The following is a 115,343-nucleotide window of genomic DNA, read 5'->3' on the forward strand; positions in this document are numbered from 1 at the left end:
ATGACCATTTGCTCGACACCTTTATTTCAACGTTAGGACTCTCGCCGACTATAATTAAATCCCATCCTAACTACCAAAACCTACGGTCTTACGGCGTTATTACCGCCTAATTTTGTCCGGAGTATTGATATTTAAGTTATTTGATAATTATCTGGAATGTTACAGTGAACCATATCAGGACAATCAAGGTAAGCATAGTTATTTAAATAAAAGGATTATCTTACCCAATCAAGTGATACTCTTATCTGGTTTCCCTGATTTATCTCTAGATTTAAGTAGAGTATTTCCGTCTAAATTAAATTATTAATTTACTACAGTTATAATATGCAGTAATCATTTCTATGGCTTATGGTGATTTTAAACTCATTGAAATTATTGATTATTTTGGTTTAGTTATCCACGAGGCATCTGGACTATTTGCAAGTGTAAAGGAACAAGAATGTAGTTATTTATTATATACTATTCTTAAAGAAAATCTTGATTTAGCAGTCAATTGATTTGAATGAGTATTATATTAAGGATATTAAGAAAAATCTAGGTATTTTGTATAGTGCGATCGCACAGAATAAGCCGTAAATTATTTATTAGCTAAAATATTATTTAAATAACTGATAGAAAATGCAACCAGAGGTGATTGATATCAGGCGATCGCTTTTCCGAATCTTCATAAATCACTTTATTGACATCCAGCATCAGCTATGCAAATGTATATTTAAGACAGCAAAATAACCGCACTCTAAAGCGCAAGTTTTTGGTGTTGTCTCAGCAGCAGAATTCCTAGTTTCCTGCCGAGCTTCGTGTCATCCCTTCGGCTGAGTATTCAGCCTGGTGTCAAGTCAAGCAATTGACTAGACTTTCAGTGGAAGATGAGATGTTCAGCGGGAGGAATGACGAGGAGCTTGGTAGGAAGCCAGGAATTCTACGGCTGAGACTTGAACCAAACGACGGCGACGGTAGAAAGCTTCATAACAGAGAAATACTTTTTAAGTATTAATCTCTTATATCAAGCTTAGGCTAATGTTAAATGTGTGATTTGTTAATGCTGTCCAGTTCGCTGAAACAAACTCTGGACACACTATAATGACAGACATTCATATAGCTTCAAAAGGACAAACAAGCCAGCCACAGCTAAAGGTTGGCATCTATTGTGATTTTCAAAATGTTTATTTAAGTCAAGAACTAGCAAATTTATTACTGGCTTTTGCCAACGCAAGGGGGCGTTTGGTTAGTAAAAAAGTCTACTGTAATTCATTATTTGAAAACCAGGCTTCTGCCAAAGAGAATCTCCAACGCATTGGTTTTAAATGTGAGGATGTTACCTGTTCTTTAAAGAATAGTGCAGATAATCAACTTAAATCTGATTTAATTGACGATGTATACAACAATCAGTCTCCAGATACAGTTATTCTTGTGTCAGGAGATGGGGACTTTGCAAATCCAATTCAATTTCTACAAGACAAGGGTAAAAATGTCATAATTTTTGCACAACGAGGTAATGTAAAACAAAAGCTTAAAGAGCGTGCTGATGAATTTTACTTTATGGATGAATTACCTCAGTTAATTGGTAAAAAAACTCAGCCTCAAACCGCTTACATTGAGTTTCAGATTAATTACAATGAAGCTATAAAGTACCTTATTAAAGCTATTAACACTGCTTTAAGCCAAGGTAAGCGCACTAGATTTAACTATATTGACAACTTGATGCGTCAGCATTGTGCTAGTTATCAAGGTTTTTCCTCAATACATACACCTGATGGCAAGAAATTTAAAAGCTTTAGTCAGTTTGTTGATGCTGTTGTAAGGGATGGTAAAATCCAAAGGCAAAATCAGGATTTGTTTTTAATGAAGTTAGACAGACTAGCTGCTTAAAAGAGCCTTTAAAAACCAAGTTAAGCAAAAACTGGGTTTTACCAACACCGCTATTTGCGGTTTTTTCATGTTTGAATCAAATCACACTTATACAGTTTCCCAACAGTGAATTTCCGCAACAATACAAAATACAATAATGCACAAACTTTTGATATTCCATGATGAAAAACTTCTGCGCCGTGCGCTTACCCACCGTTCTTATGTGCATGAAAACCCTGGAGAAGGTGAACATAACGAACGCTTAGAATTTCTCGGTGATGCTTTGCTGAATTTTTTAAGTGGCGAGTATCTCTATCGTTGTCACCCAGAAATGGGAGAAGATGAATTAACACGGCGACGTTCTGCACTGGTAGATGAGAAGCAACTAGCAAAGTTCGCTGAAGAAGTAGGTTTAGATTTTAGAATACGATTGGGCAAAGGTGCTATTCGAGACGGAGGCTACCAAAATCCCAATTTGCTTAGCAGCACTTTTGAAGCAGTCATTGGTGCTTACTATCTGGATAAAAACTCAAATATTGAGGCAGTTCGTACCCTTATAGAACCGCTGTTTGATTCTGTAGATCCTAAGCATATAGTTGTGTCTCGCTCTAATGTAGACTCAAAAAATCGCTTTCAGGAATGGGTGCAACGCAATGTTACCCCAAATCCTCCCAAATATATTACAGTCCAAATAGGCGGTTTGTCTCATGCACCAGAGTTCTTAGCCAAAGTGCTTGTAGATGGACAAGATTATGGAGAAGGTAAGGGACGTAACAAAAAAGATGCAGAAAAAGCTGCGGCTGAGGATGCACTAGCTAGGTTGAAAAAACAAGGGTTGTTGTAAAAAGGATTTTTTTATCTCACGCAGAGGCGCAAAGAATAATTTTGCATCTTGGTGCGACATCAACTCTCTGATATCTCCAGTTGCAAGGGCAAAATAACTGTGAAAGTGGAACCAACTCCCACTTGAGAAACTAGGTGAATTTGACCTTGCAGTAGTTGCACTAAACGGGAGACTATTGCTAGTCCCAATCCAGTGCTGTCGGGAAGATAGGATTTATTATCAGCACTTACACGAAAGTAGGGTTCAAATATCTGGGTTTGGTTTTCTGGTGCAATGCCAATTCCAGTGTCAGAAACTACGATCGCAAAGTATGCTCTATTATCCAATAGTTTCTCTGGAACTGTTGCTATAGGAACAGGAAAGGAATTTTTTAAAGGCAGATCAGGCAATACAGGAGCTTTGGCGCAGCCTGCCGTAGGCATCGCCCATTTATCATTGTCTAGCACTTGGTACACTATGTTAATAGTTCCCGATTCTGTATAGCGAATCGCATTACTAATAAGATTTGTAACAATCTGTTGTAATTTCAAAGAATCTGTTGTGATTTCTTTGAGAGTGTGATCGCCTTTAGTATTGGCAAAGCTATCACAATCCACTACAATTTGTAAATTTTTATCAGCAGCTAAGGGCGCTAACATTTCACAAACATTATTGATCAATTCAGGCACATTGGTGAGTGCTAGTTGAAGTTTGATCTGTCCTGCTTCATAGCGAGACAGTTCTAGTACATCATTGATCAAGTGGAGTAATTGCCTACCATTACGTAGCACGCGCTCAATATGTTCTAGGTTGGCATAGTTGTCTTTCACATCAGTTTTTCGTCGTTGTTGACGTAAAAACAGATCTGAGTAACCAATAATTGAAGTCAGAGGATGTTTCAATTCGTGAGCTAGTTGGGAAAGATATTCTTGATTAGCGTTAATTAAGCGAGTCAGTTCTTCATTATGAAGTGCTAGTGATGAATGCAACTGCCGTAATTCTCGCAAACGTTCCTCAACATAACTCTTGAAACACCGAGCGATCGCTTCATCTACAATAGCGTCAATCAAACGTATAGAACGAATTATCTCTATTGGTGTTCCTCTCAATAAATCTGGTTGCACAGTGTCAAATATTACTGTTCGTAGCAGATGGTATTCCCTGGCAATTTCTACAGGATCGAAGCCTTGTTCGGCTCGAATAGCTCCATGCTGAAAACTAGCAATAACTATTGACTCAATATCATTATCTTGAGATTTTGAAAGCACTGTTACCATCGCTTGCAAAACATCAGGGATATGATCTTTTATCGCTGTGTAAGATAGGTCATCAGCACTTTCAATTCGTCTATCTTTGCGAACTGCTGCAACCCATATCTTTAGGATAATATCCTTTTTTTCAGCCAGTACTTGACTAAAATCCATTATGTTAAATTCAGCAACGAGATAGATGAGTAAACTTCCATATTCAATTAGTCTAACGATTCGAGTAGCTCTTTACCAAAGTTAGTGAAATCGTTCAACGACCAAAAGAAGTATATATTATTGATTTTCGATGTTTTCTAGATTGACTAACCGTAAATTGTAAATTAGTTTGTATAATATATATCTGGATAGATAAGTTTTAGACAAGCAAGTAACAGTCTTGATGCTTGACTTAAGTGCGCCATTTAGCTTGCTGTGTAAGGATTTAACTCACAGTACGACCGAAAGTATAATTTTTATTTATTACCAAAAAGCAAGGATAGCCGCTTGACTTCGGTATTTAAATAAACAACATTTATCATAAGACAGATGTTTTCACTGAGCAACGATGCTATATTAACCATGATTGAGTATCCATAAGAGTAAGTCAGCTTAATCTAGCGCACTACAATACATAGCGCTAGAGCGGAGGAACCATATTGTGGGGCGTATCTTGCAGAGAGTGATAGCTTAAGAGGAAACACAGAGGAGTTACTAATCTTTAACTCAGCACTCGGTGAGAAGTTGGATCGGAGGCTTCCTCTACTCCAGCTTCGCAAACTCAGCACTCAAAACTCTTAAAAGAGGGGCATCTCTCAGCCCTAGCCCGTCAGCTAACTTCGTAGGCATTGAGAGGAGACTGAAGAGACGGAATTATTGTAATATTCCGATCTCATCAGTGTCCATGGCTGGTACTGCTCAGATTTTTGTACCTGTGCTGAACTCTGTTGAGGTTGTAATGGTATTTCAACTAAATTTAGCTGCAATCATTGCGATTGCTGGACAAGCTGCATGGAAAAAAGCAAAACCTGCGATCGCCAAGGATGTTTTTTTACTACCTTTATTAGGGTTCATAGGGATTATCTTGCTGTGGTGGGTGGTTGCACTTGCCAATCATGAATTGATGCCCACCCCGCCAGAAGCGCTGGTAGCTAATCTAGACTACATTTTAAATCCCTTCTACCAGAGAGGCCCGGGTAACTTAGGCATTGGCTGGTTGTTGATCGCTAGTCTACGACGAGTATTATTGGGCTTTTTATTAGGTGCAGTAGTAGCGATTCCTCTGGGATTTTTAATTGGCATGTCTAGACCGGCAATGCTAGCATTCAATCCCATCATTCAGATTTTTAAACCAGTATCGCCCCTAGCTTGGCTACCTATTGCCTTAGCTATTTTCAATTTGTCAGACCCTTCAGCCATTTTTGTAATTTTCATTACCTCCTTATGGCCGACAATTATTAATACTGCCTTAGGAGTTTCCAGCGTTCCCAAAGATTATTTAGATGTGGCAAGAGTGTTAGAAATGCCTCGTTGGCGGCGGATTACAAAAATTATCTGGCCTGCAAGTTTGCCATATATCTTTACAGGTTTACGAATTAGTTTAGGAATTGCTTGGTTAGTAATTGTTGCTGTAGAAATGCTCACAGGTGGTGTAGGTATAGGCTTTTTTGTCTGGGATGAATGGAGCCGTTTAAATCTGAGTTCAGTCTTCCTAGCTGTGTTGATAATTGGTTTAACTGGATTAGTCCTTGATTACGCGGTGGGCAAAATCCAAGAATTAGTAACTCGCCGCCCTACAGTTTCTACCTAGAAAAATTTGATTCATCACAAAATAGCAAAACGCAAAGAGACTTTGCGTCCTTAGCGGTTTGTTTTTTCATGATTTTGCGTAAGTCCTGAATCAATCACCATTGGAGCTACAGAAATGGGTGATATTAATCAGAATAACTGGACTCGAAGAGATTTCGTCAAAGCAATAGGAGCAACGACAGCAGGAATGGCTTTGTCCTCGTGTGCCATATCTGGAAATACTGGTGCTAAAGGGCTAACTGAAGAAGCCTTAGCAGTTCAACCAGTAGTCACAGGGCAAGATCTGCCAGAAAAGCCGGATATCACAGTTGGTTATGTCCCTGTCAATGATTGTGCACCATTTGCGATCGCCTGGAAAAAAGGTTTCTTCCGCAAATACGGTTTGAACGTCCAACTCAACCGCGAAGCCAGTTGGGCAACCTCCCGTGACGGCTTAATTTTTGGTCGTCTCGATGCTTCACCCATAGTATCTGGTGCTGTTACCAACGCCAGAATTGGTGCTGAAGGTGCACGCCACGCCCCTTTATGTGCAGCCATGACCATTCATAGCCACGGTAACGCTATGACGATGAACAAAGCCATGTGGGATTTTGGGCTGCGTCCGTGGTATGAGTACCAACAAAAACATGGCGATGGCGCACTAGAAGCCTTTGGGAAAGATTTCCGAGGCTACTTTGACAAGCAACCACCAGAACGCAAAGTCTGGGCAGTAGTGTTAAGTTCTGCCATTTATGAATACTTTCTCCGCTACTTATCTGCTGCTGCTGGTGTTGATCCGCTCAAAGAGTTTCGCATTATCATTGTCCCGCCTCCCCAGATGGTGACAAACGTGCGGATTGGGGCAATGCAAGCTTACATGGTGGCAGAACCCTGGAATACACGAGCAATTACAGGTAACGAAGGCATCGGCTTTACCTTCGCACAAGGCAAAGAAATTTGGCTGGGACACCCAGATAGACTGCTGGGAGTGATGGAACCTTTTATCGTCCAATATCCCAAAACCTATCGTTCCTTAGTGAAGGCGATGATTGAAGCCTGCCAGTATTGCAGCAAACCCGAAAATCGCCAAGAAGTTGCCGAATTACTTACAGATCGTTCTTTTACTGGTGCAAAACCGAAAAAAAAGGGTGCCCCAATTACTAAATTGACAGGGCCAGGAATTCTTGGCAATTACAACTATGGTGGGTTTGATGGCAAAGACCGCACCATCCAAGGTGCTGATAACACGATTTTCTTTGATATTCCTGAAAACCTTCCCAAACAGCCAGCAGAACACTCGACATTTCTGTGGAGATCCAGAAGTATCTGGATGATGACACAAGCAGCCCGGTGGGGACAAATTAAGCAATTTCCCAAAAATGCCGATAAACTAGCTGCACAAGGCTGGAGAACAGACTTATATCGGGAGATAGCATCGGAAATGGGCATCGAGTGTCCCAAGGATGATTACAAAGTCGAACCTCCAGAAGTATTTATAGATAAAAAAGGTTTCGACCCCAGCGATCCTGTTGGCTATCTCAATAGTTTTGCAATTAGGGCTAATGCTCCTACTCGTTTCTTCATGTCTTAAATCTCAAGTTGAAATATTTACTAAGTGACTCAATTATTTTCGGAGCATTTGATAATGGAATACACCTCATTACCTATTAATACTCACAACCAAGTTATGCCCCGTAGAGGATTTTTAGAAGTTGAAAATTTAATCAAGTCTTACCCAACACCTGATAAAGATAATTTTGTGGTCTTGGATGGTGTAAATCTCACAATTGGTGAAGATGAATTTATTTCTGTAATTGGTCACTCTGGTTGTGGTAAATCAACATTACTCAAAATTATTGCTGGTTTAGAAAAAGCCACTTCTGGCTCAGTACGGTTAGATGGACAAGAAATTCGTAAACCTGGTGCTGAGAGAATGATGGTATTTCAAAACTATTCATTATTACCTTGGTTAACTGTACGGGAAAATATCCGCTTAGCTGTGGATGAAGTGCTAAAAAATGCCAATCGGGCTGAAAAAATTAGCATTGTAAATGAACACTTGGCAATGGTAAACTTAACGGCGGCGGCTGACAAATATCCCGATGAACTCTCTGGAGGTATGAAACAGCGGGTAGGTATTGCTAGAGCTTTGGCAATTAACCCAAAAATGTTGTTGATGGATGAACCTTTTGGAGCACTAGATGCATTAACTAGGGGTAAATTGCAGCGGCAAGTATTGGATATCTGGGAAAACCATCGCCAAGCAGTGATGATGATTACCCATGATGTAGATGAAGCCATTTATATGTCCGATCACATCGTATTGATGACTAATGGCCCAGCTGCTACCATAGGAGAGATACTAGAAGTTCCTTTTGAGCATCCCCGCGATCGTGCTGCCATGCGAAACTCAAAAGAATATTTTGAACTCCGCAACCATGCTCTAAATTTCCTTGACCGATATTTTGCTCAAGACTAACAAGTTAGATTATCATTTTTTAGTGGGTAGCCTAATTCAAATTTATGAAAGCTAGATTTGAAACGGAGGAACCAATGTTTGGGGCTAATCTTAAGAGAGACACCTTCCAGTCTTAGCCCGTCAGCTAACTCCGTAGGCAATGGAAGGAACCTCCAAAACTTGGCTGTAATACCAGTTTCTATTGGGGTTTCCTTGACTAATTTAAGATTTCAGCCATTAGTCATTTAGTCATTGGGTAAAAGCCAAGGACAAAAGACAAATGACAAAAGACGAAATCAAGAATTGGTTGCCCTGCTTCTCGTTTGTCATTCATTTCATTAGGAGAAGTAAAAGCGGTGGAAATTAAGCCAATGTTAGCGCGTTTGCAAAGCGCTATAGGTCGAAATGATTTAATTGAGCAAATGGTATTATTACCAGAGCCAAAAAAACCTTTTTCTCAAAAAGTTCAAAAGGTAGAATCTGTTAACTTAATCGTTGCCTATGACGCTTCCCCAAATAGTCATACAGCGCTGGATATTGCCTTCTGGATTGCTCACCAAACGCGTTTAGCTACCAACACACAAGTCACAGTTCAAGCCGTTTATGTGGTTGACAATAATCAAAGCACTCAGTATCTAAATACCTTAAATATTCCAATAAATCAGCCTCCATTAGAGTGTTCAATCAGCGAAATATCAAACTCTGTCACACTCGTATTAACTCAACCAAAACTCCAAGCCGCTGTAACTCCCATCCAACAAGCAGACAGAATTCTCTGGCAAGCACGAAGTTTAGCTGAAGAATGGCAGGGTTCCTTCAAATCTCATCTGCGGTTTGGTTGCATTGGTACAGAACTTCAGAAAGTTGTTGAATTAGAGGCTGCCGATATATTATTTTTGGGTTGTAAATCAGTCAATCATTCCATTATCGAAGCACTAGGTTCTAATTTCCCCTGCGTCGTCTTAGGTATTCCCAGTTGTATTGATGAATAATCACTGTTCTTAATTTCAGTGATTTTTAATTTCATTATGAGCTTACATAAGTCACCTACAAATAGGTGGCTTATTTCGCTACTGATACAACCAATTAGACTTCAAGAGGTAGGGTATGGACAACTGGCAAGCGTTCCTAAGTGTTATTACATTTTTAGGCGTAATTATATTAGTCATGACGGAATGGGTGCATCTCACAATTGCTGCCTTATTGGGAGCATTGTTACTAGTTTTTACCAACGTCATGACTTTAGAAGAAGCTGTCGGTTACATCGGTAATAGTCATGGAACACTGGGTTTATTCTTCGGAGTTATGGTACTGGTACGAGCATTTGAGCCTACCAAAATATTCGATTATTTAGCTACTCAAATAGTGCTATTGGCTAAAGGACAAGGTAAGCGTCTATTACTCGGTATTGTGGGTATGGTTACTCCCATTTGTGCAGTGTTACCAAATGCCACAACAGTAATGTTGTTAGCACCTTTAATTCCGCCAATGGCGGAGGAAATTGGGATAAATTTTGTACCATTACTGATTTTAATGGTATTTGTTGCTAACAGTGCTGGACTGCTGACATTAGTTGGTGATCCAGCTACCTATATTGTTGGCGATGCTATAAATATCAGCTTTACAGATTATTTATTGAAATTGAGTTTGGGAGGAGTAATTGCCGTTGTTGTTGTAATAGCAACACTACCATTTTTATTTCGCAAAATTTGGAATACACAACTAGATAATCTCGAAAATTTGCCCCACCCGCAAATCAATCACCCGCGAGTTTTAAGTCTGGGCGCAGTTATTGTAGCTTTTGTCTTAATATTTTTTGTCATAGGAGAATCTTTACCAATTCCTATCTCGCCTGCTGCCGTAGCTTTGTTAGGAGCAGCTTTGGCTTTACTTCTATCTCACCATAGCAAAATTGATTCAGTAAACAATATATTACGGGATGTAGACTGGAGCACATTAATTTTTTTCATGAGTATCTTTGTGCTAATCGGAGGACTGGAAAAGACTGGCATAATCAACGGTTTATCAGGAGTATTAGCAGCAATATTAGGAAAAAATATTGTATTGGGTTCGCTGGTATTGTTATTTGTTGTAGGGATATTATCTAGCTTGATTCCTAATATCCCTTTGGTAGTGGCGATGGTACCCTTACTCAAACAGTACATTGTCAACGTCGGGTTAGCACCCCCAGAGATTTTAGCACAAGACTTTCAAGGCCAGTTTCCCCCAGAAGTGTTACCACTGTTTTACGCCATGATGTTTGGTGCAACTTTGGGAGGTAATGGTACACTAGTAGGCGCATCATCTAACATTGTAGCCGCCGGGATTTCTGAGCAGCACGGACGCCGTATCTCGTTTAAAACTTTTCTACATTACGGCATCCCAGTAATGGTACTGCAACTTGTAGCTTCAGCATTGTATGTGTTAGTTCGTTTTTTGCTTTAGGTAGAAAGGGCATAAAACAAGTTTTACAAGCAATAACTTTGCCAATTTACAGCGATTTTCAATTAAGTTGACTACAAGTAAAAGACCTAACTCCCTACCCTAATAAAGAAAGGGAAAATTTAAAACCTTTCTCCTTGTGAGAACAAAAAGTTTGAGCGCTGATTTCTAGCGATGGTTTGTATCACTACCAAGAGGCGCTTTTGCGTTGCGCTTCTGTCTTCATGTTCTTTTTTTAGCAAAGTCTTGATTAGGAAAAATTATAATTATATAATCCTACTTAACTTATCTCAAGATGTATTCTTATCTTTGGAGAATAAAATCTGCTATTCTATGTCTAAAGAATCTGCCATAGAGACTAATATCTAAAAGCTGAATCTAGTACAACAAAGTAGGAACATAATTGGTTCCTATCTCCTGTTTATAAGCTAAAAAAGGGTTAAATCTATGAATCCACCGGAAGAATATATTAATAATTTTCAAGACCAGTATCAAGATATAAATAAATCTAATAATAATTCCAATGTGCCTGCAATTAATAGTTTAGATAAAGTTAGAGATATTTTAGTTGGCAACCAAATGCGGGAGGTTGAAAAGAAATTTACCCGTCTAGAAGAACGCCTGGTTAAAGAATCTGCCAATGTGCGTGATGAGGCAAAAAAGCGTTTAGATGCCTTGGAAACTTATATCAAAAAAGAGATAGAGTCTTTAACAGAGCAGCTAAGAATTGAGCAATTAGAACGTGATGCAATTGTGAAAATACTAGCTGAAGAACAGAAAAGTGTTGCCTCATCTTTAGAGAAAAAAGTTACCCAATTTAATGAGCAAACTACCAATAGCCAACGAGATCTTCGAGAGCAGATTCTCAACCAATCTAAAAACCTACAAGATGAAATTCGACAAAAATACGAAGAAATCTTAGTTTTATTGGAACGAGAAGCTAAAGAACTACGCAGAGATCAGACTGACCGTTCTCATCTTGCAGCTTTATTTTCAGAACTAGCCATCCGCTTGAACTATGATACCAAGTCCTAAGTTTTAAAGGATGTGTAAAAGTGACTAGGGAACACATGGCGCTCTCTAACACAGTATTTCCTCATGAGCGACTGGCCGGTAATGCTTATGTTAGAGGTTCTACCAACTCAAGCGATTTTCCTACCAAAAATGCCTTTGACAACACTTATGGTGGTAACAGTAACGTCTTTGTTACCAAAATTATCAAGACTCCCTATGATCAGGATTCCGGAGTAAGTCGCTCAGGTGCGATCGCATCTATAAAGTCACAACTTTAATGCTGTCTAGGCATGATTAAAATCTAGATCACATTATAGGAGCTGGTTTTCTCAAAAAAGCGATCGCCAAAATTGTGTAACTTGAGAATATTATGAACTAAGCCCTTGCTATACAAGGGCTTCGAGTTGAATCTACAATTCTACTGTTTTGTCACAGTGACCCAATTAAGGCAAGAGATTAGGAAAGCTAAAAATTGCTGTAATATCAATTGTGAATTGGGGAATTTTGGTAATGAATGACAGTTCCAAGAATGAAATAGATGACAAATCTCGCGAAGTTTTAAGGGAAAAAAGCCAGTCTTCAGACGTATCTCTTAATCAAAATGAACTGAGTGAACTTCGGAGTTTGCTCTTTGATATTGAGCCGAACAAACTCAACAAACTCTATGAACGATTAGATAACCCCCAGATTCAACCCGAAGATATCAGTCAATTGCTTCCAGAAGCCGTTATTCTGCGCTCAAAGCAAGATAAACTACTGGGCGAAGCAATAGTATCGACTGTAGAAGAAGCAATTCATAGTTCTATTAAACAAGACCACAATATACTTTCCGAGGCGTTTTTTCCCATCATTGGGCCAGCCGCTCGCAAGGCTATTTCTGCATCTCTAGACGAGATGATTCAATCCCTAAATCAAACCTTAGAATATAGCTTATCACTACAGAGCTTTAAATGGAGACTAGATGCACGCCGCACAGGAAAATCATTTGCAGAAATTGTGCTGCTTCGCACTTTAGTTTACCGAGTCGAACAAGTATTTTTGATTCATAAAAAAACCGGATTATTGCTACAACATCTCGTAGCAACAAAGGTAGGTATTCAAGATCCGGTTTTAGTTTCAGCCATGTTAACGGCTATCCAAGATTTTGTCCAAGACTCTTTCACAGTACCAAAAAATGATGTACTCCAAAGTTTGCAGTTTGGAGAGCTTACCATTTGGATTGAACAAGGGCCGCAAGCTCTACTTGCAAGTATTATCCGGGGAAAACCACCTCAAGAATTAAGGTTAGTTTTTCGAGATGCAATAGAAAAAATACACCTGAAGTTGAGTCAAGAAATAAATGATTTTGCAGGTGAAACACAGCCATTTGAGGCGAGCAAGACTTATTTAGAAGCCTGTTTAGCATTTAAGTATAAAAATCCGCATAAAAAGAATTATACTTACGCATGGGCTTTCTTAGGTACAACAGCGATCGCTTCTGGCATTTGGGGCTTTTTTGCCATTAGAGAACAATTTCGCTGGAACGCTTATATTGAAAAACTCAACTCTCAGCCAGGAATTGTCGTGATTAGCACTAAGCAGATAACTGGAAAATATTTTATTTTTGGAATGCGTGATCCTTTAGCAGTAGATCCCAATACACTGATACAGCAAACAAATCTCAACCCAAAAACAATTAGCAGTCAATGGAAACCTTACCTATCTTTGGAGCCACAATTTATCACTAAAAGAGTTGAGGAATTGCTCCAACCTCCAAAAAGTGTATCACTACAAGTTGACAACAACGGTATTCTTCAAGTCACTGGTTTTGCATCTCGCCAATGGATTCAGGAAGCACGAAAATTATGGCATTTTATTCCTGGTGTTACTCAATTTCAGGAAACAAGCTTTGTAGAACTCGAACTTAAACAACTAGAGTTATATAAAAATCAAATTGAACAAACACAACTCTTTTTTAGAGAAGGAAGTATAGAGTTGATACCAGGTGAAACTGATAAACTAAATAATTTTGTCTTAGGACTACAAAAACTCTTAAATATCGTCAATTATTTGGAGAAAAATGTCGAAATTCAAATAATAGGACACACCAATACAACTGGTACAGAGCAAAACAACATGCTACTCAGCCAAGCTCGTGCAAATAAAATTTTGTCTCATATTAACTTCCAAAAAATCAATACAAGCAAATTTAGAGCTATAGGTGTTAGTTCAAGTATGTCTTTACAGCCTTTGACAGCAGAAGCTCAAAAAGCGGATTGCAGAGTATCTTTTAAAGTACTTATTACTAATAAAATTAACTGAAGCAGTATCAATTTATGCTCCAGAAAAAAATATGTATGGTAGGTGCATTTGCCACAGGTAAAACAAGTTTAGTGGCACGGTTTGTTGATAGCATTTTCTCAGAAAGTTATCATACTACCTTGGGGGTTAAAATTGATAAGAAGATAGTAAAGATTAAAGAAAAAACATTAAATGTTATACTTTGGGATCTTTATGGAGAAGACGAATTTCAAAATGTACGGATGTCTTACTTGCGGGGTTCATCTGGTTATTTATTAGTAGTTGATGGAACTAGACATAATACTCTAGAAAAAGCTTTAAATCTGCAAATAAGAGTAGAAGAAACAATTGGACAAGTTCCGTTTATTTTAGTTCTAAATAAATGGGACATGAAAAATGAATGGGATATTGATACTGTTGAAATCGACGCAATTCAACAGAAAGGTTGGACAGTGATTAAAACTAGTGCTAAAAATGGTCTAGGTGTAGAAGAACTTTTTCAAACTCTTGCTCATAAAATCTTAGATAGATGCTAACTAGATGGTCACACTATCGTAACTGCTTATTTAAAGATTTTATTCTATTGTTATAAAAAATAATTAAAAGATTAAACAGCAAACAAGAGCTAATATCAATTTGTTACAGCATTTTAGAATGTATGAATGACCAGATCACAGCAGATATTTTTGCAGCATTGAATATTTTGGTATTAGAGCGACTTAATGTAAATTTATTTAAAATTCATGGGACTGTACCAAGTTGGTTAACTCATTGTTACAAACAAAAATTTACAACAGGAATGGAGATATTAATACTACAAGAAGGATTTCATTTTCTGGAAAACTTTTTGATTGATGCTGAAGAGTTTTGGCAGAGCGATCGCACAACTAAACTAAGCTCAGGTTTATGGATTGACATAGATTTAACGGGAAAAGAATGTCATTTTGAAGCTTCTGCAATTTGCGTCAATCATAAAAAGTTTCTCTTAATTGAATTGCTCAATGAAACATATAAAGAAAAACTATATATTATCCAAAAAGCTAGAGAAAATCAATTAAATTACCAACAATGGCTAAAAGATAATCAGAAGAAAGAAGTATTAATCCATTGTATTATTCATGATATGGCAGGGCAGCTAAGTAGTATAAATTGCTGTTTAGCTCTGTTAGAATTTGAGAATTTGACAGATCAAGGAAAAGAACGTTTAGAAATTGGCATGAAGCAATCCATTCAGCAACAAATGTTAATTAGAGATATTTTAAATGCATTCTCAGCAGATATTCAATCTCTAGAAGCTTTTACATGCAATATTACTCAAGCACCAGATATCTTAATTTCTGTACAAGAAGTTATTGAGCTTTTAAATCCTATTTGTCTAGTTAATAATATACAATTCAAACTTGTTGGCGATCTGAGCATGAAAGCAAATTGGAAAGTAATAGGTGATCAATCACGCTTAAATAGAGTAATTTCTAATCTTTTAGAAAATGCTTTGCGCTATAGTCCACCAGAATCTACCATAACAATTGGTTTGCAACAAGATGAAGAATATATTCTTGTGACTATAGACGATGAAGGTGCTGGTGTACAGTCAGAGATGGTAGAAACTTTATTTGAAAAGTTTTCTCAAGGGAAAACTAAACCAGGTAAATCTGGACTTGGACTTTACTTTTGCCGTATTACAGTAGAACGTTGGGGAGGAGTAATTGGTTATTTACCCCTTCCCAAAGGTGGTTCACGATTTTGGTTGAGCTTACCAAAACCATGATAAGAGTCGTAAGTTTTGAGTTTTTAATTAACAGTTCATTTTGAACTGATAACTTATAAAAAAGGGTCGGGAAAACCTATTTCTTCTCGATAGGTGATGAAAGACGCCTTTTTAGAACGTTAACAGTCAACTGTCAACGTGAAATTTCATCCCCTTTTAGGGGTGGGATGAGCTTAAAACTCATTCATTACTCAACGCTAGTATCTAACAATGTGCAATACATCACGCAGAACACTATAGCCAGCTAAATCCCAAAGTAGATAAGCAAGAAAGCCAATTGCTGCTAAGCGACCATTCCATAGTTCGGCTTGAGGAGTCCAACCAAATAGAAAAGCATTACGATCTACACCATTGTAAGCTTTAGCAACAGGTGGTAAATCAGTAGCAGGACGAGTTTCTCTAGTTTCCATTGTATTTTTCCTTTAAAATCCAGTAGTTTTTCAGATGCTTTATCTTTAGTAGCCAATCAGATGTAAAACGTCGCGTAGAACGCTATAACCGGCTAAATCCCAAAGTAAATATGCAAGAAAACCAATCATTGCAAATCGGCCATTCCATAGTTCGGCTTGAGGAGTCCAACCAAATAGAAAAGCATTGCGATCGCTGCCATTATATTCTGTTGCAATTGTTGGCAAATCAGTGGAAGATCGAGTTTCCATTTTTTTGTCCTAAACAATGTGTTTGTTAACTTTAATGTAGCTATTTATAACAGAGATGTTTTATGCCTGTGGGCACAATATACAAGCACTTCTTGTGGACGATAATCACAAACGTATTGGTATAGACAAATCCACCTTAAGAGAGTGACACAAAAACTAATTGTAAATAAATGTAAACCCTGATGAGTTGAACCGTAAATTTAAACAAAATAAATTGCTGTGACTAAGCAATTAAAAATTAAAAAGTAAGAGTTAAGGATTAATAGGGTTTTTACTCGATAATGCGGCAAATTTAAGGTAAATTTTTATCGGTAGCTTAGAAAAGTTCTATCTTCCGCTGGATACAGCTTTCAAACTTTGGAGAGATGCATTTACCACCTAAATTCCTGGATTCTGAGAGCTACAAGAGTTAGGTATTACCATAGGTACACACATAGAGACAAAATAGATACAGATTTGCTTCTCACATAGTTCTTAATCCCCGATATTTAAACATAGAGGAAGGAAATACATGTTTCAAAGTGCGGAAATCATGTTGGGCCTCTGCAAGCCACTATTTTGGGTGGCGCAGATCCCAGCAGATAGCTCAAGCTTCACGCCAGCACAGGCATCAGTTCTCACTTCGGGGCCACGCTTTTTTGTGGCTTTAATCTCCGGTGTGATTTTGGCCTTCGCTTTCCAGTTGGTTTTAACAAACCTCTCTGTTGCGGCTGGTATTTCCTATCTGGGTCGTCCATCTTCGGATTCAGGTAGTGAGGAAGTTGGAAGTTTGGGGGGCACGATTCGCAAAATTGGCACAGCGGTGGGGATTTGGACATTAGTCACTGTGACGATCGCCTCATTAATCGCTTCTTTCCTCGCAGTAAAACTCAGCCTCCTAGTTTTAGATCCAGGACTGGGAGCGATTCTAGGGTTAGTGATTTGGGCTGCATACTTTTTACTACTGATGTTGGCAAGCTCTACTGCTGTGGGTTCTGTAGTCGGCTCAGTGGTCAGTACGGCAACTTCTGGCTTTCAGGCGATTATGGGGACAGCGACCGCTGCACTAGGTGCAAAGGCTGTTAATAATCAAGTAGTGGCAACAGCTGAAGCCGCCGCCGCCGCCGTGCGTCGGGAACTAGGGAGCGCAATCGACCCCACAAGCATCCGAGATAACATTGAAGATTATTTAGATAGACTGCGCCCTCCAGAGCTAGATTTGTCCAAAATTCGGGGTGACTTTGAAAATTTACTCAACGATCCGCAACTAAAAGCGATCGCCGGGACTTCAGACATCCGCAATATTGACCGCCAAAAGTTTGCCGAGTTAGTCAGCAGTCGCACCGACCTTTCCAAACGAGACGTTAATCGCATAACCGACACATTATATAAAGTTTGGCAACAGGTAGTGAGTCAGCAACAACCCACCCCAGACCGGATGGGTGAATTGATGGACTATCTCAAATCACTCCCACCAGGACAAAATAAGACAGATGAACTCAACGCCAAACTAGAGCGGTTAATTGCCGAAACACGTAGTTCTAAAGAAGCTGATCAAAAAGCAACCGCAGGGCCGATTCAACAAACACTCCAGCAAGGATTGACAGCCTTAACAGGTATTGTCATGGGACGTACTGATTTGTCAGATTTGGATGTGGAAAAAATCTTGCGATCGCTCACTACAGCCAAAGACAAAGTAACTCAACAAGCAGATAAGCTAGGATTACCCACACCATCACAACCTTATAGCCCAATTCGAGCTGATGTAGAAAACTATCTGCACAACACTTATGCTTGGCAGTTGAGCCAGGAAAAAATTGCTCAAGAATTTCGTGATGTTATTTACGACCCAGCAGCCGATCCTGGCACAGTGCGAAGAGAATTAGAGCGACTTTCTCGCAACGATTTTGCTAATATCCTGCAACAGCGAGGACTGCTTACCCAAGCTCAAATTCAACGTATTGCAAATCAACTGGAAGCAGTCCGCCAAGAAGTGCTAGTGACAGTTACCGCAGTTGAAGAAAGAGAGATCGTACAAGACTTGCAACGCAAAGTCGAAAGTTATCTGCTTGTTACCCCAAAAGCAGATTTGACGACCCCTGAAATCATCGCGCGGGATTTTGCACCGCTATTAGCAGACTCAGACGCAGATTATGAAACCTTGGTGCTGCGATTGGCGCAAATAGAGCGTCAAGAAATGCGGGAAATATTGCTGCAACGTAATGATATTGATGTCTATGAAGTAGAAAGGATTGTTGACGAGTTAGAAAAACAGCGCGATCGCGTCTTGGTAGAATCCAAAGGACTAGCAGATCAGGCAAAATATCAAGCAGAAACCATGTGGCTAAATGTAGAGTCATATCTGCGTAACACAGGTAAAGGAGAATTAAACCCTGATGCTATCCGCGCCGACTTGAAAACGTTGTTAGAAGATCCTCAAGCGGGAATTGCTGCAATTCGGGCGCGGTTGTCTCGCTTTGACCGCGATACGTTGGTGCAGTTATTGAATCAACGGCAAGATTTGAGCGAAGACCAAATTAATCAAATCATCAATGATGTTGAACATTCGTGGCATGGTGTCCGCCATGCACCTCAAGCTGTATTAGATAAAGCTAAGGAGCAATACGATTCTGTTACCACTACACTTGCAGATTACCTGCGGAATACTGGCAAAACAGAACTGAACCCTGAAGGTATTCAACGGGACTTTAGTAGATTGTTTGAAAACCCCAAAGAGGGAGCTGTCGCACTGCGCCGGCGGTTATCGCAAGTAGATCGGGATACCTTGGTGAAGTTGCTCAGTCAGCGTCAAGACTTGAGTGAGCAACAAGTCAATGAAGTTATCGATTCTGTACAAATGTCGATTCGCAACTTTGTACGTGCGCCTCGTCGCCTAGCGACCCGCACACAGCAAAGAGTGCAAAACTTCCAAACATATCTGCAAGAGTATCTGCGGCAAACTGGTAAAGAAGAACTCAACCCAGAAGGCATCAAACGCGACTTGCAACTACTGTTACACGATCCACGAGTCGGGATGGAAAGTTTTAGCGATCGCCTTTCCCATTTTGACCGTGAGACAATTATCGCCCTGCTGAAAATTCGGGAAGATATATCTGATGAGGAAGCGGCGCGGATTGCCGATAATATTGTCTCAGTGCGGGAGCAATTTGTCGAACAAGTGCGGAGTATCCAACGAGGCATTCAAGATGCAATTGATGGAGTATTTGCCCGAATTCGTAACTATCTCAACTCCCTAGATCGTCCAGAACTCAACTATGACGGTATCAAGCGTGATGTTCGCACAGTTTTTGAAGATCCCCAGGCGGGATTTGATGCTCTGCGCGATCGCTTGTCTTCTTTCGACCGTGATACTCTAGTGGCGCTGATGAGTTCCCGTGAAGATATCTCTGAGGAAGATGCTAACCGCGTTATCGATCAAATTGAACGAGCACGCAACACAGTTTTACAACGTGCAGAACGCCTACAACACGAAGCTCAACGCCGCCTAGAAGAGGTGAAGCATCAAGCGCAGCGGCAAGCGGAAGAAACCCGCAAAGCCGCAGCTACAGCGGCTTGGTGGCTGTTTGCTACAGCGATTGTCTCAGCTATTTTCTCTGCATTAGGAGGAGCGATCGCTGTAGTTTGGGTGTAGGTTGACAAGTTGTCTCCGCTAACTTTTCTTAGCCTCCCAAACAGGGAGGCTTTTTTATTTCCAAAAGTTGAAAGTTTTTAAATTGGGTAAGTTTTAAATTAATATTTGGCTGCAAAGATAATTTACATTTTCCCTGTTAATTATGACTGAGTTTGCCAATTTATTAATTTTTATTTTTAATAAAAACTATTAATCCTCCTTTTTAATATAGCTCAAAGAGCTAGTTATAGAAATGAATGTGACGTAAGTCACTGACAAATAAACAATTTAAGATGATTCCACCCTTAAAAGGGGATGGGATTTCACGTTAAATGTTAACTGTTAACTGTTGACTGTTAACTGTCAACGGTGTCGGGGCGTCTTTCATCACCTACCGAGAAGGAATGGGTTTTCCTGACGCCTTTTTATAACTAACGGAAATCTTCATGCAGGAGTGACAAGGCTTTTAAATCGCCAATATTGACAGCTTATAGACTCAGTGAAATCCAAAAAAGAATACTCTTGTTAAATGCATACGCTCACGTTATTTCATCGCAATGTTTAATAACAAGTTCTGATGCACGTAGACTCGCTCTAAGCGTACCCTTACGGGGAAGCAAGCGTAGCGTTTTTGGAGAAAAGGCTTTACGCTTTGCTATTGACCTTTGGGCATTTCTATAGCTTTTACAACATCTACACCACCTTTAACCCTCTAGGGAATTGGGTATTTTCTGTTTAAAAAAATAGAGATTTTAAGTGATATATAACATGTTAAAAAGTAGCTTTATGACTGTTAGTAAACTGTTACTTGAAAACAGATTAAGATAGATTAAAACCTTATTGATCAAAGTTTTAGACTAACTGTTACCCTATTAATAAATATTATGACCACATTAAATAAAGTGTGGTTTGATATTAGTAGATGACAAAAATGTCTAATTAATGTTTCGAATGCAAATAAACCTGGATTAATAGCAAACTTAATTTATAAAATTTTACAATTAATTTTTCAGTCCAATGATAAGGAGGAAAAATGAATATAGCAGCATTTCAATTTCACAAAAATATCTCCGAAAAAGTCCGAAAAGTAGCAACCTCAGTTTGTAGTTCAATTTATATCTACAAAAGTGAAATGCACCCAATGATGACTTACAAAAAGTGGACTTTGCACAAACTTTTGAATTTCAGGGTTTTAACAAGTTGTATTTTAAGTACCACCCTAGGCACAACTCAGGTCGCACTAGCTGGATATCAGCCACCGTCAGATCAAAAACCCCCAAGTGGATATTCGGACTCATCAGGTGTAAGAGGACGGTGCAAAGCAACCAGTGGGCGATCGCTCACATTACTGGCCCCCACAACCCATGTTGGACGAACCACTTCGCTCCATCCAACTTTTGCTTGGTTTATACCTGACAACCAAGCTGTGCCGATACAATTTAGTCTCTACGAATTTGACACCAATCTCAAACCAAAAAAGCTAAATATTTATACATACCAATTCCAGAGTGCACAAGGAATGATGAAGCGCTCTTTACCACAGGAGTTGCCTGGTTTAAGTGTGGGTAAAAGATATCTTTGGCAGTTGCAAACTTTGTGTAACAGTAACCACCCCTCCCGTAATCCAGTTGCTAGGGCAGAAATAGAGGTTGTACACATTCCCCAGACACTTTCAAACGCCCTTTCTATTACCCACGAACCTTCCCTTAGAGCCAATCTCTATGCTGAAGCTGGTATATGGTACGATGCCATTAACGAAGTACTACCCATACCTGGTGGGCAAACAGGAAGGGCTGTTGCTAATTTGTTAACTAATCTTGCCAAGATAGAAAAAACACGATATGGGCATTTAAGCAGCATCGTCATCAGCAACGCCATCAACAATTGATGACAGCAGCTTTTGCACTAACTCTCATAAACTTGTTCCCTGACATCGGCTAGAAGAACAGTAATTTTGTAAATTATTTCTTGACTATTGGCTAAAAGAGCAGCAACTATATTAAATCAGCGAATTGCCTACAGCCAATTACCTATGAGAATAAAAGCAGCCCAGTAGGCGGGATGGGCAGAAATTTTACCATTAGAAATTAGCGCTTGCTGAGCTTGACGTAAAGCCTCCGCTTTACTCACTCCAGGATGACGCCAAGCTTCGTAAAATTTAGTCACTAATTCGACAGTGGAAGCATCGTTAATCGACCAAAGTGAAGCGAGAGCAGTTCTCACACCAGCCTGTACAGCAACTCCAGCCAGCCCAAGAGCAGCACGATCATTACCAATAGCAGTATCACAAGCAGTAAGCGTAAGTAAATCTATGGTTTTAGCACCGTGGGCTAGGCTGCGAATTATACTATGTAGCTCAGTGATGGTGAGCTTGTCATTATCACCTGTAACGAGAAAAGTATCTTCGGGAAAGTTGCCAAACTCACCATGAGTAGCAATGTGAATAATTTGATAGACAGTTTTGTGGAGTTCGGCTTGTAAGCGATCGCTTGTAAAATTCTCATCCAATAAATACTTGCTACCCGGAATTTGCTCCTTGACTTGACGAATTTCTGAGGCCACGTTGCTCAAAGCCTCATATCTTCGACCACTAACTATTGCATCTTTGGTTAAACCAACAGCTAACGCCCGCAGGTTTTTGCTATGCACTGTTTGAGGATTTGTTAGAGTCAGGCTGGGAGTGGTAGCAATAGCATATTTCTCAACCAAGAATTTCTCACCATCATGTAGCGCCGCCATTGGTACACTGCGAAGAACTCCATCTTGAATGAAAACTAGAGTTTTGATCTGTAATGACTTTAAATCTCTCGCAAAAGGACGAACTATCCAGCTGTACAACTTCTGTGCCCGCTTGGGATTGTAAGTTATATCACCATAATTCTCAAGTCCAATCCGAAATTTATTGACTTCTTCTCTAAGGGTTTTACTATCAATATTTATCCATTTAAACTTTTTATAACCGTTAGGAAAACTAACTATAATTGCAGTGTGTTTTTCTAGAATAATTGAATAAAAAATAGCAGTATTTTCCCTAAGTTTTATGACATCATCCTGCTGATTATTAACTATTGTAGATTTACAATCATTAACACAATAGTTTTGTGCTTTTACCAGTTGTAAGTTATCAACAGTAGCGATTACAGAGTTAAGATTATCAACACTACTAATTTTTTTTTCATTAGCAATTTTTTCATCTTCTAAACTGAGATTTATGTCAATAAACTGACGGTACAACGGTTCAAAAATATCTCTAAAGCTAACTTGTAAATATGGATGAATAGTCCAAATAAGACTGCGAATATATTTTAAACTTTCAAAAGTTTGTCTATAAGCTTTAATGGCATCAAATACCTTATTTTGTGCTTTCAAAATACGCCCAGCTTGCCAATTCCATAAAAATAGCCTATTTTTAGCTTCTAAAGTATTTAAACCTTGTTTAGCAGTCCTTTGAGCTTGTATAGTTAATTTTAGAGCTTGCTGATAATCTTGCCGACACTCATAGAAATGACCAAGATTTCCGATAGCAAACGATAAGACAGAAAAGCTTTTCAAACGTTGAGCGGTTGAAACTGCTTGCACAAGTAAATCTAAAACTTTCGCGTTTTTTTGAGACCGCGGACACGCGACTAAATACGAAATTGGATCAACAGGAGGAAATTGGACAAGATTAGCTAAGTCTATGGCTGCATAAACTTTATCTAGTGAATCTGGTAGTTGTTCTAGCAGCACTAAAGCTTGTTGTACTGCTACTGAAGCTAAATTTGATGCGTAACGATGATCAAGCAAAATCGAATTGAGAAGTAAGCGCATTTCACCTAGTTTGTCGCCGCGATCGCGAGCAATATTCAGACCCTTTTGCAGATATTCCCAAGCTTTGGCATCATCACTCCAAGCTTGTTTTCTAAACTGCTCATAAATATTCTTATCATCTGCTTGAATAGTAGAGTCAGGGCGGCGATAATTTACTTGAGTTAGGTTAATGTAAACATTTCCTAAACTCTTTAGGGCAGAATAATAATAATATGTATTATTAATTTGCTGGGCACATTTTAAGCTATTTTCTAAATCTATAATTGCCCGTTTGTAATTGCCTTGAAGTCGGTAAGCCTCTCCACGGCTCCCCAGAGCCGCCGCTTGCAAGGGAATATTTTTATAAGTATGGGTAATCTCTAAAGCACTTTCAGCCAGAGCGATCGCCTTGGCAGTTTGCCCTAAGCTATTGTATCCCTGAGCTTCTTGTGTAAGGCTTAGTCCCACTTGTGGCATATCTTTGATTTGACGATAGTAAGCGATTGCCTGCTCCCAATAAGCGATCGCCAACTCACTTTCACCAATATGCTGATACGCTCTTGCTAAATTATTGATAATCCCTATAGGGAAAGGGTTCTGAGTTTTTTGGTAGAAAGTCAGAGCTATTTGCCATTGTTTAATCGCATCTTGAAAATCTCCTGCTGCGTAGTTTTTAATACCTTGATGAATATATTGACTGGCATCAGTAAACTGAACTTCTATTTGGCTTAGATCCTGTAGTAGCTCCAAGGATAGTAGCTGATTATAGGCCCCCGTAGATAAGTAAGATCCCGATTTTTGGCGCTGGTTGGCTTCTGACCATCGGATTTCTGGAAAATTACTGCTCAGATTCCTTACTTGTGCAGTTATTACTTCCTCAGATTTTGCTTGCCAAGTTGTTAAAGAAACATGACTCAAGCATAGACAAAAGATCAGACTGCACAGAAATAGCCATTTTGATAAGCCACCAATACCTCGTTTGTGGCGTTTGCTGTGCATAAAAAAGTTTTAGTGTGGATTTTGGTGAAATTAAATTATGAAAAAAATAATTAGATACAGTATTTCCACTTAAGTAAAAATACTATGTTTTCTCTTGTAAAAGAATGAAACCTCTGTAAAGAGTTAACATTAAATTGCAAAGTTTTTATAAACTGAAATTCTGGATAAATTAAATACTAGTAAAGTGACATAAAAAATCTATCTAACTAGTAAAAATACTTTTATTTAAGTAAACTGAGGCAAAAAAAGTGGTCATGTAAAAATAAGTAAATATTTTGCCATGATCTGCCAGATTATATGTATAGAGAGCTTTTTTAAGAGTACTCCTAACCCATGAACAAGACTTTAACCTATTTAAATAATGAACAAGATTAAAATGGAATAGAAGCTAGAGTTCAAAAATAAAATTACACCAGAGACTAAGTTATTTAACGTCATTTTATATAATTAAATATTTTTGCACCCACCTACTTAATTCCAACTGGATTGTTTCAGGTGATCTATTCGCAGAATAATTTTGCCTATCAACCGTGTCACTATAGAGAATAGAGCGTCAACTTGAGCAATAGGAAGACTAAAGAACGCTGTGCAGATAACATTTTTAGGGACGAGTTCCGGTGTACCTACGCGATCGCGCAATGTTTCCAGCGTTGCCCTCAGATTACCCCAACGGGCAGAGTTGTGGTTATTTGATTGTGGAGAAGGTACTCAGCATCAGATTTTACGGAGTGAACTGAAAATCAGCCAGCTCTCCCGAATTTTTATCACCCATATGCACGGCGACCACATCTTTGGCTTAATGGGACTTCTTGCCACTTGCGGCTTAGCTGGGAATGTACAACGAGTTGATATATACGGCCCATCTGGATTAAATGAATATATCCAAGCCGCCTCACGTTACTCCCACACACATTTTTCTTACCCCATCAAAGTTCATTCCATCCGTCCAGGGGTAATTTATGAGGACGATGAGTTTATCATTAGCTGCGGTCTTCTAAATCACCGGATTACAGCTTTCGGCTACCGCGTAGCCGAAAAAGACCGAGCAGGACGCTTTGATGTAGAAAAAGCTAAAGCTTTGCAAATTCCTCCTGGTCGCATTTATGGTCAACTCAAACGCGGTGAAACGGTGATACTTAACGATGGACGAGTAATTGATGGTACTCAATTATGTGGCCCTACAGAAATTGGACGGAAAATTGCCTATTGCACAGACACAATTTATTGTGACGGCGCAGTTGAATTAGCAAAGGATGCAGATGTGTTAATTCATGAAGCGACCTTTGCCCATCAAGATGCAGATATGGCTTTTCAGCGGTTGCATTCCACAAGCACAATGGCAGCGCAAACAGCTTTAGCTGCTGGAGCACATCGGCTAATTATGAGTCATTTTAGTCCCCGCTATGCTCCTGGAAATACCTTAGAGTTAAAAGATTTACTTCAGGAAGCTCGTGCTATTTTTCCTAATACTGACATGGCTTATGATTTTCTAATTCATGAAGTACCCAGACGACGCGAAGTGGAGCTTATCAAGGTAAGTGTTTAAATTTGAGATTTTTGATTAAACTGCTCTCATCTAATCTAAAATCTAAAATTAACTGTACTTTAAGTAACAGAATTGATAGCATCCAGCAAATATGCAGCAACTTGATGCAGCCAAGTTGTTAACTGTAAACTATCAGTTAACTTGATGTATCAAAATTCAAATTGTCTGGGCTAAATATTTTTTTCAATGTGTTCTCTATATCTCAATATAATTCAGTATAAGGCTTGAAGTTCTTTAAACCTCCTCAAAAAAGAGGAACTACGTGTCTATTGAAAAAGCAAGTTGGGAGGATTTTCAAAGCCATAAATATCACTAACTACACTGTATTATTTATATCCCAAGTTACAGAAAGGGAAATCTGAAATGTTGGAACGTTGTGGATAATAACAGTTTTTATAAAAATAAATGCTAGAAATGATTAATTTTTAGTCAAGATTTTTTTGTTATATAAATATTCTTTGAAAATTTATGATTCACATACTGATTGGGAATCTATATGCATGAATTGATCAGCATAAAAGGATTAATTGGCTTAATATTATGCCAAGTAGTTCTGTCATTGTTGAAAGCATAATGGTTTAGTCTTTATCTAGGAATCATTGATGATGTTATTGCATTCATAGGTATAAAAAAGTTCATCTCAAAAATTTTTCTCATAATTTTCCAAAATATAGCATTTCAATATTAGAGGAGTTTAATAGTGGTTAACACTGATCTGAATCAAGGGCAACTGGTTACTAGCTCTGCACAAGGCACGGTTGACATCAGACAACTATCTACTATTCTGCTTCGGCGACGCTTATTAATCTTGGGTGTTTCTGGTGTAGTCATGTCAGTTGCAGCTCTGTTGACTGTAATTACCAAACCGACATACCAGAGCTACATGCAGATATTGGTGAATTCCAACTTATATGATGGCGTACGGTCAAATAATGTCCAAGAAGGTTCAGCCAGCAAGGTTACTGACCCTAATCTGCCAGTTGTGGATTACACAGCTCAGTGGAAAATAATGCTGAGTTCAAATCTGATACAGAAAGCTGTAAATTTACTTCGTTCTGATTATCCAGATATCACTTTAGAAGATATCAAAGGACAAAAAGAAAAGAGAAAAAAAGCACCTTTGGAAGTGACCCAAATAGAAGCAGGAACAGGAAATAATAAAATTCTTAGTCAAGTATTTGAGGTTTCCTTTCGGGACGAAGATCCAGTTAAAACCCAAAAAGTACTTCAAGCCTTACAGAAAGTTTATCAAGACTACAATATAGAGCAACAAAAGCAGCGTTTAAATAAAGGGCTAGCCTTTGTCAATACTCGCCTACCTGAGATTAAAAAAGAGGTCAGCCAAGCTGAGAAAAATTTAGAACAGTTTCGCAGAAAACATAATTTACTTGATCCAGAAGTCCAAAGTAAAATCCTTCTAGAATCTCTCGCCGACGTTCAAAAACAGCTACAAACTACTCGCGCACAGCTTCAAGACGTACAAGCTCGCCAGAATAATCTAGAGCAAAAAATGGCGTCTTCATCTCAGAATCCGATAATTTCTTCTAGTTTAAGTCAGTCAAGCCGCTACCAAACGTTGTTGAATGAAATTCAACAGACTGAACTGGCTTTAGCTAAAGAGAGGCTGCGTTATACAGACGATTATCCAACAGTAGAAAAACTCAAGCAGCAACGCCAAAGTCAACTGGCGTTATTACGGCAAGAGGTAGGGCGATCGCTAGGAGATAAAGCTAGTACTACTAGTAGTAAGAAAGAACCTCTTTTGACACAGGGTCAGATGTTAGGAGTTGACCCCCAACTCGTGGACGAGTTAATTCTAGTGCAAACAGCTGCTTTAGGATTAGTTGCTAATGAAAAGAGTCTAACGGATTCAGAACAGCGACTCCGCTCTGAACTCAACAAATACCCAAGCCTGATCGCAGAATACAACCGTCTGTTGCCGAAAGTTGAAACTAATCGCAAAACTCTTGAGCAACTACTCCAAGCGCAACAGTCCTTGGGACTGAAAATTGCTCAGGGAGGATTCGATTGGCAAGTGTTGGAAGCACCTGGTTTGGGAAGCTATGTCAGAAGGAACAGATTACTACTTTTACTTGGGGGAGTGATAATTGGGCCGCTCTTAGGTATTGCAGCAGCCCTAATTTGGGAAAAACTTAATGATGCCATCTATTCTGCACAAGATTTACAGAAGGTGACAAACCTCCGAGTGCTGGGTTCAGTACCAAAACTACCACAGGCTGGTGTGAAAAAAAGGTTCCCAATGGCTTTGATTGGGCAGCGATCAGATCCCTCTTTGGTAGAAACCAGCCCTAGGTTGCCTATCCACGAAACCTTGGATATGATCTATCAAAATATTCAGATATTAAAGTATCCTTTCCCCTTTAAGTCTTTGATGTTGACTTCTGCACTTCCAGGAGGAGGAAAGACAACCTTAGCTCTGGGGCTTGGCGCTAGCGCTGCCCACATGCATCAACGGGTACTGGTAATTGATGCAAACCTGCGATATCCCAGCCTACATAAAAAGCTGGAACTCTCTAATGACTGGGGATTATCTCTATTACTAGTTGATGAGACAATTACCGATATTCAAGATTATATCCAGCCGATTCACCCCTCGATTGATATCTTGACTGCTGGGCCTATACCAGAAGATACAGCGAAACTACTCAGTTCTCAGCGGATGAAAGAACTGCTTGAGTTATTTGAGCAAACCTATGACCTAATACTGATAGATGCTCCGCCGATTTTAAGCACGGTGGATGCCGGGATTGTGGCATCCTTTTGCAACGGAATTGTGATGGTAGAGCGCATGGGTAAAGTGACCAGAGCTGAACTGACTCAAGCTATAGAAGTTTTGAGGAGATTGAATTTAATTGGAATCATCGCTAATGATGTGAGCCATTTTCGCAAGGTCTAGGCGTCATTCTATATGTTGATTTGAGTTGAGACTAAGGCAACTGACATAGTTAGGGCTACGTGGCATGATCCGAATAAGCGCTAAAGAATTTATACTAAGTGTTTTTAGTAGAAAGCACGAATTGCATGAACGCGATTAGCTAATTTCCACCCTATAACTAAACCAAAATGCATAATTAATAAAAGGTGGCAACCTCCTGTGTTGGAGAACTGTCTCATCTTAAGTTGTAGACGTTATAGTCTACAGCACCAATCAGATACTAATGTGATTAGATGATCAGCATGAAATTCCAACTTTACTTAGGCTCTTTATTTTCCCAGATTAAAGGACGTCATTGGTGGATCAGTATTTTCTTGTGGATGGCTTTGGTAGCACCAGCTCAAGCATCTGTAATTCTGCGCGTAGCCATTGAGAGGGGAGTCAATCAGGTTAAAGTCGGCAGTTCCACGACCGGGATCATCAAAGATAGTACTGGTCGTACTCTTGGACAGTTGCCGGCAATGAGTGCGTATTATGCCCAAGCCGTTCCTGGCGGAGTTGCTTTGGATAAATGGCAGTCGGGTTTATTTTGGATTGAGCCAACAGGTAAAGGATTCGTTTACATTGGCGATCGCTGGTATCGTGGCAGAACTCTTGTTATCCCCACAGAAAAAGGCTTAACCGCTGTTAATTGGGTTGATGACCAAGAATATCTCTACAGCGTTATCGGTGGCGAAATGGATGCCAGATGGCCCTCAGAAGCTCTAAAAGCTCAAGCGATCGCTGCCCGTACCTATGCTCTCTACGAGCGAGAAAAACAGCGCAATAATCCTATTTATGACTTAGGTAATACCCCGGATCGCTGGCAGATTTACAAAGGCGTGATCAGTGAATCTCCGGCTACTTATGCCGCCGTGGATGCCACAGCAGGCCAAGTACTAACTTACAAAAACAAGATTATTCTTTCAGTCTTCCACGCTTGTTCTGGGGGACACACCGAAAACGTAGAAGATGTTTGGAAAAATCCCTTACCTTATCTGCGTGCTGTTCAGGACTACGATCAAAATATCAGCGAGTGCAATTGGGTAAAAACCTTCTCGCCTGCTGAGATAAGCGCGAAATTTCCTGAGGTGGGCAATATCAAAGAGATGATTCCAGAAACATACTCGCCTTTTCGCAGTGTTAAAGTCTTGAAAATTGTCGGCGATAAAGGTGCAAAGGTACTACAAGGCGAAGAGGTGCGTACAGCCCTTAGACTTAAAAGTACTCGCTTTAACGTCAACAAGGGAGCAGATGGTAGTTTTGTACTCCAAGGACTTGGCTTCGGTCATGCTTTAGGCATGAGTCAGTGGGGCGCGTACAATCTTGCTCGCAGAGGAGCCAACCACCTGCAAATTTTGGGGCATTATTACCAAGGTGTTGCCTTAACTCCAATTCAGGCGAAGTAATTAGGGACTAGGGACTGGGGACTAGGGACTGGGAAAAAATTCTTTTAATCCTCAACCTAATACTCAATCCACTAATCCCTACCTAATACAATCTCCAATGCCCCCAACCCCCAACGCCCTATTCCCCACTTCCACGTTCTAGACGCCGTTGCCATTCAGCGTCAATTTGTGCAGAACGCTCAACTTCTTGATCGAGTAAGTCAGTTTCGCTAGAGTACACCAAATTTTCATTTCCAATAACTTTTTCGGCGGCAAACTGATGAGTGTAGGCAATCTTCTGCCGCAAAGAATCATCCGCAGTTGCTAATAGCCTAGCGCGGGAAAGGCGATCGCGGTTACGATCAGCAATCTTGCTATTGCGCCACTTAATCCAGAAATAACGCAATAAAGGTATGGCTAAAAAACCGACTCCGTAAGCTAATAGCAACCAATAAATTCCTTGGACAAAAGCTACAAGTCCACCTAATTGGGCAGCTATTGTACCATCTCTTAACAAACTTCCCAGTACCAAGGCACCAACGAAATTTAGTATACCCAAGCCAGCACTCAGCATAATTTGTCCTGAACTTGCTGCACTAAAACGCCACAGCGATTCCTCTAAGTAGACTGGTAATGACTGACGACGTTTTTTAGTTGCTTGTACCTGCAACTCTGGAAAGTAATAGATAATCTGCCCCTCAGAACTTACCTTTGGTTGTCCATTAAATCGCGTGAGAACAGGCAGCATATAGTCTTCGTATTCTTTTGCATATCCTTTGCCAATGTCATCTAGATATGGGGCAATTTGTTCCGCTACTACTGCGCCACGGTTATTACGAATCACAGCAGCAATTTCTTGCCAGCGCCGTTCTTCTAAGTTGGCGTTAGGATTACCATCGCCAAACAAAAACGAAAAGACCGCTTCAAAGAAATTCAGATTGCTTTGTTGGTGTCTTTCGCCCTGCCGTTCTTGGTAGTAGGTGCCATAATTGGGGTTAAAATACCAAAATAAATTTGGAAAATAGAAAAAGCCACCACCACTAGAATGGCTACCCCCGCTGTCATTGTCGCGATCTGAGTTGACAGCAGTAATGATGATAATGATACTAACAGTAATCAGGGCAATAGAAACAGTTAAGAAAACTCCAAAAGAAATACGAATTAGGTAAAACAGAACACCCCAAAACTTTTTCCACCATTCCTGCAACCGCAACTGTAAGTATTTATTGCGTAAAATTGAGCGAAAATTTTGCGGAAACAGATAAACAATATCACCCGAATCTGCTACCTGCAAATGCCCGCCAGTATCAGACGCTAAGGCTAATAAACTTTGATTAGCCTCAGCAACATTCAATCCTGCCTGGGTTGCTACATCACCAACGGTGACGCGGTATCCCAGTTGTTCCACTGCTCGCATGACGGTGGGATTGAGAGTCATTGCTCTCCCCTCCTGTTGAATTTTTATCTGCCTTTATTCAAGTATAAAGTTTTATTTTGGGTGACTTCTCATGCTACTACTAAGTTGTTTCTCAATGTGCAACATAATTATCTAAAACACTACAGTTTATGTTAAAATTATTTCCCTAGGCTTGGTTAACCAGCAAATTTTCTGCCTAAATATGGTTCAGTATACTCTCGCTCAAAGCCCAGAAATTATCCTCACTGTTTCTGGCAAAGATTCAGCTAAAGCTCGTGAGAAAGCAATGGATCAGCTGATGGAACTAATGGATGCCGATAAGCTGCCAACGGAACTCGAAGAAGGATTTGGCCCTCAACAATTGATAGAGGTGAAGGAACCAACTACTGATTCTGCTAGTGGTGAAGATGCCATTACACAAGCTGTCCAGGTCTTGAGCAATTTGGCTACGCTCAAGCTGAAAGTTCAAGAGTCACGATCTGAAGCATTAGAAATTCGCAAGGCGGTTGATGTTCTGTTCTCCGATAAGTCGGTGACTGAAGAGGAAATTGCTCGCCTCAAAGAAGGTTTTAAAGTTCTCAAAAATTTTGCCCAAGGTAATCTGCGTTACCAAGAAGCGCGAGCTAAAGCCGAACAGGCTCGGCAAGTTTTGGATCAAGCTCTCAAATCGCCTGAAAAGTAACTTTTGATTAGTATCGGGTAATTGGTAATTGTAATTTTTTTCTACCAATTACCCATTATTAAGCTTAACGCCGTCTACTTCTTCTTAAAGAAGAGGAAATTGACAAGGAACTAGCAACCTCACTACCTGCCTCTTCACGAACTCGTTCCAAGCTTCTATTCTGCTGAGAATACTGCTGGTAATAGTTATAAGAAGCTGGCATAGCATCTTTAGACTTATTCGCTATTATTCCTAAAATAGGAGTACCAGATATCTGCACCTCATCCAATGCTTGATGTAGCTCAGTTCGTTTCAGCTTACCTAAGCCAGCAACTAGCACCATCCCATTGGTATTAGCAGCCAGTAGGTAGGCATCGGCAAACCCCAATAGAGGCGGTGTATCATAAATTACTAAATCAAAACTATTGTGCAGATTATCCATCAAATCTTGCATCTTTTGAGACGCCAGCAACCTAACCGAGTCAGGCGGAATCGGGCCAGCACTCATAACATACAGGTTTTCTTCTTGAGGCGATCGCTCAATTACATTATTCCAGTCTAAATCTTGTGAAATTACATCAGTTAATCCCTGAATGTTCATGATTCCTACTAGATTATGTAGGCTGGGAGCACGCAGATTCGCATCCACCAGTAATACTCGTTGTCCCATCGCGGCTGCTGCCTGTGCTAGTTGTACCGCAACTGTGGACTTACCGTCTCCTTGACCCACTGAACTGATGACTAGAGAGCGAATCGGGACATCCGAACCTAAAAGTAGAATATTGGTGTAAAGAGAGCGAAAAACTTCAAAGAAGGAGGCACGACTTGCTTGTTGCACTCCAACTGGACTTTCTTGGGTCACTCCTCCAAGTTCTTTTCTTAAGGGAACTATCCCTAATAGTGGCAGTCTAGTAGCATCCTTGAGTTCTTTAGAAGTGTAAAAGATATTGCTGAGCTTGTCTACAGCTAAAGCTACTCCTACACCCAACAGCAAACCTAAAATACCACCTAATGCTAAGTTTTTCTTAGCACCGCTTGAAACAGGATCAGGTTCATTCACCTTAGCTAATTTAGGATCTAGTAACTGCCAAGGTTGCTGCTTTTGCGCTTTTTCGATCTGCAACGCTTGTTGTTTGGCTGTAAATTGATTCAGAGCATTGGTGACAATTTGTAATTCCCGCTCAATGTTACTATAATCCCGGCTAACATTAGCCAAACTTCTTACTTCACTATTAAGTCCTCTTATTTTCTCATCCAGAGAACTATCACGGGCTGCCAACTCTCTTAAGCGGCTTTGCAACTCTTTCTGCACCCGACTCTCTTCTTGAGCAAGCAATGGAAGCAAATAAGCTTTTGTTTGCTTTAAAGTCACCATTCTGGGGTTATCATCCGTTAACACGGCTGACTGTTGTTGAATAGTAATATCTGCGCCCTGAATTTGATCCAGTATTTTTTGGTAGCGAGCATTTTCACTCAACACAGAATTACCAGCCCTCTCCCCTGGCTGTTGCGCTAACTCCCTTTGCAAATCCTCATACCTAGCCGCTAATTGTTCTAGCTGCACTCTTGTTTCTATTCGCTGTTGTTGCAAAGTAGCAACCTGACCAGTCAACTCTTGACCTTTTTGCAACGGATCAATCAAGTTATTGCCCAGTCGCAAGTCTCGCATTTTATTTTGCCAGAATTTAACCGTCTGCTCCAGCGGTTGTCTTTGTTTATTAACAAAGACAATTGCTTGATCTACATCTGCCTGACGCTCCGCTAGACTGTAGTTTAGATAGGCATCAGCAAGCAACTTTGAAAAATCGCTAACTTGCCTCTGATCTGGATGGGTATAAGCGACTTCTAAAATATTTGGCTGCTTAGATTCAATAGTTAAATCATTAAGAATTTCAGAGTATGTTAGGTCTGGATATTGAGGCTGAAGCTTTTCAATAATCGGGTCTAAAACTCGATGACTTTGTAAAACTTTGATTGTTGTTGCAACTTGTTTTTCTGACTCAGCCGATGCTACGAGGTCGCCCTGAGAATTTGAATTTATTGTTTGAGGAACATCGGCTATGGCCTTACTCTCACCGGTCACAGGATTGGTTAAAATCTCAAACGAGCCTTGATATACTGGAGGATCTGTTTCTGCCTTCAATACTGCCGCTGTTGCTACTACAGCTGTTATACCAGCGATCAACAATATCCGCCGACGCAGAACTGTTGCAATTTGACCCAGATTTAACTCATCTTCATCAACATTTAGTTGAGTAGCGTTAGCTTGTGACAATGGGTGAGGATATTTGTCTGACTTTAGCATGGCATCTGTGAATTTAAGTTATTTTTATTGCTTAGATAGGTGAATGCTTCGATTCCATCTTGGCATACGTAAGTTGGATTGCTTATGAAGTTACCTTGTCTTTTGCTGCACGCTAGTAAATTACTCGTCACGTAGTTCAAGCAATCTCAAGGAGAGTTGAGTGGTTTCAAAAATCTACTTAATACACTTATTAACTGACAGCGATATTTAAAATCCGGGCTAATCGGGAGTCACGCACTACAACTACAGTAACATTACGCAAGACAAATTTGTTGACCCTTTTATATCTTGAATCAAGCCTATAGAGATTCTTTATACAGCAGCAATACTATGAAAGTTATGATTAATCACCATAATACAAAACACAAAAAAAGCCTTTAGACCCAGAAGAATAAGTTGCAGGTAGATCTGGATGTTAAAAGCTTGGTCTATTAAATGTAATTCTAGATTGTACTGGGGCGCTAGGATTCGAACCTAGGGATGGCGGGACCAAAACCCGCTGCCTTACCACTTGGCTACGCCCCAAAGATTCCACTGTTGCTAATATAGCAGTTAGACCCAGGGTAATGTCAAGTATTTTGATAGCTGATTATGAAGCATAAGTTTTTACAATTGAATTACTACAGCTACAAACCTTGAAGTTAATAAGATTAGCCATTAAACCACTGCTGTTCTTATACTGTATAAGCATAAGCCGACCGCTTTATGGATTTTTGGACTAAATGCCTGCTTTACTGTTGTTGTCTTTAACCGTTTCACCTTATGGTGCTTACTAGTGGTCATGGTGTTGAATAAGTAAGCTTTGGATTTTAATTCTAGGCAAAAGAACGCAAATTTAATCTATAGCTGTGATGAAAATCTTATCTACACCCGATACTGAAAACAAAAAAATTAAAACTTATCCGGAAGTTGAGCTACTTCTTTGTTGTGCCCGTACTCAACTAGATCCCACAACTATTGAGCGAATCAAAGTCTTAGTTCAACAAGACCTTAATTGGACTCATATCATTCCAACAGCAGTCTTACACAAAGTCATGCCACTGTTGTATCAAAACCTAAATAATATCTGCCCCGAACTAGTTCCCAAAGCTGCTTTAGCTCAACTACTAAGTTATTTCCAAGCTAATGTTAGACGCAACCTTTCTTTAACTGGTGAGCTAATTAAACTCTTGAATCTGTTTGAATCACAGGGAATTTCCGTGATTCCCATTAAAGGAGCTATCCTAGCTATCTCAGCCTACGGCAATATTGCACTCCGTCAATTCAACGACATAGACATCCTAGTTCGTCAGCAGGAAGTCTTAATAGCTAGGGATCTTCTTGTTTCTAAAGGATATGAGAGTTCATATAAATTTACTCGAGAACAGGAAGTCGCCCGCCTAAAATCTCCATTTTGTAAGGATAATAACTATCATCATAAGCATACAGGAATTAATATAGATTTTCACTGGCAACTTTTGCAAAGATATCTATCCTTTCCACTAGAACATGAACGTCTTTGGGAACGTCATAAAAGCGTATCTTTGGCAGGCAAAACAATACTCAATCTCTCACCTGAAGATAATCTCTTATTTCTCTGCGTACATGGTTCTAGAGATCGTTGGAAACAACTGCAATTGATCAGCGATGTAGCTACCCTAATCTGCGTTTCACCAGATATAGATTGGGGATTAGTTATCGAGCAAGCCAATATATTAGGTTGTAGAAGAAGATTATTGTTAGGCACTCTCTTAGCCAAGGATTTATTAGGAATAAAGCTTCCAAAAGACATTTTGCGAAGAATACAGGCTGAACCAGAGATAAAATTACTGACCACGGAAATAACCGAAAGACTTTTCCGCCAAACTGAGGAGATACCTAAACTTTTTGATAAATCTTTTTTTGATATCAGAATTAGGGAACGTCTACAAGATAGAGTCCAGTATAGTATTTACCAATCAATTTTAGTGATTGCTAGAAGTAACAGGCTATTCCCAGCCTGGATTTAGAAGGATATTTGAACAGTGAACCAGATTTTACTATGACTTGACAAGATACAATATTTATAATTATTCAAGCTGTTTTTCAAAAATTGAATTAGACTCAGCAACTAACCCATTCAATTTTTGATTTTCTATAACATCGGAATATTTAGAATAAATTAATTGCCAATTTTTGATAGCTTGTTTCGGCACAGCTTCTTTATTAAATAACCTCATTCCACCTATACCTACATCCCGCACAAAGTCCGAATTATAAAATCCAACTTGATAACCTGACAGCCATGCTCTAATACAAATATCTGCATCATCACATTGGAATGGTGCAAACTCTTGACTAATACCTCCTAAATCTAGAGCTTCTTTCTTTCTTAAGAACATAGGAGCACGATTAACATACTCTGCGAACATGAAAGGCAGATTTTTTTCACTAATCAAGAATTCAGGTTTTTTGATAATTCTGTACTTATTAACTCCTGGAGTTCCAGCAATATTTCCTTCTTCTTTATAAGCTGAATCTTCACCTGGATTTATTCTATCAGGCATTAAGAGATCTAAACCTAACCTTCCTCCCAAAATTAAAAGTTTAGGAAAAGTTTCAAATAAACTTATGGCATCTTCTACCCAAGCGGGAGATGCAGGTGGAATATCATCATCTTGTAATAAGATAATATACTCACCTCTAGCTAAATCAATTGCTCTGGAATAAGTCCTAACTTCATATAAATCATTGCTTCTTATTAAGAAGTCATTTGGTTGGTTTAACTGCTCTATCCAATCTTGGTATGAACCATCTGAAGATCCATCATCGATTACAATAATTTCATCTATGGGAGCAAGTCTTAATGCGTTTATCAAGTTGCTTATATTCTGCCGTTTATTAAAAAATTGTACAATAGCAGAAATTTTAGGTTTTTCATTATAAATAAATTCAACTTCTGTCTTTCTATTTGAAACTTTTTTTACCAGTGAAGATTTAGTAAAATTTATGAATTTATATTTTAATAGTATTAAAGCTTTTTTTAACATAATTTACCTCACTATTAAAATACTAATGGTCAGAACACATTATATTTAAAAGTTGATATTGTCAAGAGTTGTTGCAGATTTTTTATCGATAAGTTGCTGATAAATTTTAATTAATTGCTGATAATTCTCTTCGGAAGAATATTTAGTTTTGTATGAACTAAGAGCGCCCTTGCTTAGAGTAAGTATAACATCACGATGAGTAGTTACCCATTTTATTTTTTCTGCTAAATCATGTGAATTACCAGCCTCAAAGTACAAGCCATTTACTCCATACTCTACAATTTCTGTCAAACCACCTAATTTTGGAACTAATACAGGTAATCCACAAGCAAATGCTTCTGCGATCGCTAAGGGAAAACCTTCATACCAAATAGAGGAAAATACTAAAATATTTGCATGCTGCATTAGTGATAGAACTACTGATTTATCTTGAAAACCTAAAAATTCAATCACATGAGCGTAATCTGAATTATGAACTTTTGCCTGCAATCTCTGGCGTAATGGGCCATCACCAACAATCTTCAAAGGTACACGCAAATTTTGCTCTATGTAGGCATCAATTAAAATGGAAATCCCTTTTTCTTCTGATAACCTTCCAACGAATAACAGATAATCATCTCGTTGATTAATTTGAGCGATAAAATTAGGAGAAAAAACAAAATTAGGTTTAACAAAAATTTTTTCTCGTGGCAATTCAGCTTGAACCATTTTTTCTTTTTGAAATTCGGTAAAAACGATATAAGCATCTACCCGTTCCTGCCAAGTATTTCGTAGTCGATGCCAGGTGAGCATTGCTGTTACAACCGAGCTTTGTAAGCGTGAGTTCCGATAGCAGCCATGCACAATACTAGGCCAAGGTATTAGCTCGCCGATGCAATCCTCACAAACTTTACCATCTCGAAAAGGCATTGCTTTGGGACAGGCAAGTCGGTAGTTGTGAAGAGTTTGCACAACAGGTAGCCCATACTGCTGACAAGCATCGTAAATAGAAGGAGAGAGCAAAGGAAAAAAGTTATGTACATGAACGATATCGGGACGAAAGCGGACAATTTCTTTGCTAACTTGTTCTTTCGCTGAATATGAGTAAATTGCACTTACCGCAGTTGTAACTTTATCCCAAGCGTTTGTAATGTCTTGATTACTAACTTCCAGTAAGGATACCTCATGATTATTTGCTTCCAGCAATAACTTCTCAGCCTTTACTACTCCGTCTTCACCGCCTGCAAGCTGGTATCGGTTATGTAGCAGCAAAACTTTCATAAGGTTAACTCTCCCAATAGTTGAAGAAGAAATATATGGGAAAACTGAGGCAATCTTACCCAGGTTTACTGCCTCTTTAAGGTTTAACAGCTAGTTGCTCCAAACTGTCTGATACTGACGGCAATTCGCGAGTAGATTTAATCATCTTTTTACGACGGCTCCCACTTCCAAGGGAAGCACCTACCAATATTCCTAAAGGAGCCATTGAGAAGATATAAACTATCACGTTGTCGCTAATCATGCTTAATGACACAGCCACCAAAGCAAGGAAGGCTGCTAGGTGAACGTGGGCATTAGCTCTATCATATTGGTCTGCCCATTGCCAGTTTTGCCAGGTTTTGATTATTAATTGCGAATATCCCAGAAGCCAGAATGTTAAACCTATCAAACCGTAATCATGAAAAATTCGTAAGTAATCGTTATGTGGGTGAATAAAAGCAGGACCAACACGTTCTCCTAAAACGATTCCTACAGAACTTGGCCCCTTACCAATCCAAGGTGATTCCATAGCTGAAGCGTATGCAACTGGCCATGCTACATTTCGTCCAGATGTATTAATTTGAACTCCTCCAACAGTAGCATTATCTCCTACAGCAGTAAAACGAGAGCGGATGGGTTCAACATAGGTGAATGCCAAGTATGCAACAGTAGCTATCAGGGCGACAGTTAAACCCATACGCACCCAACCCTTGAGACTTTTTAAAGATATTTGAGATAAAGGGAATAGGATTAACGCTATAAGCAGTGCTGTTCGCGAGAAACTCAAAGCAATAGCCATAATTGTAAAACTTGCCCACAATAATCCTCCAGGCAAGCGATAGCGCCAGGCTGCAAGACACCAAGCTATTCCTATAATGGCAAACAAGGCAAACGATCGCGGCCCCATGATTAAGCTTGCGCCGGGACCATTTATGATCAGACTTAGCCCATACAATCCTACTGATATCTTGATTGCTGTTGGAAAACTCTGACTTATGTAATTGGGTAAGTCAAAAGTTCGGTTACTCTGTATTGTACTGAGTACTACAAATCCAACGAATGCTATGTATAGCGACAAATTTTGGATAGTAGTGACGAGAGACAATGTGGAATAGTGCCACAGCCAATTTATTAAAGCAAATATAACAAATAAAACTAACCAAAATGCTACTAGTACTACCTTGGGCATCTTAGAACGAATGAATACCAAAACCCAAGTCGTTGGAGCTAAAATAAGCGTTAATATACCTAAAGCAGTAATTCCGCCTAAGCGAAATACACGTAGAAAATCAGTCAGTCCACAAATAAATAGCGTTATAGATAAAATATTTTGATAAAAACTCATAATTTTTGAACTAATTTCACGCCGAATTGCTCTTGGGTTAAGATTTGTTCGTAGAGTTGAGCCAACTGTCGTCCTCTAGTTTCCCAACTAAAAACTTCTTTCACTCTATTATGTCCAGCTTGTCCCATACGCAATCTTAACTCTGGATCACTGCTTAAATGGATCATAGCTTTAGCAATATCCTGCACTGCTTGCTCAGGTGTATGTGCTGGGATTTTAAAGCCAGTTTCCTCTGTAACCTGAACAGATGGGCCTCCTAAATCCAAGCAAATCACCGGACGCTTTGCTGCCATCGCTTCCAAACAAACAAATCCCCCAGATTCATGCAAACTTGGATGAACCAGAATATGGCAATTTCCTAACTTACTCCAAGTCTGTTCACGAGAAAGATTGCCCCAAAACTTAACTCTTTTAGTAATATCTAAATCTTCAATCAATATTTCTAACTGTTTACGTTCACTTCCTTCTCCTATAATCCAATATTCAGCATCAGCTAGGTTGGCTTGGGCGAATGCAGCTAGCCCCAAATGAAATCCTTTCCAGTGCAAAAGTCTACCTACACTAATAAACTTGATAGGGTAATTGTCGAGAATTGCATAATCTGCAAGGTTGGTTATTTCGTCTTTAGATAAACCTAACTGCGAATAAACTTGAACATTTTTTGCACCTATTTGGTGCAATCGTTTAGCTGTATCTTCAGTTGTAGCCCTGGCCAAAGTACTTTGTTGAGCAGTGAGACGAACAAATGGATCAAACTCACCTATCCAACGAGCCAAATTTCGCAAAACTTCATAAGCCTTGCCACGAAAACTAAAGTTTTTCCAAAAGCTTTTGGGAGCTGATTCTCCACCACCAACAGGGCCCCAAAGAAACGGAGTTGGAAGTAGTGAAACAAAGCTAGGGCTAGAATATCTCACATAGGTCACGTGATGTACAAGATCAAAACCAATATGCTTGTGGAGTGAGCGACCAACAAAATACGCCCAAATTTGCCAAAGGTAATAATGAAAATAGACGCCTCGCTGTTTTCCTTTTCGCTGAGGACTCCAATCCAAGACCCAACCTAAGGGATCTAGGTAAATAAAGTGCAGGTTAGACAGTGGGTTGCTTCCTATTTCACTTTCAATACCTTGGCGGTGACAGTTTGATGTCAGCACCCAGACTTGGCAATACTTGCTCACTTCTCTAACAACATTCCAGCCTACTCCCGGTTCTGAACCTTGTCCTGGTTCACAAGCATAGGCAGAAAACAAAACTTTAATGGGTTTCATATTTGATAAGTTCACAAAACTATAAGTAGCCAATAAAAAGTGCCTTATTCATTAAATTAATTAAATTAATGCTTCAATGCGAACGATTGAACGTCTGTTAGAAACTCTGCTGCTGCTTCTGGAGTATGATATGCTATTGACTCTTGTGACTTATGGCCCATAGAACTGATCAGATTTGGATTATCTATAAAACAACGCATAAGTTTAGCTATCTCTGTAGGATCATATGGATCAAATATATAGCCATTGTCCCCAGGGGAAATCATTTCTGATACTCCTGCATATTTAGAGCACATTATAGGTTTACCAAATAACATCGCTTCTAGCACCACCATACCCCAAATGTCTTCTAAAGTAGGAAATATGAAAATATCTGTATGCTGAAAATATTCTCCTAAGCTGCCATAGTTAACCCATCCTTCAAACTTAATTCTGTTTTCCAAACCACGCTCCCTAATCCAGCTTTCAAGCTCTTGGCGTTGTGCACCATCACCAATCACAATCAGAGTATAATCACAGCAACCTTGATTTTCTAGTAGTAAACAAGCTTCTAAGAGAAAGGTTAGACCCTTACGATGAATTGTCTGGCCAATAAACAAAAAAACAGGATGTTGATTATTAGACAGGTCTAAATCGTTAATCGCACTAGATTGTAAAAGTGCCTGCTTGTCTGGAATTTGGTAGGGTCTAGCGAAAACTTTAGCCTGATCAACCTTTAAAATGTTCGTAAGATATGCTTTTCCCCCTTGGGAGTTAGTGACAAATGCATCAGCATACTCAGCCATTAAACGTCTACTGAAGATACGAATTGGCGAATCACTCATGTCTATGTTAGGTGAACTTCCACTGTATATGATAATGACTCGCCACTTTGTTAATGGCTTCAACGTGAGGACTAAAAGAGTCCATAGAGAAAGACCAGTTACAAAGATGACTTGTGGTTTAAACTTCAGAAGATGAGGAATAATTTCTAAAGGTAGTAGTTGGATTATACGTTTGTACCCTGCATTTGTTTTACCAACAGAAATTTCTTTGTACTTACCTACTACATTGACTTTAAAAGCATCCTCACAACCAGGCACGAATCCAGGCCATTCTGAAGTAAATATCTCTATTTTGGGAACTATTTTATCAAGATTGCGGAGTACGGGCTGTATGTAAAAACCTAGTTTCATACTAGGACTAACCCATGCTATTGTAATATTTTTGAGTTTGTTGTTTACGTAATTCATATTAGCTAAATCCATATAAAACAAGGAAATACTGAATTAGGAACCTTAATTTAAGTGAATAGAATTAAACACAAAATATTGAGAGAAATACTAGAAAATAGAGATTGGTAATTAAGCAAATTATTTCCATATTTAATTATAAATTTTTAATATTGAACAAGAGAATGTATATTGATATTAGAGAACAGAAAAAGATAAAAATTAATATTTTTAGGATTTTCTAAAATCAATCAGAAAATTTCATTAGCCGTTGATATTGATCCCAAGCGGTAGAGGCAATATTTTTCCAATCAAGATGCTCTAATGCATAATGCCGACCTCTCAGTCCCATTTCTTTCCAATCTGAACGACATTCGAGTAACTTTATTAATCCTGATTTAATTTCTGATACCTCTGGTGCAACTACAACACCGCAGCCACTTGCTTGAACATGAGGCGCTATGCCAGCCACTTCTGAAACTAGTAGCACTCGCCCAGCTAGCATTGCTTCGAGAGCAGCAAGACTGAAGCCCTCGAAGCGAGATGGAACGCAAAAAACATCGTAGTTCTTGATAATTAAAGGTGTAGGGGTTGAGTAATCGGCAGGGAGAAATAAGGTTCTATTTGATAGTGAAAGCCTTGCTACTCTATCCTCTAAATTTTTCTTATCTCCTTTGTCAGCACCCTGAATTATAAGTTTGGCATCACTAGTTTCAACAATTTGAGCAAACGCATCAACTAGCAAATCTAGACCTTTGTTATGGGTATCTATACGACCTATAAAAAAGAACTTGGGAGTGCTTTCTGTGTTCCAAGTCAAGGAAGCTTCTGGATAGACTTCATTAGGTAAGAAACCATTGGGTGCTGCTATGACAGGAGTATTGACTTTTAAATCACGGAGAAATTCAGCATGCCGAATATCTAAAATTTGTACCGCTTTCGCTTGCCTCAACACTCGTCGTTCTAAAAAATACCAGTAGACCCATTTTACATAAGAATTTTTACTAAAAATTGCAGGATTATAGGGATCGTGTGGGAATACTATGTAGGGTACACTATATTTTTTCAATACACGAGATATAGCGTAAATTCTAGGCTGAAATATACCGCTTAGAATAATAAGACTATAGCTATCTAAATTATGACTAATGAATTGTTTTAAACCACTGGCAATTTTAAAAGTTTGATTCTGATTCGGATTTATAAAACATTTAATTTTATATCCCTCAGGCATTTCAAATGAGTCATCACTTTTGCCTTCACAAAGGATTATGACCTCCACACCACATTTAACCAGTCCAGAGGCAAGACCATGAATAGCTTTTTTAGTTCCCTCGCTCTTAATTAGTGTGATGTCTGGTGGAAAACTTTTTGTATATATATATAGTTTCATCGCCTAACTCAGCAACGTTGATTATTTTTAATTTTAGCAAGAACTTAATTTTCAAAAGCCTTTCATACGATTCAATCAAAGATAGTATCAGGTAAAAGTCAAGCTTAAGCCCAGCCCAACCACCCTTGCACTCTACCTTGAAAAGTTGCCCAATAAGACTCTACTCTGTCTAAGCGACCTTGTAGTAGTGATAACGCAACCCCTACCAATGGACGACCCCAGTCATAAATAACGAACCACAACGGAATGTTATGCTTACGTAGTACCCGACCTCTGCCCATTGCATAGGAATAAGTTTTGGAGTAACTTTTATCTTTGCTAACATTAGGTTGAATGAGTTGTGTTTGTGTTAATTTTATCGGGTGAGTTACAGTTACGGCAGGGTCGTAATACAAACCTTTATTAATAGCTCGCAACAAATAATCAGTTTCCTCCCCCGAACCCCAAGGTGTGTTTGCTCCAACTCCCAGACTTTCATCAAAGACACCTACTTCTATCACAACTGACTTGCGGAGAAATATAGTGTAAGAAATACCTCTTCGCCACACATTAAAACGGTTGATTCGCTCTGGTGGACTTTCTCCATGTCTACCAGAGTCTTTACCTTGTTGATCAACAGAACGTCCTGTAAGACCATTCCATTCAGGATGGTTTGCAAAGAAGTGGGCTACATGCTCAAGGATATCCTGTGGATAAGCGCAATCATCATCTGGGAAGGCTACTATATCGCCACTAATATGCTGCAACCCTACATTACGAGCGAGGGACAGCCCTTTTGCAGAACGTAAGTGCAAAATGGGAAAGCTGTTTTGATAGGCTTGGATGAATTCTAAAAGGCGCTCATCTGGGTTTTGATCTATGACTATCAACTCGAAGTTGCGATAAGTTTGGGTGTTAAGAGTTTGCAAAAAATGCTGAACTTCAACAGTGCGATTTAAAGTAGCAAGAACCAGAGAAAACTTCATTATATTTTGTACCAAAACACATCTGCGGTCATCTTTAAAGTAATGAGACTTGCTTAGGAAAACTCTTTTGAATTGAAATATTAGTAATACTTAAGGTTAAATAAATTTTACTTATCAAAGAATAAACAATAATCTTTATGATTTAATTTCATCCTTGTTTATTCGTTTAGTTAAAATACTTTTCAATTTAGCCAGATTTTCTTGTGCTCTGCGTCCAAACATTGTTCGTCCAAATATTGTTAGTATTAATCCCGATAGTATGTAAGTTCCCGACATTGGCAGAAATTGTAACAGACTAAGTGTATAACGTAAAGCTAAAAATCTTTGTCCTGCATCAACTGCCTTTCCTACCCTATTAACTTGTATGATTGACATTTTTAAGCCTATGGATTCACGATAAGCTTTATATCCAAGACGTTGCTTTATGATTGATCCCCACTTATTCTCAAAAATTTGAAAACCTGTTAAATTTGCTGACAAGTTACTGATAATTTGGTTCCCATGAAAATATCTAATAATTAATGGTTCAGTCACAGCAAGAAAATGGTTATTAGCTTTAGCTAGACTTAGCCATAAATCGTAATCTTGAAAACTAGGTAAGCTTTCATCAAAACCGCCTACATCTACTAAAGAAGATCGCTTGGCTAGAAATAAAGACGTAGTAGAAGGTAACCATCCTCTTAATAAATTATTAAAAACATCCCCCTCGTGAGCAATCAAATTTGGCAGCTTTTTGCGTTGGACTGATTCATAATATTCATAGCCTAAACAATAAACGATCGTAGCATGAGGATCATCACTAGATTGGAGACGGGCTAATTGTAATTCTAATTTTTTAGGCAACCATTCATCATCACTATCTAAAAAAGCTACAAACTCTGCGCGCGCTAATTGTATGCCTTGGTTGCGTGCGTGGCTTCCACCGCCATTTTTGCTCAAAGCAATATATCTAATTCTGGGATCTGCAAATTCATTGACAACTTCAGCTGTATTATCTGTAGAACCGTCATCTACAATAATTAGTTCAAAATTGGAAAATGTTTGTGCAAGTACGCTGGAAATTGCTCTAGGTAATAAGTTAGCTCGATTAAAGGTTGGTATAACAACACTAACAATGGGTTGATTTTGGAGTTGTGTTTGTGTATTGTCTGAAAATTCCATTATTTGTACCTCCAAAAATAATTTATATATGCTCTATTTAGATGTAGACTGAGGCTGTTAAAGCAGTTTTTTGTGCTGTATCTGGATAAGATACATTTTTATAAATTTCAACTAGTCTGTTATTCAGCTTATTAATATCGTAATGTTCTTCTACAAATTTCCGACCTGCTAAACCCATACTTCCCCAACTCTCTGGATGCTCGACTAAATAGCGGAGCTTCTCAGCTAAAGCATCTACATCCCGTTCAGGAACTAGAAAGCCTGATTTACCATCAAGCACACCATCAGGGATTCCGTTATGCAATGTGGATAATATCGGTAATCCCATAGCTTGTGCCTCTTGTAAAACTAATCCCTGCCCTTCTTGATCCCCGTTGGACGCAGTTACACTTGATAGAATAAAAATGTGGGAATCAGCATAAAGCTGGCACACTTCATCTTGTGTTTGCCATCCTAAAAATTTAATTTTATTTATGACTTTAAGTTCGATAGCCAGTTTTTCCAGCGATTCCCGAAGAGGGCCATCGCCAACAATTTGATATTCTAAATTAGAATAATTTTTTAAAACATTTGCTATTGCTTTAATCGAATATTCAATACCTTTTTTTTCAACTAATCTTGCAATTGTAAGAATTTTTATAGTTTCATTGGGGCAAAGTTGTCTTTTTTGAAAAGTATACTGTGAGAGATCAAGACCGACAGGAAGCTTTATAAGCTTATCCACAGGACAACCTAATTTTATAGCCTTGTTACCTGTGAAAGTTGTATTGGTAGTATATAAATCTCCCATACTAAAAGTTAGCTTGTAAATTTCTGCATTGTACATTAGAGATTTTTCATTTACATCATAACCATGAAATGTTGTGACTATATTCCCTTGAATAACGCCAATTTCTCGCAATATTGAACCTTTAACACCATTAGGAGCAAAATGACAATGAATAATGTCATATACTGATTTTTTCTCTAATAATTTAGCAACAGCATAAAACAATGTTAATGATGCAGATATTTCTCCATATTTAAAAATATTAAGTGAACGCACTATGATAATGGGATTACGCCAAAAATTCATAAACAGCAAGTTAAATGCTTTTAAACCTCGCCAAAGGCGATTGTTAGGTTTTCCCACATAGTACGTACGTTCCAAAAGACTATAATTTAATACATTTGAATGTATTTTTATAGTATCGCCTGGTTGGTTAGCATAAATGTCCACTTCATGCCCACGATCAATTAAACCTGTTATCTGATTCAAAATAAAAGTTTCAGATAAACTTGGAAATTGATTAACAATAAAGGCAATTTTCATAACGCATATCCTATAACATAATGATAAGATAATTTAGAACTGGTAAAAATTAATCTACACAACACAACATGCATAAAATTTCAATATTATTTTTAAACTTACCTCGAAATTATAAATATATAAAATATTGCTCCTAGATACACTAAGCACAAAATAGCAGCATAAATAATCACTATTGCTCATAAAAAATCAAAGAAAATTTTACAATAATACTTTTTATTAAAATACATCTACGCCCATGTATATTTTTTGGAAGCTTTTATAAATTTTTATGATCTAAAACTCAATTTTGCATACATTATTTAGATTGAAGCTGAGGCTGTTAAAGCAGTTTTTTGTTCTGTGTTTGTATGAGATAGATTTTTATAAATTTCAACTAGTTTGTCATTTAATTTATTAATATCATAGTTTTCTTCTACAAATACTCGACCTGCTAAACCCATACTCGCCCAGATCTCTGGATGCTCGACTAAATAGTGTAGCTTCTCAGTTAAAGCATTTACATCCCTTTCAGGAACCAGAAAACCTGATTTACCATTTTCAATTAACTCAGGAATTCCACTATGGTATGTGCTCACTACGGGTAAACCCATTGCGATTGCTTCTATTAAGACTATGGGAATGCCTTCTTGATCGCCTTGCTGACTTGTTACGCTTGGGGCAAGTAAAATATGAGAGTTATCAAGTATTTTTACAACTTCTTGTTGTTGCTTCCAGCCAAGTAGCTTTATACTATCAATCAAATCCAGTTCTTGAATTAATTGTTGTAAGTTTTCTCGCAAAAAACCGTCACCAACAATGTTATATTCAAGCTTCATTCCAGACTTTATAAGATTAGCAACCGCACGGATACCATATTCCACTCCTTTCTTTTCAACTAAGCGGGCTATTGTTATTATTCGGATAATGCCATCTTGTGGCTGTTGACGTAAAGTAAATAAAAATTTATGACAGTCTATTCCCATTCTATGTATGACTAAATGATTCTCATCACAACCTAGTTCAGCTAACTGAAACTTCATGTGTTTACTAATCGGACAGCAAAGTTCTCCTGTAGCAAATAAGTTTGCATAAACATTAGTTCCATATTTTTTAACATATTGTGACACATCATAACCATGAAATGCGGTGATTAGCTTACCTTGAATAACATTAAGTTCCTTAAGAAGGATTGCCTTGAGTCCATTAGTTCCAAAATGACAATGAATAATGTCATACACTCTTGGTTTGTTGAGTAATTGAGCAACTGTATAGAATAATGTTAATGATGCTGCTAGTTTTTTGTACTTTAATAAATTTATTGAATGCAACAAAAGAATGGGATCTCGCCGAAAATTCGGCAATAATTTAAATATTTTAATTAACCGCAAAATCCGACTATCAGGTTTTCCAATATAGTAGGTATTAGCCAGCAGATTATATTTCTCCACTTCGGGGTGTATTTTGGACATATCACCTGGACGATCAGCATAAATATAAACTTCATGCCCACGATCAATTAATCCTGTTATTTGGTTTAAGATAAAAGTTTCAGATAAAGTTGGAAATTGATTAACAAAGAAGGCAATTTTCATAATACATATCCTAATATATAAAATTAAAAAAATAACTTAATACTTAGTAAAGTGAATCTCTCTAATAGACATAAAGCTTAAATTTCATTTTTTAAACTCACGTAAAAAGCTCAAATAAAAATTTTTCATCTTAAATACGTAGAACATTAATCCGAGATATACTAGGCTCATTACAGCAGCATAAATAATTACTGTTGCCCAAATGGGTAGACTTGAGCCAATGCAAATCTTGATGCCAAGTATTGCTGCACCCGCCACTACTGATGATATAAATGTTTGTTTTACTGCTTCAAACACATCAAGCATTGTAATTGATGTGCCTCTTGTTGCATAGTAGATGCAGGGAAATGCTTGTAAAAGCATGGCTATGGCATAGGACAAAGCTACTCCAGATGCTTGATATGGTAAACCAATAAAAAATGATGTTACAAGCCAGGAAGAAGAGAATAAACCCCATTTGAACATGCGATCGCTTCTGCCTCTAGATATGTACAGCCAACCAGTAGTGTTACAAAGCGGCTGAACTAATGCGGATATGGCTAATAATCGAAAGATTGTGCTAGCCCCAAGCCATTGGGAACCGAGAAGAAATCCAATGATATCTTCTGATGCCACGATCATAAAGATGATCGTTGGCGTAGTTAGAAAAGCAATTACTGAAATAGCTTTGAGGTAATAGTGGCGAAATTGTTCTGGCTCCTGTTGCAATCGACTTAAGCTAGGGATAGCAACCGCAGTAATTGGTGCATTAATCTGGTTAATCGGCAGAACTAGCAATTGATAAGCTTTAGCGTATAAACCTAACTGTTGAGCACCCCAGTATTTTCCGATGAGAACATTGTCAAGATTTCGGGCAAAGTAATTAATAGTAGTGAAGCCAGTAAGATGTCCTCCAAAAGCCAACATTGAACCTACTCCCGATCGCCAAACAGGTAGTCCGGGACGCCAAGCACAGGCAATCCAGAGTCCTATAACGCCAGCAAACCCTGAAACAAGCGGCAAAATTACTAGTGCCCAGTAGCCCAATCCATACCAAGCAGCAACGAGCGCCGCTAGAATGCCAATCACCATAGCGCGAATATCATTGAACACTAGCGCCTTGTATTGCATCTGGCGATTGAGCAAGGCGCTGTGCTGAACACTGAACCCACCAAAAATAATACCCACGGACAGCGCCAGGGTAATCCAAATCAAACGGGGTTCATTATAAAACCAAGCAATTCCAGGCGCGATCGCAGCAGTAATCAGCGCAGCTGTTAGGCTAAGTGCCACGTTCACCCAAAACAAGGTGCTAACTTGCTCATGATTAATCTCCTCCTTCTGGACAGTTGCCATTGACAACCCCAAGTCTTTGAACAGACCGACAAACCCAATAACCGCAGTCACCATACCTATTAAGCCATAATCTTGTGGCGTCAGTAATCGAGCTAATACTACATTGGATACCAAGTTCAAGCTAAACTTCAAAACTTGGGCAACCATTGTGATCGCACCACCACGAACAGAGCGTCCTTTAAGATCAGCCTTCAGATGATCTGTGCGGAAATATTTGTCGTTCTTGTCATTGGAAAAGAGATTTTTCATAGATACGGCTAAATTAGAGTTGATTAAGTCGCTATCAACTCAATAACGACGAGATGGAAAACCAACATGAGAGTGTAGTCCCAGATAACTTGGCAATTAAGACTGAAACAAGTGCAATTACTAACAAAACCAACAGATTCAGATGAATATACTTAGTTAATATTGCTGAATATAACTAATCTTGTTGAAGTTTTACATGGTGGCTTCCAAATCATCTTGCCATAACTTTTTAGCAAATTGGTAGCAATTCAAAAAACTTTTATCAGAAAATCTACCCACGTTCATAATCAATTTAGGAACAAAACTACCCATATATTTATATTTTCAGGCTTTAAATGAGATACAGTTGGAAAAAGCTGAGAAAAAATTTGTTAAGATTATATAAATTTTTGGCTTTTCTAAACAGGTTACGTTGCTCAGACAGAAATACATGCTCACTGCTCATTCAGTGCCCCTATGCAGAGTGAGTTATAAACTTCTCTTAAACTTGAAAGCATATAAGCTGTTATAAAACATTATTAATAACATCTTCTAGTAATGCTTTGAGGGTATTTAATGATAAAGATTTTGACACTATCGAACAAAGCAACATAACCTTTTAATAGGAAAAACTCGTTTTCAATTCCACATTTGTGAAAGTAATATGTGCAGGCATAGTGACAATAGAGGGGGAAGTTTTACTCCCCCATAAAAAAGAATGTCCTGATAGAGTTAATATTCTGTGTAATATCATCTGCCGTGTGTCTAAGCTTTTTAGTAAGAAATTTGTATTCTTTTACACTAACTGCGGAAAACGCAAAAGCACTACACATTAGATTACCCAAATAGGAATACTAGGAATATCTCAATCCCCACTGCTATTCTGAAAAACTCCTGCAAGACGACTAGATGACAACAGTTGCTTAGTCGCTAGCCACATGAAGGGTGGAATTGTGGTTGCATAGCGCCCCCAAAGTCGACGTGGTTCTTGAATCCATCGATACAGCCATTCAAGCCCTAAGTCTCGAATCATGCGGGGTGCTCGCTTGTGGATTCCTGCGTAAACTGGAAAAACTCCCCCTAATCCAAGCATTACAGCCTGAATTTTACCTTTATGCTGAGCCATCCAATTTTCTTGTTTTGGACATCCTAGGGATACCAATACAACACCAGCACCACTATAATTAATTTTCTTAATCAGAGCTTCGTCTTCAGTTTCTGTCAGAGGACGAAAAGGTAGAGGTTCCATTGCTGCAATTTTCAGCTGAGGAAATTCCCTCTCTAATCTTTTTCGCATTCTAGAAAGAATTTCGGTTTGAGAACCTACAAAGAAAACACTGAGATTTTGGGTTTGAGCTAGCTGACACAATGCTAGAAAAATATCCATCCCTGCGACACGATCTTGGTAACGCGCTCCCATTTTTCGCATCATCCACACCAGAGGCATACCATCAGGAGTAACTAGGTCTGCATTTCTTAGTACACTCGCAAATTCTGGATTAGAGTGAGCCTCCATAAGCATGTGCACATTGGCTACACATACAGTTTTACTCTCACGGGTACTCGCCCACTTCAATATTGTTTGTATCTGGTCGTCAAAACGTAAGGCAGTAATAGGAAAATCAAGCACCTTTTTTGTAGGTAGAAACACTCTTCCCACCATAAATAACTCCTTGTGTCCAAGAAAAGAATCTATAGATTACCCATACCATTCCGAATATAGAAAAAGTCAGCTTAGATGGTTTCTGACTTTTGTAGACTTGTATCATAATCGGAAGTTAACACATGGAGATGCAGTTACTTTGGCAGTAGATTTTTTGCTTCTCCGGTAATAGTATAATTATTTGTCACTGTATCGTACTTTACTGCTTTAACCAAGGGATTTCAGACACGGATTGACAAAATTCATACTTACTTCATAATTATTTTTAAGTTAGTTCATGCAAGCATTACAATTACCATAAATTACTATAGATGTATATTTTCGTAGAGTTATATCTACTACGTAAAAATAATCACTTTGCTTGGTAAAATCCTAGAAAGACAATCAGCTAATCTACCGATTTTGATACGTAAGTATGTGCTTAAGCAGTTTGATTTAAATTATTTTTTTCAAAAATTTAGATAATGTACTTTTTGTCTCTTGCTAAATTTATTAAAGATTTAAATCTATACTATAAAATTTATAAATATTATTTTCTTATAAAAATAAAGCTAAAAAAGAGGGGGAAGATAAATTTATCTTCCCCCTTTTTGTATTCTTTATATCGTTTTCAGGTTTATTACCTTCTTTGAGTTTTTGGCGTAGCATTTGCCTTTGCTTTTTGAGTTGCCGTTTTCTGGCAGAACCGCCTCTACCTTTATCATTCCTACCTTCTTTGCGGGGAGACTCCCATCTTTTCAGTCGCATAATCTTTGCGTTTTCTTAGATAGTTAGCGTTTGTTGTTGATAGTTATTTTAACTTAGAAATAAATATTTCCATGAAAATTACATTGATAATATTCCAGGAAGATATTGTGTATGTACTCTCGAAGTATAACACGATCGCAGTCACTTATTCTTAAGAGCAATAATATATATCCTAGATAAGATATTGATTCTTCTTTAGTTATATGAGCGCTAATACGAAAGCGTATTTTAACCTTAAACCCTTTTTAATAAGGCTTAAACAATGGGCAGGAGGAGAATCGAACTCCTATGACCGCAAGGCCGCCACATTTTGAGTGTGGTGCGTCTACCAGTTTCGCCACCCGCCCTTAATACTCAACTTTATTATTATAGCCTATTTAGTGATTTTGCAAAAAAAATGTTCTTTATTCTAGAAATCTTGCTGGATAATAGTTTTTAAATTAATTTAAAAACTATACCAGTCTGCTTAATTGCACTTTTAACAAGCATTTTCCAATTCTGGGTACTGGGCGATACCTGCGGCAAGCTCTCCGGGTGATGCTCGTTCTGACGCTTGAGTACTTGCTGAAGCAGGGCTATCACAATTGCCTGGGTTGTGCCTTACTTACTACCTTAGAGGTATTTACTTCTGCCTGCTTATACGAAGCCAAAGATAGTATTTTGTATAGTATTTGCCTTGGTTCCCGTAGTTTACGAAACACAGTGTAGTTTACCCTTACTCAAAAGCCAAACTAGGCCTTGATTTTGTAGGAAACTATCTCTAAGATCTTCTCTTTGCTCAGAATCACAAGCAATCACAACTTGGTATTAGCTTAGAGATTGATTGAATCTTAAGAGACTAGAGTCTATATCCTGTAGTTTGGCACAGCCACTCAGTGCCATTGCCACGTTTAACTCATCTTGTAACAGCGAGATGACGTGAGATACACCGACTTGTCCTGCTACCGCCAACCCCCACAAAACAGGTCGCCCGATTAGTACTGCTTTTGCTCCTAATGCTAGAGCTTTGAGAATGTCTGTGCCCCGACGGATACCTCCATCCAATAGTACTTCTGCTTTACCATCCGCTGCTGCTACTATTTCAGCTAGAACATCTAAAGATGCGATCGCACCATCAAGTTGTCTACCACCATGATTAGAAACAATAATTGCTCTAGCTCCAGACTCCACAGCACGCACAGCATCATCACCTCGTAAAATTCCTTTGAGTATTAAAGGTAAGGGAGATATGGACTGCAACCATTCCAAGTCGCGCCAAGTTACCGCTGGGTTAAGCTGTTGAGCAAAGTAGGTAAATAACCCAGATTCCCCTGTTTCATGAGAAATATCTAGCCCTGAAATAGTTGCGAGATTAGCTAGATGCAAATTTGGTGGTAAGGCAAACTCGTTACGCTGATCTCGCTCTCGTTGTCCAAGCACAGGAGCATCTACCGTCAGACAAAGTGCTTTGTAACCTGCGGCGTAAGCTCTTTCTACTAAAGCACGAGTCAATCCTCGATCTTTGTGAATATAAAGCTGAAACCACTGCAAGGTATTTTGTTTGTTACCTACAGCGGCCACTTCTTCCATACTTTTTGTCGCCATTGTACTCAACACCATGCCCACACCTGCTGATGCTGCGGCTATTGCTGTTGCAACTTCCCCATCTGGATGAGCCAGACATTGAAAAGCCATCGGTGCAATCAACAGAGGTAGTTGCAAAGGTTGTCCTAAAATTGAGGTACTCAGATTGCGATCGCTAACATCAACTAACGTCCGAGGTCGCAACTTGACTCGTTCAAACGCAGCACGATTATCACGCAACGTGATTTCGTCCCAAGCGCCACTGCTGTAGTAATCAAGTGTCATCTGAGATAGATGCTCTTTTGCTAGTTTTTCATACTCGAAAAGGTTAATGGGTTGAAAGCGAGAGTCGTTTGATACAACTGTCATGATGGCGGTTGTGGGTTAGGCAATGGGGTGGTTTTTTATCTGACCAGAGTTATGATAAATTGCTTTGGAGCGGTGCGATCGCACTAGAATCTGATAAAAATCTGGGCGTTGCTAAATTTGGATATGAAATTTAAAAATTCAGTATTCTAAACTCTTACTCTCTGCATGAGGTAAATTCATATTCTCAACAGCAACGCCAAAGAAGTTTACTCTTAACTCTTGATCTTCTCCTATGGCTCTGGATAGGTGCAATTACAAACCCACTAATTCCCTAGATTCAAAATCAGTAAGTTGTTGAGCGATCGCTAATCTCGCTTCTAATTTAGCTACACTAAACTGGTTACGCAGATATTCCAAATGGGCAATCGCATTTGCTTTTTCAGCACTTAATCGAATCAAGGTGTCCATTGCCTTCTGATATTCCTGATTCACAAGTAGAACTTCAAAGCGGCGGGCCTTGCGTTGAGCATCGTTTTTCATATCGATATCAAAGGCAGCGGCACGATCCGCATTACCCTCAAATCGGTTAATCTGGTGCTGCACTGCCATCAACTGAGAGTCTATTTCATTAGCCCGTTGAGCAGCTTGGGCGATCGCAGCTGGATAATGACTCAGTTGCATCATCAAATAATTTTCCTCTGAGAACATAGATTAATAAAGCAGGATAACAAGAGAACAAGTAAGAATTATCACTTGTCTACTGCTAGTTCATTCGTGTTTAGCAGTTAAATGAGGGTTGAGAATGTAGTGCTTAAGTATAAAACTAACCCTTGAATCCATTATCGAAAAGGCTGTCACAGAGCGGTTTTACACTTAATCAACTTTTGTGGATGCTATATACCTATTATAGTATAAATGTACTGCAAACAGCAGAAAAGGTGCTCTCTGAGCCAGAAAAAACGGACGCACACAAATCAGAAGATGTGTAGTAGGCGATCGCCATTTACCAAAAATTTATAGTAACTTTACCCAATTAGGTAAATGTAAAGTAAAAATAAACTCTCAAGAAATTTTTTACATCAAGCTAGTATGTGTATAGAATAGTTTGTGAATGCTTTTACTAAGCATAAGTAAATTTTTTGAATCATCTGTAAAATTAGTCAGCACTTTACCTTTGGCTTTGAGAATTCAAAGTGTGAATTGGGTGGTAGCAAAACTCCATCCCAATATTGGTTACTTACCTTAACAATTGCTGTAACTAATTTTTCATACACCTTAATGAAGCGCTGTTTTCAGTAGCTTAATTATTCATGATGTTTGACAAAACACACTCCTGAGTACTAAGCGATCGCTAGAAAAATGCTTCAGACTCGAACCGCCACAAGTGCAAGTTTTTGGCGGAATACCTCTGCGAAAAAATAGGAGTCACATCATCAATGGCAATATTCGGCGTTACTAACACTAACGATAGTGGTACTGGTTCACTGCGGCAGGCAATTTCGTCAGCCAATGCTCTCACGGGCAAAGACTTCATCAATTTTGATGGGGTGTTTGCTGATCACATCGCTGATACCATTACCCTTGGTGGTAGCAGTCTTCAAATTACAGACGATCTGAGTATTGAAGGAACGGGTGCTTCTTTGCTCACTGTGAGTGGTAACAATAAAAGCCGTGTTTTTGAGATTAGCAGCGGTGTTACTGTCGATCTTGTTGGACTGACTATTGCTAATGGCTATAATGCGCTTTTGGATTCAGGGTCTTTTGATATAGGTGGTGGTGGCATTCTTAATGCTGGCACTCTAACTGTAAGCAACAGCACGATCAGCGGCAACTCAGTAGAGTATCAAGGTGGTGGTATCTATAGTTCTGGTACTCTCACTATAAGAAATAGCAATATTACTAACAATGTATCAGGAGGATATGCAGGCGGTGGCGGCATCTTCAATACTGGTAATTTAACGGTAAACGACAGCATTATCAACGACAACAACGGAGGTTATGATCGTTATGGCGATGGTAGTGGTGGCATCTACAACTCTGGCAACGCAACAGTAACTAATAGCACTATTAGCAATAACTCTGCCAGGTTCGGCGGTGGGATTTACAATTCGTTTGGTACTTTGACAATAAACAACAGCACCATCAGTGGCAATAGTTCAGAATTTGCAAGCGGCATCTTCAATATTGCTACCGCAACCGTTACCAACAGCACTATCAGCGACAATTATGCAGATGGTACTGGTGGCTGTATTTCCAATGGTGGTACTTTGACTTTAATCAACAGCACCATGAGCAATAACTCAGCAATTTTCGGCGGCGGCATCCTTAACAACGATACCTTGACTATAATCAACAGCACTATTAGCAGTAATGCTGGTGGTGGTATCTACAATGATGAGACTGGTACTGCGATCGTGAGCAACAGTACTATCAGCAGCAACTCTGGCCGTGGCATCTATAATGCTGGTACTGTAACGGTGCTCAACAGCACCATAACGCTTAACAAAGTTTCCAATTACGACTACCCCGATGGGCAAAGCGCTGGTGGTGGTATATACAACTCTAGCTCTGGCTCTGCCACAGTGAAAAACAGCATTATTGCTGGTAACGTCAAAATTATGGATGACAATGAGCAAACTACCTCTGATTCTGATGTAGTGGGTAACTTCATCAGCAACGGCTTTAACCTTATTGGTAGCCTCAACGGCAGCACAGGCTTTAAGCCTAGCGAACAGCTAAATGTTGCCATCACAGAGGTTTTAGATACCACGTTGCGAGACAATGGTGGTTTAGTCAAAACTCACGCCCTCATCACAGGTAGCCCCGCCATCAATGGTGGTAAAACCGCAGACGTGCCTGCCGATACCATAGATTTGGATAGTGACAGCAATACCACTGAAAAAATACCCTTTGATCAGCGCGGTTCTGGCTTTGCTCGCATCTCTGGCGGTAGAGTAGACATCGGTGCGTTTGAGGCAGTAGTAAATATAATCAATGGCACACCTTGGCGCAACATTCTCAAGGGTACTGCTGCCAATGACATTATTACTGGCTACCAAGGAAGAGATATCCTTACGGGTGGGAAAGGTGCAGACTCGTTTGTTTATACAAGTATCCGAGATTTAGGAGATACGATCGCTGACTTTGAAGTTAATACAGATAAGATTGTTCTGAGGCAACTTTTCCGAAGTTTCGGTTTAGGCAACCTGAACTCTGCAAGTGCAATTTCCGGGGGCTACTTGCGTTTTGAAACTCAGGGAAACGATACTATCGTCTTGTTTGACCCAGATGGTTCAGCTGGTCGGAATCGTGCTGTCAATTTGATAACCGTTAGCAAAATATCTGCTACTGATATGAACAGCGCCAATAATTTTGCAGTCTAATACCTGTTTAGACAAAGTTGCGTTAGTTGTAATAGTAGAAAAGGAAGTCAGGAGTCAGAATATACTTTCTTTTTACTGACTCTTGGCTCTCCTATTTCAATATTTTTGAACCTAAATTCTGCACTGTACCTCAAGCGACTTCCCGCAGTTGTGACGACATACTCATTTCTGGAAATGAAAGCGAGAGTTGTTCGGCTTGAGGAACCGCAGCTTGTTCCAACACCGTTACTTCTATATTTACACTTACCAAATAACTGCCTGTATCAGCATCAACCGCTTCGGCTATTAATTTGGCAATCTCTGGGCGTTTGGCAGTTAACGGATCACGTAAAATACACCGATCCCATTCGTGCTTAGCAGTCGGATTGAGGTTGAGAATGTAATGCTTGATCATAGGACTAACCCGTGAATCCATCTTCCAGGAGGTTGTCACAGAGCCGTTTTGCATTTTACCAGGCTTTGTGAATGCTATATCTATTATAGTACATTTGTATTAATATGTGGAAAGAGTGATATCTGAGCTAGAAAATAGGGGGATATAGGGCTGAATCTCCTAGGGTGAGTTACGGCTGAAAGTAACTCACCTTAGATTTATGAATTACAGATTAAGAAATCCGTATTCTTAATCAGCTTTACCATTCGCCTGAGAGTTTAGCAACTGAGGATCATTCACCCAAATCGCTTGTTGAGGTACAGGGATGGAAATACCTGCTTGGTCGAAGGCGACTTTTAAGCGCCGGCGATACTCCCGTGCTACATCCCATTGTTTGAGTGGCTGTGTTTTAATCCATACACGTATCATCAGACCGCGATCGCCAAAAAGATCTATTCCCAGAACTTGCGGCGTTTCAATAATTTGACGTTGCCATTGCGGATCTCGATCCATCTCCAAGGCTATATGTTCAATCAACTTCAAAGCCTCGTTAACGTCAGCCTCATAGGCAACCGGGACAGTTAAATCCGCTCTTGACCAACGACTAGAAAGATTCGCAACAACTTTAATTTCACTATTGGGAATTGTAATCAACCGCCCTTCGGAATCTCGAACCTGAGTCATCCGCAAATTTAGATTTTCGACTAACCCTCCCACATTTCCTACAGCAATCACATCTCCTAAAGCGTACTGGTCTTCCAGGATGATCAAGAAGCCGTTAATTGCATCTTTAATCAAGTTTTGTGAAGCTAGAGACACCGCAACACCGACTAAACTAGCACCAGCTAGCAAGGGAACGATATCTATACCTAACGAAACCAAAGCTAGTAAAATACCAACTCCTACGCAGATAGCAGTAGCAATACTTTTAGTCACACCAGAAAATGTAGAAACTCGTAGTTGTAGCCGTTCAGAACTTTCTGGAGTTAGAAAAGCACCACTGCTGATTAGAGTTGAGGAGAAGCGGTCAATGAGAGCATAACTTAAACGAATAGCTACATAAGTTACCAGCGCCACAACAGCTAATCTTAAAGGAAATTGAGCGGCGTTGAGAATTCCTACTTGAAAGGCTCGTGTGTAGGGAAATAGACCTAAGATGATAAAACTTCCACCGCCCCAAATTCCTGCTTGAGTTAGCTGAAACAATCGTTTTTTGGCTTCTTGAAGATGCTGCTTTTGTTGATGATTTAGTTGTGTTGTAATTGGTTTAGCGGTTGGTGAAGTTGAAGGGCTAGGCTGTAATAAATCTTTTCTTAAAGAACGACGCTGCCAGCCATATACCCCTAAACTCATGACAATCATCGCCACTCCAGTAGCCGCAGCAATTTTACCTTGGTCAATGAGAAACTGTGTTTGTCGCTCTTGTTTTGCGCGTTGCAAGTCTTCTCGCAAAGCTTCGGCGATTTGGTTTGCTGATGTTGAGATATCTAACTGTCGCAGTCCAGCATCTTCGGAAGTGACGGTCATCAGATATTGGTCGTTGACATAAATTACTGGCAATTTGTTTGCTTCTCGAACCTCTACCTTGACTGTTTTTGCAGGTGACTGAAAGTAATTTTGGCTAATTGTCTCCAACTTCTTTTGGATATCTTCCAAACGCTCAGGAAAATTGGTTCTTGAAGCCGCTATTTGAAACAACTGGCGACCATCTAAATAAACCCAGCCAGAAACAGTTCTGTTATTTGAATCATTACTCACACTACTGGGAGTTTGCAGTTGCGGCAAAAAGGGAATTTGGGCTGTAGCTTTGGGCACAGACCCACCTGCTATAACCGTTGAACTGGCGATCGCTATTATCAGTCCCTTACTCAAATGACCTTTGGGTTGCATACCCTTTTTAGAGCCTCGTACAGTCTGCATGATGGTTCGGATACCGAGGCATTGCCCTGAAAATACCTGTTCTGCCTCCAGAGGAGTAAAGGCAACCTTATCTTTGACAAAGTTTGGTAATGGAACCTGCTTTGTGGTTGCCAAAAATTGAAAGCGCACTCAAACACCTCCTTAAAGAAGAATCTACTGTTAAGTTCTATGACCATCCTCCTCAATAAATTTGAGTACATGTACCTATCTAAAGTTCAGTATTTCCTTTCGGGTGATGAAATTTTGATGTTTTTTAATTATTTCCTACCTTTAGACAGATGTTACTGTACTTAGATACTTTGAGTAATAGCCAGAGCAGTCCTTGATAATACTCTCACCAAAGATAAAACAAAAAGAAAAAACCTAGGGATGAAGTTGACATTAAGCTGATCAAACGTCAAGCTAGTGCTGAGGACTATTGACTGGCAGCTTGGTAATAACAAGCAAAAATAGCTGGTCGTAGAACAGTCAGTAAGGTACGTAAAATACTTACGTAACTTTTTTTACTTTTTTGAGGTAATTTTTAATGACCGCAACTTCTCCCCGATTAAAGCACGAGGTTAAAGACCTCGCCCTAGCTCCCTTGGGAAGACAGCGCATTGAATGGGCTGGACGCGAGATGCCAGTCTTACGACAAATCCGTGATCGCTTTGCCCAAGAAAAACCGTTTGCTGGGCTTCGGCTTGTAGCTTGTGCCCATGTGACAACAGAAACAGCACATTTAGCAATCGCTCTCAAAGCTGGTGGTGCAGACGCACTTTTAATTGCCAGCAATCCCCTGTCAACTCAAGATGACGTAGCCGCGAGCCTCGTCCTTGATCATGAAATTCCCGTCTTTGCCCAAAAAGGTGAAGATAACGCAACTTATAACCGCCACGTCCAAATTGCTCTAGATCACCGCCCCAATATCATTATTGATGATGGAAGCGATGTAGTTGCCACCTTGATCCAAGAACGCCAACACCAAATTGCCGATCTAATTGGCACTACTGAAGAAACCACAACAGGAATTGTGCGGCTACGCGCCATGTTCAGAGATGGCGTTCTCACCTTCCCCGCAGTGAATGTCAACGATGCTGATACCAAGCACTTCTTTGATAATCGCTATGGTACTGGGCAATCAACCCTAGATGGCATTATCCGCGCTACAAATATTCTGCTGGCTGGTAAAAACATTGTCGTTGCTGGTTATGGCTGGTGCGGTAAAGGTACTGCACTCCGGGCCAGAGGTCTTGGGGCTAACGTAATTGTCACCGAAATCGACCCCATCAAAGCAATTGAAGCCGTAATGGATGGTTTCCGCGTTCTACCAATGGCCGAAGCTGCTCCTCTAGGTGATTTATTTATCACAGTCACCGGTAATAAGCACGTCATTCGCGCTGAGCATTTCGAGGTCATGAAAGACGGCGCGATCGTTTGTAACTCTGGTCACTTTGACATTGAACTTGACCTGAAATATTTAGCTTCTCAAGCGAAGGAAGTCAAGCAAGTACGTCCCTTTACTGAAGAATATAAACTGCCTAATGGCAAATCAGTCATCGTTCTGGGTGAAGGGCGCTTGATTAACCTTGCTGCTGCGGAAGGACATCCCAGTGCGGTGATGGATATGAGTTTTGCCAATCAGGCTTTGGCTTGCGAATATTTGGTGAAGAACAAGGGTAAGCTAGAACCCGGTTTGCACTCGATTCCAACTGAGGTAGATCAAGAAATTGCTCGGCTGAAGTTACAGGCAATTGGAATTAGTATCGATACCCTAACACCAGATCAAATTGAATACACCAATTCTTGGACTACTGGAACTTGAGCTAATCCTAGAATTTGCTCATAGCTCCAAAGGTAAGACTTAAGCCAAAACTTCATGTTTTGAACTTTTTTCTGTGGGATAGGCACTTTGCTTATCCCACTTTCTATGTATTAAATTAAAACTTTCTCCATTCCTGAGATAATAATTAAAATAAAATTTGTCAAGTATTTTTTAGCCTTATTTGCGAAAAGCAGACAGCTTAAACTGTAGCAAAAGTGTTAGCCAAAATGATTCAAGCTGAGAGACGATGAGCGAAATTAGCCCCCGTCGAATTGTCATTGGGGACGTACATGGTCATTATGAGGGTCTGATGACATTGTTGGAGGCGATCGCCCCCACGTCAGATGATCAGATCTATTTTCTGGGAGACTTAATTGATCGCGGCCCTCATAGTTCACAAGTAGTGAATTTTGTCAAGCAAAATAACTACCCATGTTTGCTGGGGAATCATGAGCAGATGTTATTAAGCATTCTGACTAACAAAAGCGTCTCCTCCCCAACAATGCAAGCATGGCTGTATAGTGGAGGGCAGGCGACCGTAGCCAGTTATGACAAAGCAACAATCCCTGACGAGCATTTGGATTGGTTTAAGGCTTTGCCTACATATCTTGACTTGGGTGATTTTTGGTTAACTCATGCAGGTGTTGACCCTTCCAAGTCGGTAGCAGAACAAACCGCCGATCAACTTTGCTGGATACGAGACGACTTTCACAGTATTCAAAAGCCTTACTTCCCGGATAAGCAGATTATTATTGGTCACACCATTACCTTTACTTTACCAGGCGTTACTCCTGGTAAACTAGCACAAGGACAAGGATGGCTAGACATAGATACTGGCGCTTATCATCCACGCAGTGGTTGGTTAACTGGACTCGATGTTACAAATCACCTGGTTTATCAAGTTAACGTTTATAAACACCATCTCCGCACCCTGCCTTTGAAAGAAGCAGTAATCACGGTTGATCCAGCCCAAATCAAAGCTGAACGCCGCAAAAAGCAAGGTGCATGATATGGGATGGGAAGATGGAAAGAATTCTTGAGTGTTGAGTTTTGAATCTGCACAGAGTGCTACTAAGATCGCGCTAATGCGCGAATATTAGCTTTATAAGCCGCATTATTCAAGCCATAATTCCCATTGCTGCGTTGAGAGTTAATGGCACGCCTAAGGGAATCAATGCGATCGCTGGTTGCGGGGTGTGTACTTAAAAATGTCGGAACCGAACCTTTTGTCAGCAGTTTTTGCATAAAGGAAACCATTGCAGATTGGGCATAACCACTGCGTGTCAAAGTTCTTAATCCTCTTTTATCGGCATCGAACTCATCTTGACGACTGCGCGGACGGTTTAGTGCTAAGTCTACGCCAATACCCACAGCTGCGTTACGATTTAATCCCGCAGCTGTTGCGACACCACTAGCGATCGCTTTTTGTCGCATCTGATTAACCAGGTGTTTTCCGCCAATATGACCAATTTCATGGGCGATGACACTTGCCAGTTCTGCTTCGTTATCTGCGGCTTTGAGTAAACCAGTGTGAACATATACATAACCTCCTAACGTGGCAAAGGCATTAATGGCATCATCCTCAACTACCTGGAAGGTATAAGGGAGATTGGGGCGATCGCTATTAGCTGCTAAACGCCGACCAATTTGTTCGACATAGCGATTAATTTCAGGATTGCGGTAAAGTCTAAGACTGCCTACTATTTCCTGATTAATCTGCTTACCAAGATCAGCTTCCTGACGTGCAGATATATTGGAAAGCTGAAGTACCTGAACTCCCTGGAATAGAAGCGGAAATAAGTCTATGGCTCTACCAGGCAAGGGTGTACTCAAGCATAGACTGAGGGCGACTACCACTGAAATTAAAGGATATAACCAGCGACGCCGCCACAAACGGTAATTTGCCAAAAAGCCTTTCCAGTTGATCATAATCCGGCCTGAAGATAATCTTGGGAAAATATAAAAAGAGAGACAAATTATAAGACGGATTTAGAGCATTCTAAGTTGCATTTTAAACCCAATACCAAAGATGCGTAATGGTGAGGGGGTCGCAGTCTTGAACACCACTTGCTAAAAAAGCAGGAACGTCTTGTCGTTAGATATAGCGTTCCAAGGAGTAGTCATCGTGAAAACCCCTTATTTTTTTGTTTTAAAGATGGGTAAGCCTTTGTTTCGCAAAGACTGGGGTCTGGGGTACACTTTGGCATGGTCTATTTTACGACCTTTAAGGCACAGTTCCCTTGACTCCGAATTTTCAACAGACGTGATAAACTGTCGCATAACCGCAACGCCCAGTCGTGAGTATTACCAAGTAGGGAATATTGCCGTTACCCTTAAAAACCTTGCTGCCACAATCAATTACTTTGCTTATAGGGAAAACTTGTTATGGCTATATTAGATTCCAAAGGACGCTTATTCGGTAAAATCAACCTCCTTGATTTAGGTGCTGCGTTGGTAATTCTGCTAGTTATATTTGGCATCTTTTTCTTTCCCGGTACTTCCGGTTCTGTTGCCCAAGTTGGTACAAAGACAGTACCTATCGAAGTAGACTTAGTAGTTCGGGGTTTGAATGTGCGCGACCCTGAACAATTATTCAACAACGGATTAAAAAAAGGTGGGAAAACTAATGTGATTATCCGCAATCAACCTTATGGTCAGATTGAGATTAAATCAATTCAACAGTTACCCAGAACAGTAAATGTTTTCCAACCCGATGGTTCTGTTAAAGAATTACCAGATCCAAAAAGCAACAATTTTAGTACCGATTTACTTTTGACTTTAGATGGCAAAGCCCAAGTTACTGAAAGCGGCCCAGTGCTAGGTAATAGTAAAGTTAAAATCGGTATGCCATTTGAATTGGAAGGCTTCAACTACAGCTTTAATGCCACTGTCATTGATGTTAGATTAGACAAATAACATTCTCACTTTTGTTGATAATATTTTACCCATTGTCTCCCCCTTCAGGAGGCAATTTTTTATTGCGATCACTGATTTTCGTCAGTAGTCAGTTGTAACTAAAAACTGACTACTGACAAATCACTAATTAAGCAAAGGTAAAAATTGGCGGATTAATCCAATTGTCACTGCTGGCAATTCTAACTGGGGCGTTAAACCCACATCTTCTAATTGTTGAAAAAATCGAATTGCTTGAGGATTCATTTCAGCAAGGCGGCGACCAATTGAAGGGCCTGTAAATTCCGACTTCCGTCCCCAAATAATGGCGGTGGGAGTTGTTAATTGTTGAATGTAAAGGGATAAATCAAAACACAAGTCGCCACGTACAAAAGACAGCGCCGCATACTCAGCATTAGGCTGCTGGGCAGATTGTAAATAAGCCTCTACAATTTCCTCGTATATTCGATTAGGCTGGGCGAATTGTCGTTGCTCTAAGAAACTGCGAATACCACCGCTAGTGGCAACTCCAGTGCTGTACAGCAAGCGATCAAGAACGGGAAGTCCGACTAACTGAGCAAAAAAGCTCCGGGTATAATCTTCACCAAAGTCAGAAAGTCCAGCTGGAGTAGTGAGAACTAAGGACTTGAATAAGTCAGGACGAGCGATCGCAACTCGAATTGTAAACGCTGCGGTCAGAGAAGAAGCGATCGTTGTTACTGGGCCTGTACAAGTCTGCTCGAAAAACTCACGAATCGTCGTTAAATAATCCTCAATCTTGTAATTTCGTGGTGGATGCTCAGATCTACCCCAACCAATCAAATCTGGTGCAATAATTCGATATTCAGCAGCAAAAGCGGGATAAACTTTCGACCACTCATAAGCAGAAGACCCACCACCAAAACCGTGGAGAAACACCAAAGTTTCTCGGTCATCTTGTGCAGTCACATTGTCCTGCCAAGGTGAGCTTGCAGCAGTATAATACACCATTCTACCTAGTGAGGTATTTATGGAGCGTTGCTCAAATCCTAGTGGCTGAAACATAAGTACTTTTAGTTACTGCGGTAATTATTTACTATAGGTGATACAAGTATCACCTCAGAATACTTGCTTGTTGAGTTTAAACTCCCCACTCATTAGTTATTATCGGCTAAACTATCGCTCTATAACTTCTTACCACCGTCGGATTAAGTAGATGTAAAATCGCTGGATTACTTGTAAAGATTTAGCGATTTTTTTTTACAACAAACAATAAATTTACGTTGTGAATACTATGTTACAAGGTTTTATGCTGGTAGCCGCTATTACTAAAGAGTAAATAGCCCATGAGTTTTTTATGGTACTCTATCTATCAGAAACCTCACAGTTAGTTTTGAACATCAGTAATAGTCAAAATACCAGTCTTAAGAAGTTATTAATTCTATTTCTCCATGTAGAAAGAATAGCTTTTGATGTAATTACTAATTTGATGATTCTCTAAGTAGTGGTAAGGCTGGGTGTCATGGTAAAACAGGCTACTCTTCAATTTAATAAAGTGCCAACAGTTGGAGATGCTAAATTTGCGCTTGGCAACTGTAATATGCAAGACAAAGTTACAACTTCAGCTTGGCGAGGCCCAGTCAAGCAAGCTGTTGAGACTACTAATGCAGCTGAACCTACTTGTATATATTTAAACTTGGAAGATTTGAAATGTTTTGAAGCAGTCGAGCGCCAGTATGAACATTGGGGAGTCATTTTTCACAATTCTATAGCAATACAGCCATCAAATTCAGCGTTTCCGACTCATTCGGGTCTGACAGTCTTAATGGGAGCGCCCAAGAGCGGATTTTTAGAAGCCACTTTCTTGCGTCCAGTTAACTGGGTTAGTGCCTTTGTCACTAGTTCGCAACGGCTGGTGCTTTCTGCCTATGATCGCGATCGGCAACTGCTTGCCCAAGCTGTGCTACCAGGAGCTAATCTGGCTAATACTGACTCGGCGATACCCCCCAATACTTTATTATCTGTAACAGCGAACAACATCTACAGTGTTACCTTTTGTGCTTTTGATGGTCAATTTACCCTTGATGACTTTAATTTTTGTTTTTAACTAAAAACTCAGTGACAAAATTTCTCTTACTCGCCTTAGTCCAGGTATTCTTGTAGAGTATTATTGATTGTCAATTACATACCTGTGTATTAGGAAAATATTGAAGTATGAAGTATTAAATTTCAGCCTAGCCTTTGGGAACACTTACCCTACAAGAACTACGCCGAATACCCTTCATCTTTTAGCCTTTCCTAATTTCTGGTAAAGCTTATACATGAAATAATCTTGTAATCAAGTAGGTAAACACTGTGACACAGGCTTCGTCTTTTTGGCGGCAATTGATCAACCAGATCCCCAACTGGTCGCTTCCAGAGTTTAAGACGGGAAAAGGAGCCACAAAGCAGCGAACTATCAAGCGTTTCTCTCAACCTGGAAGCGTTCTTGGGTTCCTGTCAATCTTCATTGCTATGCTGTTATGGAACTGGAAACTGCTGTTGGCGCTCTTAATCGGCGTTGGGGTAATGCTATTCGTTTACTCGATGCAGGGGTGGAACTGGCAATTACGCTGGCTCGAAATTCGTAGATTTTTAAATGGTTCAAACCGTCGATTAGCCTTAGCTGTCGGTAGTGGTGGACTGGCTACTGTCAGTACTTACATGGCAGCTGCAATCTGGGTTGACTCTCACAGTCCTTGGATTGCCGCTGTAGCTATTGTGCAAGGTGTAGGGACGCTGTTAACTTTATTTTTGTTGGCATGGCAAATCGTCAGTCTTCATGGAAGTCAAGAAGAAGACTACCTTGAGCAGTTGTTGATTAACTTAACGGAAACAGACCCCTTGAAGCGTCTGATTGCCCTGCGTCAACTAACCAAATTTATCACCCGTAAGCAAGTTGATGCTTCGTCACAGCAAAATGTTGTCGAATGTTTGCAACTCCTACTCAGACAAGAGAAGGAAACAGTAATTCGAGAGGCAGCTTTTGAGAGTTTGCAAGCCCTAGATAGCTTGCAATCTCTACCATCTAGTACAGCCGTTCCGCTACGCAAAGTCCAAAGCACCGAAGTTCTGTGTCTCTTTCAGAGAGGCTGCGCCAACGCCGGAAGTCGGCGCTCAGACTTCTCTCAAAAGTCCACAGTTTTTAACCCTTGACCCTTGACTCTTAACTATTTTCGTGACAGTCGTCCATTGCGAACTTGCACTACTGGATGATTGCAACGCCGCACTAATTGTTCATCGTGGGTGGTGACAATTACTGTGGCTCCAAAAGAATTTAGCTTTTGGAGAATTTGTATTACTTGCCAGGAATTGTCTGGATCGAGATTTCCGGTTGGCTCATCGGCTAAAAGCAACGGCGGTGTTCCGACGATCGCCCGCGCAATACTGACTCGCTGTTGCTCTCCTCCAGACAGTTGATCTGGGAAACAGTCAGCTTTAGTCAGTAAACCCACCAGTTTCAAAGTTGGTTCTAAACGTCGTTGAATTTCCTTGCGAGTATATCCTTGAGCTTGCAGCACAAAAGTCACATTTTCCGCTACTGTGCGTTGGGTAATCAGTTTGTAGTCTTGAAATACAATACCAATACGTCGCCGCAATGATGACAAGCGATCGCCTCGTAAACCCACTACATTGCATTCATCAACGATTACTTGTCCCTGCGTTGGTAACTCTTGGCCATACAGCAGTTTCAACAGAGTTGATTTACCAGAACCACTTGGCCCTGTAATAAATAGAAATTCTCCCTTTTTGACTTCCAGGTTTACATCTAACAAGGCATGACAGCCGTTGATATAGGTCTTTGTTACAGAGAGCAATTGCACCTTTGCAGTAGTGCTATCAGTGTGTTGTTGAGTTTCACTGCCCTCTTGATGAACAGATTTAGTTTTTCCTGGAGTTGTTAATGCTGGCATTTTTAAATATTCCTCATACCCACAATCAAACAGCTTGAGGGCTTAGATTTAAACTCCCCAAAATAAGGATTCCCAGGGGAAACCTGGGAAGCTCAAATCTAACAACGAAAATTTAAATTTTTGTGAAGACCTCAGTACTACTATCCGTTGCCTTTAATGTCTCTTGCTTGCAACTGCTGACGAATTGCCACTTGAATTTTGGCATCAAAATCAGGATCATCTGCCGTTGTAATGACTTGGCGTGGGCGATCGCTTAATCTATCTAAATCATGAACGTATAGCAGTTGCTTTGTCCCTTTTAATTACGAATTATTTGGTCAGCACTATTGCTAACCAATTGCCCCCCTTGCAGTCAAGCGATAAATAAAGGCTTTGATAGCAAACGCCGGCAATGCTAGCATCCGCCGCCAGCGCCAAGGTTCTTGATAAAGCCGATACAACCATTCCAAATTGTTGTTTCCTAACCAAGCAGGAGCACGAGTTTTGGTTCCCGACCAAATATCAAAACTGCCACCAACACCAATCCATATTGCTTGGGGGCACAAATGCCGATTTTTGGCAATCCACAACTCTTGGCGTGGCACTCCCAAGCCGACAAAAATTACTTGTGGCTGCAATTGAGTGAGAGTTTGTCGCAATTGTGCTTCCTCTTCTGAGGAATGGTAGCCTGAATGAGTACCTGCTATGCTCAAATCTGAAATTTGCTGCTGCCAAAACTCTGCTGCGCTTGCAGCCACTCCAGGCGCTCCTCCATAAAAAAAGACTTTTGTCTTTGTTGTCTGTTGTCCAAGTTCTTGTAACAGTTTTTCTGCTAATTCAATCCCTGGAAAACGTTGCACTTTTTGCCATAATAGCCACCGTAAATACAAAACAACCCCTGCTCCATCTGGAATCACTAGCTCGGCATTTTGAATGATCTGAGCTAGTGATTTATTCCGCTCTGCCTGCATGGTCATTTCTGCATTGAGCGTTACAACATGAGCTCCTCTGCCTGCGTGCAGGCATTCTAGCAACCAGCCTGGATAGTTAGTCATCACATGAACTGGTATCCCCAACACCGAAAACGCTTTAGGCGGTTTAGACATAGCCTACTTTTTGATTAGCATCACACCAGATTCTCTCGAACGTTAGTTTATCAAATTTTTTTATATATTGTAGATTGTAATTTTAGTAACAGATAATTGAGCATTATTTTAGTGTATAATATGTAATTTATCTGCAATTAAGTGATTTAACTGGCAGGGATAAAACCAGATAAAGTTTTTTGATAGAGAAGGATTGTCTAATTTTCCAGAAATAAAACTTACTTTAGGTGAAGATTTTTGGGAAATGTCTGAGAACGCGATTTTATTCTGTATATTCTTAGCGATCGCATTATTCTCACAAACATAACTTTGCCTTATCCAAGCTAGTATACTCTTCTTAGCAAAGGAGGTGAATCAACAGCAAGCCTCCATAAGAGAAGCACCTATGCAACCAGTCCCTTAGAGGGTGTATGTAAAGGTTGCAGCATACTTCATTAGCTCCGCAAATATTAAGTATGGCTTGTATCTTGCTATTTGAGGAAGTAACATCTGCGACATTATCAGCCATTGTACTAATTGGTCTTGGGTGCTTCTACCTTGGGTGAACCAACCCTGATTTTATGATTGAAGTGTAATGTTCATGTAGGGGAATGAATGGCTGTGGCACTGGCAATGCCCCCACGTGTTAGGTTTTTTAAACAGCACTTCTATATATTTGTACAAATGTCTTTAATCTGCGTCTTTTAAGACTTTCTAGTAAACTCGATTTTACAGTTAAGGTAGGGTAACGGGCTGAAGTTGGCTATGAGTAAAATTCGTATCGCTCTGATTGAAGATCATGACCTAACTCGTGTGGGTATTCGGACAGCACTACTGCAAAAGGACGAAATTGAAGTTGTAGGAGAAGCTGCCAATGCTGCTGAAGGGTTAAAAATGCTAAAAAAGCTACAACCGGATATTGCGATTGTAGATATTGGTTTACCAGATAAAGATGGCATTGAGCTGACACGGGAGGTGAAATCTACTACTAATGGCGAAGAATTAGCAACAAAGATATTAATCTTAACATTGCGGGATAACAAAGAAGCGGTGTTAGCAGCTTTTGCTGCGGGAGCAGATTCCTATTGCATGAAAGATATCAAATTCGATAATTTGCTGGATGCAGTGCGAGTCACTTACAATGGCAACGCTTGGATCGATCCAGCGATCGCTCGAATTGTGTTACAACAAGCCCAACAAAATCCCCAAAGGTCAGAATCAGCTTCCTTGGATAGCAAGACGATTACTTCTAACCCTGATTATATGGATAATTTAGAAGGAATTGAGCCATACACCCTGACAGAAAGGGAGTTGGAAGTGCTACAGTTGATTGTCGAAGGTTGTAGTAATGCAACTATTGCGGAAAGACTTTACATCACTGTTGGGACTGTTAAAACTCACGTCCGCAATATTTTAAATAAACTATGTGCCGATGACCGTACCCAAGCAGCAGTACGTGCTTTGCGTTCTGGTTTGGTGGGATAGGGTTACTTTTGGTATATGGCAATGCTTGAGCAAACAGAAGAGAAACTAACAGCTTTGAGCAAGTTATATGTTCAAAGTGGATAGATTCTCTTGATGATTACTTTTTAATTGTTTGTTGCTTAACAAGTGAGATAAACATTACACTATCTCGCCATTCAGGTATTTAAAAAACAAATTCAGATATGACTGAAACAGAGGTAGAAAAACTTAAGCTCATGGTGGTAGACGATGAGCCTGATAACTTAGATTTACTCTACCGTACTTTTAGGCGAGATTTTCAAGTACATAAAGCAAATCATGCTCGTGATGCTCTGGAAATCTTGGATAGAGTTGGCGAGATGGCTGTGATTATCTCTGACCAAAGAATGCCAGAAATGAACGGCACCGAATTTTTCAGTCGCACAGTTGAGCGCTTTCCCGATACAATCCGCATTTTATTGACTGGTTTTACTGATGTCGAAGATTTGGTAGACGCGATTAACTCTGGTCAGGTCTTTAAGTACATTACCAAACCCTGGAATCCAGAACGGCTGAGGACATTAGTTGAGCAAGCTACTGATACATATCGCGTAGTTAAGAAGCGCACACAGGAGTTGCGTCGGGCCCTGCGGCGAGAATCTTTGTTTAATGCAGTGACAACGGCAATTCGAGAGTCTTTGGACTACGACAGTATGCTGCAAAAGACTGTAGCAACCATTGGGCAAACATTTGAAGCTACTAGTTGCTTGCTCAGACCAGTAGAGAGCGATCGCCTGACACAAGATCGGTTCTTTTATCATGATCCCAAATCTTATGTATCTGATAGCTTCTTCGACACCAGTCTTTTAATTGAAAAAGTTCTGGAAACCCGTTATTATCAACTTACACACAATATATATAACGGCAACCCCTGTTTCCACCTAGTTGTTCCACTTAGCTACCAGCAACATCTGCTGGCTGTGCTTGCTCTCCACCAATGGGGACGCGATCGCCACTGGGAAGACCAAGACATCCAACTAATTGTAGGTGTTGCAGAACAAGCTGCCTTAGCCCTGTCCCAGGCAAAACTCTACCAGCGCCTCCAGGAAAAGCAAGAGCAGATCCGCGTTGAGTTGGAAGTTGCTCGCCAAATCCAAATCAACTTGCTACGTCAAAGTTTACCTGATATCAAAGGTGTGAAGGTGCAAGCCTGCTGTTACCCTGCTCGCGAAGTGGGAGGGGATTTTTTTGAAGTATTTGTCCATCCCAAAGGTGACTTATGGTTAGCAGTGGGTGACGTTTCTGGCAAAGGTGTCCCAGCGGCTTTATTCATGGCTAGTGTCATTTCAGTGTTGCGCCGGGAGTTATCTCAAGAAGCACCAGCCGCTCCCAATGTAGTAATGCAAAATCTTAACTACACCCTAGGCGATGACTTGATTAGCAACAATTATTTCATCACCCTTGTATTAGCCTGTTATACTCCTACCACTAAAGAACTCGTCTACACTAATGCCGGCCACATCTATCCGATGTTGTGGTCACGCCAAGCCACTGTAGGGGACGAACCCAATTACCTCAAAGTCCGCAGCATTCCTTTGGGGATTTTGCCTAAATGGCAAGCACAATCTGGCCGCTTGATTCTGACTCCTGGAGACACGTTACTATTAACCACGGACGGCATTACCGAAGCTATGGTATCAAATAATTTCTGTTTAACAGCAAAAACCGCGGGTAGCGTTGAGCCACTTAACCGTTCTATGCTGAATCAAGATGGTCTTTGGCAACTCTTACAAAGAGAAGCCAAACCTCTTTCTCTTAACCATTTATTAGCTCGCATCCAGGCAGACAACCACGTTCAAGAAGATGATCAAACTATACTCTCATTGGAGGTTTTGTAAGTAATGAAAAGTGAGCTTCATGTACCAAGTGACTTGAATTTTCTTAACATCGTCGAAAACTGGTTGCTAGGATGCTTGAAAGTCCAGCTAGGTGACTCTGTAGATTGGTCACGGCAATCAAGTCGTTTGCGACTAGCTTTGGTAGAAGCCTATTCAAATGCAGTGCGTCATGCCCACAAAGACAAGCCAAATTTGCCAGTTTTACTGCGTTTAGAATTGAAAGACCGGGATCTTGCCATAGAAATTTGGGACTACGGCGACGGCTTTGATATGTCCACTTACTTCCCGCCAAACCCTACAGAAAAGCAAGAGGGTGGTTATGGTTGGTTGATTATGAATCGTCTCATGGATAAAGTAGAGTACCAGTTGAAGGTTAATGGTGCTAACTGTCTCAAGTTAGAAGCTACCCTACCAGAACTAGTCAAATAAGCTTGACTAAGTATAGACTATATTAAAATTATCTTCTTTATCAGAAAATTCAGTATATTTTCTCTTTTAGGACTTATGTGCGTAGGAATCTGGCTGAAAAGGCAATTTTTGAAGAAACCAGGTTTGTTTACGTAAGTCCTAAATTCTTGCTACTTTTCAGGACGCATGGAAAGTAACTCTTGAGGAGAGGCTAAGAGTTTGATTCTGGTATAAAGAATTTGCCGTTGTTGGTTAAGAATAAATAGCCACAATACATTCACGCCGCACCAGGAAGTTTGTGCTTTGCCTGTAACCTGAACTTGGATTTGCTCATTTTCCAAATTATCAGTTATTCCTTGGCGAGGTAGAGCTCTAATGTTTTGGGCTTCTTGTTTGAGGTAAGAAGCGATCGCATCTGGCCCGACAATATCAGATTCAAATGGTGGATGCATCACACCATCCTCGGCAAACAGGGCCGCAGTTGCCTCAAATTCTCCTGCATTTAAAGTTTCAAAATAACGCAATATATTTGATTCTGTAATTCCCTCAATCTGGAATTCTTCTTTTGGCTGTGTTGAGGGAATAAATTTAGCAGATGTCATAGAATTACCTGGATTACGCTAGCTAAATATTAATTTCATTCCAAAATCAGACAAAAAGAAAGCTGCTATTGAGAGAGATTATTATATATATATAAATCTTCCTCATGATGGAAGCGTGGAAGCAAAGGCGCTATAAAAGTAGGTTAAATCTCTGGTGATTAACAAATGTTAAACAAAAGTATTGACTATATAATGTATAATCTATGTGCCTTTAATTGGGCAAAATTCAAATAAGAAAAATGACTGATTGTTCCGTAACCAGCAGCACTGTAGTGAAAGAAAAAGTTAAAGACTTGGGATTTCATAAAGTTGGCATTGCTGCTGTAGATAGGGCAGATGCTACAGAAACACAGAGGTTGCAAGCATGGATAGAACTAGGTTATCACGCCGATATGGAATGGATGACTAACCTGAAACGTCAGGATATCCGCTCAGTGATGCCAGAAGCGCGATCGCTTGTGTGTGTTGCTTTGAATTACTACACACCTCATCAACGTCCTGAAGGCGAAGAATACGCCAAAATTTCCCGTTATGGCTGGGGAAGAGACTATCATAAGGTGATGCACAAAAAACTCAAGCAGCTAGTCACCTGGCTAAAATCACTTGGTGAAGGCGTTAGAGCTAGCTACTATGCTGACACTGGCCCAGTGCAAGACAAAGTGTGGGCACAACAAGCCGGAATTGGCTGGATTGCCAAAAATGGTAATGTGATTACGCGGGAATATGGCTCTTGGGTATTTTTAGGCGAGGTGTTGACAAATCTGGAACTAGAGAGCGATCGCCCATCAAGTGAACACTGCGGTAGCTGTACTCGTTGCCTTCAGGCTTGTCCCACAGGTGCTATTACTCAGCCTTTTGTAGTTGATGCCAATCGTTGCATTGCTTATCATACGATTGAAAATCGGGCAGACGAATTACCACAGACACTCACACCCCATTTGCAAGGCTGGGTTGCTGGTTGCGATATCTGCCAAGATGTTTGTCCTTGGAATCAGCGTTTTGCTCATACAACTGATGTTGAAGAGTTTCAGCCTTATCCTGAGAATGTTGCTCCCCAATTGCTAGAATTAGCCCAAATCTCAGATGATGAGTGGGATAAACGATTTCCGGCATCTGCCTTGCGGCGGATTAAGCCCAAAATGTTAAGACGGAACGCCCAAGCTAATCTTGACGCATCTAGGCGAAAGAATGACCCAGAAAGTAATTATTTTTGATTTTGATGGCACGATCGCTGATACAGTAGATGCTCTTGTAAGTATTGCTAATCGTTTAGCTGTAGACTTTGGTTATAAACAAATCACTCCAGAGCAATTGAGTTTCCTCAAAAATTTAACATCAAGGGAAATTATTAAGTACTCAGGAGTTTCTTTATTGAAAATACCTTTTTTGGTTAAAAAGGTTAAAGCAGAATTAAAAAATAAAATCCCGGAATTAAAACCCATTCCTGGAATTCAAGAAGCTTTAATAGAACTCCAAACTGAAGGATATAAGCTGGGAATTATCACTTCTAATTCTCAAGATAATGTTATTCAATTTCTCACAATTAATAATTTAGATCACCTATTTGACTTTATCTACTCTGGGATCACAATTTTTGGCAAAACAACAATAATTAATAATGTATTAAGGCAAAAGCAACTTAAGCCTCAAGAAGTTATTTATGTTGGAGATGAAACCAGAGATATAGAAGCGTCAAAAAAAGCAAATATCCAGGTAATTGCAGTGACTTGGGGATTTAATTCCCTGGAAGTATTAGCCAAACAAAAACCCAATTTTTTAATCCGCCAACCTAGGGAGTTGTTAGAAGTAATCAAAAGTTGCTAAATACTCACAAAAAGAGCGAGCGCAAATATTTTTAAAATACTTCCATTTTAGAAGATTCAAAAACAAAGCCTGCTCCAAAGTTCAGAGCAGGCTAAATATTTTTTGAAATAATTTATTTTGTGTCAAATATAGACATTAATTTTTTCGCTCACCTTTTTCCAATGCTTTTTTTACTAAATCATCGGTGACGTTACTTACACCCTCAGTCTGTGAACTCCCAACTTCCTTAGCTAACTCTACATAATCTTCAGGATTACTAGTTGGCTGTGCTTGAGTTTTTACTTCTTCTGTTTTAGAGACATTATATTTTGATGCCGTTGCTTCTTCGGCTGCTGCTGAACCTTCACCTGTGCGGTCAATTTCACTAACGCTAAATTTTTGTGCAGCTGCATAATCAGCATCAAAATCAACAGTTGGTGCTTTTTCTTCACCACTAGCTATATTCTCAGCAGCCAATTGTGCATCGTGGGTGGGGGCTTCATTGGTATTTGGTTTCACTTCATCAGGCATAACTAACACCTTCGGTAATTTTTAAGTAATGTTTTTATTGCTGGGGTAATTGTACCAAAGCTATTTGTTACTTACTTGCCCTCTTGGGAGATATTTTTACCTCTATTAAAAGGCAGATAAAAGCTACAATATCCAATTAATAAAACTCTTTCTATCGGAAGTAGAAGTTAATGTTCAAACTCTGGTAAGCCTTAATTTGGCCCATTAAATAAATGACCTTGGAGACAAATTATGGCTGCAAGTTACGATAAAAGCATTTCTCAAGCCCAGAGCAATGAAACTCAAAAAGCGGTGGATGATTTTAATGCTTTAGATACTGATGCCAAACTAGGCTGGCTGTATTTGGTTTATAAAAAAATGGGTAACTCGATTACTCCTGCTGCTCCCGCTGCTGCTGAACCAGAATTAGCGCCAATTCTGCTAGGAGACTATTTGAAATTGTCAGATGAGCAGCAACTAGACATTATGCGGGATATAGTTAACCGCAAGGACACAGAGTATTCCCGTGCTTATGGTGCGATTAAAGAAAACAACCAGCTATTAGTTTGGTATGCTTGGGCAGTGGCTATGGGAGATACAGTAGTTGGAATGCCAAACAACTACGAGCCAACTAAAGCAACTAATGATTTGCTTTCCCAAATTGAAGGACTAGATTTTGAAGAACAAATGTCGGTGTTGCGGACAATTGCTGGAGAAATGGGATACACCAATGTGAAGCCAATTGAGACGCAAGCACAAACTGGTAAAACGTCAAGTTTGTAATTAGTTCAAATCTGCATTTACAATACCAATTTGCCAAAAATTGACGACACATGAAACGCTTTGTAGAGGCACAACATTGTTGTTCCTCTACTCATGCACAGCAAGGTGACTTAAATCGGCTGGTGTCAAATCTGAGTGTACTACTTGACCATCCCGAAACCAAACAATGCGCTGGGTTTGACGGGCAACATCTGGTTCATGAGTTACCATGACAACTGTGATACCGCTGCTATTTAGTTCGCTAAAAATGTCCAACACTTCTTGGGTTGTACGTGAATCAAGTGCGCCAGTGGGTTCATCGGCTAGGAGGACAACGGGACGGTTGACGATCGCACGTGCGATCGCTACTCTTTGTTGTTGTCCACCGGAAAGTTGAGTTGGTTTGTTGTTGAGGCGATTTGCTAAACCGACTCGTGTCAGTGCTTCTACAGAGCGATCGCGTCTTTCAGTAGGGTTTATACTAGCATAAACCATCGGCAGCATCACATTTTCTAAGGCTGACAGTTGGGGCAATAAATGGAATTGTTGGAATACAAACCCCAGCTTTTTGTTACGGATGTGTGCCAATGATTTATCGTCCATTTGTGCCACATCGATGTTATCTAAGTAGTAGTGTCCAGTAGTAGGGCGATCTAGGCAGCCGATGATATTCATGGCTGTGGATTTACCAGAACCAGAAGGGCCCATAATCGCGCAATATTCCCCCTGTTCTATAACTAAGTTGACATCATTCAGCGCTCGAACTTCGGTTTCGCCACTACCATAAATCTTGAAAATATTTTCTAGGCGAATGATTGCTGATTTAGGGGCTGGATTAGAAAAATCGGGGTCGGTAATTGATAGAGTTTTTGTCATAAAAATTTGGTTATTAGTTAATTTCATCTACTATGTTACGGCTCAAGTTTGTAACTGTTCTGTTGTCATGTCTTTTATTTGCATAGTTTCCCCAAGCAAGGAAATATATACATAATTATACCAATTGAGAAAGAATTAAGAATCTACTTTAGATAATGTCTGTTAATCAGCCAATCTAACAGGGAAATTGCTAAGTTTGCACTCATACATACATTATGGTAATTTTGGAAAACGGTGAATATCATTTTAAAAAATATGACTACTGACTCTATTATCCTTACTTCAGAAGAAATCGCCGAATATCGTGATAAATTTGCAGGGTTAGATGATGCTCTCTATGCAATTAAAATCATAGAAGCGTCTGATGGGGATTTAACTAAAGCTGTAAGTTTACTTGCTCCTAAATATAATATTTCTATTACTAAATCACACCCGATTTTAGATGAGTTAGCGCAAAAATTTCGTCATGTTATTTGTGATGAAACATTTATTGATGATTTAATGACTGGACTATTAACTGTTGCTGTCGGTAGTTTAACGGCTACAGGTCAAATTCCACAGGCTATTGCTACTCCTATTGTTATTTATTTAACTAAAAAAGGTGTCAAAACATGGTGTAATTCTAATTCATCTGATTCTAATAACCAATAGCTGTAAAAGCTGCCCAGTAAAAAGGATTAGCAAAGGGTTGTGCATTAGATTTAAGTTGAGTTTTTGCCCCTTCAATAAATAACTCTTTAAGAATGTCATCTTTTCCTTGAAACATAACATCAATATAGGGCTGAATTTGCTGTAAAAGCTGTTTTCCTTCTTCACTGGTCAGGTTTCTTAACCAAGTTAGTGCTTTATTTAAAGCAACTGCTATGTCTCCCTGTTTTAATTCTGGATAGTTTTGCAAGTTTTCATAAAATTTAATGAATAAAAATGCTGTGGAAACATCATCAACTGTCCAAAGACTACTGACTACACTTGAACTTCCTGCATAAAGAAACCCACTAGGTAAGCCAATATATTCATCGCTGGTATTTAGGAAATCAACTATACCAGTTTCACAGGCAGAAAGAACAACGAGACGGCATTGATCAAGATTAAAATCTTTATTGAATAAATCCCCCAAACTTAAGCAATTATTGAGTTCAAGTTTTTTATTAACAATTGCACCATTTAAAAGTAGACAAGAATTAGCAGGGGTGTTCAGGTTAAAAGAACCATGACATGAGAAGTGAAGACAATTTACTTCTGCTAGATTTGCTATTCTTGTATCTAAAGCGTTTCTATTAGCATCTTTTCCACGCAATATTGTTGTTTCTTCAATCGGGAAATAATGCTGAATACTTTCTATTTCTACATCTGCATAAAAAAGGTCTTCTGTGGGGTTTTGAATAGCAAAGAAAGATTGAAAGTCAGGACGTTGACGCAGTTGCACTTGTTGCAGGAGTTGACAACTGGGTGCATAACCTACGCCGTTGGGGAATAAGTCAAGTAAGTATGATTCCTTGACAGGTAAAGCATGGAGAGGAAACAGGTGCAAAAAGCGATGGGGAATTAGGATTAATCTGTCGTATTCTTTGGATAATGGGGCTAATATTTCCTCAAGATGCAGAATTTCTGCTAATTTTTTTAGCCCCTCTTCTAGCTGATTCTGCCATTGAATTTTAGATTTGTCTTGCTGGTTGTAGTAGTCACTTAGATATTTATTTCTCCAATCGATTAAAGCATTAAAGTCTTCTGGTTGTGATTGCCAAAATGTTAATTCTTGCCCATTAGGTTGGATAAGAAAAGTGAGAATTCCATCTGTAGTGATGTACCATTCTATAATTGCAGTGCCTTTCTCTAAAGTTTTTTGGAATTGCTCAAATTTAAAGCTAGAACCAACAGGTAGATAGCTGTCTTGTAATTCTTGGCGTTGTTGTCGCAATTGTTGAAGATGTTGGGCTAAGGCTGTTGGATTTTCGACTTTGCCATTTTGAAGTTGATACTGACCATTTGCTATTTCGTCTCGAAGTTTTTCTAGTTGGGTGACAACTTCTGGAGGGAAAATAGTTTTGAGATCGCGGTTGAGGATAAGTTCTACTAAATTGCGGTTTTTGCTGCGTTCAATATATTCTATGGCTTCGGTGTCTCTGCCCAAGGCTAGGCAGACTTCGACCATGCGTCTATAAAGCTGATTCCATTCTTCTGCTTGTTTACGTTTGGCTTCTTCCCCAGAAACAATGTCACTCCGCAAACCTTCGACTGTTTTTATTGCCTCAATAAAAGTATTGTAAGCTGAGTTAAATTGTTCTTCTTCTTGGTATAATCTGCCGAAATTTAACAAGGTTTCTGCATGATATTGAGGAAAGTTGCTGCGGGTATATACTTCGAGTGCGGCAGAAAAAGCAGCTATCGCTAATTCAATATTCTCGGCTCGTTCTCCTAATATTCTGTTAGGGTAAACAGCCCCCAGATTATTTTGCACCGTTGCCCAATTTTCAGGAAAGGTGCTGCGGGTATATACTTCGAGTGCGGCAGAAAAAGCAGCGATCGCTAATTCAATATTCTCGGCTCGTTCTCCTAATATTCTCTGACTGTAAGCAAGCCCCAGATTATTTTGCGTCGTTGCCCAATTTTCAGGAAAAACGCTATGGGTATGAACTTCTAGTGCCGCAGAAAAAGCAGTGATCGCTAATTCAATATTCTCGGCTCGTTCTCCTAATATTCTGTTACGGTAAGCCTCTCCCAGATTATTTTGTGTACCTGCCAATTGTTTGGGAAAGTTGTTGCGGGTATATACTTTCAAAGCCGCAGAATAAGCAGTAATCGCTAATTCAATATTCTCGGCTCGTTCTCCTAATATTCTGTCTTTGTAAGCAATCCCCAGATTATTTTGCGTATCTGCCCATTTTTCGGGAAAGGCGCTGCGGGTGTATACTTCCAGTGCATCAGTCAAGGCAGTAATCGCAGATTCAATATTCTTAGCTCGTTCTCCTAATGTTCTGTCTTTGTAAGCAATCCCCAGATTATTTTGCGTATCTGCCCATTTTTCGGGAAAGGCGCTGCGGGTTCTCACTTCCAAAGCCGCAGTATAGGCAGTGAGCGCTAATTCAATATTATCGGCTCGTTTTCCTAATATTCTGTTAAAGTAAGCAAGCCCCAGATTATTTTGCGTATTTGCCCATTGTTGGGGTAAGGCGTTGCGGGTGTAAACAGTTAAGGCAATTTCGTAGCCAGTGATAGCAATTTCTATTTTGTTGGCTTTGCTACCTAAAGGAAAATCGCTAATCCGATTACTAAACTTACCAATCACTAGTACGATGTCTGCTGCTGCATCTGGTTCTGCTTCTGCTAGTATATTTGTTGCCCAACGACGCAATAATTCAGCAAAAATATCATTGAGTTTATTGGTATTTGCCGCCAGTAATGGGTAAATTACTTGAGCATCACCGTTGCTATCTGCTGTTGCTTGCAGTATTTCTTGTAAAAATTGCCCATAAGTCTCTATATCTTCTGGGCTAATGGGGGTAGTTTCCGGGGTGAGATATGTTGCTAGGTTTCTCAACCAGTTTGCAGTATTTTCTTCTCCCTGCTGTGCAAAATTCTCTGCGACTGCTGCCAATATCTGCGAAAAACCAGCATCAAGCAATTCTGTATTAGCTGCTAATATTTCTCGTTCTTCCCCATTAGAGCAATTTAGCAAGCTTTCGATCAGCTGGTAATAAGTTTGTAAGCGCTGTTCATTCATGGGTAGACGCAGGTATTAGATCAGACTTTGATGATGCTTCAGCAGTATTGTCCTCTATTCCCGAAAAATAGAGTATTAACAAACGCCACGATGTTGGTAACAAACGCCACGATGTTGGTAACGAATGTCGTGATGTTGGTAACAAACGCCACGATGTTGGTAACGAATGTCGTGATGTTGGTAACGAATGTCGTGATGTTGGTAACGAACGTCGTGATGTTGGTAACGAACGTCGTGATGTTGGTAACGAATGTCGTGATGTTGGTAACGAATGCCGTGATGTTGGTAACGAACGCCGTGATGTTGGTAACGACAAGATAAAATTTCAATTGCTGGAGGTATACATTTTGGGCGATCGCTCCTCAATCTAAAAGTAAAATATACTACTCTTGCTCACTAGTATATAGATATAGTCATTGTGTAAGCGATCGCCCTTGAGTTACGATAACACCTGCAAATACCTTGCCGAAAACTACCCTGCTGAGTTTGCTAGCTGGCTACTCTCAATTGACACCTCCGATATCCAAGTACTCAAAACAGAACTCAACCTGGAACCCATTCGCGCTGATTCGGTAACATTCCTGCAAATTGCTAACCAAATTCTGCATTTAGAGTTTCAAACTACACCCAAATCCAAAACCCCACTTGACTTTCGGATGCTGGATTACTACACCAGATTAAAGCGATAATACTGGTGTGATATTGAGCAGGTGTTAATTTTTCTTCAAGCTACCTCCTCAGAAATAGTTTTTAATACTCAGTATGTAGACAAGAAAACCAGACACGAATATCGAGTGATTCGTTTATGGGAAGAAGATCCCACACCACTGCTAGCTAACCCTGCACTCTTACCACTAGCGACATTGGCTCAAACCAACTCACCCCAAGCTTTACTAGAGCAAGTCGCTGCTAGTGTCGATATGATTGAAGAAACAGACGAACGACAGAATATATCAGCTTGTGTACAAGTTTTGGCTGGTTTACGGTTTGACAAAAATTTGATTAAACAACTGTTTAGAGAGGAAATTATGCAAGAGTCTGTAATTTACCAAGACATTCTGCAAAAGGGATTGCAACAGGGATTGCAACAGGGATTGCAACAAGGAGAAGAACAAGGAAAGAAACAGGAGGCGCTACAACTGATTTTGCGTCTTTTGACACGTCGGTGTGGTGCAATTGAGTTGGAGATAGAACAGCAAATTCGCGCTTTATCGATCACTCAATTAGAAGAGTTAGCTGAGGCGCTGTTAGATTTCTCCAGTCAAACTGATTTAGTGAACTACTTAGCAAATATCTCTTTACCTCAACCTAATCAGGAAGATTAAGTTTTGCCATCCCCATCACTAAGCACTTCTCAAAGCGACAATGGGGTCGAGTTTAGCGGCGCGACGTGCAGGAACGACACCAAAGAATAAACCAATACCGCCAGAGACACCAACAGCCATTGCGATCGCTACAGGTGAAAGACTCGCTTCTAAAGGAGTCAAGGCTGCCACTAACATGATACCGCTAATACCAACCGCCGTCCCAACTACGCCACCGATTGCGGAAACAATCACTGCTTCAATCATGAACTGTAGCAAGATATCTTGCTCAGTTGCCCCGATCGCTTTCCGCAATCCGATTTCTTGGGTGCGTTCGGTGACGGAGACAAGCATAATATTCATGATGCCAATGCCGCCAACAAACAGAGATATCCCAGCGATCGCAGCTAGCATAATTGTTAATGCACCTGTGATTTGACCGACAGTTTGCAAAGCATCCTTTTGAGTGTTGATGGTGAAATCATCTTCTCCGATAATTTTGTGTCGCAGACGTAGCAAATTAGTAATTTGAAACTCTGCCGCATCTACGCTGTCTGCATTCTTGGCCGAAGCAGCAATGTAGGTTAACTCTAATCCATAGGGTGAAGTTCGCCCGACAATCCGGTTGGCTACTGTGACAACAGGCATTAATCCCGCATCGTCATAATCAACACCGAGGTTTGAGCCTTTGGCTTCTAACACCCCAATGATTTGAAAGCTGGCGTTCTTAACTCGTAACTGCTGTCCGATAGGATTACTATTACCAAAAAGTCTTTCTGCTAATTTTGCACCTAGCACAACAACTTGATTGCTGCGCTTCATGTCTACGTCAGAAAAAAACCGCCCTTTGTCAATTTCAAAGTCCCGCACCGTCAAAAAGCTGGGAGTTGTACCAATGATATTGACATCAGTGTTTTTGTTGCGGTAAGTAACCACCTGCCTACTGTTCAATTCCGCAGTCACCGCTGCTACCGTTGGTACTTGAGCTGCGATCGCTTCGGCATCTTCCAACACCAGCGTTTTTGGTAAATCCAAAGAGATACGTTGAGTTTCACGATTACCTGGAATCACAAATAACACGTTTGGCCCTAGTGACTCCAACTGCTGAGAAACGTACTTTTGCCCTCCTTCGCCAATACCAATCATGGCAATTACTGAAGCATTACCGATGACAATACCCAGCATGGTGAGGGCACTACGCAACTTATTTGATAGCAGGGTTTTCCCCGCCATTTGGACGCTTTCTAGGAAGTTCATTTATTTATTATTCTGTTCTTTCGCCTTTTCAATTTTGTAGTCTTTGGGTGGGTTGATAAAAACGCGATCGCCTGCTTCCAACCCATCTAAAATCTGAGTTTGGTCTTGGATTTGTGCCCCAACTGTAACTTCGCGAAACTGGGGTTTATTGTTTTGATCTGGCATCAATACGCCAGTTTTGCCGTTTTCAGTAACAATCGTCACGGTTGGCAATACTAAGGCATTGTTGACGCGATCGCCCAAAAAGGTCAAATCGACATTTAAGCCAGAACGCAGTTTATCTATGCCAGTATCGAGGGCAACCCGCACCTGAAATGATGTCACACCTTGCTCAACCACGGCTTCGGGAGCAATCAGACGCACATTACCTTTAAAGACTTGATCGGGATAAGCATCAGCGACAATTTCCACTTGCTGTCCCTGTTTAATTCTGCCCAGATCTGCTTCTGGGACTTGAGCTAACACTTCTAAACCACGTGCCACGGCGACAATTGAACTAGAAGTTGCCGACGCACTGGTAGAAGCAGATGTTGTAGGTGTCACAAATGAGCCAACGTTAGCGTACTTTTGCGTGACAATCCCAGTAAAAGGAGCGCGAATAATTGTATCTTCCAACTGCACTTGCACACCCTTCAACTGAGCTTCAGCAGATGCAACAGCGGCTTGGCGCTGGACAATCTCTTCAGGACGAGTGCCGTCTTCCAACAATACTAAGGCTGCTCTGGCTTCGGTAACAGCGGCTTGGCGTTGGTCGATTTCCTCTTGACGAGTACCACTTTGCACTAGTGATAATCGTTTTCGTGCTTCTTCTAAGGCGGCTCTAGCACTTTTGTCTTCGCTAATCGCTTGATCAAGTAATTGTTTTTTTTCGGCTCCCTGTTGATACAGGTATTCATAACGCTTTACTTGTTCACTGGTGTAATTCACCTTTGCCTGAGCCGAATCTACTTGGGCTTGAGCTTGAGAAATTTCTTGGGGTCGATTTCCTGCACGAGCTGCGGCGAGCTGGGCTTGGGCTTGAGCTAACCGCGCCTTAGCTTGAGCAATTTCTTGCGGACGACTACCAGCCAAGGCTTCAGCTAATTGTGCTTGGCTTTGGGTTAAGTTGGCACGGTACTGACGGATTTGGGCATCGATGTTTGCACTATCCATTCGAGCGAGAATTTGCCCTTGTTGAATGCGATCGCCCTGTTCCACATACAATTGTGCTAGCACTCCGGGATTTTTCGGACTAATATTCACGCTTTGAACTGGCACTACTTTACCACTAGCAGTAATCCGTAGAGTGACGCTTTTCGCTTCTACAGGCAAGGTTAGTTGGGCAACATCTTCCTCGCTTGTGCCTCGTACAAAGTTATAAGCGGTAGTTGTACCAACAACCAAAGAACCCGCCGCTATTAGCCCAATTAGCCAGCGTAGTGGATGCTTAACTTTGCCAATAACAGGAATTTCTATATGCGTAGTCATAAATATTAACCTGAATACTCCTTTGCTTAAGTAGCCTTCTTTGGGAGGGCAGGTACAAGAATTTAGAGTTAAAAAACTTTTGGACTAAATTTTTTATCTGGTAGGAGCTAGACGACTAGGTAAATTAATAGTTGCTTAACTTAACTTCATCATAGCCGTTAAAAATTTTATATGCCTTCACCTCAATGGGTGACTTCACTACCTTTGTTAGGGTAGTCTTACTGAGCCTACAACTTTCTGCGCTCATTTGCGAAGTATCAAAAATAACTTGAGCTATCCACCAGAAGCAATACTTCTCGGTTAAAGGGGAAAGGAGTGAATTTAAACTCTTTCCCTTTTCCCTTTAACCTTTGCCCAGGTTCAGGTGTGCAAGCAAAAGGAAGCTGCTAAGTTGATGCGATCGCAGAAGTTTGAATTAAGTAGGTAGCATAATTAAACATAAAATAAAATCCTAGTTCGCGTGAGTGATTTATCGCTCAAAACAAGGATTATCAGGACTAAAGTCCCGACTACAAGCTTTAATTTATTTAGATATTTTATAAGAGCAAAATGTGAGGCAATTGAACAACACAACAATCGTACAGCTACCTTTTATGATCGCCTCTAGTTTAAATCTTCTAATTGCCACCGGAGTGCTTTTTTAGCTTGAATCATGGCGTAGGCGTAGCCCACCGTAGGTATCGCGTTTTTGACATTCTCATCTAGTACGCATTCTGGAAACGCTGCCACAACTTCTTCAATCTTTTCCATAGGATACCACCAACTTTGGCTTTCTCGATGAAAACGCCATCCTTGTATGGATCTGGCTTTGATCTGAAAAGTTCCTCTTGGATCACAAGGACTAATCACCACCACTGCATTAAAGTCTTGACGAATTTCGATACGCTTGTCTGGTTTTTGTGCATCTAGCTGACGAGCATATTCCAACACCTGTTGTGCAAATATCTCTGGTACACGAATAGATTTAGTGGGTAAATGCTGCCATTTTGGGAGATATGGGATTAAATTACGAGCGTTACCACGTTTATTCACCATTTTACTCTCCGTAATTTTTAATTTATTCGATTATTGATGCTAATGTTACTGATTGCTAACAAAGAAGTATCATTAACAGCCTCTACCTATGGAAAGATATATACTGAGAAAATTTTTATTAATCCGCCACGTTGACCACAGCAATGCTGTGTAGAGACGTTATATTGCAACGTCTCTACTAATTTCTACCTACGCACCACTACTAAAGTCCCCGTTTTTGTCCAGTTGTATAGCCTCCGAGCCTGCTGGACTCGTAAATTCACGCAACCGTGGCTGACTGGAGTTCCAAAACGGTTATGCCAGTAAGCACCATGAATGGCGTAACCTCTATAAAAATACATTGTGTAAGGGACATCAGGAATGTTGTACCCTCTACCTCGCATCCGATGGGTGCGATACTTAGAATTGATCCGAAATCTACCGATGGGTGTGGGAGTTGATCGCTTACCTCCCGAAATTCGGTATGAATAAACAAGTTTTTTACCTTCCCATGCACGTAACCGTTGCTCGGACAGGTCGATTTCAATCCAGCGAGGTTGGGATACTTGCCTAATTGCTAGGATGCTATTTTCATTTACTGACCCGATGGCTATAGCAGAGTTGTGGTCACTTCCTGTTAAGGGTGGCGACCAAGAGAACAACGTCGCTACCATCAACGCTACGCCTGTACAAATTCTTGAGCCACGAATTCCGCCACTGCGAATCCAGCTTTGCATTATGCATCACCTTTTAAACTACGCAAAAATCATGAAGTAATTTTCTGGAACGCTACAAATTTCCAGAGCGACTTCTAACTTACTGTGGAGGATTTACGCAACTCACCCGCAGAGGAAATGATAAGACAAGAGAAATAGCTTTTCGGCATTTTCCTCTTGTCTTCCATCTTCTTAATTGATTTGGTTACACTTGCCAATCGAGGCATATAATTCTGTTTCCTTAAGCTCGATTTTGGCATTATTTAGTATTTTTGATTCATTTGTAACTTTCAACAAATGCAAACTTTCCCTAATTTAATATTTGCATTTGGAATTTCACACAGGAATTGTCAGGATTTACGCTTATTTCTGTGGGGCAAATCGGATAAATGCTCCCTTCTATATTCTATTTCAAGTTTAATATCCTGATTCCGGAAATTCCCATTAAAAAATCTCGTTTTCATCGTTCAATTGTCTTGATTTGTAGTTATTTCTGATTTTGCTAAAACTACCTTTTAGCTATACTTAATTATTTATGAATAACCACTGGTGTTCCTAGCGATGCCCACTTGAATAGCCATTGAGCATGTTTAGGTGCGAGATTTACGCAGCCGTGGCTGACTGGAGTGCCAAATCTTTTATGCCAGTAGGCTCCGTGAATACCGTAATTCCCTTCGTAAAACATTGCATGAGGAACGTTAGGAACGTCGTAGCCTCTACCCCGCATCCGCGTAGACTTCAACTTGGATTGAATCTTAAAAGTACCAATACGTGTGGGAGTGGATTTTTTGCCAGAAGAAATTTTGGCCCCATAAACGACTTTGTTACCTTCCCAAGCTATTAACCGTTGTTTTGAAAGATTAATTTGAATCCAACGCCGCTCAGATTGTTGTAATGTCTGGATTTGTTGAGCAATAATCTGATTTTTAGAATTCGCCCAAACTTCGCCTGCACCAAGATTAATAACACTCAAAGAAAGTGCTGTACCAGCGAGGAGTATTTTTAAGCGACGCGCCCAGTCAGAAGAAATTAGGGTTTTCATGGTAAATACACTCAAATAATGGAGTCTTGGGAAAGTTGTCAGGTTTCACCTTTACTTCCATGTCTATTGCAGCAATAGACGTGAGTTTTTGATGATATCATCCTAATCTAATTTAACTGTTGTATCAGGTTTTTTGCCTGACTGGTGATCGCTTCCCAATTTTCATCGGTGACAAGTTTTTTGGGAAATAATTCACCACTTAAACCTACGGCGATCGCTCCTGCTTGTAAAAATTCTTTGGCATTTTCCAGGGTGACACCGCCAGTAGGAATTAAGGGAATCTGACCCAGGGGGCCTTGTAAACTTTTGATATATTGAGCACCTCCCATTGCTTGCACGGGAAACACTTTCACACAACTAGCACCCTTATTCCAAGCGGTAACAATTTCTGTGGGAGTCAGCGCTCCTGGGATAATAGGTACATTTTTTTCCACCGCAGCTAAAATCATTGCTGAGTCAACATGGGGTGTGAAGAGGAATTGCGCCCCAGATGCGATCGCTTCTTGTAGCTGCTGCACATTAAACAGTGTACCAGTGCCAATCATACAGGCTGGTAACTCCGAACGTAGTTGACTGATTAATTCTGCGGCGCGATCGCTATTCCAGGTAATCTCAATTAGTTGCATTCCCCCCGATGCTACAGCCATTGCCATTTGCTGTCCCAAATTCATTTTTGGGGCGCGGATAACTGCGATCGCTCGGTGTTGTTGCAACTGTGATAACCAAAATTGATTAGACATTTTGACTCGGACTGGAGATTGGGGATCGGGGTTAAGGAACTCTTGAGCAAAGACGCTCCGCCTCCGGCTTTGCTCTTGATGATCCTCACAAGTATCTATGCAATTTAAAAGCGTAACAGCTTACCTTCTCTGTTCCCCACTCCTCGTGTCATTTGAACACCTTAAGATGCTGTATGAGCTTTCACGCTTCTAATGTGGCGCTTTTTGTTAAAAACGCTACGAATGATCGCTGATTTTTTGTAAAGTAAACTTGACATCAAGACAAGTCAAGTTTACGATAAGATTCAGGCAAGGCAAAAACTATGCGAATACACTAGTTTTTTTAGCCAAGCAATGCAAAATCGTTTACGTCTTCTTAGAACTCAACGCAATTGGTCACAGGCGGAATTAGCAAAACTTTTAAGCGTGAGTCGTCAAACTATCAACGCTATTGAAGTTGGCAAATATGACCCAAGTTTGTCCTTAGCCTTCAAAATTGCCAAAATATTCCGCTATCCAATTCAATTCATCTTCTTACCAGAGGAAAATTCTATGTTTGAAAGATTCACCGCGAAAGCATATCGTGCGATCGTGCTTGCACAAGGCGAAGGTGAGCGCTTGGGACATCAATTTGTTGGTACTGAACAGATTTTGATTGGACTGATTGCAGAAGGTAATGGTCTTGCGGCTAAGGTTCTCAAGTCTGCTGGTATTACCCTTGAGGCTGCTCAAACTGAGGTGGAAAAAATTATTGGTCGTGGGACTGGAATTCAAGGCGTAGAGTATCCCTTTACTCCCAAAGGTAAGCAAGTTTTAGACTTAGCTGTAGAAGAATCGCAGAAATTAGGTCACACGTACATTGGTACAGAGCATCTTCTACTAGGTGTGCTAAGTGTCTCCGATGGAGTAGCAGTCGGGGTTTTGAAAAAGCTAGGCGTAAATCTGAAGAACCTTTGGCAAGAAGTGTTGACAGAAATTATGTCTTTAGGCATACCAGCGGTAGCGATCAGTCCTAATAGAGATTTTACTCGTGAGTATGACTTGAATGAGTCCCCGCCTGATTTTACCTCTGGTGAAATTAGTGCTCGCTTTTGTGCATTTCTGTTTTCTTGGGTAGAGCCGCGCAAGTTAGGACACATTATTGGCTCTAGAGGTGGATTTCAGTTACCCAATGGAGATATTGTTGCGCCACGGATCTCATTTTTTTCACGGGAACGCTTGAAGCGAGTACCGCGAACTTATCCCGAATTAGTACCTGATCTGGTAGTGGAGATTAAATCTGCTTTTGACCGACTGATATCTGTGCAGCAAATAATTCAAAGATTTTTAGATTTGGGAGTAAGAGTAGCACTATTAATTGACCCAGATTCTCAGACTGTATCAGTTTATCGACCCAGCAGCGGAGTAACGGTATTAGGAAATGGGGAAAAGCTTACTGTCTCAGAGTTATTTCCTGAGTGGGAACTTGTAGTATCTGAACTTTGGCCCCCTGTGTTTGATTGAGAACGCTCAGTACTTAAACAGTCAGAAAAAACACAATGAGAATGATGCTAAGGGCAAAAGCGAACAATAGCGCATATTCAAATCTGCGACTAAAAAACCCGACAACGGCGACCAAGCTTAGCAACAGAATTGTAATGCCAATATACTGTTCGCGTTGCCAGCCTTTAGCAATTAGTGAATCTTTGGGAGTTATACCTGGGGAGGGAATTTCTTGAACTGTGCCTGGTGTTCGCTTTGGTACAGAGAATTCTTCAGTTGGTACCATAAAAATCTCACCTTAAGTGTGGAAACTAAAATCTAGCTGCGGCTTATTATGAGAAGTTTGAACTAGCTGGCGATCGCCGATAATATTTCCAGTAGTATTTATTTTCCATCAATACCTTGCTTATGCATTTACGAATATACAAAATAGACGATACCGAAGAAATCATCAAATTATTTTATGACACCGTTCATGAGATAAATATTCATGATTATACAAAAGCACAAGTAGATGCTTGGGCATCGGCAAATACAGACATCGAACTTTGGATGAAACGTTTAGGAGATAAGTTGACTTATGTGGCAGAGGAGGATAATAAAATTATTGGTTTTGGGCAATTAGAAACAAATGGTCATATTGATTGCTTTTATTGCCATAAAGACTTTCAAAGGCAAGGAGTTGGCACACAAATTTTAGAACAGATTGAATCCAAAGCAAGGTCATTAGAGATTAAAAAGTTATTTACAGAAGCTAGTATCACAGCTAAACCTTTTTTTGAAAGCAAAAATTTTATTGTTGTTAGAAAGCAAGAGGTAAAACGTAGGGGTCAAAAATTCATTAATTTTGTTATGGAAAAGCTTATTTTTTAATTGCTAAATTTGCTTCTAATCAATCTTATTGGCGTTTTTTATATTATATAAACTCAAGGTTGGGATGAATTAGAGCTAGGATTAATCAATACATCTATCTAAAATAATAAAATCAGTTGTACTTTTTGTCTGCCTTGAGAAGGAAACAGTGGTTATTCCATTAGAAAGAAGTTATTGTTCTTCCCACTCTCTAAAGTAAATCAAAGAAGAGAAAAAATACTCTGACCAAGATTACTCACATTTTTATCTCTTTTTAGTTTAAAAAATTACTACTTAGCTAGTGGTCTGGCGGTGGTCAGATCCCCAACTTCTTAAAGAAGTCGGGGATCTAATAGCCCAGTAATTACCAGCGGCATATTCCAAAGGTTTGGATGAAAATTTTGCCGTCTCATAACTTTTTCGATTTTTAACCCTGCTCTCTTCACCATTACTTATTGATAAATTCCCTGTATTTTCATTCAGGAAAACAACTATGACCACACAGGAGCAACTGCACCAATGGCATGAGCTGGCACAACAGTTGCGTGTAGATAGTATTCGCGCCACAACTATTGCAGGTTCGGGTCATCCTACCTCGTCGATGTCTGCTGCCGATTTAATAGCGGTTTTAATATCTAAATATCTCTGCTACGACTTTGACAATCCACATTATCCCAATAATGATCGCTTCATCCTCTCAAAAGGACACGCTGCACCGCTACTATATGCCATGTATAAAGCTGCGGGAGTAATCACCGATGAGGAGTTGCTGTCGCTGCGAAAATTGGGGAGTCGCTTGGAAGGTCATCCTACACCAGTTTTGCCCTGGGTTGATGTGGCGACTGGCTCTTTGGGGCAAGGATTGCCGATTGGTGTAGGAGTGGCTCTGGCAGGTAAATATTTAGATCAATTGCCATACCATGTCTGGGTGCTATTAGGTGATAGTGAAACAGCTGAAGGGTCAGTATGGGAAGCTTTTGATCATGCTGGACACTACACCTTAGATAATCTAATTGCCATTATCGATGTCAATCGACTAGGGCAACGTGGTCAAACTGAACTGGGTTGGAATACACAAGCTTATGCTACTCGTGCCAGAGCCTTTGGCTGGCAAGCGATTGAGATTGATGGTAACAACTTGATGGAGATTGATCAAGCATTTAGCGCCGCTTTGAGTATTAACGATCGCCCCACAGTAATTATTGCACGGACGAAAAAAGGCAAAGGTGTGGTTGCTCTGGAAGATTTAGGTGGCTGGCATGGTAAAGCACTGAAACCAGAACAGGAAAAAAAGGCGATCGCCGAGTTAGGCGGTGAACGTCACATTATAATCCAGGTAGATAAGCCCGAACAAGCTAAACCCGCTACAATCGCTAATTCTCAACCGTTGCAACTTCCCATTTATGAGAAAGGTGCAAAGGTAGCAACGCGCCGCGCTTATGGTGACGCTCTTAAAGCTCTGGGAGCGGCTCGACCTGATGTAATTGCTCTTGATGCTGAGGTGAGCAATTCTACTTACACTGAAGATTTTGCCGAAGCCTTTCCTGAGCGCTACTTTGAGATGTACATTGCTGAACAGCAGCTAGTAGCAGCTGCGGTAGGTTTGCAAGTGCGACAATACAAACCTTTTGCTTCCACCTTCGCTGCCTTCTTGAGTAGAGCCTACGACTTTGTACGGATGGCTGCTATCTCACGCGCCAACATTAAATTAGTCGGTTCTCATGCTGGGGTGTCAATTGGTCAGGATGGCCCTTCCCAAATGGCACTGGAGGATTTAGCAGCCTTCCAGGCGGTGTGGAGTAGCACTGTATTATATCCGAGTGATGCCAATCAAACTGCTAAACTAGTAGCTCAAATGAGCGATCGCAATGGAGTTGTTTACCTCCGCACCACACGGGAAAGTACGCCAGTCATTTATGGTGCTGATGAAGAGTTTCCCATTGGTGGCAGTAAAGTAGTCCATAGTTCCCAACAAGATCAAGCCACTGTGATTGCTGCTGGTATTACTTTACATGAAGCGCTCAAGGCTTGCGATCGCTTGAAAAATGAAGATATTACAGTGCGCGTCATTGATGCCTATTCTGTCAAACCCATTGATGTGCAGACACTTCATCAAGCTGCACGCGATACGAATGGGAATTTAGTAGTCGTCGAAGACCACTGGAGCGAAGGCGGATTAGGTGCTGCTGTGCTTGATGCTTTTGCTGGTACTAGTAATACTCCCATTTACAACGGCCCCCAACTGCGACTAATAAAGCTAGCAGTGCATGATATGCCAGGTTCCGGCACACCAGAAGAACTGCTTCATGCCGCCAAAATTGACGCCGATGCTATTGTTGAAGCCGTGAAATCGCAAGTTAGAAAGCCGATAGAGGCATCAGCTAAGTTATATGCCGAGCGATGATGGATAAACTTAAGATTTTTTCGTATTTCACTTATAAAGTGCCAGTATACCAAGCCAAAAATAATGTGTGTAGATTGGCAAAAGGGAAAAGAAAATAAGCCTTTCCCCCTTACCCTTTACCCAGACAAGTTTACACCAGCAAACTACTAGCTACCAACCATGAAATATCTCACTTGAATTAAGTCGCCAGTAGGAGGAAAACCAGCATAAGAGTTTTTACGCTTGGAGATAGATATTTTAAATAATCTGGGAACAGCATATGCCTCTTCACAAACTTGAACATTTTGACCCAAACTATCGAGAAACATTTGGCGGTGATGATGTTAAAGCATTAGATGTTTATACTCAAGGAGGAGAAAGAATAGGTTCAGTTGCCGATGTTTTAGTTGATCAAGACGGTCGTTTCCGATATTTAGTTCTTGACACCAGCTTAGATTTTGTTAGTAAGAAAATACTACTACCTATTGGTCTTTCCCGCATTAATTATCCTGAAAGACGTGTTTCTGTCAACGGACTAAGTAAACAGCAAATAGAAAATTTACCTGAGTACAGAGAAGATGCGATCGTTGATGAAGAGTATGAGGAAAAAGTACGCAATGTATTTCGCTCCTCAACTAGCAATGTAATTTATGATCGCGAGGCATATAATTACCAGCAAGAACCAGCTTTATACGATTTGAATGAGCAATATAATCAAACTTTCAGACTTTATGAAGAACGGTTAATTGCCAATAAGCATCGTGTCAAAACTGGAGAAGTAGCAGTTAGTAAGCACATTGAAACGGAAACTGCACGCGTTGCAGTACCCGTTCAAAAAGAACGTGTTCTGATTGAGCGAGTTCCCCCAACACCAGGAGGCACAGTAATAGATCCCAATGAACTTAAATTCCAAGAAGGAGAAGTCGCACGCATAGAAGTATACGAAGAAATGCCTAATATTCATAAAGAAGCATTTGTGCGTGAAGAAATTCGAGTCAAGAAAGTCGTAGAGCGAGATACTGTAGAAGCACAAGACGTAATTCGTCGAGAAGAGTTGGATGTAAATACGGCAGGTGAGCTACTTGTAGATGAAAATGGTGGGACTACCCATCAAGCAATTTAAGTAGCTAGTCTAAAAATTTGTTAGGCACATATCTAATAAAAAGTTATGCAGGCAGAGTAAATTTTTCTTTCTGCCTGCACTTTTAATACCAACAATAATGTATTGATATTAATTACATTTTCAAAATTCTATACTTATACCAATTTAACAAAAGAACGTGATAGACCATGTAGAGACTTTGCAATGCAACGTCTCTATTTTGTTGCAATCATTAATTTAATCGGTATTAAATATTTTATTTATTTGTCTGCACAAAAAATACCTATAACTTTTGATGCTGCGTGATTGAGACAATTCATTCGCTGGAAGGAGGTAGAAAAGTAAAGAAATGCCTAATTTAGAACTATGTTATACAAAAAACTTGAGGGCTAATATATGGTTCTTTACAAATTAGAAGATTTTGAGCCTAATTACCGAGATACTTTTGAAGGCCGGGAAATTAAAGGTCTTGGTGTTTATACAGAAGGAACTGATGAAAAGATTGGCTCTGTAAGTGATGTTCTGGTAGATGAAGAAGGTCATTTCCGCTATCTAGTAGTTGACTTAGGTTTTTGGATTTTTGGCAAGAAAGTATTGCTCCCCATTGGTCGTACCCGTATTGACTATAATGTTGACCGCGCCTATGCCGTTGGTATGACTAGAGAGCAAGCAGAAGCTTTACCTGAGTTTGATGAACACCAAACTCTTGATTACGACTATGAAGAACGGGTACGTGGGGTATATCGCCGTCCCGGAGACTACAACACTGTACCTGTAGAAGCATCAAGGCCTTTAGAAGCATCAGCAGCTTTAGGTACAGAATATCAGCCGACGACGACCCCTGCACCAACTTACAACCGCGATAACTACACTTACGAACATGAACCTGCTTTATACGGGGTAAATCAGGGAGATAATCAAACTCTGAAATTGTATGAGGAAAGGTTAGTTGCCAATAAGAGACGCCAAAAAACTGGAGAAGTAGCGATTGGCAAACATGTTGAAACCGAAACTGCACGAGTTGCAGTACCCGTGGAAAAAGAAAGAGTTGTAATTGAGCGTGTAACTCCAACAGACGCCGGAACTGCTGTTTCCCCTGGCGAAGCTAACTTCCGGGAAGGCGAAGTTGCTCGTATGGAAATTCACGAAGAAACTCCTGAAATTCGCAAAGAAGCATTTGTGCGTGAAGAAGTTAGAGTTAGAAAAGTCGTAGATCAAGACACAGTTGAAACTCAAGAAACTGTGCGTCGTGAAGAGTTAGATGTGGATGCTTCTGGTCTTCCAATTGAAGAACGTTAAACGACATAGACATTAGTTATTAGTTAATAACTGATGCAATACAGTGCAGGTGGGGCTGTTTGATTAGCTTTACCTGTACTTCTATTAAGTTAAATATGGTAAAAAATTTGATGTAGCTGAGTATAAATCAGTTCATATTTGTATATAAATAACTAGCAATGCTACAAAACGTTGGACAGGCAAAATTAAAATCTCGTGTTAACAACTTACTGGCAGACCTGAAAACAAAGGTCAAAAATTTTACTGTGTTCGATAAGCAAGGTCAGCGAGTAGGTGAGGTTCAGGATTTAGTTGTAGATGCCAATCATCAACTAAATTTGATTATATCTAAGCAGGTAAATCAACAAAATTTAGAATACAGTCATCAGTTTGGAGATCAGTATTCTTTATTTAGATTACAGAGTCAGAAAATAAAAAAAATTGATAAACTGACTAAATCTGTTTTCATAGATCTAGACCACTTAGAAATAGAGCATATGCCTGAATATTTAGGAACAGAAACACCAGGCGACCAGAAACTATCAGGATCAACTGAGCAAATAGTGCATAGTCAAACTATAAATAACCAAGTTGAGTCAGTAAATTTAGCAGAGGTCGAAGAAGAAAAAATTATTCGGCTACTAGAAGAACGATTATCCGTTGAAACTAGTAAACGGAAAGTTGGAGAAGTTATTGTTCGTAAACAAATCGAAACCCGGATGATACAAGTTCCTATCCGGCGAGAGAAGCTTATTGTAGAACAAGTTAGCCCAGAACACAAACAACTTGCAGAAATTGATTTAGGAGAAGAGGAAATTATTGACGTTGAGTTGACTGAAGTTGAAAGACTTGGAATTACAAATTTTGATAGTGGTTTAACAGTGAGTGGCGAGTTTAGTTCCCCTAAAATTGCTAGTTTACTGTTAAATGCGATCGCTCTAGAACGAAATCATGGATGCAAGCAAGTACGAGTGACTATTGCTGTTGAAGATGAGTCACGCCAGAACAAATATCAAGAGTGGTTTGACCGCTGTTCTAAAGGTCAACAACCAAAGCCTGAAAAATAAGCTCCTAGCAAATTAATCAATATTAGGGTGAGCAATGCTCACCCTATATTTTTGCTATGAATTTCATTTATTTAACTTTATTTGCATATCTTTTGCGAGTAACTATTGCCAAAAATAATACTACAAAAGTAAGTAACCCAGCTAAATATAAAGGATAGCTATAGGTCTTGGGATTAGATTGATGAATCAGCATGCCGGCAATCACAGGCCCAATACCATTAGCGATGCTTAAATAAGATGCGTTCAATCCCATTGCAGTTCCTTGATCTTGGGGATTAGCGTTGAGAGAAATTAGTGTGTTGATCATGGGTTGAACTAAAGAATTGAACAAAGAGAAAAGTATACTAACTCCCACAAAATAAACAATGTTTAGCCAAACTGGCATGAGAACAAATGATAGACTGCGAATAAATAAGCCTAAAAATAATATACTAACTAGGTTAAATCTCCGGCTGAGAATTGAGACACCCCAAGTCTGCATGATGACACCTAGAACTCCAAATGTGAGAAACATCAGTGTCAAAGACTGGCTATTTTGACCCAATACGTTAAGAAAGTAGGGTTGAAAAGCATAAGTAAAGATAGTAAAAGTTGTGCCAATAAAAAAGTTAATTATCAGCAGAATACCAACTTTAGGTATGGCTAAACCTTTGATTAAATTTCCTAAACCTAAATCAAAAATGTTGTGCGCTTTTTCAGCCTTATTTTGCAGAGTTTCAGGTAAATAAAAGACAGTAATTAAAAGTGCTACAAATGCGACTGCACTTGAAACTAAAAATGCAGCACCTAAAGAAATCTGCTGTGCTAATAAACTTGTAACTGGCCCTAATACAAAGCCTAACCCCAATGCTGCCCCATAAATCCCAAATCCACGAGCGCGATTTTCTGGAGTGGTAATATCTGAAATAACCGCTTGAGCAACCGAAGTATTGCCTCCGGTAATACCATCTAAGAGTCGAGCCAGAAAAAGAGCAACTGCTGTTGTCGCTGTTCCAGCTATTAAGTTAGCGATCGCAGTTCCAGCTAAACTGATAATCAATAAAGGCTTGCGTCCAAAGCGATCTGAGAGTTTACCGATGACGGGAGTCGCAAAAAACTGAGCTATGGAGTAAATCGAAAATAGCAAACTGGTCTGGAAATCGCTAAGCCCGAATTGTTTGCCATAAAGATAGATAATGGGAATTAAAACTGTAAAACTCAGGGAATTAATAAAGGCAATTAAAGCAGTAATCCAGAAATTTCGATTCATCAGCGATATATAACCACAGGTTGTAACTTTGCGATCGCTCGCACTGCAACTAAAGACAGCGACTTTTCAATAGTCATACTACCACTCGCCGTTCTTTTGGCTACTCCCAATGAAATTTCGACTGAAGAGACTTTCACAAAAGCAACGACAGCGTTTGATCCCACGAATTCATATCAAAATCCAAGATGGACAGTTTGAAATTATGGGTATGGGTGTATGGTATTCCTACTGGCGTGACCCATACCATCTGCTACTAACAATTCCTTGGACTGCCTTCCTGGCTTTAATAGCTGTTTTGTATGTGGGAATTAATGCCCTGTTTGCCTTAGCTTATTTAGCAGGAGGCGATTGTATTGAGAACGCTCGACCAGGCTATTTTTTAGATGCTTTTTTCTTCAGTGTGCAAACACTGGCATCTATTGGCTACGGTGCAATGTATCCGAAAACAACTTATGCCAATACCATTGTGACGATTGAAGCAATGGCAGGTTTGGTGGGAATTGCTGTAATGACGGGACTAGCTTTTGCCCGATTTTCTCGACCAACTGCTAGGGTTCTCTTCAGCCGTGTAGCAGTGATTACACCTCACGAGGGAGTACCTACTTTGATGTTTCGCGCCGCTAATGAGCGCCGCAACCAGATTCTAGAGGCGCAGATGCGCGTCTACCTGATGCGTGACGAAGTGACGGTAGAAGGACATTTAATCCGTCGCTTCCACGATCTCAAACTGCTGAGAAGTCAAACCCCTAGCTTCATGTTAAGTTGGTCAGCGATGCATCCAATTGATGAGTATAGTCCTCTGTATGGGATGACATCTGAGTCGCTAATTCAGACGAAAACTACTCTTGTGATCTCGCTAAGTGGCATTGATGAAACAGTTGCACAAGTTGTCCATGCCCGTCATCACTATAGTGCTAATGATATTTTGTGGAACTATCGGTTTGTCGATATCATTCATTACACAGGCGAAGGGCATCGCTACATCGATTACAACCACTTCCACGATATTTTGCCTTTAGATTAACGTGAGTCTCCAAGGGAGGCGCACGTTAGATTAAGTAATGAATTACCGTTAGGACTGCTCTTGAGTATCAGAAGTTTCATTGAGCAGTGTTGGTAATGGTTTAACGACAACCCGACCATTTTCAACCACAGTGCAATTTTTAGCCGCACTCTTGCTGTGGTTGACTGGGACATCCTGAGACTGGTTTTGGTGGAAGTTATTTTGCTCCTGTTGTTGATTAAGGACAACGACATAACAGGCGCAAGATGGGAGGGAGGACATATAAGGTATTTTGATCTCTACTTTAATTATCGCGCGATATTGGTGTCCAGATCCCCGACTTCTTTGAGAAGTCGGGGATCTAACGGGGATCTAACTTTTCCGACTTAAATTTATTTCATCAGGGATTATTTCGTAGGTGCAAGGCTATGAATGCAGGCACTTGTTTCAATATGCTTAGAACGTATTTGATATATCTAAAACAAGTAAACCAGAAAGCGGTACACCTCCCGCCCCGCTTTCCTCCCCGCCTAAACTTATTTGGTAGGGTTAAACAGCGGGTTATTCTAATGAAAAAATTTCTAAAATACCTGAGTTTAGGGCTGTTATCTACTGTTTGTACTGCAACTCCTGGACTGGGAGCCGATCGCATCAGCTTTTATTACCCTCCCTTTGGGGAATTTTCTTTGCCAGTTAACTCGCTAGAAACTTTTGCTAAAGAAGGGAAAATCGATGAAGACCTTTCATTTTATGCTAGTCGTGCAACTCCCGAACAACTCGCTCAACTGCGGGATCTACTCCAGCAGCGTTTTAATGTCACTCCTACTTTAGTGTCTCAAGTTACCTACTCACCTGTAGGTGAGCAGTTAATGAAGCGTTTAGGAGAATTATTACTCACTGAGTCTCGACAAAATGGCTTCTATGCCATACGTGCTGCTTTAATTTTGGCTGCTGTTGATAAAGATGGCTTAACAGTTCTGAATTTGCTGCGTAGGTTTCCCAGCAACACTATGCGGGTAAATTTTACAGAGGGGTTAAGAATAGTCGATGATTTGTCGCAATTGCTTGAAACAAGAGATCAGGTTGTGGCTTTTCTGCAAAAAGAAGCAATTGCTCAAGCAGCCATTTCAACTGTTGACTTTTCGCAACAGCTTGATTTGCGATCGCCTGGAAAATTCCGCTGGGATATCAAAAGCCTGGAGCTAAATGACATTACTCGCAATCGCCGGATGCCAGTGGATCTCTATTTACCTATAGCAACCCCACAAAGCACACCAACTAAATCCTCGCCGCCCTTTCCTGTGATGGTAATTTCTCACGGCGTCGCTTCAGACCGCTCTACCTTTGTCTACCTGGCGAAACATTTAGCATCCTATGGTTTTGCTGTCGCCGTGTTGGAACATCCTGGTAGTAACGCCGAACGCTTTGAGCAATATTTTTCGGGTTTGGCAGGCCCACCAGAAGCCCAGGAATTTATTGATCGACCTTTAGATATCAAGTTTCTACTTGATGAACTCCAGCGTATAGAAAAGGTTGATCCTAACCTCCAAGGGAAACTCAATTTCCAACAAGTCGGGGCGATCGGTCATTCGTTTGGTGGTTATACTGTTTTGACTTTAGCGGGAGCAAAGCTTAACTTTGACCAACTCCGCCAAGACTGTGATTCCAATAACTCATCCTTAAATATATCGCTTGTATTGCAGTGTCAAGCAATTGAGTTACTCCCATTAAATTATCAACTCAAAGACGATCGCATTAAGGTCGTCATTGCCATCAATCCTGTTAACAGTGCCATTTTAGGTGAAAGCGGTGTAAGCCAAATTAAAGTTCCTGTGATGTTAGTGACGGGTAGTCAAGATATTTTCGCTCCACCCGTACCGGAACAGATTCGCCCCTTTACCTGGCTTTCTAACCTCAACAAGTACCTAGTCTTGATTGAAAACGCCACCCACTTTACTGCTATTGACGAACCTACTGTTGAGAATAATGTTTTACCTGTACCACCTGCCTTGTTAGGCCCTGACCGTACTGCTGCTTATTCTTATATCAACGCCTTGAGTGTAGCTTTCTTAGAAACCCATCTTCTTAACCGCCCAGAGTACCGCCCTTATTTGCAGCCATCCTACGCTAGATTCATCAGTAAAGAGCCTTTGAATCTCAGCATTTTCCAGTCGTTGCCGATAGATCAGTTAAATCAAATCTGGAATGGGTCAACTCCCCAGGAAGTTAAGCCATCAAATCCTCAACCTGTCTCTGCCCCGCCTTAACGTGAGTTCGATAAACCTCTCTCTGCCTTAAACTTTAGTTCAAGTCTGTCCCTCTCTGACAGGCGAGGGGGACAGTTTAGTCTCGTTTCTAGAACACCGATTCAGTATTCAAGATGGGGGCAAAAAAATCGATTATTTTGTAGAGACGTTGCAATGCAACGTCTCTAATCATGTCTTTCAGGTTGATCAGTTTTAACTATATATATGCAATTGAAATACTGAAATCTTTGTAGTAAAGACTAGGCAATGATCCCCGTCTACTATTACTGAAAAAGCTCATTAGCAATTTGAGAAAATTGTATAAAAAAGATGCTTTTTTTGTATTTAAAGCTACAGTTTTCTGAGAGAAATTTTGTAAAACAATCCAGTTTTTTGCAGTTTTAGAGGACGTTTGCAGCGTTTGTCAAGGAATTAAGATATTTTTCGAGCAGTATTCATAAAAACTTATATCACAAAATATTTTCTATATATATACTGGATGTTAACAAGTATTAAGAAATACTTATTTAAAAAATATTGCAATACCTTGATTTAATTGCTAACGTGTGTATGGCAACGATGCTGATGAGCGCTCTAAGCTAAAAGAGGTAAAACCTATGAGCTATATCCATTCAGCCAACTGTGTTAGGAATTGATTGTCGGGTTAAAAGCGAGAAGTTTCTGCCTCGCATAGATAAATGGTGAAATATTGCAGATTAACCCAGAAATATCTCGTTGCTAAAGGCTAAGGGCCGTTCTGTTTTCAATTACAACTAATTATTTGTCTTACCTGTGCTGGGATGCGAGTAACTCTAACTGTGTCTCGTCGGCAATGAAGAAGAAATGCGGTAAGACTTAGATTCTGGAGGTTAGAACCCATGAATATTCAAGGTAAAGTTGCTCTAATTACTGGGGCTTCCCGTGGTATTGGGAGAGCGATCGCCCTGCAACTAGCCCAACAAGGTATACAACGGCTGATATTAGTGGCACGTGATCGCCAAAAGTTAGTAGAAGTAGCCCACGAAGTCGAGGCAATGGGTGTAGAGACTGCGATCGTGGCATTAGATTTGACTCAGGCAGTAGTTGTGAATATTGCCATTGCTCAACTTTGGCGCAGTTATGGGCCAATACATCTACTGGTTAATTGTGCGGGAGTTGCGTACCAAAACTCGTTTTTGCAATCTAAACTGCCCCAAGTTCAAGAAGAACTCTCTGTAAATTTATTGGGAATGTACACCCTGACGAGCCTGATAGCTCGACGCATGGCCAGCCAAAAACAAGGAACAATTGTGAATGTGTCGAGTCTGATGGGGAAGGTTGCTGCACCGACGATGGCAACTTACTCAGCTACCAAGTTTGCAATTCTAGGGTTTACCCAAGCCTTACGTCGAGAACTAGCTGAACACAATATTCGAGTGATCGCATTACTGCCTTCTCTCACAGACACAGACATGGTGCGCGACTTAAAATTATTTCGCTGGGTGATCCCCATGACTCCCCAGCAAGTGGCTCAAGTACTCGTCACTGGACTACAAAGAGATGCACCAGAAATTTTAGTGGGATGGCAATGTCATTTAGCTGTATGGTGTCAACGCCTTGCTCCTTGGTTGCTAGATCTGCTTTTACGAATAGCAACTCCGCCAGCACCAAGAAAACAACAGTCTGGCGAAAAACTCAGAAAACTAGTACCAAAACTGAATTTTTCGACGAGAATGCATCGTTTCAGTGATTTATTCTGGTCAAGAACATGATTACTTTCGTGTCTGCACGCAAGTTGTTATAGTTCAATTCGTAAATCAAGACGATTGAGGTTGTCTTAGAACTGCTGCAAGCAGTAGCGCTAGCTTTGCAGCAGTCGTAAGGCGATTCTCTTTTGTGAAGATAGTACACAAACTTCTAAGCTTGTACTCTTTTCAACTACCGGAGTCAGCAAGCTCCTAACTTCTGTCTCCTATCTTCTGTCTCTAACTCCCTAATAAAGATATCTCAACTAAACAGGCGAGGCTGTTGCATTGGTTAGATAATTAAATAGCCTTTATTTCGGAGCAATCAGAAATGCTTTCCTTCCCTACAACTCTTACTACTTTGCCCGAAATCATTGATGGCTTGCCGAATATATCTGGTTGGGAAACAGAGGTTCTCTCTGTTGTTAACCATGATAAATCTGTATTTTTACCAACAACGAATATCCGATTAGAAGATGTAAATGCTGTGTTTGCGATCGCTTTACATATGCACCAGCCAACTATTCCGGCGGGACATGATGGTGCATTCATCAGCAATCTGCAATATATGTTTGAACATCCCAATGAAGGGGATAACCACAATGCCGGCCCTTTTGCCTATTGTTACAGTCGCATGGGAGACTTTATTCCCGAACTCGTCAATCAAGGTTGCAATCCGCGCGTCATGTTGGATTACTCTGGTAATCTTTTGTGGGGACTCAGGCAGATGGGACGTAGCGACGTACTTGATAACCTCAAGCGAATTACTTGCGATCGCACCTATCAACCTTATGTAGAGTGGCTAGGTACAATGTGGAGCCATGCCGTTATTCCTTCCACACCTATACCAGATATCAAATTGCACATCATCGCATGGCAACACTATTTTGCTGCAATTTTTGGCTGGGAAGCACTGGCGCGAGTCAAAGGATTTTCACCCCCAGAAATGCATTTGCCAAACCATCCCGATACCCTATTTGAATTTGTCAAAGCGCTGAAAGAATGTGGATATCGTTGGCTACTTGTGCAAGAACATTCTGTAGAAACAATTAGCGGTCAATCTCTCACCCATAAACATTTACCACATCGTTTGATTGCCCGCAATTCTCAAGGTGAAACAATCAGCATCACAGCTTTGATTAAAACCCAAGGTTCAGATACTAAATTAGTCGCGCAAATGCAGCCTTACTATGAAGCCAAAACCCTATCTAAACAACAAGTAGGGAATGCATTTGTACCGCCAATAGTTAGCCAAATTGGTGATGGCGAAAATGGTGGCGTCATGATGAATGAATTTCCTAGCGCTTTCAACCAAGCTTGGCGCGACATGGTGCAGCACGGAGGAGGAAAATCAAATGTTGTAGGGGTATGTGGTACAGAATATTTAGAATTAATCGAAGCCGCTGGTTGTAAACCTGAAGATTATCCAACTTGCCAACCAGTAGGACAACATCATATTTGGGAACGAGTTACACTAGACAATTGCCAACCCGAAGCTGTAGAGATTGCTATTAAAGAATTAAAGCAAATCAACCCCAATTTTCACATGGATGGAGCCTCGTGGACGAATCATATCAGTTGGATAGAAGGATATGAAAATGTTTTGACTCCCATGTATAAATTAAGCAGTTTATTTCATCAAAAGGTTGACCCATTACTGCAAATTAACTCAGCGGAATCTGTTACCAGACAATCTCATTACCGCAGTCTTTTGCTACATAATCTTTTGCTGCAAACAAGCTGTTTTCGTTATTGGGGACAAGGTGCTTGGACTGATTACGCACGCGATATCTACCAACGTGGCGAAAATTTACTGTTATCAACATTTAGAGGATAGCCGTAAAAAAAACTGAAGGAAGATAGATTAATATCAATGCTCTAAGAGTGATGCTTAGAAATTGAGTTATGACATTGGGCGTAAGTTAGAGAAAAGTAAGATTTGAATCTCCTGATTGATTTGAAAAGTCCTTTTGACAAAGGTTTCAGTCAGGAGCGTTCAGTCCTGTGAAATAAAGCTTAAAACTCTCCTTAGCAACTTAAAATGATACCCTTCTAGGCAATTCTAGAGGAGCATTTAAATAAGTTTTGATTTGCTACTTAATAAACAACACTTATTCAACCATTTTGACGATGTTCAGGTTTAGGCTTTACTATAATTTCTATATCGTTGCCAAGTGCATTGAGAAAATAGAATAATCTATCAGTTGAAAAACCTGATAGTCTACCTCGAATTAATACTGAAATTTTTGGTTTATCAATGCCTAAGATTTAAGCGGCTTGAACTTGAGCTAATTTGCGGTAATTAATAGTTTCACTGATTTTACGTGCTAGCTCAGCTTTCACTAATCTTTCTTCAGGATTAGGCAAACCTAAGTCAGCGAAAATATTACCACTGCTAACATGAACTTCATTTTTTTGAGTCATAAGCGATCGCACCCTCTTTTTCTGTGATAATTCTTTAAATGAAGGAATACTTAGCTCTTTATATGAACATCAATAATTTAGCTATATTCATCTGTGGTTTAATTTATTATATATTGCTATACCAAAGGCAAAAGTATCTCAAATTCAGTGCCTAAACCCAGTTGGGAACGGAAATTTAACTTACCACCATGTTTTGCCAGAATAATCCGATAGCTTACTGCTAAACTAGTCTCTTTACCAGCCTTTTTTTCCATAGAAAAAGACTCAATAATTTGCTGTTGTAACTCCTGAGACATTCCAGGGCCATTGTCAGCAATGCGAATTAACACCCAGCGAGAATCTGGCGCATTTGGGTTGCTTGCTTTCTGTGAAATAACTTTTGTAGTAATCTCAATTCGAGGTTTTTGAACAGTTTTTATGTCCTCTAGGTGCAATTGCTGGCGTACTGCTTCATTCAGTAAAGTATCTACAGCTTCGCTTAAAATATTCATCAAAACCTGGTTTAGCTGACCCATAAAACAATACACTGGGGGCAATTGACCATAATTTTTAATAATTTCAATTTCTCCTTGTAAACGGCTATTAATTAATAAAATAATACTATCTATACAGGCGTGTAAATCTACTGGTTTGGGATAAATCTCATCAATATGGCAGAAATTTTGTAAGCTGGTAACGAGCTTTTTTAATCTTTCTGCTCCAGTACGGATACTAGCAAGCGATCGCGATAAATCTTGTTCGAGAAAATCAAATTCAATCTCTTCTTTAATCTGAAGAACTTCTTCGGGAATTGATGATAACTCTTTGTCATAAGCCGCTATTAGCTTCAGTAAGTCTTGACTGTAGTTTGAGACATAAGTTAAGTTACCCCAAATAAAACCTACAGGATCTAAAATTTCGTGTGCTACTCCATCTACTAAACGCCCCAAATGAGCCATTTTATCATTTTGAATTATTTGAACTTGGCTGCGTTCATACCGCACTAGATTTTCGATTCCTTGAATTTGCCAAGAAGTAATATTCAACTCTTGCACATCTAATAATTTGTAGACACCAGATGCGGTCTGGACTACAATTGGCTCTGCTAACATTTCTGGCGATCGCTTGAGGCTAAGTTGCATCGCAGTCAAAATCGGCGTTGTATCAGGAAGCAGCAAAATCGTCGTCCGCGTATAGCTGTAGAGAACGCTTAACGGTTCCTGAATAAACAACTCTTGTCCATGAGGGCGAATCAAAAATTCTAGCAGTCGTCGCCGCGAAATCATCCCCGTGAACTTTCCTTGTTCTACTAAGATTGCTCCTGGTAGCAAGGGATATTTTTCAAAAAAATTAGCGACTTCTGCACCAGTACAGTTAATTTCTACTTGGAAGTTGTACATTGGCAGTTCTTCAAGGGTTGACCCTAAACCGAGATCGCGATCGTTACCCTCAGACAAAAATGGTGGTGAGATTTTGTAACTGAATTCTTCTAACACAAGACACCCTGATTTTTACAAAGACAGGTAAACAATAAATTAACACTTTAGCCTTTGCGAGTCTCTGTTCAATGGCGAAAAAGAAGCTTAAGAGTCTTCACAGAGAAAGGAAAGTTGAAACAAGAGGCATATACCAATACTTTTTAGTTAAAAGGGAAAGGGAAAAGGGGAAGGGGTGAAGAGTACTTATACGAGAAGTATTGGGGCGTATACAACAATACCTGTGTAATGAAAAATCGTGACTATACAAACTAAATCTGCTTCCAAGTCAAAACTCTAATTTCGTACTAGTAGGCTTTCTTCTGTTCATAAAATCATTGCAGCTTTGCACTTTTGGCTGCAAGGCTTATTCGTTCACTCTTTCTTAGGTACAGCTATATACTAAATAGCTAAGTAGCAAAGCTGCTAAGGTAGCCACAGTCAACAGTCAACAGTCAACAGTCAACAGTCAACATGAAATCCCATCCCCTTTTAGAGGTGGGATGAGCTTAATAACAGGTATCGCATCTACTAAATTCTGTTCTTGCAGTTTTAGAATTTTTGTAGTAATCAATCAACTAAAGCTTAGAGCAGATTTTGCTTGAAATAAGCAGAATCGAGGACTGTAGTACCAACGATCCCCAAATGTTGAATAACTGTGAATCCTTGATGAAAATACGGCTCGGTTAACATACTATCAAACAAATTACGGTAAGTATAAACATAAGTGATTAAACATTGTACAAGTAGCTAGCTACTTGCCCTCTAGAATCGGAACCATTTCTGAAGTTAGACAATCTTATGAATAGTCATTGACAGTAAATACACTCAGGTAAAATCCTTATTTAGGATGAGGAAAGTTTTATAGCGCTTAAGCGTTACTCGAAAATAAAGAGCAATTAGCTGTTCAAATGTTGTTTAATTGTCCCTACATGCTTTTGATCCCCATTTCGATAGAATGACTAGGCAAAACCCTAAAACTCAAAACCGCTTTTGACTGCGACGCCCATGAATCAACTGAACAATGGTTTTACGCTATTTTTAAGTCTGCTAGTCGAGGCGATGCCTTTTTTGCTTCTTGGGGTTTTATTCTCCAGTTTGCTGCTATTTTTTGTCGATGAGCGCAAATTGGTGGAAAAAATGCCCAAAAATCCACTGCTGGGTGCTTTATTCGGCAGCATGATCGGTATGTTATTTCCGGTGTGTGAGTGCGGCAATGTGCCAGTGGCGCGGCGGTTTTTGATGCAGGGAGTACCCACACCAGTGGCAATTGGCTTTTTATTAGCAGCACCGACAATTAACCCAATTGTGATTTGGTCAACTTGGACGGCGTTTCGAGATCAACCCGAAATAGTGGTGTTACGAGTCGTATTTTCTCTATTTATCGCCACAACTATCGGTTTTGTTTTCAGCTTTCAAAAAGACTTAAGTCCTATCGTTCAGCCTGCGATCGCTCGTTATTTGAAGTTTAATCCTCCCTCCAAATCTGAACTCAAACACCGCGGGGGACGTTATCAAGTAGAACGTGAAGCAACAGCACCTAGTTTATTACAATCGGGGACTTACTTGATTGGAGAAAAAGCGGGTATACCCACGCGGATAGATAATGATTTAATGCAGACAACTGCCTCAGCTTATAGCCCTAGTAAACCACTGGCAGATAAACTGCGCCTATTAGTGGATAATAGCATCCAAGAATTGCGGGAATTGGGCGCAGTAATGGTTATAGGCAGTGCGATCGCTGCGGCTATTCAAGTGCTAGCTCCCCGCGAATTGATTCTCAGTCTGGGTGCTGGCCCCATTAGCTCAATTGTAGCCATGCTGATATTAGCAGCAGTAGTGTCAATTTGTTCTACAGTAGATTCATTTTTTGCTCTGTCTTTCGCTTCGACTTTTAGTAGTGGTTCTTTGTTGGCATTTTTGGTGTTTGGCCCAATGATTGATATCAAATCTGTGGGCTTGATGTTATCAATTTTTAAGCCTAGAGCTATATTTTATCTATTTGCTTTAGCCGCTCAATTGACATTTTTGCTCACACTTTTCATTAACTTACATGTCATTTAAAAAAATTAGTCATTTGTTCTTTGTTCTTAACTAATGACTAATGACCAATTACTAATGACCAATGACTAACCAAAACCGCAAATCTAAAACACCCAATAAATTACTCCCTTGGCTGGATGTGCTAGCAATTACAGCTTGGGGAATTTTGATGCTGAAATACTGGCTAACTGGCAAGCTGAATTTGTTGATTCATCCAAATTACTTTGGGTTGACAATAGTGGGTAGTGTCGGCTTAATCATTATTGGTTTTTTTAAAGCACAGGAACTTTGGCGACGGCGTCGCCGTGATTTACCGCCAAGTGCCCAGCATAGTACTTTATTTCCTCCTGGTTGGGGTAGTAGTTTGCTGTTGACAACAGCGATTTTGGGTTTCATCATTACACCGCAAGTCTTTGCCAGTGACAAGGCACTCCAGCGCGATGTGACTGAATTATTGGGAACGGCACGCATCAAACCCCAAGCATTTCGGGCTACTGTTCGTCCAGAGGAGCGATCGCTCGTAGACTGGGTACGCACTGTCAACGTTTATCCTGAACCAGATGCATACACAGGACAAAAAGTCAAAGTGCAAGGATTTGTGATGCACCCGCCAGATATAGGAAAAGAATATTTATTCTTGGCCCGATTTGTCCTAACTTGCTGTGCAGCAGACGCTTACCCCATAGGATTGCCAGTCAAACTACAAAGTAATCAAGAGCGTTTCTCTCCAGATAATTGGCTAGAAGTAGAAGGACAAATGGTGACAGAAAATCTGGCAGGTAAACGTCAGCTTACCATTGCCGCTACCTCTTTAAAAAAGATACCTCAACCGAAAAATCCCTATAGTTATTAGTCATTTGTCCTCTCTTTAAAAGTTTCCTGCGGAGGGAAACCCTCCCGCAGAACTTTTCGCTTTGTCATTTGTCCTTTGTTCATAACCAATAATTAATAACCAATAACTAATGATCAATGGCCAAATCCAAAACATTTATCCAACCACTAGATCGCATGGCGATCGCACTAATGCTACTGCTGAGTCTGCTGATTGGATTCATGATATTGCAAGGTGATGCAGTCTCAGCTCGCGTCCGAAATTTTAGCTGGCAAAACCAACAAATTGGGGCAGAAGATATTTCCTTCACCCTTAACTTTAGCCGCCCAATGGACACAAAAAGCGTAGAGGACAACTTGAAGATTGATCCGCCTCTAGCAGGTAAAGTAAGTTGGGCAGGGCGGCGGATGGTGTATACATTGTTGACACCAGCCCCCTATGGCACAAATTATCAAGTGAAGTTGCAGGGAGCGAAAGATAAGTTTGTCCAACAAGAAGGCAAAAACAGGGTGATACAGCCCTTTACAGGTAGCTTCCGCACACGCGATCGCGTCATCCTTTACATCGGAGCCAATCCAGAAGAACGAGGGCAGTTAGTTCTCTATAACTTGACTCAAGAGCAAAAAAGAGTACTCACCCCTAAAGACTTAGTTGTAATGGACTTTGAGCCATTTCCCAATGGGGAGAAAATTTTATTTTCTGCTCGCACTACAAATAATCAAGACTTACTTTCGGCTCAGTTGTACACAGTGACAACAGGCATTTCTGCAAAATTTGGAGAACAAGCAGAACCCGCCGCTAAAGTTGACCTAATTTTAGACAGTAAAGACTATCAAAACCTCAAATTTGACTTATCACCTGATGGAGAAACTATTGTCATCCAGCGAGGAAACAGAGCTAATCCCGGTGACTTTGGGCTATGGTTCATGTCAGCAACCAGCCACAACTCTGGAGAAAAACCTACCCTAAAACGCCTGCAAAGCCAACCGGGAGGAGACTTTATGATCACACCAGATAGTAAAGCCGTAGCAGTAGCTCAAGGACAGGGAGCAGCAATTTTACCCCTGCAAGGTGATGCGAACAAACCTCTGGATTTTCTGCCACAGTTTGGCTTAGTACAGGCTTTCTCCAAAGATGGCTCTCAAGCTGCAATGGTGAAGTTTAATACAGATTACACGCGAGATTTGTTTTTAGTGACAAACCAAGGCGTGCAGAGACAATTATTAAAAACAACAGGCTCAATTATCAACTGCCAATTTGATACGGCTTCACCCACCCTCTATTGTTTGCTAACACAGCTAGTGTCAAAGGAACAATACATAGAACAGCCTTATGTAGTGGCGATTGATCTGAAAACTGCACAACAAAAACCGTTGCTAGTGCTCCCTCCTGAACAACGGAATGTGCAAATGAGTTTATCCCCCGACGGTTTGGGCTTGTTAGTTGATCAAGTCGTACCACAGCCAAACCCCACAGGCTCACTACCTGAAAACATGTTGAAAACAGATGATGGAGATGCGATCGCTACCAGTAGCCTGTGGTTAATGCCCCTATTACCGATCGCCGACGCTGCAACCGTTGAAATTAGACCAGAACAATTACCTTTAGTTGGATTTCGTCCTCGTTGGCTATCTTGAAAATAGTGCTGTTAGCAGTAGCGAGGCGTTTAGCCCGTGCTGAGACAGAACATGTAGAGACGTTGCATTGCAACGTCTCTAGCAAAGGATTTGTTGCAATCATTAATTGAATTGGTATTATCTAGCGTGTAAATTTTTGTCGGCTCGATACAACCATAATTATTTACTAAAGTCAAGCAGGATCAGACCCCGCATTAGCATTTGAACTAGAAGCCCCTGTCATACCGAAGCTTGACGGGGTAGAGCCTCATAGTGTTATAACGGCATCAGTTCTAGATGCAAAATGGGGAACTCTAAATTAATGACTAATTACTCATGCTTGGAGAGAGTTAAACTTGGCATCTAGAGTAAACCCTCAATGGACACAGTTGATCAGCAATGCTAACGCCAGCACTGCTGAATATTTTTAAGCAGGTGGGTCAAGAGTGATGAATGAAGCTGACACCTCAAACCAAGGGGCTGTGATGGAATCCCTAAATTCTGCTAACTTGCCACAATCGGAGCAGGCGAGTTGTCCTTTTTACTCTGTTGTGCCTAATGAAAATATGGCGATTACAAAATTGCCACTCCTCAAGCCGGCCGAAGATACACATTACGAGACTGAAGTTCCACAGTTCTCACAAGATACCACTCAGCAAGACTGGGTTGCAGAGCCGGAAAAAGACAAACAAGTACTTATTGACTTGGAATTTCAGAAGTTGCTGGCGTTGAATGAAGAATTACGTACTGCTAACAATGGCTTGTATGAGCAAGTCGAGCAGCTAAAAGACGACTTAGCTGAGTCTGAAAAGGTTTTGCAGTGGCAGAAAACCCGCTCCAGCGTCACTGAGTCGATGCTCAACCAACACACTCAGGAACTAGCCGCCGCCCAAGAACAAATAAAGTCCCTTTTCCAACAGTTAGAAACTGCTGTACAAACTGTTCAACACCAAGAGATTTTCATTGAAACTTATAAAGCGCAGTTACAAATTAGCCAACAACGTCTTGCTCAATTAGAGCGAGAATGTGCTTTGCTGCAAACTAACTACAGCGAACAGTCTCAGCAGCTATTGCTCGCAGAAAATACTGGTCGAGAGCTACGTACTAGACTGATGCGACAGCAACGCCAGACCTTGCAATTTAAAGCAGCTCTGGAAAAATGTCTAGATACACCCGTCCCCAGTTATGACTCTCTAGACGATACGGCAAAACATCCCAAAGATATAACCAGCGGACAAGGCAGATTTTCGAGAAAAGCTCGGTCTTTGTTTCCCGACGCACAGCCAATCAAACCTTGGTCAGGAGAATCAGACTTAACTGAGAATCTAGATAGTCCTTGGAGTGAATCGTCAATACCAGCCTCATACCAAAGAAATGAACCCGCTTCAACTCCTCCCCCATCACCTTGGAACTGGTCAGTTAAGAAAGATACGCCGACACCAGCACAACCAGACCCTTCGCCAGAACTTGATGATTCTCCAAATACACCAGAAGTTTCACCTTTAGGGTCATTAAACCTAGATGAGCAATTAGATAGTCTCATTCAAATGTTTTTCGCCTCTGGGACTGCATCTGCCTCACCGCCACCAGACAGTAATCAGGCTAGTACGCCGACTTGGGAATCCTTAGCAACAATTCTAGAAGATGATGAGGACGAAGAACTAGAAATTACATCAAGACAGGAGTTTGAGGAGCCAGTTGAGGAAGAAATAAATCCTCCTGCAACTACCTCTACTTCTTGGACAGCAGATGTTGCAATCTCACCAGCCAATAACTTATCAGTTTCCTCTACTTCACCTCAGATCGAGACGACTGCTGAAGAAACTGAAGATTACTGGTCACAGTTGGAATTATCGGCAATTAATTTATCCGAAAATTCATTAGATGACAACACCAATGATGCCAATTCGCCTTCACCAGTGGTTTATCCTCAACGTCCACCCAAGGGACGCAAGTCGTTAGCATCTGTGGAACTGCCCAATTTTCGCCCAAATAGTCAATAGTTAGTTGTCTGTCATTAGTTATTTGTCATTTGAATAACTAATGACCAATGATTAATGACTCTAGACTAATTCATAATTCTTGCTTCTGATTTCTGAATTATTTCTGGGGTAATTTTTGCTACCTGATGAGGCGATCGCGGTTTACCGCTAGCGATCGCATAATTAATAGTCAGCAGACGCAACCACAATCCTGGATAGCGGGTTTCTAGCCAAGGATTAATCCGGTTCAGGAAGCGCGGGAACCATGCACTCAGCAAGGCACTGACGAGGGCATGACGACCAAAGTTAAAATAATTACCTAGCCACCTGAGCAAATCTCTTGGCCCGGCAAGTTCCCAAATCCACAGCAGCAAGGTAGGATTTTTGCGAGCTGCCTT

The 115,343-nt window shown here is 40.2% G+C and carries 90 protein-coding genes, 2 tRNA genes, 6 pseudogenes and 2 riboswitches (1 of these 100 running past the window's edge); of the genes and pseudogenes, 52 read left to right on the forward strand and 46 right to left on the reverse strand.

Annotation, left to right across the window (positions count from 1 at the left end):
- Positions 1-127: 127 nt before the first annotated feature.
- The 4 genes and pseudogenes from FNW02_RS38550 to rnc form a co-directional block, all read left to right on the forward strand.
- Positions 128-307: pseudogene (locus tag FNW02_RS38550) on the forward strand (Uma2 family endonuclease); the annotation flags it as partial.
- 34 nt (positions 308-341) lie between these two features.
- Positions 342-497 (forward strand): hypothetical protein, encoded by a 156-nt coding sequence (locus FNW02_RS12045; protein ID WP_191757791.1) that lies wholly within the window; start codon positions 342-344, stop codon positions 495-497.
- Positions 498-1,080: 583 nt separating this feature from the next.
- Entirely contained in the window at positions 1,081-1,869 is a 789-nt protein-coding gene (locus FNW02_RS12050; RefSeq protein WP_191757792.1) for an NYN domain-containing protein, read from the forward strand.
- A 136-nt stretch (positions 1,870-2,005) separates the two neighbouring features.
- Positions 2,006-2,692 (forward strand): ribonuclease III, encoded by a 687-nt coding sequence (rnc, locus tag FNW02_RS12055; RefSeq protein ID WP_191757793.1) that lies wholly within the window; start codon positions 2,006-2,008, stop codon positions 2,690-2,692.
- Between the two features lie 59 nt (positions 2,693-2,751).
- Here rnc and FNW02_RS12060 read toward each other — a convergent pair whose 3' ends face one another.
- Positions 2,752-4,095 (reverse strand): sensor histidine kinase, encoded by a 1,344-nt coding sequence (locus FNW02_RS12060; protein WP_191757794.1) that lies wholly within the window; start codon positions 4,093-4,095, stop codon positions 2,752-2,754.
- A gap of 419 nt (positions 4,096-4,514) precedes the next feature.
- Positions 4,515-4,778, forward strand: a riboswitch (cyclic di-AMP (ydaO/yuaA leader).
- A gap of 95 nt (positions 4,779-4,873) precedes the next feature.
- Between FNW02_RS12060 and ntrB the strand changes: the two genes are divergently transcribed.
- From ntrB to FNW02_RS12110, 10 genes are all read left to right on the forward strand, one after another.
- Positions 4,874-5,725, forward strand: coding sequence for a nitrate ABC transporter permease (gene ntrB / locus FNW02_RS12065; RefSeq protein ID WP_191757910.1), 852 nt, complete (start codon positions 4,874-4,876; stop codon positions 5,723-5,725).
- A 114-nt stretch (positions 5,726-5,839) separates the two neighbouring features.
- Positions 5,840-7,294 (forward strand): ABC transporter substrate-binding protein, encoded by a 1,455-nt coding sequence (locus FNW02_RS12070; RefSeq protein WP_191757795.1) that lies wholly within the window; start codon positions 5,840-5,842, stop codon positions 7,292-7,294.
- A 54-nt stretch (positions 7,295-7,348) separates the two neighbouring features.
- Positions 7,349-8,182, forward strand: a complete 834-nt coding sequence (locus FNW02_RS12075) for an ABC transporter ATP-binding protein (protein ID WP_191757796.1) — start codon at positions 7,349-7,351, stop codon at positions 8,180-8,182.
- A gap of 18 nt (positions 8,183-8,200) precedes the next feature.
- Positions 8,201-8,336: riboswitch (cyclic di-AMP (ydaO/yuaA leader) on the forward strand.
- A gap of 196 nt (positions 8,337-8,532) precedes the next feature.
- Complete coding sequence (locus tag FNW02_RS12080) at positions 8,533-9,153, forward strand: universal stress protein (RefSeq protein WP_191757911.1); 621 nt, start codon at positions 8,533-8,535, stop codon at positions 9,151-9,153.
- 115 nt (positions 9,154-9,268) lie between these two features.
- On the forward strand, positions 9,269-10,606 hold the full coding sequence (locus FNW02_RS12085; RefSeq protein WP_191757797.1) for an SLC13 family permease: 1,338 nt from the start codon (positions 9,269-9,271) through the stop codon (positions 10,604-10,606).
- A 444-nt stretch (positions 10,607-11,050) separates the two neighbouring features.
- Positions 11,051-11,638 (forward strand): hypothetical protein, encoded by a 588-nt coding sequence (locus tag FNW02_RS12090; protein ID WP_191757798.1) that lies wholly within the window; start codon positions 11,051-11,053, stop codon positions 11,636-11,638.
- A gap of 35 nt (positions 11,639-11,673) precedes the next feature.
- Positions 11,674-11,895, forward strand: coding sequence for a hypothetical protein (locus FNW02_RS12095; RefSeq protein WP_225225601.1), 222 nt, complete (start codon positions 11,674-11,676; stop codon positions 11,893-11,895).
- A gap of 232 nt (positions 11,896-12,127) precedes the next feature.
- Positions 12,128-13,918, forward strand: a complete 1,791-nt coding sequence (locus FNW02_RS12100; RefSeq protein WP_191757800.1) for an OmpA family protein — start codon at positions 12,128-12,130, stop codon at positions 13,916-13,918.
- A 14-nt stretch (positions 13,919-13,932) separates the two neighbouring features.
- Complete coding sequence (locus tag FNW02_RS12105; RefSeq protein WP_191757801.1) at positions 13,933-14,433, forward strand: Rab family GTPase; 501 nt, start codon at positions 13,933-13,935, stop codon at positions 14,431-14,433.
- 122 nt (positions 14,434-14,555) lie between these two features.
- Entirely contained in the window at positions 14,556-15,665 is a 1,110-nt protein-coding gene (locus FNW02_RS12110) for a sensor histidine kinase (RefSeq protein ID WP_191757802.1), read from the forward strand.
- 197 nt (positions 15,666-15,862) lie between these two features.
- Here the strand turns inward: FNW02_RS12110 and FNW02_RS12115 are convergent, their stop codons facing one another.
- Together FNW02_RS12115 and FNW02_RS12120 are read right to left on the reverse strand one after the other, a co-directional pair.
- Positions 15,863-16,075: a high light inducible protein gene (locus FNW02_RS12115; protein ID WP_191757803.1), complete on the reverse strand. Its 213-nt coding sequence runs from the start codon at positions 16,073-16,075 to the stop codon at positions 15,863-15,865.
- Between the two features lie 45 nt (positions 16,076-16,120).
- Entirely contained in the window at positions 16,121-16,324 is a 204-nt protein-coding gene (locus tag FNW02_RS12120; protein WP_162397968.1) for a chlorophyll a/b-binding protein, read from the reverse strand.
- 511 nt (positions 16,325-16,835) lie between these two features.
- Between FNW02_RS12120 and FNW02_RS12125 the strand changes: the two genes are divergently transcribed.
- Together FNW02_RS12125 and FNW02_RS12130 are read left to right on the forward strand one after the other, a co-directional pair.
- A complete protein-coding gene (locus FNW02_RS12125) occupies positions 16,836-19,955 on the forward strand; it encodes an MFS transporter (RefSeq protein WP_191757804.1) in 3,120 nt (1,039 codons plus the stop codon).
- A 1,012-nt stretch (positions 19,956-20,967) separates the two neighbouring features.
- Positions 20,968-21,822: a DUF928 domain-containing protein gene (locus FNW02_RS12130; RefSeq protein ID WP_225225602.1), complete on the forward strand. Its 855-nt coding sequence runs from the start codon at positions 20,968-20,970 to the stop codon at positions 21,820-21,822.
- 128 nt (positions 21,823-21,950) lie between these two features.
- Here FNW02_RS12130 and FNW02_RS12135 read toward each other — a convergent pair whose 3' ends face one another.
- Positions 21,951-24,722 carry a CHAT domain-containing protein gene (locus tag FNW02_RS12135; protein WP_191757805.1) on the reverse strand — a complete coding sequence of 924 codons (2,772 nt, stop codon included), beginning with the start codon at positions 24,720-24,722 and terminating at the stop codon, positions 21,951-21,953.
- Positions 24,723-25,308: 586 nt separating this feature from the next.
- On the opposite strand from FNW02_RS12135, the gene FNW02_RS12140 reads away from it, so the two are divergent.
- From FNW02_RS12140 to FNW02_RS12150, 3 genes are all read left to right on the forward strand, one after another.
- Complete coding sequence (locus tag FNW02_RS12140) at positions 25,309-26,268, forward strand: ribonuclease Z (RefSeq protein ID WP_191757806.1); 960 nt, start codon at positions 25,309-25,311, stop codon at positions 26,266-26,268.
- A gap of 700 nt (positions 26,269-26,968) precedes the next feature.
- Positions 26,969-29,185 carry a Wzz/FepE/Etk N-terminal domain-containing protein gene (locus FNW02_RS12145; protein WP_191757807.1) on the forward strand — a complete coding sequence of 739 codons (2,217 nt, stop codon included), beginning with the start codon at positions 26,969-26,971 and terminating at the stop codon, positions 29,183-29,185.
- A gap of 281 nt (positions 29,186-29,466) precedes the next feature.
- Entirely contained in the window at positions 29,467-30,612 is a 1,146-nt protein-coding gene (locus FNW02_RS12150) for a SpoIID/LytB domain-containing protein (protein ID WP_191757808.1), read from the forward strand.
- Positions 30,613-30,730: 118 nt separating this feature from the next.
- Here FNW02_RS12150 and FNW02_RS12155 read toward each other — a convergent pair whose 3' ends face one another.
- Positions 30,731-32,029 (reverse strand): hypothetical protein, encoded by a 1,299-nt coding sequence (locus FNW02_RS12155; RefSeq protein ID WP_191757809.1) that lies wholly within the window; start codon positions 32,027-32,029, stop codon positions 30,731-30,733.
- A 181-nt stretch (positions 32,030-32,210) separates the two neighbouring features.
- Here FNW02_RS12155 and FNW02_RS12160 point away from each other — a divergent pair, with 181 nt between their 5' ends.
- On the forward strand, positions 32,211-32,690 hold the full coding sequence (locus FNW02_RS12160) for a hypothetical protein (RefSeq protein WP_191757810.1): 480 nt from the start codon (positions 32,211-32,213) through the stop codon (positions 32,688-32,690).
- A gap of 64 nt (positions 32,691-32,754) precedes the next feature.
- Here the strand turns inward: FNW02_RS12160 and FNW02_RS12165 are convergent, their stop codons facing one another.
- Positions 32,755-34,974, reverse strand: coding sequence for a GumC family protein (locus tag FNW02_RS12165; RefSeq protein WP_191757811.1), 2,220 nt, complete (start codon positions 34,972-34,974; stop codon positions 32,755-32,757).
- Between the two features lie 453 nt (positions 34,975-35,427).
- Positions 35,428-35,499: transfer RNA gene (locus tag FNW02_RS12170), tRNA-Gln, on the reverse strand.
- 326 nt (positions 35,500-35,825) lie between these two features.
- On the opposite strand from FNW02_RS12170, the gene FNW02_RS12175 reads away from it, so the two are divergent.
- Complete coding sequence (locus tag FNW02_RS12175; protein WP_225225603.1) at positions 35,826-36,962, forward strand: nucleotidyltransferase domain-containing protein; 1,137 nt, start codon at positions 35,826-35,828, stop codon at positions 36,960-36,962.
- A gap of 60 nt (positions 36,963-37,022) precedes the next feature.
- Here FNW02_RS12175 and FNW02_RS12180 read toward each other — a convergent pair whose 3' ends face one another.
- From FNW02_RS12180 to FNW02_RS12255, 16 genes are all read right to left on the reverse strand, one after another.
- Complete coding sequence (locus FNW02_RS12180) at positions 37,023-37,982, reverse strand: glycosyltransferase family 2 protein (RefSeq protein WP_191757813.1); 960 nt, start codon at positions 37,980-37,982, stop codon at positions 37,023-37,025.
- Between the two features lie 45 nt (positions 37,983-38,027).
- Positions 38,028-39,242 (reverse strand): glycosyltransferase family 4 protein, encoded by a 1,215-nt coding sequence (locus tag FNW02_RS12185; RefSeq protein ID WP_191757814.1) that lies wholly within the window; start codon positions 39,240-39,242, stop codon positions 38,028-38,030.
- A gap of 76 nt (positions 39,243-39,318) precedes the next feature.
- Positions 39,319-40,566, reverse strand: a complete 1,248-nt coding sequence (locus FNW02_RS12190; RefSeq protein ID WP_191757815.1) for an O-antigen ligase family protein — start codon at positions 40,564-40,566, stop codon at positions 39,319-39,321.
- Complete coding sequence (locus tag FNW02_RS12195) at positions 40,563-41,828, reverse strand: glycosyltransferase (protein WP_191757913.1); 1,266 nt, start codon at positions 41,826-41,828, stop codon at positions 40,563-40,565. The genes FNW02_RS12190 and FNW02_RS12195 overlap by 4 nt, the downstream gene beginning before the upstream one ends.
- Before the next feature lie 74 nt (positions 41,829-41,902).
- Complete coding sequence (locus FNW02_RS12200) at positions 41,903-43,084, reverse strand: glycosyltransferase family 4 protein (protein ID WP_225225605.1); 1,182 nt, start codon at positions 43,082-43,084, stop codon at positions 41,903-41,905.
- Between the two features lie 211 nt (positions 43,085-43,295).
- On the reverse strand, positions 43,296-44,441 hold the full coding sequence (locus tag FNW02_RS12205) for a glycosyltransferase (RefSeq protein WP_191757816.1): 1,146 nt from the start codon (positions 44,439-44,441) through the stop codon (positions 43,296-43,298).
- A gap of 104 nt (positions 44,442-44,545) precedes the next feature.
- A complete protein-coding gene (locus FNW02_RS12210; RefSeq protein ID WP_191757817.1) occupies positions 44,546-45,406 on the reverse strand; it encodes a glycosyltransferase family 2 protein in 861 nt (286 codons plus the stop codon).
- 135 nt (positions 45,407-45,541) lie between these two features.
- The gene (locus tag FNW02_RS12215) at positions 45,542-46,567 is read right to left on the reverse strand and encodes a glycosyltransferase family 2 protein (protein WP_191757818.1); all 1,026 of its coding nucleotides are present in this window, start codon (positions 46,565-46,567) and stop codon (positions 45,542-45,544) included.
- Between the two features lie 37 nt (positions 46,568-46,604).
- Entirely contained in the window at positions 46,605-47,879 is a 1,275-nt protein-coding gene (locus tag FNW02_RS12220; protein WP_191757819.1) for a glycosyltransferase, read from the reverse strand.
- A 302-nt stretch (positions 47,880-48,181) separates the two neighbouring features.
- The gene (locus FNW02_RS12225; protein WP_191757820.1) at positions 48,182-49,453 is read right to left on the reverse strand and encodes a glycosyltransferase; all 1,272 of its coding nucleotides are present in this window, start codon (positions 49,451-49,453) and stop codon (positions 48,182-48,184) included.
- Positions 49,454-49,537: 84 nt separating this feature from the next.
- Positions 49,538-51,037, reverse strand: coding sequence for a lipopolysaccharide biosynthesis protein (locus FNW02_RS12230; RefSeq protein WP_191757821.1), 1,500 nt, complete (start codon positions 51,035-51,037; stop codon positions 49,538-49,540).
- Between the two features lie 844 nt (positions 51,038-51,881).
- Positions 51,882-52,679 carry a WecB/TagA/CpsF family glycosyltransferase gene (locus FNW02_RS12235; RefSeq protein ID WP_191757822.1) on the reverse strand — a complete coding sequence of 266 codons (798 nt, stop codon included), beginning with the start codon at positions 52,677-52,679 and terminating at the stop codon, positions 51,882-51,884.
- A 537-nt stretch (positions 52,680-53,216) separates the two neighbouring features.
- A complete protein-coding gene (locus FNW02_RS12240; protein ID WP_191757823.1) occupies positions 53,217-53,426 on the reverse strand; it encodes a hypothetical protein in 210 nt (69 codons plus the stop codon).
- Between the two features lie 263 nt (positions 53,427-53,689).
- A tRNA-Leu gene (locus FNW02_RS12245) sits at positions 53,690-53,773 on the reverse strand.
- Positions 53,774-54,233: 460 nt separating this feature from the next.
- Positions 54,234-55,358 carry an alpha-hydroxy acid oxidase gene (locus FNW02_RS12250; protein WP_191757824.1) on the reverse strand — a complete coding sequence of 375 codons (1,125 nt, stop codon included), beginning with the start codon at positions 55,356-55,358 and terminating at the stop codon, positions 54,234-54,236.
- Positions 55,359-55,610: 252 nt separating this feature from the next.
- Positions 55,611-55,982: a hypothetical protein gene (locus FNW02_RS12255; RefSeq protein WP_162397989.1), complete on the reverse strand. Its 372-nt coding sequence runs from the start codon at positions 55,980-55,982 to the stop codon at positions 55,611-55,613.
- Between the two features lie 752 nt (positions 55,983-56,734).
- Here FNW02_RS12255 and FNW02_RS12260 point away from each other — a divergent pair.
- Positions 56,735-58,681, forward strand: a complete 1,947-nt coding sequence (locus FNW02_RS12260) for a right-handed parallel beta-helix repeat-containing protein (RefSeq protein WP_191757825.1) — start codon at positions 56,735-56,737, stop codon at positions 58,679-58,681.
- A gap of 130 nt (positions 58,682-58,811) precedes the next feature.
- Here FNW02_RS12260 and FNW02_RS12265 read toward each other — a convergent pair whose 3' ends face one another.
- The gene (locus FNW02_RS12265; RefSeq protein ID WP_191757915.1) at positions 58,812-59,075 is read right to left on the reverse strand and encodes a hypothetical protein; all 264 of its coding nucleotides are present in this window, start codon (positions 59,073-59,075) and stop codon (positions 58,812-58,814) included.
- Positions 59,076-59,303: 228 nt separating this feature from the next.
- A complete protein-coding gene (locus tag FNW02_RS12270) occupies positions 59,304-60,944 on the reverse strand; it encodes a mechanosensitive ion channel family protein (protein ID WP_191757916.1) in 1,641 nt (546 codons plus the stop codon).
- Between the two features lie 556 nt (positions 60,945-61,500).
- Here FNW02_RS12270 and ahcY point away from each other — a divergent pair.
- Complete coding sequence (gene ahcY, locus FNW02_RS12275; protein WP_191757826.1) at positions 61,501-62,778, forward strand: adenosylhomocysteinase; 1,278 nt, start codon at positions 61,501-61,503, stop codon at positions 62,776-62,778.
- 247 nt (positions 62,779-63,025) lie between these two features.
- Positions 63,026-63,787 carry a metallophosphoesterase family protein gene (locus FNW02_RS12280; protein ID WP_191757827.1) on the forward strand — a complete coding sequence of 254 codons (762 nt, stop codon included), beginning with the start codon at positions 63,026-63,028 and terminating at the stop codon, positions 63,785-63,787.
- Positions 63,788-63,849: 62 nt separating this feature from the next.
- Here FNW02_RS12280 and FNW02_RS12285 read toward each other — a convergent pair whose 3' ends face one another.
- Positions 63,850-64,707, reverse strand: a complete 858-nt coding sequence (locus FNW02_RS12285; RefSeq protein ID WP_191757828.1) for a M48 family metallopeptidase — start codon at positions 64,705-64,707, stop codon at positions 63,850-63,852.
- 196 nt (positions 64,708-64,903) lie between these two features.
- On the opposite strand from FNW02_RS12285, the gene FNW02_RS12290 reads away from it, so the two are divergent.
- Together FNW02_RS12290 and FNW02_RS12295 are read left to right on the forward strand one after the other, a co-directional pair.
- On the forward strand, positions 64,904-65,176 hold the full coding sequence (locus tag FNW02_RS12290; protein WP_191757829.1) for a hypothetical protein: 273 nt from the start codon (positions 64,904-64,906) through the stop codon (positions 65,174-65,176).
- Positions 65,164-65,694, forward strand: a complete 531-nt coding sequence (locus tag FNW02_RS12295) for a DUF4330 domain-containing protein (protein ID WP_191757830.1) — start codon at positions 65,164-65,166, stop codon at positions 65,692-65,694. The genes FNW02_RS12290 and FNW02_RS12295 overlap by 13 nt, the downstream gene beginning before the upstream one ends.
- Positions 65,695-65,817: 123 nt before the next feature.
- Here the strand turns inward: FNW02_RS12295 and FNW02_RS12300 are convergent, their stop codons facing one another.
- On the reverse strand, positions 65,818-66,714 hold the full coding sequence (locus FNW02_RS12300) for an alpha/beta fold hydrolase (RefSeq protein ID WP_191757831.1): 897 nt from the start codon (positions 66,712-66,714) through the stop codon (positions 65,818-65,820).
- 457 nt (positions 66,715-67,171) lie between these two features.
- Here FNW02_RS12300 and FNW02_RS12305 point away from each other — a divergent pair, with 457 nt between their 5' ends.
- Positions 67,172-67,756: a hypothetical protein gene (locus FNW02_RS12305; RefSeq protein ID WP_191757832.1), complete on the forward strand. Its 585-nt coding sequence runs from the start codon at positions 67,172-67,174 to the stop codon at positions 67,754-67,756.
- A 248-nt stretch (positions 67,757-68,004) separates the two neighbouring features.
- Complete coding sequence (locus tag FNW02_RS12310; protein ID WP_348535393.1) at positions 68,005-68,844, forward strand: armadillo-type fold-containing protein; 840 nt, start codon at positions 68,005-68,007, stop codon at positions 68,842-68,844.
- 14 nt (positions 68,845-68,858) lie between these two features.
- Here FNW02_RS12310 and ftsE read toward each other — a convergent pair whose 3' ends face one another.
- A complete protein-coding gene (ftsE, locus tag FNW02_RS12315; RefSeq protein WP_191757833.1) occupies positions 68,859-69,602 on the reverse strand; it encodes a cell division ATP-binding protein FtsE in 744 nt (247 codons plus the stop codon).
- Positions 69,603-69,931: 329 nt separating this feature from the next.
- A complete protein-coding gene (locus FNW02_RS12320; protein WP_191757834.1) occupies positions 69,932-70,687 on the reverse strand; it encodes a WecB/TagA/CpsF family glycosyltransferase in 756 nt (251 codons plus the stop codon).
- 744 nt (positions 70,688-71,431) lie between these two features.
- On the opposite strand from FNW02_RS12320, the gene FNW02_RS12325 reads away from it, so the two are divergent.
- From FNW02_RS12325 to FNW02_RS12335, 3 genes are all read left to right on the forward strand, one after another.
- Positions 71,432-72,151: a response regulator transcription factor gene (locus tag FNW02_RS12325; RefSeq protein ID WP_191757835.1), complete on the forward strand. Its 720-nt coding sequence runs from the start codon at positions 71,432-71,434 to the stop codon at positions 72,149-72,151.
- A gap of 182 nt (positions 72,152-72,333) precedes the next feature.
- Entirely contained in the window at positions 72,334-74,007 is a 1,674-nt protein-coding gene (locus FNW02_RS12330) for a SpoIIE family protein phosphatase (protein ID WP_191757836.1), read from the forward strand.
- 3 nt (positions 74,008-74,010) lie between these two features.
- Positions 74,011-74,436 (forward strand): ATP-binding protein, encoded by a 426-nt coding sequence (locus tag FNW02_RS12335; RefSeq protein WP_162398002.1) that lies wholly within the window; start codon positions 74,011-74,013, stop codon positions 74,434-74,436.
- Positions 74,437-74,585: 149 nt separating this feature from the next.
- On the opposite strand, the gene FNW02_RS12340 is transcribed toward FNW02_RS12335, so the two are convergent.
- A complete protein-coding gene (locus FNW02_RS12340; RefSeq protein ID WP_191757837.1) occupies positions 74,586-75,017 on the reverse strand; it encodes a nuclear transport factor 2 family protein in 432 nt (143 codons plus the stop codon).
- Between the two features lie 239 nt (positions 75,018-75,256).
- On the opposite strand from FNW02_RS12340, the gene queG reads away from it, so the two are divergent.
- Together queG and FNW02_RS12350 are read left to right on the forward strand one after the other, a co-directional pair.
- Positions 75,257-76,231, forward strand: coding sequence for a tRNA epoxyqueuosine(34) reductase QueG (gene queG / locus FNW02_RS12345; RefSeq protein ID WP_191757838.1), 975 nt, complete (start codon positions 75,257-75,259; stop codon positions 76,229-76,231).
- Positions 76,206-76,841, forward strand: coding sequence for an HAD-IA family hydrolase (locus FNW02_RS12350; RefSeq protein ID WP_191757839.1), 636 nt, complete (start codon positions 76,206-76,208; stop codon positions 76,839-76,841). The genes queG and FNW02_RS12350 overlap by 26 nt, the downstream gene beginning before the upstream one ends.
- A 135-nt stretch (positions 76,842-76,976) precedes the next feature.
- Here FNW02_RS12350 and FNW02_RS12355 read toward each other — a convergent pair whose 3' ends face one another.
- On the reverse strand, positions 76,977-77,351 hold the full coding sequence (locus tag FNW02_RS12355) for a hypothetical protein (RefSeq protein ID WP_191757840.1): 375 nt from the start codon (positions 77,349-77,351) through the stop codon (positions 76,977-76,979).
- 231 nt (positions 77,352-77,582) lie between these two features.
- Between FNW02_RS12355 and FNW02_RS12360 the strand changes: the two genes are divergently transcribed.
- Positions 77,583-78,113: an orange carotenoid protein N-terminal domain-containing protein gene (locus FNW02_RS12360; RefSeq protein WP_191757841.1), complete on the forward strand. Its 531-nt coding sequence runs from the start codon at positions 77,583-77,585 to the stop codon at positions 78,111-78,113.
- A gap of 87 nt (positions 78,114-78,200) precedes the next feature.
- Here the strand turns inward: FNW02_RS12360 and FNW02_RS12365 are convergent, their stop codons facing one another.
- Positions 78,201-78,968, reverse strand: coding sequence for an ABC transporter ATP-binding protein (locus FNW02_RS12365; protein WP_225225606.1), 768 nt, complete (start codon positions 78,966-78,968; stop codon positions 78,201-78,203).
- Between the two features lie 234 nt (positions 78,969-79,202).
- On the opposite strand from FNW02_RS12365, the gene FNW02_RS12370 reads away from it, so the two are divergent.
- Positions 79,203-79,619 (forward strand): hypothetical protein, encoded by a 417-nt coding sequence (locus FNW02_RS12370; RefSeq protein ID WP_225225607.1) that lies wholly within the window; start codon positions 79,203-79,205, stop codon positions 79,617-79,619.
- On the opposite strand, the gene FNW02_RS12375 is transcribed toward FNW02_RS12370, so the two are convergent.
- A complete protein-coding gene (locus FNW02_RS12375; RefSeq protein ID WP_191757843.1) occupies positions 79,606-82,689 on the reverse strand; it encodes a CHAT domain-containing protein in 3,084 nt (1,027 codons plus the stop codon). The genes FNW02_RS12370 and FNW02_RS12375 overlap by 14 nt on opposite strands.
- Before the next feature lie 434 nt (positions 82,690-83,123).
- On the opposite strand from FNW02_RS12375, the pseudogene FNW02_RS12380 reads away from it, so the two are divergent.
- Positions 83,124-84,014, forward strand: a pseudogene (locus FNW02_RS12380) (Rpn family recombination-promoting nuclease/putative transposase).
- Positions 84,015-84,032: 18 nt separating this feature from the next.
- Here FNW02_RS12380 and FNW02_RS12385 read toward each other — a convergent pair.
- From FNW02_RS12385 to FNW02_RS12410, 6 genes are all read right to left on the reverse strand, one after another.
- Complete coding sequence (locus FNW02_RS12385; RefSeq protein WP_191757844.1) at positions 84,033-85,250, reverse strand: ABC transporter permease; 1,218 nt, start codon at positions 85,248-85,250, stop codon at positions 84,033-84,035.
- Entirely contained in the window at positions 85,251-86,717 is a 1,467-nt protein-coding gene (locus tag FNW02_RS12390) for an efflux RND transporter periplasmic adaptor subunit (protein ID WP_191757845.1), read from the reverse strand.
- Between the two features lie 603 nt (positions 86,718-87,320).
- Positions 87,321-87,752, reverse strand: a complete 432-nt coding sequence (locus FNW02_RS12395; RefSeq protein WP_191757846.1) for a hypothetical protein — start codon at positions 87,750-87,752, stop codon at positions 87,321-87,323.
- Positions 87,753-87,937: 185 nt separating this feature from the next.
- Positions 87,938-88,468: a L,D-transpeptidase gene (locus tag FNW02_RS12400; protein WP_191757847.1), complete on the reverse strand. Its 531-nt coding sequence runs from the start codon at positions 88,466-88,468 to the stop codon at positions 87,938-87,940.
- Positions 88,469-88,976: 508 nt separating this feature from the next.
- Positions 88,977-89,489, reverse strand: a complete 513-nt coding sequence (locus tag FNW02_RS12405; protein WP_191757848.1) for a L,D-transpeptidase — start codon at positions 89,487-89,489, stop codon at positions 88,977-88,979.
- 107 nt (positions 89,490-89,596) lie between these two features.
- Positions 89,597-90,229 (reverse strand): bifunctional 4-hydroxy-2-oxoglutarate aldolase/2-dehydro-3-deoxy-phosphogluconate aldolase, encoded by a 633-nt coding sequence (locus FNW02_RS12410; protein ID WP_191757849.1) that lies wholly within the window; start codon positions 90,227-90,229, stop codon positions 89,597-89,599.
- A 333-nt stretch (positions 90,230-90,562) separates the two neighbouring features.
- Here FNW02_RS12410 and FNW02_RS38555 point away from each other — a divergent pair.
- The 3 pseudogenes from FNW02_RS38555 to FNW02_RS38565 all read left to right on the forward strand — a co-directional run.
- A pseudogene (locus FNW02_RS38555) lies at positions 90,563-90,724 on the forward strand (helix-turn-helix transcriptional regulator); the annotation flags it as partial.
- 36 nt (positions 90,725-90,760) lie between these two features.
- Positions 90,761-91,177: pseudogene (locus FNW02_RS38560) on the forward strand (Clp protease N-terminal domain-containing protein); the annotation flags it as partial.
- A gap of 93 nt (positions 91,178-91,270) precedes the next feature.
- A pseudogene (locus FNW02_RS38565) lies at positions 91,271-91,711 on the forward strand (Uma2 family endonuclease); the annotation flags it as partial.
- A gap of 13 nt (positions 91,712-91,724) precedes the next feature.
- Here FNW02_RS38565 and FNW02_RS12420 read toward each other — a convergent pair.
- On the reverse strand, positions 91,725-91,976 hold the full coding sequence (locus FNW02_RS12420; RefSeq protein WP_191757851.1) for a hypothetical protein: 252 nt from the start codon (positions 91,974-91,976) through the stop codon (positions 91,725-91,727).
- Between the two features lie 122 nt (positions 91,977-92,098).
- Between FNW02_RS12420 and FNW02_RS12425 the strand changes: the two genes are divergently transcribed.
- The 5 genes from FNW02_RS12425 to FNW02_RS12445 all read left to right on the forward strand — a co-directional run bounded on the left by FNW02_RS12425 (position 92,099) and on the right by FNW02_RS12445 (position 98,372).
- Positions 92,099-92,563: a GNAT family N-acetyltransferase gene (locus FNW02_RS12425; protein WP_191757852.1), complete on the forward strand. Its 465-nt coding sequence runs from the start codon at positions 92,099-92,101 to the stop codon at positions 92,561-92,563.
- A gap of 472 nt (positions 92,564-93,035) precedes the next feature.
- Complete coding sequence (locus tag FNW02_RS12430; protein ID WP_191757853.1) at positions 93,036-94,946, forward strand: transketolase; 1,911 nt, start codon at positions 93,036-93,038, stop codon at positions 94,944-94,946.
- Positions 94,947-95,205: 259 nt separating this feature from the next.
- Positions 95,206-96,048 (forward strand): DUF2382 domain-containing protein, encoded by an 843-nt coding sequence (locus FNW02_RS12435; RefSeq protein WP_191757854.1) that lies wholly within the window; start codon positions 95,206-95,208, stop codon positions 96,046-96,048.
- Between the two features lie 375 nt (positions 96,049-96,423).
- Positions 96,424-97,326, forward strand: a complete 903-nt coding sequence (locus FNW02_RS12440; RefSeq protein ID WP_191757855.1) for a DUF2382 domain-containing protein — start codon at positions 96,424-96,426, stop codon at positions 97,324-97,326.
- 158 nt (positions 97,327-97,484) lie between these two features.
- Positions 97,485-98,372 (forward strand): YsnF/AvaK domain-containing protein, encoded by an 888-nt coding sequence (locus FNW02_RS12445; protein WP_191757856.1) that lies wholly within the window; start codon positions 97,485-97,487, stop codon positions 98,370-98,372.
- 67 nt (positions 98,373-98,439) lie between these two features.
- Here FNW02_RS12445 and FNW02_RS12450 read toward each other — a convergent pair whose 3' ends face one another.
- Both FNW02_RS12450 and FNW02_RS38570 read right to left on the reverse strand, forming a co-directional pair.
- Positions 98,440-99,621: an MFS transporter gene (locus FNW02_RS12450; protein WP_191757857.1), complete on the reverse strand. Its 1,182-nt coding sequence runs from the start codon at positions 99,619-99,621 to the stop codon at positions 98,440-98,442.
- Positions 99,621-99,758 carry a hypothetical protein gene (locus FNW02_RS38570; protein WP_225225617.1) on the reverse strand — a complete coding sequence of 46 codons (138 nt, stop codon included), beginning with the start codon at positions 99,756-99,758 and terminating at the stop codon, positions 99,621-99,623. The genes FNW02_RS12450 and FNW02_RS38570 overlap by 1 nt, the downstream gene beginning before the upstream one ends.
- On the opposite strand from FNW02_RS38570, the gene FNW02_RS12455 reads away from it, so the two are divergent.
- Positions 99,731-100,645, forward strand: a complete 915-nt coding sequence (locus FNW02_RS12455) for an ion channel (protein WP_191757858.1) — start codon at positions 99,731-99,733, stop codon at positions 100,643-100,645. The genes FNW02_RS38570 and FNW02_RS12455 overlap by 28 nt on opposite strands.
- A 48-nt stretch (positions 100,646-100,693) precedes the next feature.
- Here FNW02_RS12455 and FNW02_RS12460 read toward each other — a convergent pair whose 3' ends face one another.
- Positions 100,694-100,906, reverse strand: coding sequence for a hypothetical protein (locus FNW02_RS12460; protein ID WP_191757859.1), 213 nt, complete (start codon positions 100,904-100,906; stop codon positions 100,694-100,696).
- A 287-nt stretch (positions 100,907-101,193) separates the two neighbouring features.
- Between FNW02_RS12460 and FNW02_RS12465 the strand changes: the two genes are divergently transcribed.
- The 3 genes from FNW02_RS12465 (at position 101,194) to FNW02_RS12475 (ending at position 106,431) form a co-directional block, all read left to right on the forward strand.
- Positions 101,194-102,891 (forward strand): alpha/beta hydrolase, encoded by a 1,698-nt coding sequence (locus FNW02_RS12465; RefSeq protein ID WP_191757860.1) that lies wholly within the window; start codon positions 101,194-101,196, stop codon positions 102,889-102,891.
- 857 nt (positions 102,892-103,748) lie between these two features.
- Positions 103,749-104,621 (forward strand): SDR family NAD(P)-dependent oxidoreductase, encoded by an 873-nt coding sequence (locus FNW02_RS12470; RefSeq protein WP_191757861.1) that lies wholly within the window; start codon positions 103,749-103,751, stop codon positions 104,619-104,621.
- Positions 104,622-104,925: 304 nt separating this feature from the next.
- Positions 104,926-106,431 carry a glycosyl hydrolase family 57 gene (locus FNW02_RS12475; protein WP_191757862.1) on the forward strand — a complete coding sequence of 502 codons (1,506 nt, stop codon included), beginning with the start codon at positions 104,926-104,928 and terminating at the stop codon, positions 106,429-106,431.
- Positions 106,432-106,709: 278 nt separating this feature from the next.
- Here FNW02_RS12475 and FNW02_RS12480 read toward each other — a convergent pair.
- Positions 106,710-107,018 (reverse strand): annotated as a pseudogene (locus FNW02_RS12480) (helix-turn-helix domain-containing protein).
- A 116-nt stretch (positions 107,019-107,134) separates the two neighbouring features.
- A complete protein-coding gene (locus FNW02_RS12485; protein ID WP_191757863.1) occupies positions 107,135-108,493 on the reverse strand; it encodes an ATP-binding protein in 1,359 nt (452 codons plus the stop codon).
- A gap of 987 nt (positions 108,494-109,480) precedes the next feature.
- Between FNW02_RS12485 and FNW02_RS12490 the strand changes: the two genes are divergently transcribed.
- The 4 genes from FNW02_RS12490 to FNW02_RS12505 all read left to right on the forward strand — a co-directional run bounded on the left by FNW02_RS12490 (position 109,481) and on the right by FNW02_RS12505 (position 114,966).
- On the forward strand, positions 109,481-110,536 hold the full coding sequence (locus tag FNW02_RS12490; protein WP_191757864.1) for a permease: 1,056 nt from the start codon (positions 109,481-109,483) through the stop codon (positions 110,534-110,536).
- A gap of 61 nt (positions 110,537-110,597) precedes the next feature.
- On the forward strand, positions 110,598-111,368 hold the full coding sequence (locus tag FNW02_RS12495) for a TIGR03943 family putative permease subunit (RefSeq protein ID WP_191757865.1): 771 nt from the start codon (positions 110,598-110,600) through the stop codon (positions 111,366-111,368).
- Between the two features lie 116 nt (positions 111,369-111,484).
- The gene (locus tag FNW02_RS12500; RefSeq protein WP_191757866.1) at positions 111,485-112,984 is read left to right on the forward strand and encodes a hypothetical protein; all 1,500 of its coding nucleotides are present in this window, start codon (positions 111,485-111,487) and stop codon (positions 112,982-112,984) included.
- A gap of 428 nt (positions 112,985-113,412) precedes the next feature.
- Complete coding sequence (locus tag FNW02_RS12505) at positions 113,413-114,966, forward strand: hypothetical protein (protein ID WP_191757867.1); 1,554 nt, start codon at positions 113,413-113,415, stop codon at positions 114,964-114,966.
- Positions 114,967-115,031: 65 nt separating this feature from the next.
- Here FNW02_RS12505 and FNW02_RS12510 read toward each other — a convergent pair whose 3' ends face one another.
- Positions 115,032-115,343: the end of an NAD(P)/FAD-dependent oxidoreductase gene (locus FNW02_RS12510; RefSeq protein ID WP_191757868.1), read on the reverse strand. Its footprint extends 1,821 nt past the window's final position; only the last 312 of its 2,133 coding nucleotides appear in the window; its start codon lies off the right edge, out of view; it ends in the stop codon at positions 115,032-115,034.

It is taken from the genome of Komarekiella delphini-convector SJRDD-AB1, assembly GCF_014831675.1.
Classification (GTDB): domain Bacteria; phylum Cyanobacteriota; class Cyanobacteriia; order Cyanobacteriales; family Nostocaceae; genus Komarekiella.

Coding starts and splice junctions, on each gene's coding strand:
- FNW02_RS12045 (WP_191757791.1), top strand. CDS start 342: ATGGCTTATGGTGATTTTAAACTCATTGAAATTATTGATTATTTTGGT.
- FNW02_RS12050 (WP_191757792.1), top strand. CDS start 1,081: ATGACAGACATTCATATAGCTTCAAAAGGACAAACAAGCCAGCCACAG.
- rnc (WP_191757793.1), top strand. CDS start 2,006: ATGCACAAACTTTTGATATTCCATGATGAAAAACTTCTGCGCCGTGCG.
- FNW02_RS12060 (WP_191757794.1), bottom strand. CDS start 4,095: ATGGATTTTAGTCAAGTACTGGCTGAAAAAAAGGATATTATCCTAAAG.
- ntrB (WP_191757910.1), top strand. CDS start 4,874: ATGGTATTTCAACTAAATTTAGCTGCAATCATTGCGATTGCTGGACAA.
- FNW02_RS12070 (WP_191757795.1), top strand. CDS start 5,840: ATGGGTGATATTAATCAGAATAACTGGACTCGAAGAGATTTCGTCAAA.
- FNW02_RS12075 (WP_191757796.1), top strand. CDS start 7,349: ATGGAATACACCTCATTACCTATTAATACTCACAACCAAGTTATGCCC.
- FNW02_RS12080 (WP_191757911.1), top strand. CDS start 8,533: ATGTTAGCGCGTTTGCAAAGCGCTATAGGTCGAAATGATTTAATTGAG.
- FNW02_RS12085 (WP_191757797.1), top strand. CDS start 9,269: ATGGACAACTGGCAAGCGTTCCTAAGTGTTATTACATTTTTAGGCGTA.
- FNW02_RS12090 (WP_191757798.1), top strand. CDS start 11,051: ATGAATCCACCGGAAGAATATATTAATAATTTTCAAGACCAGTATCAA.
- FNW02_RS12095 (WP_225225601.1), top strand. CDS start 11,674: ATGGCGCTCTCTAACACAGTATTTCCTCATGAGCGACTGGCCGGTAAT.
- FNW02_RS12100 (WP_191757800.1), top strand. CDS start 12,128: ATGAATGACAGTTCCAAGAATGAAATAGATGACAAATCTCGCGAAGTT.
- FNW02_RS12105 (WP_191757801.1), top strand. CDS start 13,933: ATGCTCCAGAAAAAAATATGTATGGTAGGTGCATTTGCCACAGGTAAA.
- FNW02_RS12110 (WP_191757802.1), top strand. CDS start 14,556: ATGAATGACCAGATCACAGCAGATATTTTTGCAGCATTGAATATTTTG.
- FNW02_RS12115 (WP_191757803.1), bottom strand. CDS start 16,075: ATGGAAACTAGAGAAACTCGTCCTGCTACTGATTTACCACCTGTTGCT.
- FNW02_RS12120 (WP_162397968.1), bottom strand. CDS start 16,324: ATGGAAACTCGATCTTCCACTGATTTGCCAACAATTGCAACAGAATAT.
- FNW02_RS12125 (WP_191757804.1), top strand. CDS start 16,836: ATGTTTCAAAGTGCGGAAATCATGTTGGGCCTCTGCAAGCCACTATTT.
- FNW02_RS12130 (WP_225225602.1), top strand. CDS start 20,968: ATGAATATAGCAGCATTTCAATTTCACAAAAATATCTCCGAAAAAGTC.
- FNW02_RS12135 (WP_191757805.1), bottom strand. CDS start 24,722: ATGCACAGCAAACGCCACAAACGAGGTATTGGTGGCTTATCAAAATGG.
- FNW02_RS12150 (WP_191757808.1), top strand. CDS start 29,467: ATGAAATTCCAACTTTACTTAGGCTCTTTATTTTCCCAGATTAAAGGA.
- FNW02_RS12155 (WP_191757809.1), bottom strand. CDS start 32,029: ATGACTCTCAATCCCACCGTCATGCGAGCAGTGGAACAACTGGGATAC.
- FNW02_RS12160 (WP_191757810.1), top strand. CDS start 32,211: ATGGTTCAGTATACTCTCGCTCAAAGCCCAGAAATTATCCTCACTGTT.
- FNW02_RS12165 (WP_191757811.1), bottom strand. CDS start 34,974: ATGCTAAAGTCAGACAAATATCCTCACCCATTGTCACAAGCTAACGCT.
- FNW02_RS12175 (WP_225225603.1), top strand. CDS start 35,826: ATGAAAATCTTATCTACACCCGATACTGAAAACAAAAAAATTAAAACT.
- FNW02_RS12180 (WP_191757813.1), bottom strand. CDS start 37,982: ATGTTAAAAAAAGCTTTAATACTATTAAAATATAAATTCATAAATTTT.
- FNW02_RS12185 (WP_191757814.1), bottom strand. CDS start 39,242: ATGAAAGTTTTGCTGCTACATAACCGATACCAGCTTGCAGGCGGTGAA.
- FNW02_RS12190 (WP_191757815.1), bottom strand. CDS start 40,566: ATGAGTTTTTATCAAAATATTTTATCTATAACGCTATTTATTTGTGGA.
- FNW02_RS12200 (WP_225225605.1), bottom strand. CDS start 43,084: ATGGATTTAGCTAATATGAATTACGTAAACAACAAACTCAAAAATATT.
- FNW02_RS12205 (WP_191757816.1), bottom strand. CDS start 44,441: ATGAAACTATATATATATACAAAAAGTTTTCCACCAGACATCACACTA.
- FNW02_RS12210 (WP_191757817.1), bottom strand. CDS start 45,406: ATGAAGTTTTCTCTGGTTCTTGCTACTTTAAATCGCACTGTTGAAGTT.
- FNW02_RS12215 (WP_191757818.1), bottom strand. CDS start 46,567: ATGGAATTTTCAGACAATACACAAACACAACTCCAAAATCAACCCATT.
- FNW02_RS12220 (WP_191757819.1), bottom strand. CDS start 47,879: ATGAAAATTGCCTTTATTGTTAATCAATTTCCAAGTTTATCTGAAACT.
- FNW02_RS12225 (WP_191757820.1), bottom strand. CDS start 49,453: ATGAAAATTGCCTTCTTTGTTAATCAATTTCCAACTTTATCTGAAACT.
- FNW02_RS12230 (WP_191757821.1), bottom strand. CDS start 51,037: ATGAAAAATCTCTTTTCCAATGACAAGAACGACAAATATTTCCGCACA.
- FNW02_RS12235 (WP_191757822.1), bottom strand. CDS start 52,679: ATGGTGGGAAGAGTGTTTCTACCTACAAAAAAGGTGCTTGATTTTCCT.
- FNW02_RS12240 (WP_191757823.1), bottom strand. CDS start 53,426: ATGCGACTGAAAAGATGGGAGTCTCCCCGCAAAGAAGGTAGGAATGAT.
- FNW02_RS12250 (WP_191757824.1), bottom strand. CDS start 55,358: ATGACAGTTGTATCAAACGACTCTCGCTTTCAACCCATTAACCTTTTC.
- FNW02_RS12255 (WP_162397989.1), bottom strand. CDS start 55,982: ATGATGCAACTGAGTCATTATCCAGCTGCGATCGCCCAAGCTGCTCAA.
- FNW02_RS12260 (WP_191757825.1), top strand. CDS start 56,735: ATGGCAATATTCGGCGTTACTAACACTAACGATAGTGGTACTGGTTCA.
- FNW02_RS12265 (WP_191757915.1), bottom strand. CDS start 59,075: ATGATCAAGCATTACATTCTCAACCTCAATCCGACTGCTAAGCACGAA.
- FNW02_RS12270 (WP_191757916.1), bottom strand. CDS start 60,944: ATGCAACCCAAAGGTCATTTGAGTAAGGGACTGATAATAGCGATCGCC.
- ahcY (WP_191757826.1), top strand. CDS start 61,501: ATGACCGCAACTTCTCCCCGATTAAAGCACGAGGTTAAAGACCTCGCC.
- FNW02_RS12280 (WP_191757827.1), top strand. CDS start 63,026: ATGAGCGAAATTAGCCCCCGTCGAATTGTCATTGGGGACGTACATGGT.
- FNW02_RS12285 (WP_191757828.1), bottom strand. CDS start 64,707: ATGATCAACTGGAAAGGCTTTTTGGCAAATTACCGTTTGTGGCGGCGT.
- FNW02_RS12295 (WP_191757830.1), top strand. CDS start 65,164: ATGGCTATATTAGATTCCAAAGGACGCTTATTCGGTAAAATCAACCTC.
- FNW02_RS12300 (WP_191757831.1), bottom strand. CDS start 66,714: ATGTTTCAGCCACTAGGATTTGAGCAACGCTCCATAAATACCTCACTA.
- FNW02_RS12305 (WP_191757832.1), top strand. CDS start 67,172: ATGGTAAAACAGGCTACTCTTCAATTTAATAAAGTGCCAACAGTTGGA.
- ftsE (WP_191757833.1), bottom strand. CDS start 69,602: ATGCCAGCATTAACAACTCCAGGAAAAACTAAATCTGTTCATCAAGAG.
- FNW02_RS12320 (WP_191757834.1), bottom strand. CDS start 70,687: ATGTCTAAACCGCCTAAAGCGTTTTCGGTGTTGGGGATACCAGTTCAT.
- FNW02_RS12325 (WP_191757835.1), top strand. CDS start 71,432: ATGAGTAAAATTCGTATCGCTCTGATTGAAGATCATGACCTAACTCGT.
- FNW02_RS12330 (WP_191757836.1), top strand. CDS start 72,334: ATGACTGAAACAGAGGTAGAAAAACTTAAGCTCATGGTGGTAGACGAT.
- FNW02_RS12335 (WP_162398002.1), top strand. CDS start 74,011: ATGAAAAGTGAGCTTCATGTACCAAGTGACTTGAATTTTCTTAACATC.
- FNW02_RS12340 (WP_191757837.1), bottom strand. CDS start 75,017: ATGACATCTGCTAAATTTATTCCCTCAACACAGCCAAAAGAAGAATTC.
- queG (WP_191757838.1), top strand. CDS start 75,257: ATGACTGATTGTTCCGTAACCAGCAGCACTGTAGTGAAAGAAAAAGTT.
- FNW02_RS12350 (WP_191757839.1), top strand. CDS start 76,206: ATGACCCAGAAAGTAATTATTTTTGATTTTGATGGCACGATCGCTGAT.
- FNW02_RS12355 (WP_191757840.1), bottom strand. CDS start 77,351: ATGCCTGATGAAGTGAAACCAAATACCAATGAAGCCCCCACCCACGAT.
- FNW02_RS12360 (WP_191757841.1), top strand. CDS start 77,583: ATGGCTGCAAGTTACGATAAAAGCATTTCTCAAGCCCAGAGCAATGAA.
- FNW02_RS12365 (WP_225225606.1), bottom strand. CDS start 78,968: ATGACAAAAACTCTATCAATTACCGACCCCGATTTTTCTAATCCAGCC.
- FNW02_RS12375 (WP_191757843.1), bottom strand. CDS start 82,689: ATGAATGAACAGCGCTTACAAACTTATTACCAGCTGATCGAAAGCTTG.
- FNW02_RS12385 (WP_191757844.1), bottom strand. CDS start 85,250: ATGAACTTCCTAGAAAGCGTCCAAATGGCGGGGAAAACCCTGCTATCA.
- FNW02_RS12390 (WP_191757845.1), bottom strand. CDS start 86,717: ATGACTACGCATATAGAAATTCCTGTTATTGGCAAAGTTAAGCATCCA.
- FNW02_RS12395 (WP_191757846.1), bottom strand. CDS start 87,752: ATGGTGAATAAACGTGGTAACGCTCGTAATTTAATCCCATATCTCCCA.
- FNW02_RS12400 (WP_191757847.1), bottom strand. CDS start 88,468: ATGCAAAGCTGGATTCGCAGTGGCGGAATTCGTGGCTCAAGAATTTGT.
- FNW02_RS12405 (WP_191757848.1), bottom strand. CDS start 89,489: ATGAAAACCCTAATTTCTTCTGACTGGGCGCGTCGCTTAAAAATACTC.
- FNW02_RS12410 (WP_191757849.1), bottom strand. CDS start 90,229: ATGTCTAATCAATTTTGGTTATCACAGTTGCAACAACACCGAGCGATC.
- FNW02_RS12420 (WP_191757851.1), bottom strand. CDS start 91,976: ATGGTACCAACTGAAGAATTCTCTGTACCAAAGCGAACACCAGGCACA.
- FNW02_RS12425 (WP_191757852.1), top strand. CDS start 92,099: ATGCATTTACGAATATACAAAATAGACGATACCGAAGAAATCATCAAA.
- FNW02_RS12430 (WP_191757853.1), top strand. CDS start 93,036: ATGACCACACAGGAGCAACTGCACCAATGGCATGAGCTGGCACAACAG.
- FNW02_RS12435 (WP_191757854.1), top strand. CDS start 95,206: ATGCCTCTTCACAAACTTGAACATTTTGACCCAAACTATCGAGAAACA.
- FNW02_RS12440 (WP_191757855.1), top strand. CDS start 96,424: ATGGTTCTTTACAAATTAGAAGATTTTGAGCCTAATTACCGAGATACT.
- FNW02_RS12445 (WP_191757856.1), top strand. CDS start 97,485: ATGCTACAAAACGTTGGACAGGCAAAATTAAAATCTCGTGTTAACAAC.
- FNW02_RS12450 (WP_191757857.1), bottom strand. CDS start 99,621: ATGAATCGAAATTTCTGGATTACTGCTTTAATTGCCTTTATTAATTCC.
- FNW02_RS12455 (WP_191757858.1), top strand. CDS start 99,731: ATGAAATTTCGACTGAAGAGACTTTCACAAAAGCAACGACAGCGTTTG.
- FNW02_RS12460 (WP_191757859.1), bottom strand. CDS start 100,906: ATGTCCTCCCTCCCATCTTGCGCCTGTTATGTCGTTGTCCTTAATCAA.
- FNW02_RS12465 (WP_191757860.1), top strand. CDS start 101,194: ATGAAAAAATTTCTAAAATACCTGAGTTTAGGGCTGTTATCTACTGTT.
- FNW02_RS12470 (WP_191757861.1), top strand. CDS start 103,749: ATGAATATTCAAGGTAAAGTTGCTCTAATTACTGGGGCTTCCCGTGGT.
- FNW02_RS12475 (WP_191757862.1), top strand. CDS start 104,926: ATGCTTTCCTTCCCTACAACTCTTACTACTTTGCCCGAAATCATTGAT.
- FNW02_RS12490 (WP_191757864.1), top strand. CDS start 109,481: ATGAATCAACTGAACAATGGTTTTACGCTATTTTTAAGTCTGCTAGTC.
- FNW02_RS12495 (WP_191757865.1), top strand. CDS start 110,598: ATGACTAACCAAAACCGCAAATCTAAAACACCCAATAAATTACTCCCT.
- FNW02_RS12500 (WP_191757866.1), top strand. CDS start 111,485: ATGGCCAAATCCAAAACATTTATCCAACCACTAGATCGCATGGCGATC.
- FNW02_RS12505 (WP_191757867.1), top strand. CDS start 113,413: ATGAATGAAGCTGACACCTCAAACCAAGGGGCTGTGATGGAATCCCTA.